The 108966-nt window shown below is 73.1% G+C and carries 104 protein-coding genes, 1 pseudogene and 2 riboswitches; of the genes and pseudogenes, 64 read left to right on the plus strand and 41 right to left on the minus strand.

Annotation, left to right across the window (positions count from 1 at the left end; all coding sequences use genetic code 11):
* Positions 1-668 precede the first annotated feature (668 nt).
* Complete coding sequence (locus tag CHB94_RS25285) at positions 669-833, plus strand: hypothetical protein (RefSeq protein WP_176445597.1); 165 nt, start codon at positions 669-671, stop codon at positions 831-833.
* 234 nt (positions 834-1067) lie between these two features.
* Here the strand turns inward: CHB94_RS25285 and CHB94_RS16300 are convergent, their stop codons facing one another.
* Together CHB94_RS16300 and CHB94_RS25290 are read right to left on the minus strand one after the other, a co-directional pair.
* Positions 1068-1961, minus strand: a complete 894-nt coding sequence (locus CHB94_RS16300) for a hypothetical protein (RefSeq protein ID WP_141137526.1) — start codon at positions 1959-1961, stop codon at positions 1068-1070.
* 34 nt (positions 1962-1995) lie between these two features.
* A complete protein-coding gene (locus tag CHB94_RS25290; RefSeq protein WP_176445598.1) occupies positions 1996-2703 on the minus strand; it encodes an IPT/TIG domain-containing protein in 708 nt (235 codons plus the stop codon).
* 817 nt (positions 2704-3520) lie between these two features.
* On the opposite strand from CHB94_RS25290, the gene CHB94_RS16310 reads away from it, so the two are divergent.
* Positions 3521-4084, plus strand: a complete 564-nt coding sequence (locus CHB94_RS16310) for a hypothetical protein (RefSeq protein WP_141137527.1) — start codon at positions 3521-3523, stop codon at positions 4082-4084.
* A 191-nt stretch (positions 4085-4275) separates the two neighbouring features.
* The gene (locus CHB94_RS16315; protein ID WP_089337626.1) at positions 4276-4692 is read left to right on the plus strand and encodes a PaaI family thioesterase; all 417 of its coding nucleotides are present in this window, start codon (positions 4276-4278) and stop codon (positions 4690-4692) included.
* Here CHB94_RS16315 and CHB94_RS16320 read toward each other — a convergent pair whose 3' ends face one another.
* Positions 4693-5982 carry a hydroxyacid-oxoacid transhydrogenase gene (locus CHB94_RS16320; protein WP_089337627.1) on the minus strand — a complete coding sequence of 430 codons (1290 nt, stop codon included), beginning with the start codon at positions 5980-5982 and terminating at the stop codon, positions 4693-4695.
* Between the two features lie 149 nt (positions 5983-6131).
* Here CHB94_RS16320 and CHB94_RS16325 point away from each other — a divergent pair, with 149 nt between their 5' ends.
* The 4 genes from CHB94_RS16325 to CHB94_RS16335 are packed head-to-tail and all read left to right on the plus strand — an operon-like array spanning position 6132 to position 10183.
* Positions 6132-7103, plus strand: a complete 972-nt coding sequence (locus tag CHB94_RS16325) for a cyclase family protein (protein WP_089337628.1) — start codon at positions 6132-6134, stop codon at positions 7101-7103.
* Positions 7104-7111: 8 nt separating this feature from the next.
* Positions 7112-8758 carry an AMP-binding protein gene (locus CHB94_RS16330; protein WP_089337629.1) on the plus strand — a complete coding sequence of 549 codons (1647 nt, stop codon included), beginning with the start codon at positions 7112-7114 and terminating at the stop codon, positions 8756-8758.
* Positions 8759-8810: 52 nt separating this feature from the next.
* Positions 8811-8936 carry a hypothetical protein gene (locus CHB94_RS26250; RefSeq protein WP_254920705.1) on the plus strand — a complete coding sequence of 42 codons (126 nt, stop codon included), beginning with the start codon at positions 8811-8813 and terminating at the stop codon, positions 8934-8936.
* Between the two features lie 26 nt (positions 8937-8962).
* On the plus strand, positions 8963-10183 hold the full coding sequence (locus CHB94_RS16335; RefSeq protein ID WP_089337703.1) for a serine/threonine-protein kinase: 1221 nt from the start codon (positions 8963-8965) through the stop codon (positions 10181-10183).
* Between the two features lie 7 nt (positions 10184-10190).
* On the opposite strand, the gene CHB94_RS16340 is transcribed toward CHB94_RS16335, so the two are convergent.
* The 4 genes from CHB94_RS16340 to CHB94_RS16355 all read right to left on the minus strand — a co-directional run bounded on the left by CHB94_RS16340 (position 10191) and on the right by CHB94_RS16355 (position 13370).
* Positions 10191-11222: an ion channel gene (locus tag CHB94_RS16340; RefSeq protein WP_089337704.1), complete on the minus strand. Its 1032-nt coding sequence runs from the start codon at positions 11220-11222 to the stop codon at positions 10191-10193.
* Positions 11223-11295: 73 nt separating this feature from the next.
* Positions 11296-11859: a universal stress protein gene (locus CHB94_RS16345; RefSeq protein ID WP_089337630.1), complete on the minus strand. Its 564-nt coding sequence runs from the start codon at positions 11857-11859 to the stop codon at positions 11296-11298.
* Positions 11856-12215, minus strand: coding sequence for a universal stress protein (locus tag CHB94_RS16350; RefSeq protein WP_089337631.1), 360 nt, complete (start codon positions 12213-12215; stop codon positions 11856-11858). The genes CHB94_RS16345 and CHB94_RS16350 overlap by 4 nt, the downstream gene beginning before the upstream one ends.
* 48 nt (positions 12216-12263) lie before the next feature.
* Positions 12264-13370, minus strand: coding sequence for a glycerate kinase (locus tag CHB94_RS16355; protein ID WP_217899341.1), 1107 nt, complete (start codon positions 13368-13370; stop codon positions 12264-12266).
* A gap of 39 nt (positions 13371-13409) precedes the next feature.
* On the opposite strand from CHB94_RS16355, the gene CHB94_RS16360 reads away from it, so the two are divergent.
* Positions 13410-14594 carry an acyl-CoA dehydrogenase family protein gene (locus CHB94_RS16360; protein ID WP_089337633.1) on the plus strand — a complete coding sequence of 395 codons (1185 nt, stop codon included), beginning with the start codon at positions 13410-13412 and terminating at the stop codon, positions 14592-14594.
* 27 nt (positions 14595-14621) lie between these two features.
* Here the strand turns inward: CHB94_RS16360 and CHB94_RS16365 are convergent, their stop codons facing one another.
* Positions 14622-14909, minus strand: a complete 288-nt coding sequence (locus tag CHB94_RS16365; protein ID WP_254920706.1) for a hypothetical protein — start codon at positions 14907-14909, stop codon at positions 14622-14624.
* 94 nt (positions 14910-15003) lie between these two features.
* Between CHB94_RS16365 and CHB94_RS16370 the strand changes: the two genes are divergently transcribed.
* From CHB94_RS16370 to CHB94_RS16380, 3 genes are all read left to right on the plus strand, one after another.
* A complete protein-coding gene (locus tag CHB94_RS16370; RefSeq protein WP_089337634.1) occupies positions 15004-15582 on the plus strand; it encodes a hemerythrin domain-containing protein in 579 nt (192 codons plus the stop codon).
* Between the two features lie 61 nt (positions 15583-15643).
* Positions 15644-15949: a hypothetical protein gene (locus CHB94_RS16375; protein ID WP_089337635.1), complete on the plus strand. Its 306-nt coding sequence runs from the start codon at positions 15644-15646 to the stop codon at positions 15947-15949.
* Between the two features lie 46 nt (positions 15950-15995).
* On the plus strand, positions 15996-16799 hold the full coding sequence (locus CHB94_RS16380) for an esterase/lipase family protein (protein ID WP_089337636.1): 804 nt from the start codon (positions 15996-15998) through the stop codon (positions 16797-16799).
* A 34-nt stretch (positions 16800-16833) separates the two neighbouring features.
* Here the strand turns inward: CHB94_RS16380 and CHB94_RS16385 are convergent, their stop codons facing one another.
* Positions 16834-17289: a MarR family winged helix-turn-helix transcriptional regulator gene (locus tag CHB94_RS16385; protein WP_089337637.1), complete on the minus strand. Its 456-nt coding sequence runs from the start codon at positions 17287-17289 to the stop codon at positions 16834-16836.
* 20 nt (positions 17290-17309) lie between these two features.
* Between CHB94_RS16385 and CHB94_RS16390 the strand changes: the two genes are divergently transcribed.
* The 3 genes from CHB94_RS16390 to CHB94_RS16400 all read left to right on the plus strand — a co-directional run bounded on the left by CHB94_RS16390 (position 17310) and on the right by CHB94_RS16400 (position 20905).
* Positions 17310-18347: an ABC transporter substrate-binding protein gene (locus CHB94_RS16390; RefSeq protein ID WP_141137528.1), complete on the plus strand. Its 1038-nt coding sequence runs from the start codon at positions 17310-17312 to the stop codon at positions 18345-18347.
* Positions 18348-18437: 90 nt separating this feature from the next.
* Complete coding sequence (locus CHB94_RS16395) at positions 18438-19886, plus strand: APC family permease (protein ID WP_089337639.1); 1449 nt, start codon at positions 18438-18440, stop codon at positions 19884-19886.
* Entirely contained in the window at positions 19883-20905 is a 1023-nt protein-coding gene (locus tag CHB94_RS16400; RefSeq protein ID WP_089337640.1) for an acetamidase/formamidase family protein, read from the plus strand. Before CHB94_RS16395 ends, CHB94_RS16400 begins: the two co-directional genes overlap by 4 nt.
* 15 nt (positions 20906-20920) lie before the next feature.
* Here CHB94_RS16400 and CHB94_RS16405 read toward each other — a convergent pair whose 3' ends face one another.
* Positions 20921-22504, minus strand: coding sequence for an FAD-dependent oxidoreductase (locus CHB94_RS16405; RefSeq protein ID WP_089337641.1), 1584 nt, complete (start codon positions 22502-22504; stop codon positions 20921-20923).
* Between the two features lie 77 nt (positions 22505-22581).
* Between CHB94_RS16405 and CHB94_RS16410 the strand changes: the two genes are divergently transcribed.
* Positions 22582-23193 carry a helix-turn-helix domain-containing protein gene (locus tag CHB94_RS16410; RefSeq protein WP_089337642.1) on the plus strand — a complete coding sequence of 204 codons (612 nt, stop codon included), beginning with the start codon at positions 22582-22584 and terminating at the stop codon, positions 23191-23193.
* Positions 23194-23202: 9 nt separating this feature from the next.
* Here CHB94_RS16410 and cobN read toward each other — a convergent pair whose 3' ends face one another.
* The gene (gene cobN / locus CHB94_RS16415; RefSeq protein WP_089337643.1) at positions 23203-26817 is read right to left on the minus strand and encodes a cobaltochelatase subunit CobN; all 3615 of its coding nucleotides are present in this window, start codon (positions 26815-26817) and stop codon (positions 23203-23205) included.
* 56 nt (positions 26818-26873) lie between these two features.
* A riboswitch (cobalamin riboswitch) is annotated at positions 26874-26937 on the minus strand.
* Positions 26938-27015: 78 nt separating this feature from the next.
* Complete coding sequence (locus tag CHB94_RS16420; RefSeq protein WP_089337644.1) at positions 27016-27555, minus strand: FKBP-type peptidyl-prolyl cis-trans isomerase; 540 nt, start codon at positions 27553-27555, stop codon at positions 27016-27018.
* Between the two features lie 142 nt (positions 27556-27697).
* Between CHB94_RS16420 and CHB94_RS16425 the strand changes: the two genes are divergently transcribed.
* The 4 genes from CHB94_RS16425 to CHB94_RS16440 all read left to right on the plus strand — a co-directional run bounded on the left by CHB94_RS16425 (position 27698) and on the right by CHB94_RS16440 (position 32578).
* Complete coding sequence (locus CHB94_RS16425; RefSeq protein WP_089337706.1) at positions 27698-28846, plus strand: ferredoxin-like domain-containing protein; 1149 nt, start codon at positions 27698-27700, stop codon at positions 28844-28846.
* A gap of 138 nt (positions 28847-28984) precedes the next feature.
* Entirely contained in the window at positions 28985-30196 is a 1212-nt protein-coding gene (locus tag CHB94_RS16430; RefSeq protein WP_089337645.1) for an HNH endonuclease signature motif containing protein, read from the plus strand.
* A gap of 115 nt (positions 30197-30311) precedes the next feature.
* Positions 30312-30932: a precorrin-8X methylmutase gene (locus CHB94_RS16435; protein WP_089337646.1), complete on the plus strand. Its 621-nt coding sequence runs from the start codon at positions 30312-30314 to the stop codon at positions 30930-30932.
* A 149-nt stretch (positions 30933-31081) separates the two neighbouring features.
* Complete coding sequence (locus CHB94_RS16440) at positions 31082-32578, plus strand: precorrin-2 C(20)-methyltransferase (RefSeq protein WP_089337708.1); 1497 nt, start codon at positions 31082-31084, stop codon at positions 32576-32578.
* Here CHB94_RS16440 and CHB94_RS16445 read toward each other — a convergent pair.
* Complete coding sequence (locus tag CHB94_RS16445; protein WP_089337707.1) at positions 32566-33303, minus strand: cobalt-precorrin-6A reductase; 738 nt, start codon at positions 33301-33303, stop codon at positions 32566-32568. The two genes, CHB94_RS16440 and CHB94_RS16445, sit on opposite strands and share 13 nt — an antisense overlap.
* 26 nt (positions 33304-33329) lie before the next feature.
* Between CHB94_RS16445 and CHB94_RS16450 the strand changes: the two genes are divergently transcribed.
* Entirely contained in the window at positions 33330-34421 is a 1092-nt protein-coding gene (locus CHB94_RS16450; protein WP_089337647.1) for a cobalt-precorrin-5B (C(1))-methyltransferase, read from the plus strand.
* 50 nt (positions 34422-34471) lie between these two features.
* Here the strand turns inward: CHB94_RS16450 and cobM are convergent, their stop codons facing one another.
* Positions 34472-35212: a precorrin-4 C(11)-methyltransferase gene (gene cobM / locus CHB94_RS16455; RefSeq protein ID WP_089337648.1), complete on the minus strand. Its 741-nt coding sequence runs from the start codon at positions 35210-35212 to the stop codon at positions 34472-34474.
* Positions 35209-36453, minus strand: coding sequence for a precorrin-6y C5,15-methyltransferase (decarboxylating) subunit CbiE (gene cbiE, locus CHB94_RS16460; protein ID WP_089337709.1), 1245 nt, complete (start codon positions 36451-36453; stop codon positions 35209-35211). Before cbiE ends, cobM begins: the two co-directional genes overlap by 4 nt.
* Before the next feature lie 49 nt (positions 36454-36502).
* Here cbiE and CHB94_RS16465 point away from each other — a divergent pair, with 49 nt between their 5' ends.
* The 11 genes from CHB94_RS16465 to CHB94_RS16515 all read left to right on the plus strand — a co-directional run bounded on the left by CHB94_RS16465 (position 36503) and on the right by CHB94_RS16515 (position 48188).
* The gene (locus CHB94_RS16465) at positions 36503-38008 is read left to right on the plus strand and encodes a cobyric acid synthase (RefSeq protein ID WP_254920707.1); all 1506 of its coding nucleotides are present in this window, start codon (positions 36503-36505) and stop codon (positions 38006-38008) included.
* Between the two features lie 69 nt (positions 38009-38077).
* Positions 38078-38216, plus strand: a riboswitch (cobalamin riboswitch).
* An 80-nt stretch (positions 38217-38296) separates the two neighbouring features.
* The gene (locus CHB94_RS16470) at positions 38297-40348 is read left to right on the plus strand and encodes a putative cobaltochelatase (RefSeq protein ID WP_089337650.1); all 2052 of its coding nucleotides are present in this window, start codon (positions 38297-38299) and stop codon (positions 40346-40348) included.
* Positions 40349-40425: 77 nt separating this feature from the next.
* Positions 40426-41040 carry a cob(I)yrinic acid a,c-diamide adenosyltransferase gene (cobO, locus tag CHB94_RS16475; protein WP_089337651.1) on the plus strand — a complete coding sequence of 205 codons (615 nt, stop codon included), beginning with the start codon at positions 40426-40428 and terminating at the stop codon, positions 41038-41040.
* A 49-nt stretch (positions 41041-41089) separates the two neighbouring features.
* On the plus strand, positions 41090-42538 hold the full coding sequence (locus CHB94_RS16480) for a cobyrinic acid a,c-diamide synthase CobB (protein WP_089337652.1): 1449 nt from the start codon (positions 41090-41092) through the stop codon (positions 42536-42538).
* Positions 42525-43214, plus strand: coding sequence for an energy-coupling factor ABC transporter permease (locus CHB94_RS16485; protein ID WP_089337653.1), 690 nt, complete (start codon positions 42525-42527; stop codon positions 43212-43214). Before CHB94_RS16480 ends, CHB94_RS16485 begins: the two co-directional genes overlap by 14 nt.
* Positions 43211-43534 carry an energy-coupling factor ABC transporter substrate-binding protein gene (locus CHB94_RS16490; RefSeq protein ID WP_089337654.1) on the plus strand — a complete coding sequence of 108 codons (324 nt, stop codon included), beginning with the start codon at positions 43211-43213 and terminating at the stop codon, positions 43532-43534. The genes CHB94_RS16485 and CHB94_RS16490 overlap by 4 nt, the downstream gene beginning before the upstream one ends.
* The gene (gene cbiQ, locus CHB94_RS16495; protein WP_089337655.1) at positions 43531-44268 is read left to right on the plus strand and encodes a cobalt ECF transporter T component CbiQ; all 738 of its coding nucleotides are present in this window, start codon (positions 43531-43533) and stop codon (positions 44266-44268) included. Before CHB94_RS16490 ends, cbiQ begins: the two co-directional genes overlap by 4 nt.
* Entirely contained in the window at positions 44265-45110 is an 846-nt protein-coding gene (locus CHB94_RS16500; protein WP_089337656.1) for an energy-coupling factor ABC transporter ATP-binding protein, read from the plus strand. Before cbiQ ends, CHB94_RS16500 begins: the two co-directional genes overlap by 4 nt.
* Entirely contained in the window at positions 45107-45484 is a 378-nt protein-coding gene (locus tag CHB94_RS16505) for a cobalamin biosynthesis protein (RefSeq protein WP_254920708.1), read from the plus strand. The genes CHB94_RS16500 and CHB94_RS16505 overlap by 4 nt, the downstream gene beginning before the upstream one ends.
* Positions 45481-46749 carry a uroporphyrinogen-III C-methyltransferase gene (gene cobA / locus CHB94_RS16510; protein ID WP_089337658.1) on the plus strand — a complete coding sequence of 423 codons (1269 nt, stop codon included), beginning with the start codon at positions 45481-45483 and terminating at the stop codon, positions 46747-46749. The genes CHB94_RS16505 and cobA overlap by 4 nt, the downstream gene beginning before the upstream one ends.
* Complete coding sequence (locus CHB94_RS16515; RefSeq protein ID WP_254920709.1) at positions 46746-48188, plus strand: glycosyltransferase family 39 protein; 1443 nt, start codon at positions 46746-46748, stop codon at positions 48186-48188. Before cobA ends, CHB94_RS16515 begins: the two co-directional genes overlap by 4 nt.
* A gap of 4 nt (positions 48189-48192) precedes the next feature.
* Here CHB94_RS16515 and CHB94_RS16520 read toward each other — a convergent pair whose 3' ends face one another.
* The 14 genes and pseudogenes from CHB94_RS16520 to CHB94_RS16585 all read right to left on the minus strand — a co-directional run bounded on the left by CHB94_RS16520 (position 48193) and on the right by CHB94_RS16585 (position 63975).
* The gene (locus CHB94_RS16520) at positions 48193-48876 is read right to left on the minus strand and encodes a glycosyltransferase (protein WP_089337711.1); all 684 of its coding nucleotides are present in this window, start codon (positions 48874-48876) and stop codon (positions 48193-48195) included.
* Positions 48873-49724, minus strand: a complete 852-nt coding sequence (locus tag CHB94_RS16525; protein WP_089337659.1) for an NAD-dependent epimerase/dehydratase family protein — start codon at positions 49722-49724, stop codon at positions 48873-48875. Before CHB94_RS16525 ends, CHB94_RS16520 begins: the two co-directional genes overlap by 4 nt.
* A complete protein-coding gene (locus CHB94_RS16530) occupies positions 49721-50548 on the minus strand; it encodes an aldolase/citrate lyase/malate synthase family protein (protein WP_089337660.1) in 828 nt (275 codons plus the stop codon). Before CHB94_RS16530 ends, CHB94_RS16525 begins: the two co-directional genes overlap by 4 nt.
* A 77-nt stretch (positions 50549-50625) precedes the next feature.
* Positions 50626-51711 carry an ABC transporter ATP-binding protein gene (locus CHB94_RS16535; protein WP_089337661.1) on the minus strand — a complete coding sequence of 362 codons (1086 nt, stop codon included), beginning with the start codon at positions 51709-51711 and terminating at the stop codon, positions 50626-50628.
* Positions 51708-53231: an ABC transporter permease gene (locus CHB94_RS16540; RefSeq protein ID WP_176445599.1), complete on the minus strand. Its 1524-nt coding sequence runs from the start codon at positions 53229-53231 to the stop codon at positions 51708-51710. The genes CHB94_RS16535 and CHB94_RS16540 overlap by 4 nt, the downstream gene beginning before the upstream one ends.
* An 86-nt stretch (positions 53232-53317) precedes the next feature.
* A complete protein-coding gene (locus CHB94_RS16545; RefSeq protein WP_089337663.1) occupies positions 53318-54328 on the minus strand; it encodes an iron ABC transporter substrate-binding protein in 1011 nt (336 codons plus the stop codon).
* Positions 54329-54429: 101 nt separating this feature from the next.
* Positions 54430-55464 (minus strand): cytochrome d ubiquinol oxidase subunit II, encoded by a 1035-nt coding sequence (locus CHB94_RS16550; RefSeq protein WP_089337664.1) that lies wholly within the window; start codon positions 55462-55464, stop codon positions 54430-54432.
* A pseudogene (locus tag CHB94_RS16555) lies at positions 55461-56791 on the minus strand (cytochrome ubiquinol oxidase subunit I). Before CHB94_RS16555 ends, CHB94_RS16550 begins: the two are co-directional and overlap by 4 nt.
* Positions 56792-56947: 156 nt before the next feature.
* Positions 56948-58438, minus strand: coding sequence for a mannitol dehydrogenase family protein (locus CHB94_RS16560; RefSeq protein WP_089337665.1), 1491 nt, complete (start codon positions 58436-58438; stop codon positions 56948-56950).
* Positions 58439-58472: 34 nt separating this feature from the next.
* Positions 58473-59585, minus strand: coding sequence for an ABC transporter ATP-binding protein (locus CHB94_RS16565; protein ID WP_089337666.1), 1113 nt, complete (start codon positions 59583-59585; stop codon positions 58473-58475).
* A 38-nt stretch (positions 59586-59623) separates the two neighbouring features.
* Entirely contained in the window at positions 59624-60697 is a 1074-nt protein-coding gene (locus tag CHB94_RS16570; protein WP_254920710.1) for an NAD(P)-dependent alcohol dehydrogenase, read from the minus strand.
* Complete coding sequence (locus CHB94_RS16575; protein WP_089337667.1) at positions 60694-61587, minus strand: carbohydrate ABC transporter permease; 894 nt, start codon at positions 61585-61587, stop codon at positions 60694-60696. Before CHB94_RS16575 ends, CHB94_RS16570 begins: the two co-directional genes overlap by 4 nt.
* Positions 61584-62570: a carbohydrate ABC transporter permease gene (locus CHB94_RS16580; protein WP_089337668.1), complete on the minus strand. Its 987-nt coding sequence runs from the start codon at positions 62568-62570 to the stop codon at positions 61584-61586. Before CHB94_RS16580 ends, CHB94_RS16575 begins: the two co-directional genes overlap by 4 nt.
* Positions 62571-62607: 37 nt before the next feature.
* Positions 62608-63975 (minus strand): ABC transporter substrate-binding protein, encoded by a 1368-nt coding sequence (locus CHB94_RS16585; protein ID WP_254920711.1) that lies wholly within the window; start codon positions 63973-63975, stop codon positions 62608-62610.
* 153 nt (positions 63976-64128) lie between these two features.
* Between CHB94_RS16585 and CHB94_RS16590 the strand changes: the two genes are divergently transcribed.
* Positions 64129-65079, plus strand: a complete 951-nt coding sequence (locus tag CHB94_RS16590; RefSeq protein WP_089337669.1) for a sugar-binding transcriptional regulator — start codon at positions 64129-64131, stop codon at positions 65077-65079.
* Between the two features lie 38 nt (positions 65080-65117).
* Positions 65118-65912 (plus strand): phosphotransferase, encoded by a 795-nt coding sequence (locus tag CHB94_RS16595; RefSeq protein ID WP_089337670.1) that lies wholly within the window; start codon positions 65118-65120, stop codon positions 65910-65912.
* A 46-nt stretch (positions 65913-65958) separates the two neighbouring features.
* Here the strand turns inward: CHB94_RS16595 and CHB94_RS16600 are convergent, their stop codons facing one another.
* The 5 genes from CHB94_RS16600 to CHB94_RS16620 all read right to left on the minus strand — a co-directional run bounded on the left by CHB94_RS16600 (position 65959) and on the right by CHB94_RS16620 (position 69882).
* The gene (locus tag CHB94_RS16600; RefSeq protein WP_141137529.1) at positions 65959-66558 is read right to left on the minus strand and encodes an AAA family ATPase; all 600 of its coding nucleotides are present in this window, start codon (positions 66556-66558) and stop codon (positions 65959-65961) included.
* A gap of 92 nt (positions 66559-66650) precedes the next feature.
* A complete protein-coding gene (locus CHB94_RS16605) occupies positions 66651-67427 on the minus strand; it encodes an ABC transporter permease (protein WP_089337672.1) in 777 nt (258 codons plus the stop codon).
* A gap of 71 nt (positions 67428-67498) precedes the next feature.
* Complete coding sequence (locus CHB94_RS16610) at positions 67499-67897, minus strand: cupredoxin domain-containing protein (protein WP_141137530.1); 399 nt, start codon at positions 67895-67897, stop codon at positions 67499-67501.
* Positions 67898-68031: 134 nt separating this feature from the next.
* Positions 68032-68895: a siderophore-interacting protein gene (locus CHB94_RS16615; RefSeq protein WP_089337674.1), complete on the minus strand. Its 864-nt coding sequence runs from the start codon at positions 68893-68895 to the stop codon at positions 68032-68034.
* A gap of 24 nt (positions 68896-68919) precedes the next feature.
* Positions 68920-69882, minus strand: coding sequence for an ABC transporter substrate-binding protein (locus tag CHB94_RS16620; RefSeq protein ID WP_089337675.1), 963 nt, complete (start codon positions 69880-69882; stop codon positions 68920-68922).
* A gap of 107 nt (positions 69883-69989) precedes the next feature.
* Here CHB94_RS16620 and CHB94_RS16625 point away from each other — a divergent pair, with 107 nt between their 5' ends.
* The 3 genes from CHB94_RS16625 to CHB94_RS16635 are packed head-to-tail and all read left to right on the plus strand — an operon-like array spanning position 69990 to position 72861.
* Positions 69990-70982, plus strand: coding sequence for a FecCD family ABC transporter permease (locus CHB94_RS16625; RefSeq protein ID WP_089337676.1), 993 nt, complete (start codon positions 69990-69992; stop codon positions 70980-70982).
* The gene (locus CHB94_RS16630) at positions 70979-72049 is read left to right on the plus strand and encodes a FecCD family ABC transporter permease (protein WP_089337677.1); all 1071 of its coding nucleotides are present in this window, start codon (positions 70979-70981) and stop codon (positions 72047-72049) included. Before CHB94_RS16625 ends, CHB94_RS16630 begins: the two co-directional genes overlap by 4 nt.
* Positions 72046-72861: an ABC transporter ATP-binding protein gene (locus tag CHB94_RS16635; RefSeq protein WP_089337678.1), complete on the plus strand. Its 816-nt coding sequence runs from the start codon at positions 72046-72048 to the stop codon at positions 72859-72861. The genes CHB94_RS16630 and CHB94_RS16635 overlap by 4 nt, the downstream gene beginning before the upstream one ends.
* Before the next feature lie 127 nt (positions 72862-72988).
* Here the strand turns inward: CHB94_RS16635 and CHB94_RS16640 are convergent, their stop codons facing one another.
* Positions 72989-73588, minus strand: coding sequence for a TetR/AcrR family transcriptional regulator (locus tag CHB94_RS16640; protein ID WP_089337679.1), 600 nt, complete (start codon positions 73586-73588; stop codon positions 72989-72991).
* Positions 73589-73767: 179 nt separating this feature from the next.
* Here CHB94_RS16640 and CHB94_RS16645 point away from each other — a divergent pair, with 179 nt between their 5' ends.
* The 12 genes from CHB94_RS16645 (at position 73768) to CHB94_RS16700 (ending at position 88642) form a co-directional block, all read left to right on the plus strand.
* Positions 73768-74817 (plus strand): ABC transporter substrate-binding protein, encoded by a 1050-nt coding sequence (locus tag CHB94_RS16645; RefSeq protein ID WP_217899343.1) that lies wholly within the window; start codon positions 73768-73770, stop codon positions 74815-74817.
* A complete protein-coding gene (locus CHB94_RS16650) occupies positions 74814-75740 on the plus strand; it encodes an ABC transporter permease (RefSeq protein WP_217899344.1) in 927 nt (308 codons plus the stop codon). The genes CHB94_RS16645 and CHB94_RS16650 overlap by 4 nt, the downstream gene beginning before the upstream one ends.
* Complete coding sequence (locus tag CHB94_RS16655) at positions 75737-76540, plus strand: ABC transporter permease (protein WP_089337680.1); 804 nt, start codon at positions 75737-75739, stop codon at positions 76538-76540. The genes CHB94_RS16650 and CHB94_RS16655 overlap by 4 nt, the downstream gene beginning before the upstream one ends.
* 16 nt (positions 76541-76556) lie before the next feature.
* Positions 76557-77711: an ABC transporter ATP-binding protein gene (locus CHB94_RS16660; RefSeq protein WP_089337681.1), complete on the plus strand. Its 1155-nt coding sequence runs from the start codon at positions 76557-76559 to the stop codon at positions 77709-77711.
* Positions 77712-77796: 85 nt separating this feature from the next.
* Complete coding sequence (locus tag CHB94_RS16665; protein WP_089337682.1) at positions 77797-78978, plus strand: acyl-CoA dehydrogenase family protein; 1182 nt, start codon at positions 77797-77799, stop codon at positions 78976-78978.
* Complete coding sequence (locus CHB94_RS16670; RefSeq protein ID WP_089337683.1) at positions 78975-81095, plus strand: acetate--CoA ligase family protein; 2121 nt, start codon at positions 78975-78977, stop codon at positions 81093-81095. Before CHB94_RS16665 ends, CHB94_RS16670 begins: the two co-directional genes overlap by 4 nt.
* A complete protein-coding gene (locus CHB94_RS16675; protein ID WP_089337684.1) occupies positions 81092-81904 on the plus strand; it encodes an SDR family oxidoreductase in 813 nt (270 codons plus the stop codon). The genes CHB94_RS16670 and CHB94_RS16675 overlap by 4 nt, the downstream gene beginning before the upstream one ends.
* Positions 81901-83520, plus strand: coding sequence for a 5-guanidino-2-oxopentanoate decarboxylase (locus CHB94_RS16680; RefSeq protein WP_089337685.1), 1620 nt, complete (start codon positions 81901-81903; stop codon positions 83518-83520). Before CHB94_RS16675 ends, CHB94_RS16680 begins: the two co-directional genes overlap by 4 nt.
* Positions 83517-84695, plus strand: a complete 1179-nt coding sequence (locus CHB94_RS16685; protein ID WP_089337686.1) for a Glu/Leu/Phe/Val dehydrogenase dimerization domain-containing protein — start codon at positions 83517-83519, stop codon at positions 84693-84695. Before CHB94_RS16680 ends, CHB94_RS16685 begins: the two co-directional genes overlap by 4 nt.
* Positions 84692-86122: an aldehyde dehydrogenase family protein gene (locus CHB94_RS16690; RefSeq protein WP_089337687.1), complete on the plus strand. Its 1431-nt coding sequence runs from the start codon at positions 84692-84694 to the stop codon at positions 86120-86122. The genes CHB94_RS16685 and CHB94_RS16690 overlap by 4 nt, the downstream gene beginning before the upstream one ends.
* Complete coding sequence (locus tag CHB94_RS16695; protein ID WP_089337688.1) at positions 86119-87081, plus strand: DMT family transporter; 963 nt, start codon at positions 86119-86121, stop codon at positions 87079-87081. The genes CHB94_RS16690 and CHB94_RS16695 overlap by 4 nt, the downstream gene beginning before the upstream one ends.
* A 124-nt stretch (positions 87082-87205) precedes the next feature.
* Positions 87206-88642 (plus strand): DUF2254 domain-containing protein, encoded by a 1437-nt coding sequence (locus CHB94_RS16700; protein ID WP_217899345.1) that lies wholly within the window; start codon positions 87206-87208, stop codon positions 88640-88642.
* Between the two features lie 54 nt (positions 88643-88696).
* Here the strand turns inward: CHB94_RS16700 and CHB94_RS16705 are convergent, their stop codons facing one another.
* The gene (locus CHB94_RS16705) at positions 88697-88846 is read right to left on the minus strand and encodes a hypothetical protein (protein ID WP_217899346.1); all 150 of its coding nucleotides are present in this window, start codon (positions 88844-88846) and stop codon (positions 88697-88699) included.
* Between the two features lie 627 nt (positions 88847-89473).
* Here CHB94_RS16705 and CHB94_RS16710 point away from each other — a divergent pair.
* Both CHB94_RS16710 and CHB94_RS16715 read left to right on the plus strand, forming a co-directional pair.
* Positions 89474-90295: an IclR family transcriptional regulator gene (locus tag CHB94_RS16710; protein ID WP_089337689.1), complete on the plus strand. Its 822-nt coding sequence runs from the start codon at positions 89474-89476 to the stop codon at positions 90293-90295.
* Between the two features lie 129 nt (positions 90296-90424).
* The gene (locus CHB94_RS16715; protein ID WP_217899347.1) at positions 90425-92110 is read left to right on the plus strand and encodes an HAL/PAL/TAL family ammonia-lyase; all 1686 of its coding nucleotides are present in this window, start codon (positions 90425-90427) and stop codon (positions 92108-92110) included.
* 214 nt (positions 92111-92324) lie between these two features.
* On the opposite strand, the gene CHB94_RS16720 is transcribed toward CHB94_RS16715, so the two are convergent.
* On the minus strand, positions 92325-93530 hold the full coding sequence (locus tag CHB94_RS16720) for a cytochrome P450 (RefSeq protein ID WP_089337690.1): 1206 nt from the start codon (positions 93528-93530) through the stop codon (positions 92325-92327).
* A 186-nt stretch (positions 93531-93716) separates the two neighbouring features.
* On the opposite strand from CHB94_RS16720, the gene CHB94_RS16725 reads away from it, so the two are divergent.
* Entirely contained in the window at positions 93717-94649 is a 933-nt protein-coding gene (locus tag CHB94_RS16725) for a PDR/VanB family oxidoreductase (RefSeq protein ID WP_176445603.1), read from the plus strand.
* A gap of 148 nt (positions 94650-94797) precedes the next feature.
* Entirely contained in the window at positions 94798-95253 is a 456-nt protein-coding gene (locus CHB94_RS16730; protein WP_089337691.1) for a leucine zipper domain-containing protein, read from the plus strand.
* Here CHB94_RS16730 and CHB94_RS16735 read toward each other — a convergent pair.
* The gene (locus tag CHB94_RS16735) at positions 95162-95647 is read right to left on the minus strand and encodes a YflT domain-containing protein (RefSeq protein ID WP_089337692.1); all 486 of its coding nucleotides are present in this window, start codon (positions 95645-95647) and stop codon (positions 95162-95164) included. The two genes, CHB94_RS16730 and CHB94_RS16735, sit on opposite strands and share 92 nt — an antisense overlap.
* Positions 95648-95685: 38 nt before the next feature.
* Between CHB94_RS16735 and CHB94_RS16740 the strand changes: the two genes are divergently transcribed.
* Positions 95686-96186, plus strand: a complete 501-nt coding sequence (locus CHB94_RS16740) for a MarR family winged helix-turn-helix transcriptional regulator (RefSeq protein ID WP_176445600.1) — start codon at positions 95686-95688, stop codon at positions 96184-96186.
* 134 nt (positions 96187-96320) lie between these two features.
* Here CHB94_RS16740 and CHB94_RS16745 read toward each other — a convergent pair whose 3' ends face one another.
* The gene (locus tag CHB94_RS16745) at positions 96321-97466 is read right to left on the minus strand and encodes an RNA polymerase sigma factor (RefSeq protein ID WP_089337719.1); all 1146 of its coding nucleotides are present in this window, start codon (positions 97464-97466) and stop codon (positions 96321-96323) included.
* 18 nt (positions 97467-97484) lie between these two features.
* On the minus strand, positions 97485-97892 hold the full coding sequence (locus CHB94_RS16750; RefSeq protein ID WP_089337694.1) for a YciI family protein: 408 nt from the start codon (positions 97890-97892) through the stop codon (positions 97485-97487).
* A gap of 347 nt (positions 97893-98239) precedes the next feature.
* Between CHB94_RS16750 and CHB94_RS16755 the strand changes: the two genes are divergently transcribed.
* The 7 genes from CHB94_RS16755 (at position 98240) to CHB94_RS16785 (ending at position 104112) form a co-directional block, all read left to right on the plus strand.
* The gene (locus CHB94_RS16755; protein ID WP_303395988.1) at positions 98240-98689 is read left to right on the plus strand and encodes an urease subunit gamma; all 450 of its coding nucleotides are present in this window, start codon (positions 98240-98242) and stop codon (positions 98687-98689) included.
* 49 nt (positions 98690-98738) lie between these two features.
* On the plus strand, positions 98739-99170 hold the full coding sequence (locus CHB94_RS16760; RefSeq protein WP_089337695.1) for an urease subunit beta: 432 nt from the start codon (positions 98739-98741) through the stop codon (positions 99168-99170).
* The gene (ureC, locus tag CHB94_RS16765) at positions 99167-100885 is read left to right on the plus strand and encodes an urease subunit alpha (protein WP_089337696.1); all 1719 of its coding nucleotides are present in this window, start codon (positions 99167-99169) and stop codon (positions 100883-100885) included. The genes CHB94_RS16760 and ureC overlap by 4 nt, the downstream gene beginning before the upstream one ends.
* Positions 100886-100891: 6 nt before the next feature.
* The gene (locus CHB94_RS16770) at positions 100892-101617 is read left to right on the plus strand and encodes an urease accessory protein UreF (protein WP_089337697.1); all 726 of its coding nucleotides are present in this window, start codon (positions 100892-100894) and stop codon (positions 101615-101617) included.
* Between the two features lie 35 nt (positions 101618-101652).
* Complete coding sequence (gene ureG, locus CHB94_RS16775; RefSeq protein ID WP_217899349.1) at positions 101653-102354, plus strand: urease accessory protein UreG; 702 nt, start codon at positions 101653-101655, stop codon at positions 102352-102354.
* Entirely contained in the window at positions 102351-103310 is a 960-nt protein-coding gene (locus CHB94_RS16780; protein WP_217899350.1) for an urease accessory protein UreD, read from the plus strand. The genes ureG and CHB94_RS16780 overlap by 4 nt, the downstream gene beginning before the upstream one ends.
* Before the next feature lie 199 nt (positions 103311-103509).
* Positions 103510-104112, plus strand: coding sequence for a ZIP family metal transporter (locus CHB94_RS16785; protein ID WP_176445601.1), 603 nt, complete (start codon positions 103510-103512; stop codon positions 104110-104112).
* 283 nt (positions 104113-104395) lie between these two features.
* On the opposite strand, the gene CHB94_RS16790 is transcribed toward CHB94_RS16785, so the two are convergent.
* Positions 104396-105748, minus strand: coding sequence for an MFS transporter (locus CHB94_RS16790; RefSeq protein WP_089337699.1), 1353 nt, complete (start codon positions 105746-105748; stop codon positions 104396-104398).
* Between the two features lie 273 nt (positions 105749-106021).
* Between CHB94_RS16790 and CHB94_RS16795 the strand changes: the two genes are divergently transcribed.
* The 4 genes from CHB94_RS16795 to CHB94_RS16810 form a co-directional block, all read left to right on the plus strand.
* Positions 106022-106336 (plus strand): rhodanese-like domain-containing protein, encoded by a 315-nt coding sequence (locus CHB94_RS16795; protein ID WP_217899351.1) that lies wholly within the window; start codon positions 106022-106024, stop codon positions 106334-106336.
* A gap of 27 nt (positions 106337-106363) precedes the next feature.
* Positions 106364-107752 (plus strand): MBL fold metallo-hydrolase, encoded by a 1389-nt coding sequence (locus tag CHB94_RS16800; RefSeq protein WP_089337700.1) that lies wholly within the window; start codon positions 106364-106366, stop codon positions 107750-107752.
* Positions 107749-108324, plus strand: coding sequence for a rhodanese-like domain-containing protein (locus CHB94_RS16805; protein WP_089337701.1), 576 nt, complete (start codon positions 107749-107751; stop codon positions 108322-108324). The genes CHB94_RS16800 and CHB94_RS16805 overlap by 4 nt, the downstream gene beginning before the upstream one ends.
* 4 nt (positions 108325-108328) lie before the next feature.
* Positions 108329-108966, plus strand: a 638-nt coding sequence (locus CHB94_RS16810) for a sulfite exporter TauE/SafE family protein (protein ID WP_089337702.1), incomplete at its 3' end; no start/stop codon positions are given.

A 108966-nucleotide genomic window follows, 5' to 3' on the forward strand; every position in this document is an offset into this window, starting at 1 on the left:
GCACTGGTCACACTGGCGTCGCAGACACCAGGCCCGCGCCCGCCGCTGCCACTACGCAACCCGAGAGGCCAGGTACGTGCGGCTGTAGTACTAGGCCTAGCAGGCTAGGGCTCGAACCTTCCGACGGCATGGTGGAGCCTCAACGCGCTGATTGTCTGCCTCGAGGCACGGTGATTTGCGTGCGCTGATGTGCGCGGCGAGCGGACCCGCTGGCGGCCTCGGCCCTCGAGTGAACTGACGTCGAGGACGGGCAACCTGTCTCTCGAGCTGCCTTGAGGGATGATCTGGTGACATCGGCCAGACAACGAATTCGTGGATGTCTGGTACGGACTCACCGGACCGCCGGGGTCCCTCGAAGGCCTCTACGGCCAGCGCCGCGCCGACGGCCGCACCCACCCCGGAGTGCGGCGGCCCGCCCCCGGCGATCTGAGGCCGCGCTCCCTTCGTGTGCTGTGAGCGGCGGAGCGGCGCAGCTCACATTCCACTGGGACCAAGTGCCCTGTAGCAGGTTCGCATCACCCCAGATCGTGATCAGCGTGAGTCAAGAAGCGGCCCACGGCCCGCCTCGGCCTGACCGGGATCCCCGGGCCGGCCGAGTCGAACGGGAGGGCTGGACGGTCGGCGCCGATGCGGTCGCCCCCCGGCCCTGGGAGCAGGAATGGGTGGACATGCCCGCCGGACACCTGCACGCGGTCAGCGGCGACGGGCTCGTCGCCGGCCGCGCGGTCTGCCTGGCGCCGGTGACGCTGCTCGACCCGGCCGACTGGGCGTGGCCCGACGACGGCGACCACGAGTGGCCGCTGTGCTGGATCTGCCTCGCGCTGACCCACTGACGGCTCACCGCCCGCGTACAGGGCATGCACGCCCACAGCGGCAGTCCGCGTCCGGAATGGAACTGCTGGCAGATAGCCAGGTCCGGCATGGTTGCGCGCACCGACGACGTCCCGATCCGCGCACCGAACTCGAGGAATCCGTCGACGCCCCGTCGACGTCCGCCGGTGGCCGGTGCCGGTGACGCGGTCCGGCATCCGCGCCTCCTCGGAATGGGATGCCCTGGGTGCTGCCAGTCACTCGGGGCAGGCCCTGTCCAGAAACTCGAAGCGCAGGTCCTCCGTGTCCTGGAGAACGGTCACGCGCCCGCGCTCCTCGTCCCAATCCCGATTGATGAGGACGTACCGCGACCCGGCCTGCTGGAGGAGGAGCAACCCGTCGTACCGGAAGCGGTAGCGGGCGTCCTCACCCTCCCCCACCATCGTGCGCTCCACACCCGGCAGATCAAGGGCCAGGTCCCGTCCGCTGTAGAGGGACACCGCCACGACCAGATCGCTGCACCCGGTGATGATGTCCCGCGCGTAGAGCTCACCCATCAACAGCGCGATCCGCTCGGCGTCCCAGAAGACCGCGAAGAGGAGCACTCCCCAGAGCAGCCCGCGCACCGCGGTGTGCCCACCGCTCGAGCCGCTGCCGGTGATCCGCTGTTCCAGAGCACCGCCGTACAGGGCTGCCCCAACGGCGCCGGTCAAGGCCACCGGCACCGCGAGGGTCTGGGTGCTGGGCAGTAGCAACAGGACCACCGCGAGCAGGAACCAGCCGACCCAGGACCACTGCAGCGCCCTCGCCCACCGGAGAACCCTCGGTCGCACAGGAGTACCGAGCGCCGCGGACAGGACCAGCCGCTCGTGGGCCCAGCGTGCCAAGACTGCGAGCAGAAGCACGAGCAGGGCGGGTACGTAGAGCACATTCACGCTCTTGAGCACGTAGTCCGTCGATGTCAGGCCCATGACCGAGGCGTCGAAGCCGAGCTCGTCCGCCTGGGCGTCCGTCCTCCGCCATCCGAAGTAGAACAGCAGCGCCGCGCCCACCGCGACCGGCGACCCCAGCGTGGCGAGCAGGCGGATCGACGACGCAGCCGTGCTTTCCTTCGCCGCAGGCCGCGGGCGGCGCAGTCGAGGCGGCGGCATCGATGCACCCCGGCGAGCGGCCGGCATCGGTGGATCACCCGCCCGGTGATGCGGTCGGATCCGCCACGGTGCCCGGACTCGGACGTGGCCGGGGTTCCAGCTCGTACACGAAGGTAGGGGTGTTGAAGACCTGCATGTACCAGCCCTCGACCCAGACCTGAACCGAATGCTCGCCCGCTGACCATTCCGCGTCCACGGGGGCCGGCGGCACGATCAAGGAGGCGCTGTCGCCGTCCGTCTGAACGGTCAGGTCCACGTCGCCGAAGTGGATGACGCTCGTGGAGGGGAGGTGCTCCCCGACGAGGTGGATGCGGTAGCCACCGGAGGCAGCACCATGATCCGGCTCGAGGCTGATCACCCGAGGACAGGCCGGTCCGCGCCCCGGCCCGTCCCCGCGGACCAGCCGGGCGGTGGGGTCGGTCGTGTGCACAGCCACGAGCTCACGGAGCACCTCGTACGCCACGTCACCGAGGCAGGTGAAGTCCGCGCCCACGGCATCGATCTGCGCCAGAGCGGCTTCTGCAACCGGCCACTGATCGGGCTCGTCGTAGAAGGCGGCGCGGCACGCGGCGGCAGCGCCCTCGTAGAGGCGTCGCTCCTGCGCGCTCAGTGCGGTGTAGTAGGGATCGTCCGACCCGTCCTGGGGCGTGAGTATGCAGTCGTGCTGCAGGTTCTGGTAGGCGATCTCCTCAGGGAGGTCGACGCCGCCTCCCGGCGCCAGACCCAGGATCCACGCGACCACGCGATTGCGTGGGCGTTCTGGCCTCCTCGACCGATCTTCGTCGGAGGACGCAGTGGAACCGGTGGCCGGCGAGGTGTCGGAGGCCGTTCCTCCAGAGGAATCGGAAGCCGACCCTTCAGCGGAATCGGAGGCTGTTCCTCCAGAAGGAGCAGACGCCGTTCCTCCGCCGGAGGAAGGGTTCGTGGGCGTGGCTGTCGGAGTCGCGCCCGGGCCGGATGACGGGGTGAGCGCCGTCGTGGGCCCGATGGTGGCCGGAGGCTCGACGAGGACGTCGCTGTCGTGGTCCCGGGCAACCAGGACGCCTGCGCCGGTCATGACGACAACCGTCAGGACCAGCAGTCCCCACCACAGCGGAGCCCGACGACCGTGCAGGAATCGCGGCAACGACCACTGCTCAATGCCCATGTCGGCCTCGGCCAGGAGGACATCTCGGCCCTTGCCCCCACTGCAGATCACCCTCGTGACGGACCGAGGCCGGCCGGGTCAGGACGGGGCTGTGTCCTGCGTGTCCGCGGGCCGTGGAGTCGGACTCGTACCCGGAGATCGAGAGTCCGTCCATCCACCGCTCAAGTCAAGCCCTCGCCACCCGGGCGACGGCGCACGCCCTCGCGGTCGAGGCGGTGACCGTGGGCACGCCGGAAGGCCACGCAGACGACTCTTGTGGGATTCGGAACCTCTGAGGACGATCCCGCGCACGGTGAAGTCGCTGGACTGCCTCGTCCGCCGCCACCCGTGGTGCGGCAAGAAGAACGACGAGAGCGGCATGCCGTCCCATGGCCGCTCGGCCGAGCGTCCACACCCATCGAGGGAGAACCCGATGCGCCGTATCGCTGTGCTGTCCGCATGTGTCCTGGCCGGTGGCCTGCTCGGCCCGAGCACCGCGCTCGCCTCCCAGGAAGGCGGGGACCATGACTACCGCTGGATCGGCGTGGAGGACCAGTTCGCCATCGTCCTGCCCAACGGCGAGACGTTCACCGAGGACGAGGAACCCACGGCCGGAGAGGAGGAGGCGCCTCCGATCGGCACGCGCCTGTTCGTCAGCGAGGTCCTGTACGAGACCGAGGACGGTCGCACTCGTGGGGGCGAGGTCGGCCGCATCCACGTCGAGTGCACGTTCCAGGCCGTGGCCCTGAACGTCCTGTGCGACATCGCCTTCGTCCTCGACGACGGATCTCAGCTGCACGGCACCGCAGCCATCGACTTCAGCACGCAGGGCACGACCGAGCCACTGCAGGTGGACATCGCGGTGACCGGCGGGACCAATGACTTCTTCGGCGCCACCGGTGAGGTGTCCCGCCTCGACATCAGCCCCACCGGGGGCGAGAACGCCGAGACGGTGGCGCTGTACGAGACGAACCTCGTCCTGGCCCACGAGAAGTAGCCCGGTGGGGTGCGGTGGCGGCTCCCCGCCTCCGCCCCCCGAGCGGCCGGTTTCCCGGGGTGGTCTGCCCGTAGGCCACCCCGGGAGACGACACCGCCGTCCTCGCGCGCACGGGCAGGAGGGTCAGCCGGCGCAGCTGACCAGCCGGGCGGCATGCGACGCTCCCGGGGTCCCCGACGAGAGGTGGCCCAGTGCCGTCCGACAGCGTGTTCGCCGCCCGCGTGCAGGCCGTGCTCGACATCCCCCTTCACCGCTTCCTCGGCATGTGCCTGCGGGACGCGGCCGACCCGTCGGCGGGCGTGTGGTTCCCGGTGGACGCGCCCGCGCAGAATCAGGCCCAGGTGCTCCACGGCGGCGTCGTCTACACGCTGCTCGACGTCGCGTCCTTCCTGGCGCTGCTCCCCCACCTCGGCGACGACGAGCACGCGGTCACCCACGACCTGACGGTGTCCCTGCTCCGCCCGGTCGCGGCCGACAAGCGCGTGGACATCACCGGCACCGTCCTGCGCCGCGGCCGGGCGGTCGCCTTCATGCGGGCGGAGGCAACCATGGACGGCGAGGTCGTCGCCGCGGCCCAGGTGACCAAGAGCGTCGTCCGCGCGAGCTGATCACCAGAGACACATCGACCGGCTGAAGATGCCGGCGATGTCGTCGTCGGTGACCTCGCGGGGACAGGTCGCCAGAAGCCGCTGCTGCTTCATCGTCCCCTCGACCAGATCGGGGATGTCGCCTTCGGCGAAGCCCACCGCCCCCACGCCGTTGGGGATGTCGATGTCGCGCATGAGGTCGGCCAGCACCATGGGCAGGAACTCCGACGGTTCCGTGGGCAGCCCGGCATTCGGGGCGAGCAGCTGCGCGGCCCGGACGTGCCGTTCCGGCGCGGCCTCGAAGGTGAACCGGAAGGCCTCCGGCGCGGTGAGGGCCACCGACATGCCGTGCGGCACCATCGGCTCGCCGGCCGGGTAGTCCTTGGGGTGGAAGTCCTTCACCTGCCCGGCGATCGGATAGGCGTTCGCGTGCGGGATGTGCACACCGGCGTTGCCGAAGCCCATGCCGGCGAAGGTGGCCGCCATGGCCATGTCCGCGCGGGCCTGCGCGTCGTCCCCGTGGCGGACGGACCGCCGGAACGAGCCGGCCAGCAGCGTCAGGGCCTTCTCCGACCACATGTCCGCGATCGGGTTCGACCCGCAGTAGGGCACTCGCTGGTCGGGCGTCTTGCGCTCGTAGGTCGTGTACCACCGCGCGGTGTAGCTCTCCAGCGCGTGGCACAGGATGTCCATGCCCGAGGCCGCCGTCACCCCGGGCGGCTGGGTGAGCGTGAGGTCGGGGTCGATCACGGCCAGGGTCGGGCGGAGCCACGCGTGACTGATCCCGGTCTTCACCTTCGCGGCGATGACGTCCATCACGCAGATCGTCGTGCTCTCCGATCCGGTGCCCGTCGTCGTGGGGACGGCGACCAGCGGCTTGAGCGGCTGCGACGGCGCCTCCCCCTTGCCGACCGGCACGTTGACGTAGTCCATGAGGTCGCCGGGATTGGTGGTCAGCAGGTTGATCGCCTTGGCCGTGTCGATGCTGGAGCCTCCGCCCACGGCGACGAACGCGTCCCACGGCCCCGTCGAGCGGGCCTCCTCGATCGCGGCGACCAGGCTGAGGTCGGTCGGCTCGACGTGGACGCCGTCGTACACCCGGGCCTCGATGCCGAATTCGCTCATCTGGTCGGCCACCCGCTGCGGGATCCCGGTGGCCGCCAGGCCGGCATCGGTGACCACCAGCACCCGCCGCACGCCGTACCTGCTGAGGTCGTAACCGATCTCGTCGGAGGCCCCGCTCCCGAACTTGAGCAGCGGCGCCCCGTAGGTGAAGACGGACTCGGGGTGGGCGGGCGAGGTGGTGCTCATGGCGTCCCTTTCGGCGGTCGCGGTCCTGCTGCGCGGGTCGGCTGCACCGAATGTTGCACGCGGTTGTGATCAGCACCACACCGGCGAATAGTCCTCGGCACCGCCTCGGCCCGTCAGCGAGCGGGCATCTTCCCGCCCAGGAGGCCCCGATGACCGACACCCCGACGACGACCGCCCCGGCCCTCGGCGAGCTGCTCAGCGACGCACCCACCAACTGGGGCAAGTGGGGGGACGACGACGAGGTCGGGGCGCTCAACTACCTGGGCCCCGAGCAGGTCCTCGCCGCCGTCCGGCTGGTCAACCAGGGGAAGGTCTTCACCCTGCAGCGGCTGATCGGCGACCCGAAGGGCGACCCGGTCTGGCCGGGCCGCACGCCCGCCGAACGGACCCAGATACTGGATGAGTCCGACTGGGACGAGGGCGGCAAGGGCCCCGCGTACCCGGGCGGGCTGCACTACGCCGACGACAAGATCAACGCCTTCCTGCAGGGCTCGACGCAGTACGACGCCCTCGGCCACGTCTGGTACGGCGGGAAGATCTGGAACGGCTACGACGCGCGGACCACGGTCGGGGGCATGGAGGAGGCCAGCGTCGAGCCGATCGCCCGGCGCGGCGTCGTCGGCCGTGCCGTCCTGCTGGACATGGCGCGGTTCCGCGGCAAGCACACTCTCGACAAGGGCGAGACCTTCACCCACGAGGACCTGATGGCGTGCGCCGAGTCCCAGGGCATCCGGATCGAGAAGCGGGACATCCTGCTCGTCCGCACCAATTTCCTGCAGCTGTTCTTCGAGCAGGGCGAGGCGTTCTACGAGGGCTTCAACGAACCCGGCCTCGTCTACAGCCCCGAGCTCGTCCAGTGGTTCCAGGACATGGAGATCCCCAACCTGGTCACCGACACCATCGCCAACGAGGTGACGATCGATCCCAACAACGGGGTCGCCCTGGTGCTGCACAACGCGCTGATGCGCAACCTGGGCATCGCCCTGACGGAGATCGCCGACCTGGAGCAACTGGCCGCCGACTGCGCCGAGGACGAGCAGTACGCCTTCCTGTACGTGGCCGCCCCGCTGAAGATCGCCAAGGCGGCCGGTTCGCCCGTCAACCCGGTAGTCATCAAGTAGAGGACGCCATGAGCACCTACGACGACCGCCCCTGGCTGGCCCTCTACGGCGACCAGCCGGCCGACTACGAGATCGAGTTCGGCGACGCGCTGAGCATGTTCCGTGCCGGCGTCGCCCGGGATCCCGCCGCCGTCGCGCTGCGGTACTTCGACGGCGTCATCACCCGCCGGGAACTCGACGAGCTCAGCGACGGGCTGGCCAGTGGCCTGCTCGCCAACGGGTTCTCGCCCGGCGACCGCCTGGCCGTGTACCTGCAGAACGTCCCCCAGTTCGTCATCGCCATGGTCGCCGCCTGGAAGGCCGGCGGCATCATGGTCTCGATCAACCCGATGAGCCGTACCCGCGAGCTGTCCTACCTGCTCGAGGACTCCGGGGCCACCGTGCTGGTCGCCCTGGAGACCCTCTACGACCAGGTCGCCCGGGACGTCGTCCCCGGGACCGACGTACGCCTGGTGCTCACCACCAGCGAGCTCGAGTTCCAGACCCGCAACGACGAACGGCTGTTCAAGGGCGTCGAGCGGCAGCGCCACGAGGGCACGACCGACTTCAGCGAGTTCATCGCCGAGCACCGCGGCCCGGTGCCACCGCCGGTCGACCTGGGCTCGGACGACGTCGCCTTCCTGACCTACACCTCGGGGACGACGGGCGTGCCGAAGGGGGCGATGAACACCCACCGGAACGTCGTCTTCACCGCCCAGGTCTACCGGGACTGGGTGCACGCCGGGCGGGACGGCGCGATCTTCGGGATCGCCCCCCTCTTCCACATCACCGGACTCATCGGGCACATCGCGGTGAGCATGCTGGTCCCCGCGCCGCTGGTCCTGGCCTACCGGTTCGAGCCGCAGGTCGTCCTGGACGCGTTCCTCGAGCACCGGCCGGCCTTCACGATCGGGGCGATCACCGCGTTCAGCGCCCTGCTCAACGCACCCGGCTTCACCAAGGACCACTTCGCGTCGTTCACCTCGATCTACTCCGGCGGGGCCGCGATCTCCCCGACCGCCGAGCAGCACTTCCTGGCGGCCACCGGCAAGCAGGTCCACAACGCCTACGGCCTGACCGAGACGACGTCGCCGATGACCGTCACGCCGTTCGGATCGCCGTCGCCGGTCGATCCCACGTCCGGGGCGCTGTCCGTCGGCGTGCCGGCCCCGAACACGATCGTCCGCATCCAGGACGACGACGGGAAGGACCTGCCCCTGGGGGAGGTCGGCGAGATCGTCGCCGACGGGCCGCAGGTCGTCGCCGGTTACTGGGGCAAACCGGACGAGACCGCTGCCAACCTGCCCGGCGGTGCACTCAGGAGCGGCGACGTGGGCTTCATGAACCCCGAGGGCTGGGTGTTCATCGTCGACCGCAAGAAGGACATGATCAACGCTTCGGGCTACAAGGTGTGGCCGCGCGAGGTCGAGGACGTCCTGGCCGAGCATCCCGCGGTCCGTGAGTCGGCGGTGGTCGGCGTCCCGGACGAGAAGCGCGGCGAGACGGTGAAGGCGTTCGTCAGCCTCCGGCCCGGCGCGAACGCCGCCCCCGAGGAGCTGATCGCGCACTGCAAGGAGCGCATGGCCGCCTACAAGTACCCGCGCAGCGTCGTCCTGGTGGACGAGCTGCCCAAGACCGTGACCGGCAAGATCCTGCGGCGCGAACTCCGGGGCTGATCGCAGCCGACGGCGGGCTGCGGCCGACCACGGGGTACGGGAGGCTCCCCCCATGACGACACCCGCCCCCGAGGACCCGCAGCCCCGCGACATCGCCCTCGAGCTGGAGACACCCGAGCTGGCCGCCGAGCTGGAGGCGCAGAGCGAGCCGGACGGGCAGCAGTCCGAAGAATCCTGACCGCGGGTTGGGGGTACATGCAGGTCATGAGCGCTGACACCGGACGCGACGACCGCGTGGTCGCGGGTCGTTACGCGCTCAGCGACGTCCTGGGTCGCGGGGGCATGGGGACCGTCTGGCTGGCGACCGACCAGGTGCTGGAGCGCAAGGTGGCACTCAAGGAGGTCACCTTCTCGATCGACCTCACCGAGGAGGAGCGGACCATCCTCCGCGAACGGACGATGCGGGAGGCTCGCGCCGCCGCCCGGCTCGACCACCCCCACGTCACGACCGTCTACGACGTCGTGGAGGAGGCGGGCAAGCCCTGGCTGGTGATGGAGCACGTCGCGGCACACAGCCTGCAGGAGGTCCTGGAGGAGCACGGCCCGCTGCCGCCGGCCGCCGTGGCCCGCATCGGCCTGGACGTGCTCGACGCGCTCGACGCCGCGCACGAGGCCGGGATCGTGCACCGCGACGTGAAGCCGGGCAACGTGCTGGTCGCGGCCGACGGCCACGCCTGTCTGACCGATTTCGGCATCGCCACCACGACCGGCGACTCCAGCCTGACCACGCAGGGGGCGCTGATCGGGTCGCCGTCGTACATGGCGCCCGAGCGGGCCAACGGCGAGGAGCCCCGGCCACCGGTGGACATCTGGTCGCTGGGCGCGACGCTGTACGCCGCGGTGGAGGGCCGCCCGCCCTTCAACCGGGGCGAGGCGATGGCCACGTTGATGGCGGTCGTCTCGGAGCACCCGGCGCCCATGCTGCGTGCCGGACCGCTGGAGCCGGTCCTCCACGGCATGCTCACCAAGGACCCGGCCCGACGCAGCACCGCCCGGAGCGTCCGGCCACAGCTGGAGGCGGTCCTCGCCGGTCGGGCCGCGGACCCGGCCGCGCCGTCTCCGCCCGCTGAGGCCCCTCCCGCTGAGGCCCCTCCCCCGCTGTCGGCGCCCGGCCGGCTGCCCGGCGACTCGGTGGAGCGGATCGACAGCGACGACCTGCGGAAGCTGGCGTCCGCCTCGCGCGCGCTGCTCGGCTCCGTCGCCCGCGACGCACGGGAGGTCCTGGCCGAACGACGTCGCGACCGGAAGGCCCAGGACCCTCGCCGGAGGACGGCGCCGCCCGCCCGGACCGTCGCTCCCCCGGCTCGCCGCCGTCGGTTCAAGCGGCGGTGGGTGGTGATCCCGGTCCTGACCACCGTGATGGTGATCGCGGTTCTCCTGGCCGGCGCGGCGCTGGCCCTCGCCGCGGTCTTCGGGCTGCTCTGAGCCCGGGTCAGCGTCCGGCGGCCAGCAGCCTGTCCTCGATCCGGCGGCCGGCGACGTAGTACAGCGTCGTCCCCTCGGTCACCGGCGTCTCCCAGGGCGGGCTGACCACCAGTCCGTCCCTCCCCCGCACCGCGAGGACGGTGGCCCCGAAGGTGCGGCCGAAGTGGGTCTGACAGTCGCCGAACGTCCGGTGCGGGAAGCCGGTCGGCACCCGCAGCGAGTAGGTGTTGCCGTGCCCGCCGCTGCTCATCAGGTCGTTGTAGATCTGGGTGATGCCCGGATCGGTGGCCTCCTCGGTGAGGAGGAAGGGCATGTGCCACTGGACGACCTGCACGCCGCCGTTGACGTAGCGCAGGTTCTCCCGCCGGCCCAGGTCACGGACCGCGGCCACCAGGTGGATGCCGGGGTTCGCGTGGTCGACGGCCACGGCGATAGCGAGGGTCTCGTTGTCGTCCCTGCCGTCGATGACCGCCGTCCGGGCGCGCTGCACGCAGGCCCGGTTCATCACGTCCTCGTGGGTGAGGTCGCCGCGGACGAAGTGCACGGCCGGCTGGTCGGGGAACGGGTTCTCCGGCACGTCCCCCCAGGCACACAGCGCGACCTGGAACCGGCCCTCGGCCGTCAGCTCGGCGACGATGCGTTCGGTCCGGCCGGGCCAGTAACCGAGCAGGACGACGTGGTCGGACAGGTCCAGGGGAACCACACCTCTCAGACGCCGGCCACGGATCGACTGCAGGGCAGCGGCCAGCTGGGTGAACAGGAGCGTGAGGGTCACGATGCCGCCGACGATCACGTAGAGGCCGACGAGCCGCCCGCCGGTCGACACCGGGAAGACGTCGCCGTACCCGACGGTCGCCGACGTGACGAGGAAGTACCACCAATAGGTACCGGGGGCGGCGATCTCGGCGCCGGCCGGTTCCACCAGGGCCATCGCCAGCCAGCTGGTGAGGAAGACGAACACCGCGACGGCCAGCGGCAGCCGCCATCCCCGCAGGCGCAGCCGGAAGAACCGCGACAGTCGATGGATGAGGAACGGCACCGGCACTCCCACGTCGTCCGGACGGACAGCGCAAGCTACCGCTCCCCCGGGCGGGCGCGTGACAGGGCCGCCCTCAGGCGATCGGTGTGCCCTGCCGGCCGGCCGTGCTCTGGCGCCGGCTGCGGCGCAGGTGCAGCCGCTCGTGCCGGGCCTCCGGCGAGTGGACGACGGTCACCGGGCAGGACGCGTGCTGGGCGCACTGCATGCTCACCGAACCCAGCAGCATGTTGGTGAAGCCACCGTGCCCCCGGCTGCCCACGACCAGCAGATCCGCGCCCTGCGACTCCCCGATGAGCACATCGGCGGCCGTCCCGATGGCGGCGTGCGCGTGCACCTCCGGCGGCGGCTGCGGGCCCTCCGCCACGCTCTCGGCCACGAAGGCCCGCAACCGCTCGAGGGCAGCGGTCCGCATCTGGTCGGGCTGGTAGCTGCCGACCGCGTAGAAGTCCATCCAGTAGTCCGGCGGTCGGTAGGCCGTCACCGCCTCGACCGGGACGCCGCGCCGGGCGGCGTCCTGCAGGGCGAACAGCAGTGCCGCCCGCGCCCCGGACGAGAAGTCCACGCCGACCACGATCCGCGGCCCGCGCAGGGCCTCCTCGTCGACGACCGGCACGACCGGGTCCGTCTGCTCGGTCATGACGCCACCTCCTCCGAACCCACCACCAGCAGCTCGGCTCCGGTCCGGGCCGCCACGTCCGAGACGGTCACCGGGTGGGTGACCGCCGCGACGCGGGTGCGTCCGTGCACGCCGGTCTCGTCGGCGGCGCGCTCCACCATGGCGGCGAGCGCTTGTTCCATCTCGGCGAGGCCCTCGTCCGGCTGCGCCGGGTCGCCGGCCCAGACGGTCACCGCGAGCAGCGTGGCGTCGCGACGTTCGGCCTCGCGCAGCGCCCACATCAGCGCCTGGTAGCCGCACGCCGTCGGCCGGATGTCGACCAGCACCAGCGGCCGGTCGAGGACGCCGGCCGGCGCGACGGGCGCACCCTCCGTCATGCGCGCAGAATGCTCCGCACCCGCCGTGCGGGCCAGGGTCCTTGGTCGCTAGCGCGCCAGTGCGGGCACGACCCGCGCGGCCAGGTCGGCGAGCACCGGCTCCGGCGCGGAGAGGCAGCGACGGACGTCGGGCTCCACCTCGGTCAGCGCGTGCCCGGCCGCGAAGCCACCGGCGGCAAGCTCCTCACCGGACAGGCGGAGGACGCCGGCCAGTGCCAGGCAGGGCACCCCGGCCGCCCGGGCCCGCCGGGCCACCTCGGCCGGGGCCTTGCCGTGCAGCGTCTGCGCGTCCAACGCGCCCTCCCCCGTGATCGCCAGGTCCGCGCCCGCCAGTACCTCGGACAGGCCCACCAGGTCGCAGACCAGGGCCGCCCCGGAGGTCAGCCGCGCGCCGATCGCGAGCGCACCGGCCGCCGTTCCACCCGCTCCGCCTGCCCCGGGCACGTCGGCCACGGCCACGCCCAGGTCGCGGCCGAGGACGGCGGCGTACCGGGTCAGCGCGGCATCGAGCGCCTCCACGTCCCCCGGCGAGGCGCCCTTCTGCGGCCCGAAGACGTGGGCCGCGCCGGACGGCCCGGTCAGCGGGTTGTCGACGTCCGAGGCGACGACCAGCTCGATCCCGGCCAGGCGCGCGTCCAGGCCGGAGGCGTCCACCCGGTCCAGCAGGGCCAGCCCCCCGCCACCGGGCGGGACGTCGTCCCCCTCGGCGTCCAGCAGCCGGACGCCGAGTGCCTGGAGCATTCCGGCGCCGCCGTCGGTGGTGGCACTGCCGCCGATGCCCAGGATGATCCGGTGCACGCCCTGGTCGAGGGCCGCCGCGACCAGCTCGCCGACTCCCCGGGTGGTGGCCGTCATCGGGGCCGGCTCCGCCAGCCCGAGCCCCGCCGCGGTGGCGAGCTCGACGACGGCGGTGCCGGCGTCGACCGCGATCGTGGCCTGCACCGGACGGCCGTCCGGCCCGCTCACCCGCGCTGTCTGCGGCCGGTATCCGGCGCGGAGCGCGGCCGCGACCGTCCCCTCGCCCCCGTCGGCGAGCGGGCGCAGCAGCAGCTCGGCCTCGGGCAGTCCCCGGGCGATGCCGGCCGCGATGGCCGTCGCCACGCGATCGGCGGCCAGGCTGCCCTTGAACGAGTCGGGGGCGATGACGATGCGCATGTCGGGCAGCATGCCCCCGATCGCCGTAGCGTCCCCGGCATGACCGACCCGAGCCCGGATTTCTACGCCATCGAGGAGCTTCTCGAGCCCGAGGAGATCGGGATCCGGAACCGCGTGCGCGCCTTCTGCGAGAAGGAGGTGACGCCCCGGATCAACGAGTACTGGGAGCGGGCCGAGTTCCCCTTCGAGCTCGTGCCGCGACTGGCCGAGGTCGGCATCGTCGGAGGCACGATCGAGGGCTACGGCTGCCCCGGGATGAGCGCGGTCTCCGCCGGGCTCGTCGCCGCTGAGCTGGCCCGTGCCGACGGCAGCGTCGGCACCTTCAACGGCGTGCACAGCTTCCTCGCCATGCAGTCGATCGCCCTGCTCGGCGACGAGGAGCAGCGGGAGCGCTGGCTGCCGGAGATGGCGCGCCTGGAGAAGATCGGCGCGTTCGGGCTGACCGAGCCCCAGCACGGCTCCGACGCCGTGGAGCTGGAGACCTCCGCGCGCCGCGACGGCGACGCCTACGTGCTGAACGGTCAGAAGAAGTGGATCGGCAACGGCTCGATCGCCGACTACGTGATCATCTGGGCGCGCGGCGAGGACGGCGCCGTCGGCGGGTACGTCGTCGAGAAGGGAACGCCCGGCTACGAAGCGACCGTCATGACGGGCAAGACGGCACTGCGGGCGGTGTGGCAGGCCGAGATCACGCTGAGCGACGTCCGGGTGCCGGTGGAGAACCGGCTGGCGAACTGCTCCTCGTTCAAGGACGTCTCCCGGGTGCTCGACCGCACCCGCTACACCGTGGCCTGGCGAGCGCTGGGCCTGGCGACGGCGTCCTACGAGCTCGCCCTCGCGCACGCCCTGCAACGGGAGCAGTTCGGTCAGCCGATCGCCGGCTTCCAGCTCGTGCAGGACAAGCTCGCGCGCATGCTGGCCGAGATTACCTCGATGCAGCTGATGTGCTGGCGGCTGTCGAAGCTGGCCGACGCCGGTCGCATGACCGCGGCGATGGCGTCGCTGGCGAAGATGAACCACGCGGCCAAGGCCCGGGCGATCGTGGCCGACGCCCGCGACATCCTCGGTGGCGACGGGATCCTGATCGACCACCACGTGGCCCGTCACCACGCCGACATGGAGGCCGTCTTCACGTTCGAGGGCACCGACTCGGTGCAGGCCCTCATCGTCGGCCGGGAGATCACCGGCCTGTCGGCCATCGGCGGGCGCAGGCCCACCGGCTGAGCGGTCGGCTCGTATACCGCACCGAGGTCAGCGCGCCGACGTCAGGCGCTCGCCGACGGCGGTGATGCGCTGGCACTCGGCGCAGGCGGTCCGCCCGCTGCCCACCCGCTCCCACTTCTGCGATCCCCAGACCTGCACGATGGCCCCGCAGACGGCGAGCTCGACCTCGCCGTCCAGCTCGCCCGGTGGGCGGTGCGCCTCGACGGCGTGCCACGGGCAGGCGTGCTCCGCCGGCCGCCCCCGTGACCAGCGATCCGGCCGGGCGAAGCCCACGGCATATGTGTCCACGAGGGACGTGTTCCCCGCCACCCACACGGTCAACCACCATGATCCGGGCCGTCGCGTGTGCCGGGCCACGTGGAGGGGAAGGAGGGCCGGATCAGGGTCCCTCCGCTGCCGAGGAGTTTCCATGACCGAGACCCAGCGCGACGTCGTCGACGTCCTCACCGCCGACCATCGCGAGTTCGACCGGATCTTCACCGAGCTGGAAGCACTGCGCGGGCAGACCGGACCGGACGCTCTCACGCGCAAGCGGGAACTGGTGGACGAGGTGACGATCGGGCTGGTCAAGCACTCGGTCGCCGAGGAGACGCAGGTCTACCCGCGGGTGGAGAAGCAGGTCGACAAGGAGGAGGCCGAGCACTCGAAGGAGGAGCACGCCGAGGCCGAGGAGACGATGAAACGGCTGGAGCGCATGGACGCCGGCGACCCGGAGTTCGACGGTGCGGTGGCCGAGCTCATCCGCGAGATCCGCCATCACGTCGAACACGAGGAGAGCCGGATGTTCATCGAGCTCCGGGCCACCTTCACGCGTGAGCAGCTCGTCGAGATGGCGGACAAGGTGGAGTCGATCAAGAAGATCGCACCGACGCGGGCCCATCCCATGACGCCCAACGAGCCCGGCGTCCGGCTGGCGGTCGGCCCGGTGGCCAGCCTCCTGGACCACCTGCGCGACGCCGTCAGCGGGCGGGGCAGGAGCAGCGACTGACGGGCACCACCCGACCCGCCGCCGCGTTACCGTCGGAGGACGCGGACGGAGGGAGTGGGGCATGGATCCGGTCAGCCTGCTGGTGGGTGGCGTTCTGCTCGCGGCGGGATTCGTGGCCGGCCGGCTCGGCCGCCGACAGAGCGCTCCTCCCCCGCCGGTGACCCCGGTGTGCGGATGCGGCCACACCCTCAGCCAGCACGACCGCGAGACCTCCACCTGCTACGCCGAGCTGCGCCGCGACAACTACGACAAGCGCGGTCGCTGGGCCGGCGTCAGCTGGGTGCCCTGCACCTGCCGCCAGTACGTGGGTCCGCGGCCGATCGACGAGGTCTTCGCCCCCCGGCTGCTCCCGCCCAGCCTCGACTGACAGCTCCGGTCGGCGCGGCGCCGAGTGACCGCGGACCTTCCCGGGCATGACCCTTCTCATGGACGGACGCTCCGATCCCCGCGCCGCCCGCCGTCGGGCCATGGTGCTCGCCGCCACCGAACCGGCTCGGACGCTGATGAGCGCCGGCACCGCGGCCGCGGCGCTGCCCCTGCTGCGGTGGGCGCCGCGCGGGGAGCCCCACCCCGTGCTCGTCCTGCCCGGGCTCATGGCCTCCGACGTCTCGACGCGGGTGCTGCGGGCGTGGCTCGGGCGGCTGGGTTACCCGGTCGTCGGCTGGGCCCTCGGCCGCAACCGCGGCCCCACCCAGGAGGTGACCAGCGAGCTGCCGTTGCTGGTCGACCGCCTGGCCCGCGAGCACGGGACGTCGGTGAGCATCGTCGGCTGGAGCCTCGGCGGGATCTACGCGCGGCGCCTGGCCCGCCAGGCGCCGCGCCAGGTCCGGCAGGTCGTCTCCCTGGGCTCACCGTTCGCCCTGACCGACCGGCCCGTCGACGGCACTCCCGGCGCTCGCTCCTACCAGCGGCTCGCTCCGGGGCACGGCAGCCGGCGTCCTCCTGCGTCCCGCGGCCCCCTCGCGCGGCCGCTGCCGGTGCCCAGCACCGCGATCTACTCGCGGTGGGACGGCGTCGTGGACTGGCGGGCCTGCCGCCAGAAGCCCGGCCCCACCAGTGAGAACGTCGCCGTGCGCAGCAGCCATCTGGGCATGGGACACGACCCGGCCGTCTTGTGGGTCGTGGCCGACCGCCTCGCCCAGCCACGCCACGACTGGCGGCCGTTCCAGCGCCCCACCCGGTTCGGTCTGAGCGCGCTCTTCTCGCCGGAGAACTGAGGGCGGCTCGGTCATCGCATGTGACCGTGAGGGGTCAGTCCTCCGCCGGGGCGAGATCGGCCAGGGCTCGCACGAGGGCCGACACCCGCTCCGTGCCCAGCGAGGCGGCCAACGCCGCCTCGTGGGCACCCACCAGCGCCTCCAGCCGCGCAAGCCGGATGCGGCCCGGCTCCGACAGGTGGACGACGACCTTGCGGCCGTCCCGCGGATCGGGCAGCCGGTAGGCCAGGGCCGCGTCCACCGCCCCGTCGACCAGGCGGGTCAGCGTGGGCGCCGGTAGGTGCAGGGCCGCCACCAGCTCGCCCATCGATCGGCCACCGGTGCCGGCGAGCGAGCGGAGGAGGCGGTAGCCGTCCAGCGTGGCGCCGTCCTCGGCCAGGACGGCCGCAACCCCGCGGGCCACCCGCCGCTGCGTGACCGTGAGCAGCTCCACGAGGTCGTCCGACAGCGGAACGGGCGGTCCGGCTGCAGCCTCGGCGCCCGGCACCATGGCCGCACCATACTCATGTGGTGCCCAGCCAGCCCGCACTCCTGGACCCGTGGGAGGTGCTCCTGACCGGCCCACTCCCGGAGGTCGTCCGGGTCGGGCTGGCGGTGCCCCTGTCCGGCCCGCTGGCCATGACCGCACCTTCGGCCCTCGATCTGGCGGGGCTGGCCGCTGACGAGATCAACGCCGTAGGGGGAGCCAGCGGTCGCCCCGTCGAGCTCGTCGCCGTGGACTCCGGACGCCCACCGGCGGTCGTCGCCGCGGAGGCGGCCATGCTTCACCGGGCCGGCGCCTTCGACCTGCTCGTCGGCTTCCACACCAGCGACGTGCACCGGGCGTTGGAGAAAGCGCTACCTCCTGACGCCCGCTACGTCTTCACTCCCCCGCACGAGGGTGGGCGCGGTCGTCCCGGGGTGGTCCGGCTCGGTGCATCTCCCCTCGAACAGCACGCCGCCGCCGTGGCCTGGCTCGTCATGCACCGTCGGGCGCGGCGCTGGGTGCTGCTGGGCACGAACTACGTGTGGCCGCGTGCCGTGCACCGCGCGGCACGGCGGGTGCTGGCCGAGGTCGGCGGCGAGGTCGTCGGCGAGGCGCTGGTGCCCTTCGGTCCGGGCGACCCCGGTGCTCTCCTGGACCTCGTCCGGCACAGCCGGGCCGACGCCGTGCTGCTGAGCCTGGTCGGGCGTGACCTGGTCGCGTTCAACCGGGAGTTCACCCGGGCCGGACTGGATCGTCGGGTCGTGCGGCTCTCCGGTGCGCTGGAGGAGAACGGCCTCTACGCACTCGGCGGGGACGCGACCGGTGGGCTGTTCGCCTGCATGCCCTCCTTCGCCGCCGCCGACAGCCGGGCCGACGAGGGGCAGTTGGCGCTGGAGGAACGGCACGCCCGCCGTTCGGGACCGCGGGCACCGGTGGTCTGCGCGTACGCGCGCGGCGTCTACGACGGCGTCCGGGTGGCCGCCGCGCTCGCCGACGGCCGCCCGGTCCGCGCCGGCCGGTCCGTCCCCCGGCTGGCCCGGGCCGACGGGCTGGCATTCCGGGAGCTGACCGGAACGCTCTGAGCCTGAATCGTTGCTTCCATATGGAAGCAGTTGGCTCTACTCTCTGCCCGGCCCGGCTGGGCGCCGGAGGCGCGAGATTCAGGAGTTGTCATGAGCGAGCCCCGAACCACCAACGATCCCGCCGGCCCACTGCCGGGCGCCGCCCGCGGACCGATCCCCGCCACCGGCGATCCGGGCGTCGAGGCGTTCGGCTACCGCCAGGAGCTGAAGCGCTCCCTCAGCTTCACCGACCTGCTGGTCTACGGCCTGGTCTTCATGGTCCCGATCGCGCCGTTCGGCATCTTCGGCGGCGTCTTCCAGGCCTCGGGCGGCATGGTCGCCCTCGCCTACGCGATCGGCATGCTCGCCATGGCGTTCACGGCCGCGTCGTACTCGCAGATGTCGCGGGCGTTCCCGATGGCCGGCTCCGTCTACACCTATGCCGGCCGCGGCATCGGCCAACCGGTCGGCTTCCTCGCCGGCTGGATGATCCTGCTCGACTACGTGCTGGTTCCCGGGCTGCTCTACCTGATCGCGTCGATCGCGATGAACTCGATCGTGACATCGGTGCCGGTGTGGATCTGGCTGGTCGCGTTCGTGGTGCTGAACACCGTCGTCAACTACATGGGCATCGAGTTCACCGCCCGGATCAACAAGCTCATGCTGATCGGCGAGCTGATCGTGCTCGCGATCTTCCTGGTCATCGGGGTCATCGCCCTGGCCGGCGGCGAGGGGCGTGGCTTCGACTTCTCCCCGATCTACAACAGCGACACGTTCTCGCTCGAGCTCGTCTTCGGCGCCGTGTCGATCGCCGTCCTGAGCTTCCTCGGCTTCGACGGCATCTCGACGCTGGCGGAGGAGAACCGGGACGCCGCCCGCTCGCTGGGCAAGTCGATGATCGCCGCGCTGGTCCTCGCCGGGACGCTGTTCATCGTCCAGACCTGGGTCGCCGCGCTGCTCGTGCCCGACCCGGACACCCTCATCGCCGAGGGCGACGCCGCCGGGACGGCGTTCTACGACGCGGCCGGGGTCGCCGGCGGCGCCTGGCTGGCCACACTGACCGCGGTGGCGACGGCGATCGCCTGGGGCTTCGCCAACTCCCTCGTCGCGCAGGCCGCCACCTCGCGGCTGCTGTTCGCGATGGCCCGCGACCGCCAGCTGCCGGCGATCCTGGCCAAGGTGGACCCGAAGCACCGCGTGCCGGTCAACGCCACGCTCGTCGTCGCGGTCATCTCCCTGGCGCTGGGCATCTACATGAGCCAGCGCGACGACGGCATCACGCTGCTCTCGACGCTGGTCAACTTCGGCGCGATGACGGCCTTCCTGCTGCTGCACGTGTCGGTGGTCGTGCACTTCGTCGTCCGGAAGAAGAGCCGCAACTGGGGCCTGCACCTGGTCGTCCCGGTCATCGGCTTCGCGATCCTGGCCTACGTCGTCTACAACGCCCAGGTCGCCGCGCAGGAGCTCGGCTTCGTGTGGCTCGGCATCGGGTTCGCGCTGCTGGTCTTCCTGCTGGCGACCGGCCGCAAGCCGGAGCTGAAGGCGGAGGAGAACCTGTGAGCGACCTCGAGGTCATCGCCCTCTCACCGGAACAGGAGCAGCTCCGGTACACCTTCGGCGGGGGCGAGCCCCTGCTGCGCGTGCAGCAGGGGACCGTCGTCGAGCTGACGACCGAGGACTGCTTCGGCGGGCGGGTCCGGAGCGCCGAGGACCTGCCCAGCCAGGTCTGCGAGTTCCCCTACCTGAACCCGGTTACCGGCCCGATCCACGTCGAAGGGGCCGAGCCCGGCGACACCCTCGCCGTGCACCTCGTCGAGATCACGCCGGCGCGCGACTGGGCGGTGTCGGCGACGTTCCCGCACTTCGGGGCCCTCACCGCCACGCACAACACGGCGATGCTGCACGAGCCCCTCGAGGAGGTCGTCTGGGTCTACGAGGTCGACCGCAAGCGGGGCACCTGCCTGTTCCGGCCGCGCCGCGGCGGACCGGAGGTGGAGCTCCCGCTGGACCCGATGCACGGGACCATCGGCGTCGCCCCGGCCGGCGGCGAGGTGTTCGCCAGCATCACGCCGGGCGCCCACGGCGGGAACATGGACACCCCGGAGATGCGCGCCGGGACCACGGCCTACTTCCGGGTGAACGTCCCGGGTGGGCAGCTGTCGCTCGGTGACGGGCACTGCCGGCAGGGCGAGGGCGAGGTGTGCGGCACGGCCGTGGAGGCATCGATGCGCACGGTCGTCGTCGTTGACCTGATCAAGGGCGGCGGACCGGCCTGGCCCCGCATCGAGAGCGATGAGTACCTCATGTCGACCGGGTCGACCCGGCCGCTGGAGGACGCCTACCGGGTCAGCCAGCACGACCTGGTGACGTGGGCTGCCCAGCTGACCGGCTGGGACAGCCTCGACGCCTACCAGCTGGTCAGCCAGGCGGGCCTGGCGCCGGCGGGCAACGTCGTGGACACCAACTACACGATGGTCGCGAAGCTGGCCAAGAAGTACCTGGGCTCCGGCGCCGTCGTGGCTGACGGCGCGCACGACCGGCTGCGGGAGACCGCCGCGACCTACCTCTCCCAGCGCTGAGGCCGCACCCGAGGATCAGCGCAGTCTGCGGGCCACCACGACGGCGTCGTGCACCGTTGCCACGTCGCCCTCGTGCGCGTGCGCCTGTCGCGGCCTCGCCTCGGCGACCACGATCTGCCACTCGCCGGGGTCCAGTGACGAGGCGACCTCCTCCGCGGTGAAGAACAGGTCGGGCGCATGGGGCCTGCGCGCCGCGGTCTCCAGGTCGCTCTTGTCATGTCCGACGACGAGCAGCGTCCCGCCGGGCGCGACCGCGGACGCCAGCTGCGCGACGAGCTTCCGTCGCTCGTCGCCGTGCAGGTGCATGAAGTGCGAGGTCACCAGGTCGTAGGGGCCCGTCACGGGCAGCCCGGCGGTCACGTCGGCGTGCTGCCAGTCGATCCGCGCGGCGACGTCCGCCCCCGCCGCGGCGGCATGGCCGGCCGCCCGTTCCAGTGCGGTGGCGGAGAAGTCCACCGCCGTGACCTGCCAGCCGCGCTCGGCGAGCCAGATCGCGTCGGCCCCCTCGCCGCAGCCCACGTCCAGGGCCGACCCGGGCGCGAGGCCCGCGGCCTGCTCGACCAGCGGGGGGTTCGGCCGGCCGCTCCAGAGCATCGGGTGGGAGCGGTACTGCTCCTCCCAGTCGTGCTCGCGGTGCGGTGCCAGCACGTGCTGCTCCCGGGCGGCGGCGACGGCGAGGCGGGTGTCCTCGGCGATCAGGTCGGCGTTGATCTGCGCCGCCGCGTTCAGTCCGGCGGCGGCCGACGTGATCACCTGGGCCTGCAGGTCGGCCACGTTCCCGGCGACCCACACGCCGGGGACGGCGGTGGCGCCGGTCGGCTCCGACGGGACGTAGCTGCCGACCACGGAGCCGCGCATCTCCTGCTCGACCGTCCCGAGGCCGAGCGAGCGGAGGACGGCGGAGTTCGCGGTGAACCGCGGCGCCACCACGAGTGCCTCCCGCGCGAGGACCGAACCGTCCTGCAGCCGGACGCCGGAGAGCCGGCCGCCGGCCGCCACGAGAGCGGCCACCGTTCCCTCGACGACGGTGATGCCGCGGGCGTCGAGCTGCTCCCGCTCCTCGTCCGTCGGCTCGGGACCGGTGTGCCGGAAGAGGGTGACGTCCGTGCTCCACTGCCGCCAGAGCAGCGACGCGTGGACGCCGAACGGGCCGCCGAGGATGCCGACCGCCCGGTCGCGGACCTCCCAGCCGTGGCAGTACGGGCAGTGCAGGACGTCGCTCCCCCACAGCTCGGCCACCCCCGGCAGCTCGGGCAGCTCGTCGGTCAGGCCGGTGGTCACCAGCAGCCGCCGGGCCTGCACCGTCCGCCCGTCGGCCAGGTCCACCCGGAACCCGTCGTCGGTCCGCTCGGCTCCGCTCACCGAGCCGGTCACGACCTCGCCGCCGTAGCCGGCCACCTCCTCGCGACCGATCGCCAGCAGCTCGCCCGGCGGCGTGCCCTCGCGGCCCAGGTAGTTGTGCACGTGTCCGGCCGGTGCGTTGCGCGGTGCACCGGCGTCGACCACCAGTACCGTCCGCCGCGCCCGGGCCAGCGCCAGCGCCCCGCTCAGCCCGGCGGCTCCGCCCCCGATGACCACCACGTCGTACCGCTCGTCCATCACGTCCTCCTCGCCTCCGGGTGAGTGCGGCCGACGATCCGCCCCATCGAGCCGGGATGACAATTATCGTTGCCGGTATGGCAAAGGACGGCGCTGTCGAGCTCGGCACCGTCCTCTCCGCGGTCGGTCCCCGTCTGCGCGCCCTGCGACTGGAGCGGGGGGCGACGCTCGGCCAGCTGTCGGCGACCACCGGCATCTCGGTGAGCACGCTGTCCCGGCTGGAGTCCGGGCAGCGACGGCCGACCCTGGAACTGCTGCTGCCACTTGCCCGCGCGCACCAGGTGCCGCTGGACGAGCTGGTCGACGCACCCGAGACCGGCGATCCGCGGATCCACCAGCGCTCGTTCGTCCGCCACGGGGTCACGATGATCCCGCTGACCCGCCGGCCGGGTGGTCTGCAGGCCTACAAGCAGGTGTTCCCGCCCCGCTGGCCCGGCGGAGAGGTGGAGCAGCAGGTCCACGAGGGCTACGAGTGGCTCTACGTGCTGTCCGGCCGGATGCGCCTGCGGCTCGGCGAGCACGACGTGACGCTGACGGCGGGCGAGGTGGCCGAGTTCGACACCCGGACCCCGCACGCCGTCACCAACCCCGGTCCGAGACCCGCCGAGGTGCTCACCCTCTACGGCCCCCAGGGCGAGCGGATCCACGTCCGCGCCCGCCCGGCGGCACGGGGCGGCGGCGGCACCTGACCGCCCGGGTCAGGTGCTGACCTGCTGGGCCGGGGTGTCCCCGCCCTCGAGGTCGCCCTCCGTGTCGAGGTAGGCCTGCTGGAGCTCGGCCAGCAGCGCAGGGTCGGGTTCGACCCACATCTGCCGGTCGACGGCCTCGAGCAGCCGCTCGGCGATCCCGTGCAGCGCCCACGGGTTGGACTTCTCGAGGAACGCGCGGTTCTCCGGGTCCAGCACGTAGATCTGCGCGAGCTTCTCGTACATCCAGTCCGCGACGACGCCGGTCGTGGCGTCGTAACCGAACAGGTAGTCGACGGTCGCGGCGAGCTCGAAGGCGCCCTTGTAGCCGTGCCGGCGCATCGCCTCCAGCCACTTCGGGTTGACGACGCGGGCCCGGAAGACGCGGGAGGTCTCCTCCAGCAGCGAGCGGGTGCGCACCTGCTCGGGCCGGGTGGAGTCCCCGATGTAGGCCGCGGGCGCCGTCCCGGTCAGCGCGCGGACCGTCGCGACCATCCCGCCGTGGTACTGGAAGTAGTCGTCGGAGTCGGCGATGTCGTGCTCGCGGGTGTCGACGTTCTTGGCTGCGACCGCGATCCGCCGGTAGGCGGCCTCCATGTCCGGCCGGGCCTGCACCCCGTCGAGGTCACGGCCGTAGGCGTAGCCGCCCCAGACGGCGTAGACCTCGGCGAGGTCGGCGTCCCCGCGCCAGTCCCGGGAGTCGATCAGCGAGAGCAGGCCGGCGCCATAGGCGCCCGGCTTGGAGCCGAACACCCGGGTGGTCGCCCGCCGCCGGTCGCCGTGGGTGGCCAGGTCGGCGTCGACGTGGGCCTTGACGTAGTTGACCTCGTCGGGCTCGTCGAGCCCGGCCACCAGCGTCACGGCGTCGTCCAGCATCGTGACCACGTGGGGGAAGGCGTCGCGGAAGAAGCCGCTGATCCGCACGGTGACGTCGATCCGCGGCCGGCCGAGCTCGTCGAGCGGGATCGGCTCCAGGCCGGTGACCCGCCGCGAGGCGTCGTCCCACACCGGGCGGATGCCGAGCAGCGCGAGCACCTCGGCGATGTCGTCGCCGGAGGTGCGCATCGCCGAGGTTCCCCAGACCGACAGCCCGACCGAGCGGGGGTACTCGCCGGTGTCGGCGCGGTAGCGGTCGACCAGCGACTCGGCCATCGCCTGCCCGGTCTCCCAGGCCAGCCGCGAGGGCACAGCGCGGGGGTCGACCGAGTAGAAGTTCCGGCCGGTCGGCAGCACGTTGACCAGCCCGCGCAGCGGCGATCCGGACGGTCCGGCCGGCACGTAGCCGCCCTCGAGCGCGTGCAGCGTGGCGTCGAGCTCGTCGGTGGTCCGGTCCAGCCGGGGCACGATCTCGTCCACGGCGAATCGGAGGACGGCGGCCACCGTCTCGTCGTCCCGGCCGAGCACCTGGGCCACCACCTCGGGGACGGCGTCGGCGGTCCAGCCGCGCTCCTCCATGACGGCGACGAGCGCCTCCGCCTGCGCCTCGACCGCGTCGGTCGCCCGCAGGCCGGCGGTGCCGTCCTCGGTGAGCCCGAGCGCCTCGCGCAGGCCGGGCAGTGCGACCGAGCCGCCCCATATCTGGCGAGCCCGCAGCATGGCGAGCACCAGGTCGACCCGGTTCTGCCCGTCGGGCGGGGTGCCCAGCACGTGCAGTCCGTCGCGGATCTGGGAGTCCTTGATCTCACAGAGCCAGCCGTCGACGTGCAGGATCATCTCGTCGAAGTGGTCGTCCTCCGGCCGGTCCTTCAGGCCCAGGTCGTGGTCGAGCTTGGCGGCCTGCAGCAGCGTCCAGATCTGCGCACGGACGGCGGGCAGCTTCGCCGGGTCCATCGCGGCGACGTTGGCGTGCTCGTCGAGCAGCTGCTCCAGCCTGGCGATGTCGCCGTAGGAGTCGGCGCGGGCCATCGGCGGCACCATGTGGTCGACCAGGGTGGCGTGCGCCCGACGCTTGGCCTGGCTGCCCTCCCCCGGGTCGTTGACCAGGAACGGGTAGACCAGCGGCAGGTCGCCGATCGCCGCGTCCGGACCGCACGATGCCGACATCCCGACGGTCTTGCCGGGCAGCCACTCCAGGTTGCCGTGCTTGCCCACGTGCACCAGGGCATGCGCGCCGAAGACCGACCGCAGCCACCAGTAGGCGGCCAGGTAGTGGTGCGACGGCGGCAGATCGGGGTCGTGGTAGATCGCGATCGGGTTCTCCCCGAAGCCGCGCGGCGGCTGGACCATCACGACGACGTTGCCCGCCCGCAGCGCCGCGAAGACGATGGCGCCGTCGGTCTCGTCGACGAACAGCGCGCCCGGCGCCGGGCCCCAGTGCTCCTCCATCGCCTCGCGCAGGTCGGCGGGCAGGGTCTCGGAGAACGCGCGGTACTCGGCGGCGGGGATACGGACCGGGTTGCCTTCGAGCTGCTCGCTGGTCAGCCAGTCGGCGTCCTGGCCCCCCGCGGCGATCAGGGCGTGCACGAGCCGGTCGCCGTCGAGGTCGGCCACCCCGGGCAGCGCGTCGGGCCCGTCGAACGGGCCGATGTCGTAGCCCTGACCGGACATGGCCGCCAGCAGCCGCACGACCGACGCCGGGGTGTCGAGGCCGACGGCGTTGCCGATCCGGGCGTGCTTGGTCGGGTAGGCGCTCAGCATGACCACGATCCGGCGCTCGGCCGGGGGCGTGTGCCGCAGCCGCGCGTGGGCGACCGCGGTGCCGGCCACGCGGGCCGCACGCTCGGGATCGGCGACGTAGTGCGTCAACCCGTCGGCGTCGGTCTCCTTGAACGAGAACGGCACGCTGATCAGCCGGCCGTCGAACTCCGGGATCGCGACCTGGTTGCCGACGTCGAGCGGGGAGAGTCCGTCGTCGTCGGCGGCCCACTCGGCCCGGGACCGGGTGAGGCACAGACCCTGGATCACCGGGACGTCCAGGGCGGCGAGCTCACCGACGTCCCAGGCCCCGTCGTCCCCGCCTGCCTGGGCGGTGGCCGGCCGGGAACCGCCGGCCGCAAGCACGGTGACGACCATGGCGTCGGCGGTGCGCAGCGTGTCCAGCAGACCCGGGTCGACCGTCCGGAGGCTGGCGGTGAACACGGGGAGGGCCTGGCCACCGGCCTCCTCGATCGCGCGGCAGAGCGCCTCGACGAAGTCGGTGTTCCCGGCGAGGTGGTGGGCGCGGTAGTAGAGGACGGCGACGGTCGGACCGCTCCCCCGGCTGTCGCGCTGTAGCACCCCCCAGTCAGGGGCCACCGACGGCGGCTCGAACCCCTCGCCGGTGAGCAGGACGGTGTCGGACAGGAACCGGTGCAGCTGGCCGAGGTTGTCCGGGCCGCCCTGCGCGAGGTAGCCGTGGGCCTCCGTGGCGACACCCATGGGGACGGTGGAGAGCTCCATGAGCTCGGCGTCGGGCACCTGCTCGCCCCCGAGGACCACGACGGGCGCCGGGCCGGCGATCAGCGGCGCCAGCTTTTCCTCGTACTGGCGACGGACGCCCAGGATGCGGACGACCACGAGTGCGCTGCCCTCCACGAGGGCGGTGATGCCGGCGTCGTCGAGCCGTGCCGGGTTGCCCAGCCGCCAGTCCGCGCCGCTGGCGCGGGCCGAGAGGAGGTCGGTGTCGCTGGTGGAGAGCAGGGTGAACACGTGTCACGCCTCCCTGGGGGTCCGCGCCCCGCGTCGTGGGTCAGGCACGACCGCCGGAGTGTCTGGCTCACCCGAAGGCTCACAGTGGCGGGACCGCGCCGGATTCGCACCGGCTTCCTCGCTGCGCTGTCGTGGTGGGCCGACCGTACCGGGCGCCGCCGAGCCGCCCGTCAACCCGGCAGCCGTCTTCCGCCCGCGTCAGACGACCTCCACCAGGTCGAGCACGAAGACCAACGTGGCGTCGCCGGGGATCGGGCCCTGGCCGGCCGGGCCGTAGCCGAGGTCGCTGGGGATGGTGACCATCCGCCGGCCACCGACCTGCATGCCGGCGATCGCCTGCTCGAAGCCCGGGATGACCTGTCCGGCACCCACGGTCACCGGGAGGGTCTCGTCCTCTCCCCGGCTCCAGGAGGAGTCGAACTCCTCTCCCGTCCCGTAGAAGGCGCCCACGTACTTCACGGCAACGGTCGTGCCCGCGACTGCCTCGGGGCCGTTCCCCACCACGACGTCGCTGATCTGCAGGTCGCAGGGAGGCGCGACGTCCGTCGCCGGCACCTCCGGCTTCTCCGAGAGGTCGGCGGAGACCCCGTCCAGCGCGTCGGCCGCGGCCGGCCGGCTCTCGCACGCCTGGGACGACGAGTCCTCCCCACCCCCACCGGTGCTGTCGTCCGCACAGGCGGTGACCAGCAGCACGGCCGCGGTCACGGCGAGCAGGCGCGGGGTGGTGCGGCGCATCATGGATCTCCTGGTCGGGACGGGACGGCGATGACGACGGGTGCGGTCGACCCACTAGACCACGCCGTCCTCGGACGGCCGCGACGGCGGACCCGTGTTCGCTGCGGTCGCCGATCGGCGGTGGCGCAGTAGCCTCGCGGGCGCGATGACCGTGCCCCCGATCCGCGAGCGTCCTGACGCCTGTCCCGGCGCGCTGCAGACGCACGCCGCTGCCGATGGCGCCCTGGCACGGGTCCGGCTCCCCGGCGGGGCCCTGACCGCTGAGCAGCTGCGTGCGCTGAGCACGGCCGCGGGTGAGCTGGGCGACGGCGCTCTGGAGCTCACCAGCCGCGGGAACGTACAGCTCCGGGGGTTGCGGTCCGGCGGGGAGCGCGAGCTGGGCGACCGGCTGGCGGAGGCCGGGCTACTGCCCAGCGCCACGCACGAGACGGCCCGCAACGTGCTGGCCAGCGTCCTCAGCGGCCGGACCGGCGGTGTCCTCGATGTGCGCTCCTGGGTCACCGAGTTCGACGCCCGGATGTGCGCCGATCCCGCGCTCGCCGACCTGCCCGGCCGGTTCCTGACCGCGTTCGACGACGGCCGCGGGGACGTCGCCGGCCTCGGCGCCGACGTCGGTCTGCTGGCCCTCGACCGCGCGACGGTGGCCCTCCTCCTCGCTGCAACGGACACGGGCCTGCGGTGCCGGCCGGACGAGGCGGTCGGGCTCGCCCTGGCCGCCACCCGTGGCTTCCTCGACGAGCGGGCGGCACAAGGTGGGACGCCCTGGCGGGTGACCGAGCTGGCAGAGGGGCCCGCCCGGATCGCCGCCGCACTCGGCGGACCTCGCACCGACCCGCTCCCGGTCCCCTCCCCGCCGCTGACCGGCCCGGCCGGCGCGGTCCTCCAGGACGACGGCCGGACCGCCCTGGTCGCCGTCGTCCCGCTGGGTCGGCTGACCGCCGACCAGGCGGGGCTGCTCGCGAGCACCGCGGTGGGCGGGCTGCAGCTGACGCCGTGGCGCAGCGTCGTGGTGCCGGACCTGGAGGGCGCCGGCGCGGCCGGTGCCCTCGCGGCGGCCGGGCTGGTGCTCGATCCCCGCAGCCCGTGGCTGTCGGTCAGCGCGTGCGCCGGGCGGCCGGGCTGCGCGAAATCGCTGGCCGACGTCCGCGGTGACGTCGTCCGGGCGGTGGCCACCGGAACCCTCCCGATGGGCGGCGCCCGCCAGCACTGGGTCGGCTGCGAGCGGCGCTGCGGCCGGCCCTCCGGGAACGTCGTGGACGTCGTGGCAACCAGCACCGGCTACCGGATCGGCTGACCCGCCGAGGCCGCGCACACACACCTGTCAAGACGTTCACGGAATCCGTGGACAGGCATCTGAGCTGCGGATTCGCCTCGCGGGCGGGGCGCGATCGCGGTAGTCTTCGAACACCTGTTCGGGTGCGGAGGGGGTGTCGTGGGGGAACTGCAGTCGGCCCTCGACGCCCTCGCGGCCGACGACCTCCACGCCATGGCCGCGCCCCAGTTGCTCGACCGGACGGCGGAGCTCGTGCGTGCCCGCAACCGGATCGACGCCGAGCTCGCCCGCACCGTCCGGGTCGCCGACCTCACCCAGGCGCCGGAGCACGACGGGCTGAAGACGATGCGGTCGTGGCTGCGTGGTCACGCTCGGCTCTCGCCGGGCGCCGCCGCTGCCGTCGTGCGCAGTGGCCGCGTCATCGAGCACCTGCCGGCGGTGGCGGCCGGATGGGCCGGGGGCGCGATCACCGCCGAGCAGGTCTCCGTCGTCGCCCCGGTCACCCGGCCCGAGAACGTGGATGCCGCCGTCGACCAGGGCGTGGAGCTCGACGAGGTGGACGGCGTCCTGGCCGAGACGGCCATGACCCGCCAGCACGTGCACCTGGGCCGGGTGGTGCACCACTACCTGGCCCGGCTCGATCCCGACGGCACCGAGCCGGAGCCGACGGAGGGCCGCTCGCTGACCCTGTCGCGTCTGTTCGACGGCCGGGTGGCGATCCGCGGTGAGCTGGATGCCGTGGGCGGGGAGAAGCTGCAGGCGGCGCTGGAGTCGGTCGTGCAGGCCGACCGGCCGGCCGGTGACATGCGCACCCGTGCCCAGCAGCTCGGTGACGGGCTGGTGCAGCTCGCGGACAACGCCCTCGCCTCGGGCGACCTGCCGGTGCTGCGCACGGTCAAGCCGCAGCTGATCGTGACCATTCCGCTCGAGGACCTCGCCGACCCGACCACCGGCCCCGGCGCGGCCACCACCGGCTTCGGTGCCACCCTCTCCGCCGCCCGCGCGCGGTGGGCGGCCTGCGACGGCACGATCACCCGCCTGGTGCTCGACCCCGACGGCCAGCCCCTCGATGTCGGGCGGACCAAGCGGGTGGTGCCCCCGCACCTGCGGCGGGTGGTCGAGCAGCGCGACCGGCACTGCGTGTTCGCCGGCTGCGGAGCGCCCACCCACTGGTGCGACGTCCACCATCTGCTGCACTGGATCGACGGCGGCGAGACCTCGCTGGAGAACTCCGCGCTGCTGTGCGAGCGGCACCACACCAAGGTCCACCACGGGTTCCGGGTCGAGCGACCACCCGACGGCCGATGGCGCACCTACCGACCCGACGGCACCGAGATCCTGCTCGCCGAACCCCTGCTGGCGGCGCGCTGATCCGTGCCGCCTGTCCTCCGCGGGACGACAGGGTCACGGTGCGACGTAGCCTCGCCCCGGCAGCGAGCGCTCGACAGGCGCCACTTTCCCGAGCCGACGGAGATCCGCGCATCCCATGTACGAGTACGAGAAGGACGGCGCCGAGATCTACCGGCAGTCGTTCGCGACGATCCGCGCCGAGGCCGATCTCGCCGGGCTGCCCGCCGACGTCGCGCAGGTGGCCGTACGCATGATCCACGCCTGCGGTCAGGTCGACCTCGTCGACGACGTGGCCTTCTCCCCCGCCGTCGTGGAACGCGCCCGCGAGGCGCTGAACGGCGGCGCGCCGGTGCTCTGTGACGCGCAGATGGTGGCGTCGGGCATCACCCGCCGCCGGCTGCCCAAGGACAACGACGTCGTCTGCACGCTGGACGACCCGCGGACGCCCGGGCTGGCCGCCGAGTTGGGCACCACCCGCACCGCCGCGGCGCTGGAGCTCTGGCGCGACCGGCTCGAGGGCGCCGTCGTCGCCATCGGCAACGCCCCCACCGCGCTGTTCCACCTGCTGGAGATGGTCGCCGCCGGCGCACCCCGCCCGGCCGCCGTCCTCGGCATCCCGGTCGGCTTCATCGGGGCCGCCGAGTCCAAGGACGCGCTGGCCGCCTCCGACCTCGAGTTCCTCGTCGTCCGCGGCCGCCGGGGCGGCAGCGCCATCACTGCCGCGGCGGTCAACGCGATCGCGAGCACCGAGGAATGAGCGAAGAGGGGCGTGAGCATCGCAGCGAGGCGGCCGGCGACAGGGAGGGAGCATCGCAGCGAGGAACGAGCGAGGAGCGGACCGACCGCGGAGGCGGCCTGGGCACGGGAGCGAGGAGCGGATCGCTTCGCGGGAGCGGGGTGCGGAGCGTGAGCGGCCGTCTGTTCGGCGTCGGGCTGGGCCCCGGCGACCCCGAGCTCGTCACCGTGAAGGCCGCGCGACTGATCGGCGCCGCCGACGTCGTCGCGTTCCACGCCGCGCAGCACGGCAGGTCCGTCGCGCGGGCCGTGGCCGCGCCCTACCTGCGCGAGGGCCAGATCGAGGAGCTGCTGGTCTACCCGGTCACCACCGGGACCACCGACCATCCCGGCGGCTACCAGGGCGCGATCGACGAGTTCTACGAGGCCGCGGCCGCCCGGCTGGCTGCCCATCTCGACGCGGGGCGCGACGTCGTCGTCCTGGCCGAGGGCGACCCGTTCTTCTACGGCTCGTACATGCACATGCACAAGCGCCTCGCGCACCGGTACCCGACCGAGGTCGTCCCCGGGGTGACCAGCGTCAGCGGCGCCGCAGCGGCGGTCGGCCGGCCGCTGGTCGAGCGGGACGAGGTGCTCACCGTCCTCCCCGGCACCCTCGGCGCCGACGCGCTGGCCGAGCGGCTGGCCGCCACCGACTCCGCCGCGGTCATGAAGCTCGGGCGGACGTTCCCCGAGGTCCGCCAGGCCTTCGACCGCGCGGGGCTTCTCGACCGCGCCCTCTACGTCGAGCGGGCCACCACCGACCGGCAGCGCACGATGCCGCTGGCCGACGTGGACCCCGAGAGCGTCCCCTACTTCTCCCTCGCCCTGCTGCCCAGCCCGCTGACCGCAGGCATGCCGCTCCCCTCCCGTCCGGCAGCCGGGGACGGGCACGGCGGGGAGGTCGTCGTCGTCGGGCTCGGCCCGGGCTCGCGCAGCTGGACGACGCCGGAGGCGGCCGACGCCCTGGCCGCCGCCGACGTCCTCATCGGCTACGGCCCCTACCTCGACCGCGTCCCGGCCAACCCCCGCCAGGAGCGATACCCCAGCGACAACCGCGTCGAGGCGGAGCGCGCTGCCCATGCGCTGGAGCTGGCGCGGTCCGGACGACGGGTCGCGGTGGTCTCCAGCGGCGACCCGGGCGTCTTCGCGATGGCCGCCGCGGTGCTCGAGGTCGCCGGCCGGCCCAGGTTCGCCGACGTCCCCGTGCGGATCGTGCCCGGTCTGACGGCCGCCCAGGCCGTCGCCGCCAAGGTCGGTGCCCCGCTCGGCCACGACTTCTGCGTGCTGTCGCTGTCCGACGTCCGCAAGCCGTGGGACGTCGTCCTCGACCGTCTGCGGCACGCCGCCGCCGCGGACCTGGTGATCGCCCTCTACAACCCGCGTTCCAACCACCGGCCGCACCAGCTGGGCGAGGCGCAGAGGGTGCTGCTGGAGACCCGCTCCCCCGACACCGTCGTCGTGGTCGGCCGGGACGTCGGCGGCCCGGAGGAGCACGTGACGGTGACCAGGCTGGGCGACATGGACCCGGACACCGTCGACATGCGCTGCCTGGTGCTCATCGGTTCGTCACAGACCCGGGTCGGCCCGTCCGGTGCCGTGTACACGCCGCGCACCTACCCCGGCTGAGCGCCCAGCCAGGCCAGGACCTCCTCGACGGTCGCGACCGCGGCCAGCCCGGAGGGCAGGCGCGGACGGCGCACCAGCACGACCGGGAGACCGAGTTCGCGCGCCGCGGTCAGCTTGGCGGCGGTCATCGAAGCGCCGCTGTCCTTGGTGACCAGCACCTCCACCGCGTGCTGCCGCATCAGCGCCAGCTCCTCCTCGACGGTGAACGGGCCACGCGCCAGGACCACCGTCGTGCGTGCGGGCAGCGGCGGAGCCGGCGGATCCACCGACCGGACCACGCACCGGCCGGTCAGCCCGGCGAAGGCCGCGAGCCCCTGCCGGCCGGTCGTGAGGAACACCGAGCCGAAACCGGCCACGGCCTCGGCCGCCTCCGGCAGGGAGTCCACCCATCGCCAGTCGTCGCCGGACTGCTCGGTCCAGCCGGGGCGCTGCAACCGCAGCAGCGGGCGGCCGACCGTGGCGCAGGCCTCGACCGCGGAGGCGGTCATGGTGGCGGCGAAGGGATGGGTCGCATCGACGACGGCCGCCACCGGGTCGGCCTCCAGCCAGGCGGCCAGCCCGGCGGCGCCGCCGAAACCGCCGACCCGCACCTCACCCGGTGGCAGCACCGGGTCCGCCACGCGGCCGGCCAGGGAGCTGACGACGTCGACGCCGTCGGCGACCAGGGCCGCGGCCAGCCGCCGCGCCTCACCGGTGCCGCCGAGGACGAGCACTCGCCGGGTCACGTGCACCCCCCGTGCATGCTGATCCCGTGACCGCGGCGGGCAGGGAGCGCAGCACCGGGCTGCGCTACGGCTGGACGACGGGCGCGTGCGCGACCGCCGCCACCACCGCCGCCTACACCGCGCTGCTCACCGGGGAGTTCCCCGACCCGGTGCGGATCGACCTGCCCCATGACAAGCACCCCTCGTTCGCGCTGGCGACCGAACGGCTCGAGAACCGCGCCGCCACGGCCGCAATCGTCAAGGACGCCGGCGACGACCCCGACGTCACCCACGGTGCGCTCGTCTCCGCGCGGGTGACGCACGGCGGACCCGGCACCGGCGTCACCTTCCGGGCCGGCCGAGGGGTCGGCACCGTGACCAAGCCCGGCCTCCCCCTGCCGGTCGGCGAGCCCGCGATCAACCCCATGCCCCGGCAGTTCATCCGCGAGCACGTCGCCGCCGTCGCCGCGACGTGCGGAGGCACCGGGGACGTCGTCGTCGAGATCGCGGTGGAGAACGGGGAGGAGCTCGCCCGCAGGACCTGGAACCCACGGCTGGGCATCGTCGGCGGCCTGTCGATCCTCGGGACGACCGGCGTCGTCGTCCCCTACTCCTGTTCGTCCTGGATCGACTCGATCCGGCGCGGCATCGACGTCGCGCGGGCGGCGGGTCATCAGCACGTGGCCGGATGCACGGGTTCGACGAGTGAGCGGGTGGTGCGGGAGCTGTACGGGTTGCCCGAGGACGCGCTGCTGGACATGGGCGACTTCGCCGGCGCCGTCCTCAAGTACCTCCGCCGCCACCCGGTGCCGCGGCTGACCGTCGCGGGGGGCATCGGGAAGCTGGCGAAGCTGGCCGAGGGCCACCTCGACCTGCACTCCGCCCGCTCGCAGGTCTCCCCCGACGCCCTCGCGGCCCTGGTGCGCGACGCCGGCGGACCGGCGGAACTGGTCGAGGGAGTGCGAACGGCCAACACCGCGCTCGACGCGCTGCAGCAGTGCCAGGTCGCGGGCCTGCCGCTGGGCGACCTGGTCGCGGCCGGTGCCCGGGAGACCGCGCTCGGGGTGCTGCGCGGCGCTCCGGTCGAGGTCGACGTGGTGGTCATCGACCGCGCCGGGACCGTGGTGGGCCGGGCCTAGCGGCACCGCGCAGGACCCGGCGCTCAGCGGCACCGCGCAGGACCCGGCGCTCAGCGGCACCGCGTCGTCGAGTACAGGTGGCTGTCCGGGAACTGTCCGGCGGTCAGCACCGAGCCGACGATCACCACCGCCGTCCGCTTCACCCCGGCGGCCTCGACCTGCCCGGCGATGTCGGCGAGCGTGCCGCGGAGGATCAGCTCGTCCTCCCGGCTCGCGCGGGCCACGACGGCGACCGGGCAGTCCGCGCCGTAGCTCGGCACCAGTTCCGGCACGAGCTCGGCGATCCGCTGCACCGCCAGGTGCAGCACCAGGGTGGCGCGCGAGGCGCCGAGCGCGGCGAGGTCCTCCCCCGGTGGCATCGGGGTGGAGCGGGCCGACGTCCGGGTCAGGATCACCGTCTGGCCCACGCCCGGCACGGTCAGCTCCCGCTTCAGGGAGGCCGCCGCCGCGGCGAACGACGGCACGCCCGGGACGACGTCGTAGGGCACGCCCGCCGCGTCGAGCCGGCGCATCTGCTCGGCCATCGCGCTGTAGACCGACGGGTCGCCGGAGTGCAGCCGCGCCACGTCCAGCCCGGCCTCGTGGGCGGCGACCAGCTCGGCGGTGATCTCGTCGAGGTCGAGGGCGGCGGTGTCGACCAGCCGGGCACCGGCCGGGGCGGTGTCGAGCAGCTCCCGTGGCACCAGAGCGCCCGCGTAGAGGCAGACCGGGGCGCTCGCGATGAGGCGCGCCGCCCGGACGGTGATCAGGTCGGCGGCGCCCGGTCCCGCGCCGATGAAGTGCACGGTCATGGCTTGACCACCGACCAGATCGTCACCGGCATCGCCGGCTTCCAGCCGGTGAACCGGCCGACCGGCTCGGCGTGCTGGACACCGATGCGCACGAGAGCCCCGCCCACGCGCCCGAACCACTTGGCCAGGACCGCCTCGCTCTCGACCGTGACCGCGTTGGCCACCAGCCGCCCGCCCGACGGCAGCGCGTCCCAGCAGGCCTCCGGCAGGCCCGGGGTGGTGAGCCCGCCGCCGATGAAGACGGCATCGGGTCCGGGTAGCTGCTCCAGCACGTCCGGGGCCCGGCCGACCAGCACCCGCAGGTACGGGACGCCGAGGCGGGACGCGTTGCGGGTGATCCGTCCCGCCCGTTCCGCCGACGCCTCCACCGCCACGGCGCGGCACGAGGGGTGCGCCCGCATCCACTCGATGCCGATGGAGCCCGAGCCCGCGCCGACGTCCCACAGCAGCTGGCCGGGTACCGGTGCCAGACGCGCCAGGGTGACCGCCCGGACGTCGGACTTCGTGAGCTGCCCGTCGGACTCGTAGACCTCGTCGGGCAGGCCGGGAACGGTGGGCAGCGGGACCGTGCCGGGGTCGGCCCGGCACTCGACGGCGGTCACGGCCAGTGCGGGGACGGCGTGCGACCACCCCGCCGCGGTACCGGTGTGCGCCGTCTCGTTCGCCGCGCCCAGATTGCCGAGCACCGTCACGACGCTCGGGCCGTACCCGCGGGCGGCGAGCAGCGAGGCCACGTCGGCGGGCGTCCCGGCGCCGGAACCGAGGACGAGCAGCCGGCGTCCGGGATGGACGTGCGGGTGCAGCAGCTCGAGCGGCCGGCCGACGAGGGTCACCACCTCGGTCTCCTCGATGGCCCAGCCGAGCCGGGCGCAGGCCAGCGACACCGACGACGGCGCCGGGAGGACGCGCACCCGGTCCCTGCCCAGCAGCCGGGTCAGCGTGGCGCCGATGCCCGAGAGCATCGGGTCACCGCTGGCGAGCACGACCGTCGCGCGGCCGGCCTGCTGCTCGATCAGCCCCGGCAGGGCCTGGCTGAGCGGCGTCGGCCAGGGCACCCGCTCCGCCTCGATCGACGCGGGGACCAGGGCGAGCTGGCGGGCGCTGCCCAGGAGCACCTCGGCGCGTTCGACCTCGGCCCGCGCGGCAGGCGCCAGCCCGTCCCATCCGTCCGCGCCGATCCCGACGACGACGAGGGAGGCTCCCACCGCCGAGGGCGATGTCCCGACCTCGGCGGCATGCATGTCGGCCGATCCTAGGAGCATGCGGCGGGCGGTTGGCACCATGTGCGCCGTGAGCACCGGAGCACTCCTCGTGGCGGGGACGACGTCGGACGCCGGCAAGTCCGTCGTCACGGCGGGGATCTGCCGCTGGCTGGTCCGGCAGGGTGTCTCGGTGGCGCCCTTCAAGGCGCAGAACATGAGCAACAACTCGATGGTCACCCCCGACGGCGCGGAGATCGGCCGGGCCCAGGTGATGCAGGCCGCCGCCGCCCGGGTCGAGCCCGAGGCCGCGATGAACCCGGTCCTGCTCAAGCCCGGGGGGAACGACTCCAGCCAGGTCGTCGTCCTGGGGAAGGCGGTCGCGGACGTGACCGCGCTGTCCTACCGGCCGATGAAGGCCTCGCTGCTCGACCAGGTCCTCGCCAGCCTGGCCGACCTCCGGTCGCGTTTCGACGTCGTCGTCTGCGAGGGCGCCGGCTCCCCCACCGAGATCAACCTGCGCGCCGACGACATCGCGAACATGGGCCTGGCCACGGCGGCGCAGCTCCCGGTGCTCGTCGTCGGTGACATCGACCGGGGCGGGGTCTTCCCGGCCCTGTACGGCACGGTCGCCCTCATGCCGCCGGAGGATCAGCGGCTGGTCGCCGGTTTCCTGGTCAACAAGTTCCGCGGCGACGTCCGCCTGCTCGAGCCCGGCCTCGCCGAGCTCGCCCGGCTCACCGGCCGGCCGACGCTCGGCGTGCTGCCGTGGCTGGGCGGTCTGGAGCTCGACGTCGAGGACTCGCTGAACATCCCTGCCGGAACGTCTGCGACGCCTCCCCTCGGTGAGGACGTCCTGCGCGTCTCGGTGGCCCGGCTGCCCCGCTTGTCCAACTTCACCGACCTCGACGCTCTCGCCGCCGAGCCGGGGGTCCTGGTCCGCTACGCCACCCGACCCGAGGAGCTGGCCGACGCCGACCTCGTCGTGCTGCCGGGCACCCGGTCGACCGTCGCGGACCTGGACTGGCTGCGCCGCTCCGGCCTGGCCGACGCGGTGGTCCGGCACGCGGCGGCGGGTTCGCCGGTGCTGGGCATCTGCGGTGGCCACCAGATGCTGGCGCGCACCATCACCGACGAGGTGGAGTCACGCGCCGGCACCGTCGCCGGGCTCGGCCTGCTGCCCACCGAGGTCCGGTTCGCCCCCGAGAAGACGCTGGGCCGGCCGGTCGGGAAGGCCCTCGGGCAGCCGGTGCGCGGGTACGAGATCCACCACGGGGTGGTGACGGTCGAGGACGGGGCCGAGCCGTTCCTGGACGGCGCCCGGACCGGCTCCGTCTTCGGGACGACGTGGCACGGGGCGCTGGAGAACGACGGGTTCCGGCGCGCCTTCCTCACCGAGGTCGCCCGGATCAGCGGCCGCCGGTTCGCCGTCGCCCCCGACACCGACTTCGCCGCCATCCGCGAGGAACGCCTGGACCGGCTCGGCGACCTGATCGCCGACCACGCCGACACCGACACTCTCTGGCGGTTGATCGAAGCCGGCCCGCCGGTCGGGCTGCCGCTGCTCCCCCCGGGCGGTGGATCGACCGCTCGCTGAGCGCCGCCCCGGGCTGTCGCTGCCGGCCGTCCCTGTGGTCTCATTGCCCCGCCACACGCGACGGCAGTGGAGGAAGCCCGGTGAGATCCCGGCGCGGTCCCGCCACTGTGACCGGGGAGCCCGTCCCCATGCACGGCCACTGCACCTGAGGTCCGCCTCGGGTGTGGGAAGGCCGGGGACGGACGTCGATCCGGAAGCCAGGAGACTCCCGCCGTCGTCCCTGCCACCTCCGGGCGTGGACACCCGGGGAGAGGACTGCGCCATGCGCGACTGCTCGGTCAGCGACTCGTGACCTTCCCCTTCGGCGCCGTCGTCGGCATGGACGACATGCGGCTCGCCCTCGTGCTCAACGCCGTCTCCCCCGCCGTCGGCGGAGTGCTCGTCCGCGGCGAGAAGGGCACCGCCAAGTCGACGGCGGTCCGGGCGCTGGCCGCCGTCCTGCCCCCGGTCGACGTCGTCCCCGGCTGCCGCTTCGCCTGCGATCCGGCCTCCCCCGATCCGGCCTGCCCCGACGGTCCGCACGATGCCGCAGCGCGCGGGCACACCCGGCCGGCCCGGCTGGTCGAGCTGCCGGTGGGGGCGTCCGAAGATCGCGTCGTCGGTGCGCTGGATCTCGAGCGCGCGCTCACCGAGGGGGTCAAGGCCTTCGAACCCGGTCTGCTGGCCGCCGCTCATCGCGGCGTGCTCTACGTGGACGAGGTCAACCTCCTCCACGACCACCTGGTCGACCTGCTCCTGGACGCCGCCGCGCTCGGCACCGCCTACGTCGAACGGGAGGGCGTGTCCGTCCGGCACGCGGCCCGCTTCCTGCTCGTCGGGACGATGAACCCCGAGGAGGGCGAGCTGCGCCCGCAGCTCCTGGACCGCTTCGGCCTCACCGTCGAGGTGGCCGCGCCCCGGGACCCGGACGTGCGGGCCGAGGTGGTGCGGCGGCGCTTCGCCTTCGACGCCGACCCGTCGCGCTTCACCGCGGAGTGGGCCGCCGAGGAGGCGTCGCTGTCCACCCGCATCGCCGAGGCCCGCGCGCGGCTGCCGCACGTCGCCCTCTCGGACGGGGCGCTGCGCCAGGTGACCGCTGTGTGCGCGGCCTTCGACGTCGACGGCCTGCGCGCCGACCTGGTCACCGCCCGGGCCGCGCTGGCGCACGCCGCCTGGCAAGGCCGGGACTCCGTCACCGAGGACGACGTGCGGGTCGCCGCCCGGCTGGCCCTGCCGCACCGTCGCCGCCGCAACCCCTTCGACGCCCCGGGCCTGGACGAGGAGACCCTCGAGCAGGCCCTGTCCGACGCCCGACCGGACGACGACGGCCCGGAGAACGACGGCCCGGGCAACGACGGCCCGGACGGGGGGCCGGGCGACGGCGGTCCGGGCGAGGGGCCCGGCGACGGCGGCGGCGCTCCCCCGCCTACCTCGAGTGCCCCCGACGGAGCCTCCTCCCCCACCGACGAGGGACTTCCTGTACAGAAGGTCCCCGAGGGGCGTGCACCGGAGGGGTCCTCCGCACCGGAGCGTGCGGCCGCCACGCCCACCGATCCGTTCCGCATCCGGCGCCTGGAGGTGCCCGGCATCGGTGCCGGCGCGGCCGGTCGCCGCTCGCGGGCGAGGTCCGAGCGCGGGCGGGTGGTCGGATCCACCCGCCCGGCGGGTTCGGTGACCCGGCTGCATCTGATCGACACCGTGCTCGCGGCCGCACCGCACCAGGTCGACCGCGGCCGAACCGGACCGGCGCTGCGGATCGCCCGGGAGGACCTGCGCCAGGCCACGCTGGAGGGCCGCGAGGGCAACCTCGTCCTGTTCGTCGTCGACGGCAGCGGATCGATGGGGTCCCGGGCGCGGATGGGCGCGGTGAAGGGCGCCGTCCTGTCCCTGCTGCTGGACGCCTACCAGCGCCGCGACAAGGTCGGCCTGATCACGTTCCGCGGATCGGGGGCCGAGGTGGCGCTGCCGCCCACCTGGTCGGTGGAGGCCGCCGCGGCCCGCCTGACCGACCTGCCGACGGGGGGGCGGACTCCGCTGGCGGCCGGGCTGCTCCGGGCCCATGAGGTCCTGCGGGTGGAGCGGGTCCGGGACCCGCGACGCCGACCGCTGCTCGTCGTCGTCACCGACGGACGGGCCACCGGCCCGCGGGGCGGCACGCACCTCGCCGACGCCCGCGCGGCCGCCGCCCTCCTCGCGTCGGCCGGCACCACCAGCGTCGTCGTCGACTGCGAGTCCGGCCCGGTGCGCCTGGGCCTGGCCGCCGCCCTCGGTGCGCACCTCGGCGCGCAGACCCTGCGGCTGGAGGAGCTGGCCGCCGACTCCCTCGCGGCCACGGTGCGGTCCGCCCGGAAGGCGGCCTAGGTGAGCGAGCGTGCGAGCTCACCCATGAGCCGAGCGTGCCGAGGCACTCGGCCGACGAGCGCCGGCGAGGAGGACTAGTGCCCCGGGGACAGGTCGCCGTCGTGCCCGAGGACGGGCTGACGACCCGGCAGCGCCGCAACCGCCCGCTGCTCGCCGTGCACACCGGCGAGATGAAGGGCAAGTCCACCGCCGCGTTCGGCATGGCCCTGCGCGCGTGGAACCAGGGCTGGTCGATCGCGGTCTACCAGTTCGTCAAGAGCGCCAAGTGGAAGGTCGGCGAGGAGAACGCGCTGACCGCCCTGGGCCGGCTGCACGAGCAGACCGGCGAGGGCGGACCCGTCGTCTGGCACAAGATGGGCAGCGGCTGGAGCTGGTCGCGCCGGCAGGGCAGCGAGGTGGACCACGCCGCCGACGCCGCCGAAGGCTGGGCCCAGATCCGGCGGGACCTCGCCGCCGAGACGCACCGCTTCTACGTGCTCGACGAGTTCACCTACCCGATGACGTGGGGCTGGGTCGACGTCGACGAGGTGGTCGAGACGCTCGCCGCCCGCCCGGGCAACCAGCACGTCGTCATCACCGGGCGCGACGCCCACCCCCGGCTCATCGAGGCCGCCGACCTCGTCGTGGAGATGACCAAGGTCAAGCACCCCATGGACGCCGGGCAGAAGGGCCAGCGGGGGATCGAGTGGTGACCCCCCGTCCGGCCATGGTGGCCACTCCGGCCGCCCGAGGGGGACGGCGATGAGCGTCGCCGTTCCGCGGGTGGTCCTCGCGGCGCCGGGCAGCAACGCGGGGAAGACGTCGATCGCCACCGGTCTGATCGCGGCGTTCACCGCCCGCGGCCTCACCGTCTCACCGCACAAGGTCGGGCCCGACTACATCGACCCCGGCTACCACGGGCTGGCCGCCGGCCGGCCGGGCCGCAACCTCGACCCCTGGCTGGTCGGAGAGGAGCGGATCACGCCACTCTTCCTGCACGGAGCCCGGGGAGCCCACCTCGCCGTCGTCGAGGGCGTCATGGGGCTCTTCGACGGGGCCAGCCACCCCTCCGTCGCACCGGGCTTCGCCTCGACCGCGCACGTCGCGGGCCTGCTGCGCGCGCCCGTCGTGCTCGTGGTCGACGCGTCGGCGCAGGCGCGCAGCGTGGCGGCTCTCGTGCACGGCTTCGCGACCTTCGACCCCCGCGTGCGGCTGGGCGGCGTGATCCTCAACCGCGTCGGCAGCGAGCGGCACGAGGCGATCCTGCGCAAGGCACTCGGTGCCGCCGGCGTGCCCGTGCTGGGTGCGATCCGGCGGCTGGACCGGTTGCACACCCCCTCCCGGCACCTCGGCCTGGTCCCGGCCGCCGAGCGGTCCGCCGAGGCGGTCGCCACCGTGGCGCGGCTGGGCGAGGTCGTCGCCGACGGCGTGGATCTGGACGCCGTCCTCACCCTGGCCGGTACCGCTCCCCCACTGGACGCCGACGCGTGGGACCCGGGTGCCGAGGTCGCGCTCGTCGCCGGCCGGCCACGGGTCGCCGTCGCGGGCGGTCCGGCGTTCACCTTCGGGTACGCGGAGAACGCCGAACTCCTGACCGCGGCCGGCGCCGAGGTGGTCACCGTGGATCCGCTGCGCGACGAGTCGCTGCCGGTCGGGACGGCCGGGCTGGTGATCGGCGGCGGCTTCCCCGAGGTCTACGCCGCGGAGCTGTCGGCCAACGCGTCGCTGCGCTCCGACGTCGCCGCGCTCGCCGCCCGCGGCGGCCCGGTCGCCGCCGAGTGCGCCGGCCTGCTCTACCTGGCCCGCGAGCTGGACGGCGTCCCCATGTGCGGCGTCCTGGACGTGGCGACCACGATGTCACCCGGGCTCACCCTGGGCTACCGCGCCGCCGTGGCCACGACGGACTCGGTGCTGGCCGCCGCGGGGACGCGGGTGCGCGGTCACGAGTTCCACCGCACCTCCGCCGACCCCGCCGCCGGCCGCGCCCCCGCGTGGCAGTGGTCGGCGACCGGCCCAGAGGGGTTCGTGCAGGGCGGCGTGCACGCCTCCTACCTGCACCTGAACTGGGCCGGCAGCCCCGCGCTGGCCGAGCGCTTCGTCGCCGCCTGCGCCGACCAGGAACTCTCTGTACCGAAAGTCCGCCCCGCCCCCGTAACTTCCGGTACAAAAAGTCCCGCCGAGCGATCGGAGCGGCAGCATGCACATCGCTGAGGGCTTCCTGCCGCCGGCGCACGCGATCGGCTGGACCGTCGCCGCCGCCCCGTTCGTCGTGCACGGTGCCCGGGCGGTCGTGCGCGAGGTCCGCGAGAACCCGGAGTCCACGCTGCTGCTCGGTGCGGCCGGCGCCTTCACCTTCGTGCTCAGCGCGATCAAGCTCCCGTCGATCACCGGCAGCTCCAGCCACCCGACCGGCACCGGAGCAGGCGCGATCCTCTTCCGGCCACCGGTCATGGCCCTGCTGGGCACCGTCGTCCTGCTGTTCCAGGCGCTGCTGCTGGCCCACGGCGGGCTGACCACGCTCGGCGCCAACGCGGTCGCGTTCGCCGTCGTCGGGCCGTGGGTCGGCTACGGCGCCTACCGGCTGACCCGCGCCCTCGGCGGCGGGCTGCTCCCGGGAGTGTTCGCGGGCACGGCGGTCGCGGACCTGGCCACCTACGTCACGACCTCCCTGCAGCTGGCGCTGGCCTTTCCCGACCCCACGGGAGGACTGGCCGGCGCGGTGGTCAAGTTCCTCGGCGTCTTCGGCGTGACCCAGATCCCGCTGGCGATCGGTGAGGGCCTGCTCGGGGTCCTGCTCTTCCGCGCGCTCACCGTCAACGCCCGGCCGGAGCTGGAGCGCCTAGGCGTGCTCCGTCCAGCCGCGCCCGCCGCCGAGGGGCCGGCGTGACCCGGCGCTCCCTGGTCACCGCGCTCCTCGTGATCGGAGTCCTGGCGCTGTTCGCCGCCCCCCTGCTGCTCGACGGCGGGGGCTCGGAGTTCACCGGCAGCGACAGCCTGGCGACGTCGACCGTCGAGGAGGACCACCCGGGCTACGACGCGTGGTTCGAGTCGGTGTTCGCCCCCTCGTCGGCCGAGGTGGAGTCGGGCCTCTTCGCCGTCCAGGCGGCGCTGGGCGGAGGCGTGCTCGGCTACATACTGGGCCGGTTCCGCGGGCGGCGGTCCGCAGGGAAGACGCCGCCCGCACAGCCGGGAGCGGACGGCCAATGAGCGGCCTGGCCATCGACGACGCCGCATGGAGCAGCGCCTGGCGGTGGCGCTCGCCGACGGACAAGCTCCTGCTCTGCCTCGGACTCGTCGTCTGCGCATCGGTCCTGCCGGCCTGGCCGGGCGACGTGCTCGTCGGGGCGACCGCCACGGCCCTGGCCCTGGGGCCGGCCCGGGTGCCCCCACGCATCTTCGGACGCGCGGTGCGCCTGCCGATGACGTTCATCGCCCTGGGCACGGTGACCGCGGTCCTCAGCATCGACGACGGCGGCATCGGCTGGGCCCCGGACGCGGCCGAACGGGCCGGATCGCTCGCCGGTTCGGCGCTGGCCGGCAGCACCGCGGTCCTGCTGCTGGCCACCACCACCCCGATATCGGACCTGCTGCCGGCGCTGCGCCGGCTCGGCGTCCCGGCGGCGGTCGTGGAGGTCGCCTCGGTCGTCTACCGGCTGGTGTTCGTCCTGCTCGACAGCCTGCGCACCATCCGCGAGGCGCAGACCGCCCGGATGGGGTACTCCTCCCTCCGCCGCACCTACCGCTCCTCCGGAGCCCTGGCCGCCGCCGTGCTGACCCGTTCCTGGGACCGCGCCCGGCGACTGCAGGAGGGGCTTGCCGGGCGCGGGATGGAAACCGGGCTGCGGGTACTCCCCGAGGTGCTGCCGAGTTCCTGGGTATTCCTGGGCGCGACCGCGCTCGGGGTGGGCGCGATCGTCTCCGTCAGCGTGGCGCTGTCGTGAGCCACCGGACCCTCGCGGGCGCCGGTCTGGTGATCGGCTACGAGCGCACCCGGCCCGTGCTGGACGGCGCGACCCTGACCGTTCCGGCGGGCCGCCGGCTCGCGGTGCTCGGCGCCAACGGCTCGGGGAAGACGACCCTGCTGCGCTGCCTGTCGGGGGCGCTGCGGCCGCTGGCCGGGACCGTGACCCTCGACGGCGTCCCGCTCGCGCACTCCCGGCGGGGCCTGCGGGAGCACCGCCAGGTCGTCCAGCTGGTCCTCCAGGACCCCGACGACCAGCTGTTCAGCGCGTCCGTCGCGCAGGACGTGTCGTTCGGACCGCTCAACCTGGGCCTGCCGGAGGACGCCGTGCGCTCCCGGGTCGTCGAGGCCCTCGACCTGCTCGCCGTCGGGCACCTCGCCGGGCGGCCTTCCCACCAGCTCTCCTTCGGCGAGCGCAAGCGGGTGGCGATCGCCGGTGCCGTGGCCATGCGGCCGTGCGTGCTGCTGCTCGACGAGCCCACGGCCGGGCTGGACCCGTCGGCCGTGGCCGACACGCTGGCCGCCCTGACGCGGTTGCAGGAGCACGACTCGACGGTGGTGATGAGCACCCACGACGTGGATCTCGCGCTGCGGTGGGCCGACGACGTGGCCGTCGTCGTGGACCGCACCGTGGTGCAGGGGCCGCCCGAGGACATGCTCGGGAACGACGCCCTGCTCGCGCGGGCCCGGCTGGAGCGCCCCTGGGCCCTGACGGTGGGCGCGCGGCTGCGCGCGCTCGGCCTGCTCCCCGAGGGCACGCTCCCCCGCGACGCGGCCGGCCTGCTCGCCGCCCTCCCCGACCGCCCGGGGGTGCCGACGTGACCGAGCATGCGAGGTCACGCAGGGGCGGAGTGCTGACCGTCGGCTTCGGGGCCGCTCGCGGCGTGACCGCCGACGAGCTGCTGGCCGCCGTCGATGCGGTCCTGCCGCCGGACGCCGACGACGTCCGGCTGGCGACCCTGGCCGCACGGGCGGCCGAGGCCGGACCAGTGGCGGCAGCCGCCCGCCGGGGATGGCCGCTGACCGGTCACTCCGCTGCCCAGCTGGCCGCGGTGGCGGTGCCGGCGCCGTCGGCCCGGGTGGCGCGCCTTGCCGGGACGCCGTCGGTGGCCGAGGCGGCCGCCCTGCTGGGCGGCGGCCGGCTGGTGGTCGGCAAGACCGTGCACGGCCGGGTGACGGTGGCGGTGTCGGCATGACGGCGCTGTTCCAGGACGTCCACGACCTCTATCCGGTGGGGCTGCGACTGCTGGACCGCAGGGTGGTCGTCGTCGGCGGCGGCCCGGCCGCGCACCGGCGGACCGTGGGCCTGCTGGAGGCCGGGGCGCGCGTCACGGTGGTCTGCGCGCAGCTCACCCCGGCTCTCGAAGCGCTCGCCGCGGCCGGGGCGCTGACCTGGATCTCTCGGGACTACCGGCCCGGCGACCTCGACGGGGCCTGGTACGCGGTGGCCGCGGCGGACACCCCGACCGTGGACGCCGCCGTCGCGGCGGACGCCGAGGCAGCACGCATCTTCTGCGGCGGGGGCGACGAGGCACGGGCCCTCAGCGCACGGACGCCCGCGGTCGGCCGCTCGGGCGACCTGCTCGTCACGGTGCACGGCGGGACGGACCCGCGGCACGAGGCCGGACTGCGGGACGCGATCGTCACCGGCCTCGGCGACGGCGGCATCACGGCCCGGACGCCGGAGGCCGGGCGGACCGGCGGCGTCGTCCTCGTGGGCGGTGGGCCCGGCGACCCGGGACTGATCACGGTCCGCGGACGGCAGGCGCTCACACAGGCCGACGTCGTGGTGGCCGACCATCTCGCGCCGCAGGCCCTGCTGGCGTCGCTGTCGGCCGACGTCCAGGTCATCGACGCGTCGAAGCTGCCGCGCGGCCGGTCGATGGCCCAGGAACAGATCAACGCGCTGCTGGTCGAGCACGCACTCGCCGGACGCCGGGTCGTGCGGCTGAAGGGCGGCGATCCGTTCGTGTTCGGTCGCGGCATGGAGGAGCTCGAGGCGTGCGCGGCGGCGGGCGTGCCGGTGGAGGTGGTCCCGGGCGTCACCAGTGCGATCGGCGTCCCGGGGCTGGCCGGGATCCCGGTGACGCACCGTGGCATGACGCACGAGTTCGTCGTCGTCTCCGGGCACGTGCCTCCCGACGATCCGACGTCGCTGGTCGACTGGGCGGCGCTGGGCCGGCTGCGGGGCACGCTCGTCGTGCTGATGGGCGTGGACACCGCGCCCGCGATCGCCGCGGCGCTGATGCGCCACGGCCGGGCCCCGGACACACCGGTGGCCGTCATCACCGACGGCGCGAGCGCCGCCCAGCGGCTCCTCCGGACCACGCTCTCCGGCCTGCCGAGCACCATGGCCGACCAGGCCGTCCGCCCGCCGGCGGTCTGGGTCGTGGGCGAGGTGGTGCGGCTCGCGACGCCGCCGGGATCGGCGTGGGAAGGGTCGCCTAACCTGCTGGCGTGACATCCACGGCGCTGCGGGCCGGCACGCCGACGTCCCGGCCGCCGGGTGCGCCGGCCGTCCGGTGGTCCCCCTGGGAGCTGCTGCCGCCGCTGGTCGTGCTGGTCCTGGGCACCGTGCTGCTCCGGCCCGGCCACGGGTTGTGGTTCGACGAGCTGTTCACCGCCGAGGTGGCTCGGCTCCCCCTGGGCGACATCGTCTCGGCGATCGTCAGCGGCGAGGGAACGACCAGCTACCTCGCCGGGGTGCCGCCGTCGTACAACGCGCCCTACTACCTCGTGGTGCACCTGTGGATGTCGCTGCCCGGCCTCGGCGGCGACACGTCCCTGCGGGTCCTGTCCCTGCTGGCCACGGCCGGTGGCCTGGCGCTGATCTGCCGCGCGGTCGCGCGGCTGGGTGGCCACGCGACCGGCATCCTGGCCGGCTGCGTGCTCGCCTGCAGTCCCCTGGTGCTCGAGCAGGCGGTGGAGGCGCGCAGCTACGGGCTCGCGGTGCTGGCCACCGGCGGGGCTGCGCTCGGCCTGGTGCGCTGGCTGCAGGACCCGCCGCGGGGGCTGGTGCTCTTCGGCGTCGCGGGCGCGGGGATGGGCCTGGCGCACTGGTACGCCGTCACCGTCCTGGCCGCGTTCGTCGTCGCCGCCCTCGTCCTCCGCGGCAGACGCGCCCTCCCGGTGCTGCTGACCGGCGCCGCCGCCGCACTGCCCACCGTCGCCCTCGTCGCGCTCAACCTGCTCAACGGGACGGGCGGGCGCAACGCCGAGCACCTCAAGGACACCGGCGGCCAACTGCCCGGTCTGGCCGTGCGCGCGTGGGCCGGCGGGGTCGACCCGCTGCTGTACCTGACCGTGGGGCTGGCGATCCTCGGTGCCGTGCGCGCCGCCGGGCTGCGCGCGGTCGCCGCCTCCTGGGTACTGGTGCCGCTGCTCCTGCTGCTCACCGCGGAGCTGGTCCGCCCGGTCTACCTGCCCCGGTACCTGCTGGCCGGCCTGCTGGGGCTCGGCGTCCTGGCGGCGGCGGGTGCGCTGACCGTGCCCCGGGCTGCCCGTGCCCCGGTCGCCGCCCTGATCCTGGCCTGCTCGCTGCTGGCGAGCCAGCCGCTGTTCGACCGCCAACCCCGGGAGCGGTCCGACGACCTGGTGCGGTCGCTGGCCGAGGTCCAGCGCCGGGGCGAGCCGATCGTCGCCGCCGACCAGCGCTCGGCGACCGGACTCGATCACTACGTCCGCACCCTGGCGCCGGAGCTGCGCCCGGACGTCGTGCTGCCCCCGGACGACGCGCCGGTGGGCGCCGAGCGCGTGTGGCTGGTCCGCCGGCTGACGGACGGGGTGCCGGAGCCCACCGACGACGACGAGATCCTCGCCGCCGGAGGCTTCCGTCAGGTCGCCGAGGACTCGTTCCCGGGCGGCAAGACCGACCTGGTCCTCCAGCGCTGGGAACGCTGACCGCTCACCGTCGGCGGAACAGCGCCCACGACAGGGATCGGACCGACTGACGCAGCCGGGCCTGACCCGTCCACGCCGAGCGGCCCACCGGTCGCAGGTCCCGCGTCACCGGCACGCTGGTCGTCGGGACGCCGGCGCGGGCGACGGCCAGGACGACGCTGGGCGCGGCCTCGGCGGTCATCGCGGTCAGGACGGCGGAGCGCACCTCGGCGTCCATGGCGAAGAAGGCGCCGGCGTCCGGGGGCAGCCCGGTCAGCCGTGCGGCGAACCGCCGGTGCAGGGTCCCGGTGAGCCGGCGCACGGGCGACTCGTACCGGCCCCGCCGCCCGGCGAACACCGCACCGACGTCCCCGGTGGCCAGCCGGTCCAGCAGCAACGGCACGGCCTCGGGTGGGTCCTGCAGGTCGGCGTCCAGACAGACCCAGGCATCCGCGTCGGGCTCCGCGGCCAGCCCCTGGGCGAGTGCGGCGTGCTGGCCAACGTTGACGGGGAGGTCGGTGACCGCGATCCGTGGGTCGACGGCGGCGAGCGCGGAGGCCACGGCCACGGAGTCGTCGGGCGAGGCGTCGACCACCAGGCGCAGCCGCCAGGTGCGGTCACCCAGGGCGGCCGCCAGTCGGCCGGCCAGGCGCTCGAGGGTGGCGGCGTTGCCGTACACGGGCGCCACGACCGCCACGCGCGTCGTCATGACGCCGCCCACGTGCGCGCCAGCCCCTCCGTCAGGTCCACGGTGGGCTCCCAGCCGAGCAGGCGCTGGGCGGCGGAGGGATCGGCGACCCAGTCGGCGGTGTCCCAGTCGCGGCCGGGATGGGCCCCCGGCAAGGTTGCGATCGGACGCCCCGTCACGCGCTCGGCGACCGCGACGAGCTCCCCCGTGCTGGTCTGCACGCCCGTGCCGATGTTCAGCACGGTGCCGTTCGGCAGCGTCTGGTCCTGCGCCGCGCGCACGCAGGCGTCGACCACGTCGCCCACCCACACCCAGTCGCGCCGGCTCAGCCGAGCGGGCAGCGGCACCGTCGCGCCGGTCCGGGCCGCGGCGAGGACGACGGGGACGAGGCGGGTCGGGTGGTCGCCGGGCCCGTAGACCTGGAAGGCGCGCAGCACGGCGGCCCGCACGCCACGCTCGGCGGCGGCGGCCTGGAGCAGGAGGGACCCGGCGGCCTTGGTCGCGCCGAAGAACCCGCGCGGTCGGAGGGCGGCATCCTCTCCCAGTGGCCGAGGCGCGGCGGCGTACTCGGTGGAGGACCCCAGTCGAATCACGGCCCGGCAGCGGTCGGGGAGAGCGTCCACCAGCCACGGGCTGGTGTTGACCTGCACGGTCGCCGCCCGCTCCGCCGCGGTGGCCTTGGCGCGCCCCGCCGCGAGGGAGAAGACGATGTCGGGGTCCGCCGCGCGAACAGCCGTCGCGGCGGCCACGGGATCGGCGAGGTCCACGTCGGTCCGGGTGAGGGCGGCGACGTCCCAGCCGTCCGCACGCAGCCGGGCCACCAGGTGCCGGCCGACGAACCCGCCGGCACCGGTCACCAGCGCCTTCACGCCGGCTGGGCCACGACCGCCGGCTCCAGCACCGGAGCCGGCTCCACCAGGTCCGCGGGACCGGCCTCGACCGCCGCGACGAAGCGCGCCCGGCGCTCCCGGGCCTCGGCGGCGGCTGCATCCCGCAGCTCGGCGACGGAGTCGAGCAGGCGCGGCACCTCGACGAACGGATCGCGGCCGACCATGTCGGCGGTGAAGGACCGCCGCAGGAAGGTGAAGTCGGTTCCCAGCCGCACCAGCTCGGCAGCCAGCAGGCCGCTCGGCACCGGGAAGCCGCTCTCCGGGAGCGTCAGGCCACCGACACCGAAGGGCTGGGCCACCTCGGCGCGGACGTCGTCCACGGTGCCGTCGACCAACGGCCGGAAGAGCTCGACGGACCGCCGGTCGATGCGCAGGTCGTTGAGGCCCACGTAGATCCGCGACAGGGGCCGGAGAGCCAGCTGGCGAGCCCGGTCGACGGCGTCCTGCGTCTCGATCAGGATGCCCAGCCCGCAGCGGCCGGCGACCAGGTCCAGCGTGCGGTCGACCTCGTCGGGAGTGCGGACCATCGGCAGCAGGATCTCGTCCGCGCCGCGGGCGATCGCCTCGTCGACCTCGTCCCCCGTCCACGGGCCGTGGCCGTTGATCCGGCAGAGCAGCCGTCCGTCGGTCGCGGCCCGCATCCGGGCCAGGTCGTCCGGAGTGTCCGCGTTGATCTGGGTCCCCTCCCCCAGCTGCCGGCGGGCCTTTCCACGGCGCTCCCAGTCGACGACGATCCCGGCCGCCCCGGCGGCGACGACGTCGGCGCCCCAGCCCGGGTCGACGGTGAAGAGGAAGAGGTCCACGGCGGGCAGCTTAGGCTTCCCTAACCGAATCGTTCGCAGCGCCCCCGGGACAGCCGGTCAGCGCTCGCGGCGGCCCCTCAGCCCAGGGGCGCGGGCGCCGGCAGCGCCGCGCCGTGGCCCGCCGGGAAGGCGAGCGCGGTGCCGCGCACCGAGATCGCGACGTCGTCCCCGGCACGAGGAAGATCGGCGCCGTCCAGCCGTGCGCTGACCGTCCCGCCGTCCGGCAGGTCCAGCCAGACCCGGGAGTCGTGGCCGTAGAAGTCGACGCTGCGCACGCGGGCGATGGGCGCCCCCGGGTCGGGCGCCGAGAGCCGGAGCTGCTCCGGGCGCAGCAGGACCCGGGCGCGGCCGTCGGGCACGGCGCCGGTGGACGCCTGCTCGTACGGCAGCGCCCCGAGCGCGCAGTGGGCCAGCCCGTCGCGCAGGTCCGCGTCGAGGACGACGGCCTCACCGACGAAGGTGGCGACGTCGAGGTCGCCGGGACGGCGGTACAGCGTGCGCGGATCGGTCAGCTGCACCAGTCGCCCGCCGCGGAGGACCGCGACCTGGTCGGCCATCGACAGCGCCTCGGCCTGGTCGTGGGTCACCAGGACCGCGGTGGCCCCGGTGGCGCGCAGCGCCTGCGAGACCGCGAGGCGCGTCTCCTCGCGCAGGGCGGCGTCCAGCGAGGAGAAGGGCTCGTCGAGCAGGACCAGCGAGGGCTCGGGCGCCAGCGCACGGGCCAGGGCGACACGCTGCTGCTGGCCGCCGGAGAGCTGGTGCGGGGCGCGGTCGGCCAGTTCGGCGTCCAGGCCGACGAGAGCGAGCAGTTCGCGGACCCGGCCGCCCTCGCGCCGCTGCCGCCGGGGCAGCCCGAAGCTGATGTTGCCGGCCACGGTGAGGTGCGGGAACAGCCCGCCCTCCTGGGGCACGAAACCGATGCCGCGGCGACGCGCGGCGACGCTGCGCCCGGCCCCGGCCACGACGCGGTCGCCGAGGGCGACGGTGCCCGAGTCGGGGTCGTCGAAGCCGGCGATGAGCCGGAGGAGGGTCGTCTTGCCACAGCCGGAGGGCCCGAGCAGCGCGGTGAAGCTCCCACTGGGGACGTGCAGGTCCACCCCGGTGAGAACCGGGGCGGTGGCGGTGAAGGACTTGGTCAGGTCCTGCACGGTCAGGGAGCTCATGTCGTCAGACCTCGTCGGGCGTCGCGGGACAGCAGCACGGTAGCGGGCGCCGAGAGCAGCACCATGACCACGGCGTACGGCGCTGCCGCTCCGTACTCCAGGGCACTGCTCGCCGACCAGAACGCCGTGGCCAGCGTCGTCGTTCCCGTGGGGGCGAGCAGCAGGGTCGCCGTCAGCTCGGTGACGACGGCGAGGAAGACCAGGGCCGCACCGGCGCCGATCCCCGGCGCGAGCAGGGGCAGCGTGATCCGTCGCAGGCGATCGGCCGCCGAGGCGCCGAGCGAGGCGGCGACGTCGTCGTACACCCGCGGCGACTGCTCCACCGCCGCGCGCACGGTCACGATGGCCCGCGGGAGGAAGAGGATCGCGTAGGCCGCCAGCAGCACCGGCACCGTCTGGTAGAGCCACGGCGTCACCCGGATGCTCAGCGTCACCAGCGCCAGGGCGACGACGATGCCCGGAACGGCGCTGCCCAGGTAGGTGCTGCGCTCCAGCAGAGTGGCGACCCGGCCGCGGGCGCGCACGGCCAGCCACCCGGTGGGCAGCGCCATCCCGGTGGTGACGACGGCGGCCGCGGCGGCCAGGCCGAGCGTCGTCCCGGTGGTGGCCACGAGGGCCGCCCCGTCCAGGGCCGTGGAGGCGCCGGCGGCCATCCAGTAGCCGAGGCTGCCGAGCGGCACGAGCAGGGAGAGCGCGACGACGGCGGCGAGCGCGGCCAGGGCTGGTCCGGTCAGCCCGCGCAGGGCCACCGGCCGGACCGGCCGGACGGCGCCCTTCGCGGTGCGCGCGTAGCCGCGCCGGCCGCGCAGCCGGATCTCGGCCAGCAGGAGCACGAGGCAGAGCAGGACCAGGACCCCGGCCAGCATGGTGGCGCCCGGGCCGTTGAACGTGGCCCGGTACTGGTCGTAGATCGCGGTGGTGAACGTCGGGTAGCGCAGCATCTGCAGCGCGCCGAACTCGGCCAGCAGGTGCAGCGCGACCAGCAGGCTGCCGCCCAGGAGGGCCACCCGGAGTTGCGGCAGCTGTACCCGCAGGAAGACCGCCCAGCTGGACAGGCCCAGTCCCCGCGCCGTCTCCTCCAGCGCCGGATCGAGCCCGCGGAAGGCCGCGGCGATCGGCAGGTAGACGAACGGGAAGTAGGACAGGCTGACGACCAGCAGCGCGCCGCCGTAGGTGTCCAGACCGGGCAGCAGCGAGATCCACGCGTAGCTGTTCACGAACGCCGGGACGGCGAGCGGCGCGACCAGCAGGACGTGCCAGATGCGGCGGCCGGGGAGGCTCGACCGCTCGATCAGCCAGGCGGCGCCCACCCCCACGACGGCGCAGACGGCAACGGTGCCCGCCACGAGCCGGGTGGTGTTCCAGAGCAGCTCGGCGACCCGCGGCCGGAGGACCAGCTCGCGGATGCCCGACCAGCCGACATCGGCGGTGTACCAGGCGATGTAGCCCAGCGGGAGCAGCGCCAGCGCCGCCACCGCCGCGGCCAGCGCCAGGGTCACCGGGGAGCGACGCAGCCGCACCGGCGTCCCGGCCCCGGACGGCCGAGAGCCCCGGGCCACCGGGCGGATCGGTGCCCCGGGGCCTCCCGGGCTCAGGGTGGGCGTGCTCAGAGCAGCCCGACTTCCTGCATGAGTGCGGTGACCTCCGGCGCGTTCAGCGAGCCGGGGTCGACCGCCGGGGCCTGCAGCGACTCCAGCGGGGGCAGCGCCTCGGCCGAGGCCACGCCGTTGCCGACGGCGTACTCCAGCGCCTTGCTGTCGGTGAGCCGTTCCTGGGCGGCAGTGCTGGTCAGGTACTCGACCAGCCGCTGGGCCTCCTCCTGCTGGTCGGAGGAGGCCAGCACACCGGCGCCGGAGACGCTCACGAAGGCGCCCGGGTCCTGGTTGCGGAAGTAGTGCAGGACGACGTCGTCACCGACGAGGCCGTTCTGCGCCTGGTCGCGGTACCAGTAGTAGTGGTACATGACGCCGACGTCGACCTCGCCCTCGTCGACGGCCTTCATCACCGCGGTGTTGCTGGCGTAGACCTCGGCGTTGCGCTCCAGGCCGGTCAGCCAGGCGCGGGTCTCCTCCTCGCCGCGCAGGGCGAGGACGGCGCTGACGATCGCCTGGAAGTCCGCTCCCCCCGCGGCGATGCCGACGCGGCCCTCCCACACGGGATCGGCCAGCTCCATGATCGAGGCCGGCACCTCGGCCTCGGAGATCGCCGCGGGGCTGTACCCGAGCACCGTCGAGCGGGCAGCGAAGCCCACCCAGTTCCCGGACGACGGGCGGTACTGCTCACCCACCTGCTCGAGCGTCGCCTCGTCCAGGGGAGCCAGCAGTCCGGCCTTGTCGACGACGTCGATCGAGGGGCTGTTCTCGGTCAGGAAGACGTCGGCCGGCGAGGCGTCGCCCTCCTGGACGATCTGGTTGGCCAGCTCGGAGTCGTTGGCGTCACGGAACTCCAGCTCGATGCCGGTCTCCTCGGTGAAGCCCTCGAGCATCGTGCGGACCAGGCTCTCGTGCTGGGCGCTGTAGACGGTGAGCGTCTCGGCGTCCGAGCCGCAGCCGGCCAGCGCCACGGTGCAGCCCAGGGTCGAGACGAGTCCGGCGATTGCCCGGCGGGGCCTGGTCACGTGTGCTCCTCGAGACGGATGGGCCCGTAGATAGGCCAGGCACACCTAACCATGCCGGAATCGCGCCCGGACAGCCCACTCCTCCGCTGCGGGTCAGGCGGTCACCGGACCGCGCGCGTCGCCGCGGTGGGCGCGGGCTGCTCGGCGGTCGGCCGCTGGAACAGGGCGTAGAGGTAGACGAGCGCCGGAACCAGGATCACCGCTCCGACGACGAGTGCCACGAGCATCGCGACCAGGCTCGCCCGCCCTGCGGCTGCCTCCTCGATCGTGAGCTCGGGGACCAGCAGGTAGGGGTACTGGCCGACCGCCCAGCCGACGAGGATCGCGGTGACCGCGAGCGCTGACGCCGCCCGCGCCGGCACGTAGCGCCGGCCGGCGAGCAGCACCAGCGCGGCGACGCCCGCCACGACGGAGAGGGCCACCACAGGGGCCGCCCGGCCGGTGAGCCCGGCGAACAGGCGGGGCGCGTCGGCCCGGAGCACGAAGAGACCCACGATGCCGACCAGGCCCGTCACCCCCGCGGTGCGGAGTGCTCGGAGCCGGAACTGGTCGGCGAGGTCGTCCGCGCCGTCTCGGTGCGCGTCCCCGCACAGGAACACGGCGGCGAGGTAGGCGCAGGCGAGGACGGCGAGGACGCCGCCCAGCACCGACGTGGGGTTGATCCAGCTGGTCACGACGTTCCCCGCGGCGATGCCGGCCGGCACCCGGCCCGAGGCGACGCCGCCGACGACCGCACCCAGGAAGAACGGCGTGACGAGCGAGGACAGCGCGAACGAGGCGCCGAGGAAACGACGCATGCCCAGGGTGGTGACGCTCTTGCGGAAGGCGAACGCCGATCCGCGCGCGATCATCCCGAAGGCGGCGAGGGTCAGGGGGATGTAGAGGGTGCTGGCGACAGCGGCGAAAGCGCCGGGGAACGCCGTCCAGAGCACGACGAGCACGAAGATCAGCCAGACGTGGTTGGCCTCCCAGACCGGGGCGATGGAGTGTTCGATGAGCTCCCGCTGTCGCGCGCCGCGGCGCGTACCCCCGGCGAGCAGGTCCCAGATGCCCCCGCCGAAGTCGGCGCCACCGAAGAGTCCGTAGGCGATGAGGCCGACGAACATCATGCTGAGCACCACCTCCGCCAGCGTCATCGGACGGCCGCCTCCCCGACGTCCCGCTCGGGAGGGCGGGCATCCACCTCCTGCGGCGCGGCGGTGTCCGGACTCCGGGCCAGGCGCCGCAGCACGAACACCGTGAGCGCGGTGAGCAGCACGTAGATCACCACCACGGCGTAGAAGCCCAGGTACAGCCCGGGTGCCGGGCTGACGGCGTCCTCGGTCCGGAGGATGCCGTAGACGACCCAGGGCTGCCGGCCGACCTCCGTGACGATCCAGCCGGCCTCCATGGCGACGACCGCGGCGACCCCGGAGACCGCGACCGCCCGCAGGAACCACCGGCTCTCCGGCATCCGCCGGCGGCGCCACCAGGTCCAGCCGAACACCAGGCTGAGCAACAGCAGCGCGGTTCCGAGGCCGACCATCGTGTCGAAGGCCAGGTGGACGACGTTCACCGGCGGTCGCTCGTCGACCGGGATCTCCTCCAGGCCGAGCACGACGCCGTCCGGGTCGTGATGGATCAGCAGGGACAGCCCGTTGGGGATCTCCAGCGCGTAGTGCAGCTCGTCGTCGTAGTGCAGGCCACCCACGGACAGCGGCGCACCGGCGGTCGTCTCGTACTCGCCCTCCATCGCCGCCAGCTTGGCCGGCTGGTTGTCGGCCACGGTGTTGGCGATCCAGTCGCCGACGCCGACCTGCACCGGCGTGAGCGCGGCCGCGAACGCGAGCGGGATGAGCAGCCCCAGGCGGTGCCGCCGCTCGCGCCGGCCACGGAGCATCCCCACGGCGTAGACCGACGCGATGGTGAAGCCGGTGACCATGTAGGCCGCCAGCAGCATGTGCACCACCTGCGGCCAGGTGGACGGGCCGAACATCGCCGCCCACGGCTGCGCGTCGACCACCCGCCCTCGTCGTCCAGCCGGAAGCCGGTCGGGTTGTTCATCCACGCGTTCGCGGCGACGACGAAGAAGGCGCCGGCCATGCCGGAGATGATCATCGGGAACGCGCTGAGCATGTGCGCCCGCGGCGACAGCCGGTCCCAGCCGAACAGGTAGACGCCGACGAAGATCGCCTCGATGAAGAATGCGAACCCCTCCAGGACGAAGGGAAAGCCGTAGATCTCGCCGAAGCGGTCCATGAGGACGGGCCAGAGGATGCCCATCTCGAACGACAGCAACGTGCCCGACACGGCCCCCGCGGCGAACAGCACACCCATCGCCTTGGCCCACGTGTGCGCCAGGTCGGTGAGGGCCGCGTCCCCCCGCCGGTGCCCGAGCCACTCGGTGAACACCGTGATCAGCGGAAAGGCGATCCCGAAACAGGCGAAGACGATGTGCCAGCCCAGCGACACCGCCATCTGCATGCGCGCCGGATAGAGGTTCTCCGCCGCATCGGCCAACACGGTCACGTGGTCCACGCGGATCTCCGCTCAGGAGACGGGCCCGGCGCAGGAGTCGCCGACGCCACCATGCCCGCAACTCCCCCGCCTACGCGTCCTCGGTCAGGCGGGCGGACGGCGTCATGCGGGTTGGCGGACCTCCTGCACCAGCGCGGCGAGCGTGGCCCTGGCCCCGTGCTCGTGCAGGGATGCCAGGGTCGCCAGGTAGTGCGAGGTGAACCGCTCGTCGTCGACCAGGTCCCCGAACAGGTCGCGGTCGGCGATGAAGGCGAGGGGGTCCTCCCGCTGGCGGCGGGCGTTGGCCACGAGCGAGTCCCGCCTGCGGTCGACGATCTCGATGGGGTGCCCCTCCTCGTCCACTCCCTCGGCGTACCGCGCCCAGCCGGCCACCACCGCTGCCGACCGGCGCACCTCACCGCCGGAGGCGAGGTTGTCCCGGACCACCGGGAGCAGCCACTTGGGCAGCCGCTCGGAGCCGTCGAAGGCGAGCCGCGCCAACGTGTCGCGGACGGCGGGGTTGGAGAAGCGGGTGATCAGGTCCTGCCGGTAGTCGGCCACATCGATGCCGGGAACCGGCGCCAGGGTCGGCGTCGCCTCCTCCTCCATGTAGCCGAGCAGGAAGCGCCGGAACAGCGGGTCCTGCGCCGCGTCGTGCACCAGCCGGTGGCCGGCGAGATGGCCGAGATAGGCCAGCGCCTGGTGGCTGGCGTTGAGCAGTCGCAGTTTCATCATCTCGTAGGGCTCGACGTCGCCGACGAGCTGGACCCCGGCGTCCTCCAGGGGCGGGCGCCCGAGGCCGAACCGGTCCTCGAGGACCCACTGGGTGAAGGGCTCGCTGACCACCGGCCACCGGTCCTCGATGCCGAAGCGCCGGGCGACCTCCGCCCGGTCCTCGTCCGTGGTCGCGGGCGTGATCCGGTCGACCATGGAGTTCGGGAAGGACACCTCCCGCTCGACCCAGGCACCGAGGTCGCGGTCGCGCAGCCCGGCGAAGGCGGCGAAGCTCCGCCGGGCGACGTCGCCGTTGTGCTCGATGTTGTCGCAGGACACGACCGTGAACGGCGCCAGCCCGCGGTCACGCCGTCGGACCAGTGCCTCGGTGACGAGTCCGAACGCCGTCCGGAGCGCCGCACCGGGCCGCAGGTCGTGCACGACGTCCGGGTCGGCCGGGTCGAACGCCCCGGTCACGGCGGAGATGTTGTATCCGCCCTCCGTCACGGTCATCGACACGATCCGGGTCTCCGCGGCGGCCATCTTCTCGACGACGGCCTCCGGGTCGTCCGGGGCGAGCAGGTACTCCACGATCGATCCCACGACCCGGGCGTCATAGCTTCCGTCGGGGTGCTTGAGGACGAGGGTGTACAGGCAGTCCTGTGCCGCCATCACCTCCGCCATGCGGCGATCGGAGGGCAGGACGCCGACGCCGCAGATCCCCCAGTCCTGCGCCGCTCCCTGCTCGAGGAGGCGGTCCACGTACATGGCCTGGTGGGATCGGTGGAACCCGCCCACGCCCAGATGCACGATGCCCGCGCGCACCTGTGACCGGTCGTAGGTCGGCGTGGCCACCCCGGCAGAGAGCGAGGTCAGCGTTTCGCCGTTGAGCGGCTGCATGGTCGTCCCTCCGAGTTGGCGCGCGGGCTCGGGTTCAGATCGGCAGACGCAGTCCGGTCGACGGGGAGAAGAGGTGCTGCTTGCCCGGCTGGATGCGCAGGTGCACCCGCTCCCCCTTGGCCGGCGGCCGGGCCGGGTCGACCCGCGCGACGATGTTCTCGCCCAGCGGCCCGGAATCCTCGCGGAGCTCCGGCAGCGTCCCGTGCAGGAACGCGTCGGAGCCGAGCTCCTCCACGACCGCCACGTCCACGGGGAAGGCGCCGGCGTCGCCTTCCGTGGCGAGGTCGAGCGACTCGGGGCGGAAGCCGACGACGACGCGGTCGGCCCCCTCTGCTGCCAGCGCGCTCAGGGTCGCGGTGGTCAGCGGCAGGCGTGCCCTCCCGAGCGTGGCGTGCCCGTCGTCGAGGCGGAACTCGGCGATGTTCATCCCCGGGGAGCCGATGAAGCCGGCGACGAAGACGTTGGCCGGCTCCTGGTAGAGCCGCAGCGGCGTGTCGCACTGCTCGAGGATGCCGGCGCGCAGGACCGCCACCCGGTCCCCCATGGTCATCGCCTCGACCTGGTCGTGGGTGACGTAGACCGTCGTGGTCCCCAGCCGGCGCTGCAGGGCGGCGATCTGGGTGCGGGTCTGCACGCGGAGCTTGGCGTCGAGGTTGGACAGCGGCTCGTCCATGAGGAACACCTGCGGCGAGCGCACGATGGCCCGTCCCATGGCGACCCGCTGGCGCTGCCCACCGGACAGCAGCTTCGGCCTGCGGTCGAGGAAAGGCTCCAGGTCGAGGATCTTGGCGGCCTCCGCGACCCGCGTGGAGATCTCGTCCTTGCCCACGCCGGCGATCTTGAGGGCGAAGCCCATGTTGTCCGCCACCGTCATGTGCGGATAGAGCGCATAGCTCTGGAACACCATCGCGATGTCCCGGTCCTTGGACTTCAGATGGGTGACCCGCCGGTCGCCGATCAGGATGTCGCCCTGGTCGATGTCCTCGAGTCCGGCGAGCATCCGGAGGCTGGTGGACTTGCCGCACCCGGACGGGCCGACCAGGACGAGGAACTCGCCGTCGGCGATCTGGAGATCGAGGGCGTCGACCGCGGGCTTGTCGGAGCCCGGGTAGATGCGGCTCGCCCGGTCGTAGGTGACGGAGGCCATGGGTTCTCTCCTTGCTGGAGCCAGAGGTCTAGGGAACGTCAGGTCTGGGGGTGGACGACGACCTTCACCGACTGCGGATCGCGCCGGCCGGCCACCAGGGCGTCGGCCGCCTGGTCCAGCCGGTAGGTGCCGGTGACCAGGCGGTCGAGGTCGATCCGTCCGGCCGCGACGAGCGCGATCGCGGTGGGCCAGGTCCCGGCGTAGCGAAAGGTGCCGGTCACCTCGAGCTCCCGTTCCTGCACGACCGACAGCGGCAGGCGCAGCTCGTCGCCCCCCATGCCGACGAGCACGGCCCGTGCGGCCGGGCCGAGGGCGCGGATGGCGTCGCCCGTCGCGGCCGGGTGGCCCGAGCACTCGAGCAGCACCTCGGGCGGGCGGGGCAGGTCGGCGAGGTCTGCCGTCCGCACGTCGACGGTCTCCGTGGCACCGAGTTCCCGGGCGAGGGCGAGCCTCGCGGGGTTGACGTCGGACACGACGACCTCGGTGGCGCCGAAGGCCAGGGCCGCCTGGAGGCTCACCAGGCCGATGGGGCCGGCACCGGTGATCAGCACCCGTGAGCCGGGGCCGACCCGTCCCTTGCGGCACGCCCAGATGCCGACCGACAGGGGCTCCAGCAGCGCGGCGGCATCGTCGCTGACGGTGTCGGGCACCGGGTGGGCGAAGGCGGCGTGGACGACGACGTACTCCGCGAACGCGCCGTCGACGGGCGGGGTCGCGAAGAACCGCATCCCCGGGCAGAGGTTGTACCGGCCGGCCAGGCACTGGGCACAGGTCAGGTCCGGGATCCCGGGTTCCACCGACACCCGCTGACCGACGACCGGCGACGTGACGCCCGGGCCCAGGGCCGCCACCTCGCCCGACGCCTCGTGACCCAGCACGAGCGGGCTCTCGACGACGAAGCGCCCGATGCGCCCGTGCTCGTAGTAATGGGTGTCGGACCCGCAGACCCCCACCGACGCCACGCGGACGACGACCTGCCCCGGGCCCGCCTCCGGGACGGAGCGCTCCTCGACGACCACGTCACCGATGCCGCGCAGCACGGCGGCCCGCATCGGAGCGATCTGCCGGACCCCGCCCGGAGCCGGCGCCGCCAGCCCGGTCGACGCGCTCACTTCACCGCACCGAGCGACAGTCCCTGCACCAGCTTGTCCTGGGCGGCGAACCCGGCGATGAGCACTGGCAGGGACACCACGAAGGCGGCGGCGCACACCTGGGCCAGGAACAACCCCTGGCTGGTCACGAAGCCGGTCAGGTAGACCGGCGCGGTCCCGGCCACGGTGCCGGTCAGGGTCCGGGCGAGCAGCAGCTCGTTCCAGCTGAAGATGAAGCAGATCAGCGAGGTCGCCGCGATGCCGGGCAGGATGATGGGCGCCACCACCTGGCGGAGGGTCAGCAGCAGCCCCGCGCCGTCCATCGCCGCCGCCTCGAGGATCTCGACGGGGACCTCGGCGAGGAACGAGCGCATCATCCACACCGCGATCGGCAGGTTCATCGCGGTGTACAGGACGATGAGCAGCCAGATGTTGTCCAGCAGTCCGCTCCACTGGGCGAACAGGTAGATGGGCAGCAGCCCGGCCACGATCGGCAGCATCCGGGTGGAGAGGAAGAAGAACATCACGTCGGTCCACTTGCGCACCGGCTTGATCGACAGCGCGTAAGCAGCCGGGATGGCCAGCAGCAGCACGATGATCGTGGACACCACGCTGGCCGTGAGCGAGTTGAGCAGCGACGGCCAGGGGTTGGCGCCGGTACCGACGCCGAAGAACTCGCGGTATCCCTCCAGGGTCAGTGGGGCCAGCAGCGAGGGCGGGTTGGTCGCGGCTGCTTCCTCGCTGTGGAAGGACGTCAGCACCATCCAGAGCACGGGGACGACGAACAGGAAGCCGATCAGCCAGGCGGCCAGCCCGAGCAACGCGCCGCTGCGCGGCTTGCGTGGCTTGCGGGGTTCGCCCTCCGGCGTGCGGGTGGCAGCGATCGGTGCGACGTCGGTGACGGAGCTCATCGCGCGTTCTCCTCCTGGAAGAGCGTCGACACCGTCCGCAGCGCCAGGGTGGCGATGATGATCGTGCCGATGACGACGAGGACGCCGGCCGCCGATGCCCGGCCGTAGTCGTGGGCCTGGTAGAAGGTCTGGTAGATCACGTACGGGAGGTTCGCCGTGCCGAGGCCGCCCGAGGTGATCGTGAAGACGTGGTCGAAGTTCTGCACGATGTAGATCGACCCCAGCAGCGCGCCCAGTTCCAGGTAGCGGCGCAGGTGCGGGAAGGTCATGTAGCGGAAGATCTGCCAGCTGCTGGCGCCGTCGATGCGCGCGGCCTCGATGACGTCCAGCGGCCGGCTCTGCAGACCGGCCAGCAGGATCAGCATCATGAACGGCGTCCACTGCCAGATGAGGGCGACCTCGATGGACACCAGCGGCGCCGTGCTGATCCAGTCCGGCTGCGGCGGGTTGTCCGAGCCGAACAGGCCCCAGATCCAGGTCAGCGTGCCGTTGAGCAGGCCGTACTCGGGGTTGAACAGGGCGTGCTTCCACAGCAGCGCCGCGGCCACCGGGACGATCAGGAACGGCGTGATCATCATCGTCCGCACCGCGCCGCGGCCGCGGAACTTCCGGTCCAGGAGCAGCGCGATCACCATGCCCAGCAGCAGGCTGACCAGGACGACGACCACCGTCAGGATGACCGTGGTCCGGATGGCCTGGCGCATGTTGACGTCGGTCAGCACGCTCGCGTAGTTGTCCAGGCCGGTGAAGCCCCGCTCGTCGGGGTAGTACGCGTTCCAGTCCATGAACGAGACGATCAGGGTGACCACGAACGGCAGCTGGGTCACGATGATCGTGAAGACCAGCGCCGGGAGCAACGGCGCCCGGCGGGCCCAGTCGGCGGACCGGCGAAGCGCCCCGCTCGGCGGCGGCGAGGGCGGCGCTGGAGGAGGTGTGGGCGGTTGCTGACCGCGCCCGCGGCTCGTCTCGAGGGTGGTGCTCATCCGGCTGCCTTCCCCTTCTGTCGTCCTGCCGGCTCGGTCATCCGGAATCCCGTTCCCGGTAGCGTTCGGCGACGTCCTCGGCCAGCTGCTGCCCCCGGTCGAGCACCTCTTCCACCGTCATCCGGCCGGCGATCGCCGAGCTGACGTCCTGGGAGACCTGCGTGGCCAGGTCCGGGAACTCAGGGATGCCGATGAACTGGATGCCGGGTGCCGGCCGGGGTTGCACGCCGGGGTCGTTCGGGTCCGCCGCCTGGATCGCCTCGAGGGTCGGCTGGGCGAAGGCCCCCGCCTCCTCGAGGTAGTCCGGGTTCGAGTACGTCGACGCGCGCTTCCCGGCGGGCACCCTGGACCAGCCCAGCTCCTCGCCGACGAGCTCCTCGTAGTCACGGCCGGACGCCCAGGAGATGAACTCCCACGCGGCGTCCTTCTTCTGGCTCGCCTGCTGGATGCTCCAGGACCACGCGTAGAGCCAGCCCGAGCTGTCGGTCTCGACGACCGGTGCGGCGACGTAGCCCATCTTGCCCCGGACCGGGGAGTCGGCGGACTCCAGCGATCCCGCGGCCGAGGTCGCGTCGTACCACATCGCGGCGTTGCCCTGGATCATGTTGTTCAGGCACTCGGTGAAGCCCGCCTGGGGAGCTCCCGTCTCGCCGTGCTCCCGGACGAGATCGACGTAGAACCGGACCGCCTCGCGGAACCTGTCGCTGTCGACCTGGGCCTCCCAGTCCTCGGTGAACCAGGTGCCGCCGAAGGTGTTGACCACGGTCGTGAGGGGCGCGAACACCTGACCCCAGCCCGGCTGGCCGCGCAGGCAGATGCCGGCCATCCCCGGCTCGGCGCCGTCGACCTCCGCGGCGATCCCGGCGACCTCGTCCCACGTCGGGTTGGCCGGCATCTCGACACCGGCGGCGTCCAGCACGTCCTTGCGGTACATGAGGAACGAGGACTCGCCGTAGAACGGCTCCCCGTAGAGCTTGCCGTCGTCGCCGGACAGGGACGCCGTCAGCGGGCCGAGGACGTCGTCCTGGTCGAACTCGGTGTCGGCCTCGACGTAGTCGTCCAGCGGGGCGATCCACTCGCTCCGGGCGTAGATCGGGATCTCGAAGTTGCTCAGCGTGGCGACGTCGTACTGACCGGCCTGGCTGGAGAACTCCTGACTGATCTTGTCCCGGACGTCGTTCTCCGGCAGGACCGTGAAGTTCACCGAGATACCGGTCTCGGCGGTGAAGTGCTCGGCGGTCAACTGCTGCAGGTCGACCATCTGGGGGTTGTTCACCATCAGCACGTTGATCGTGTCCGCCCCTCCCCCGGCGGGGCCTCCGCCCCAGCCGGCGCACCCGCTGACTCCCACCACGAGTCCGGTCGTCATCGCGACGGCGAGTGCGGGCCTCACGTGTGTGTGCACGGTCAGTCCTCCTACGAGGCCGGCTGAGGCGTATGCTCAAATGAGCGGTGGATCACTCAGATGTGAGTGACGTGAGTCTCACCCTTTCGGGTGAGGCCGTCAAGCGGAGTGTGTGACAGTGCGCTGTCGCTGCTCGTGCGAGCGGGAGTTGATATGGCCGACCAGCAAGCCGGACCCGCCCAGGTCGTCCTGACGGCGTCCATCGCCCGCCGGTACTACCTCGAGGGACGCTCGAAGATCGACATCGCCGGCGAGTTCGGCATGAGTCGCTTCAAGGTCGCCCGCCTCCTGGAAGCCGCCCTGGACAGCGGGCTGGTGCGGATCGAGATCCGCGCCGAGGGCGGGATCGACGTGGACCTGTCGATGCGGCTGCAGGACCGGTTCGGGCTGCAGCACTCCGTCGTGGTCGACACCCCCGACGACGATGCGGAATCCCTCAGGGAGGATCTCGGGCGGGCGGCGGCCCGGCTCCTCGCCGAGATCCTCACGCCGGAGGACGTGCTCGGTCTCGCGTGGGCACGGGCGGTCAGTGCGATGGCGCGAGCGCTGCCTCCGCTACCGGGGACACCGGTGGTCCAGCTCTCCGGAGCGCTCTCACTCCCGGGTGGCCCGGACACGTCGGTGGACGTCGTCAGGGACGTCGCTCGTCGGTCGGGCGGGGTCGCCCACGTCTTCTACGCACCGCTCACCGTGCCGGACGCAGCGACGGCCCGGGCGCTCAAGGGGCAACCCGAGGTCGCCCAGGCATTCGCACAGCTGCCCTCGGTCACCAAGGCCGTCGGGGGCGTGGGCCTGTGGGCTGCCGGCCAGTCCACCTTGTACGACACGTCGTCGGACCGGGACCGCCAGGTCATGCGTGATCTCGGGGTGTGCGCCGACATCTCCGGGATCTTCCTCTCCGCCGAGGGCGAGCCGGTGACGACCGAGCTCGCCGAGCGCATGATCGCCATCAGCGCCGATGACATGAGGACGATCCCCGAAGTGGTCGCCATCCCCTACGGCATCCGAAAGGCACCTGCCGTCCGCGCCGCCCTTCGCAGTGGCCTGGTGGATGGCATCGTGACGCACGCGACGCTCGCACGGGCCGTTCTCGACCGGCCCTGACGCGGCGCCAGAGGTACGCCTGAGAAGCAGGGGGGCACGTGCCCGAGGAGAGGGAACGCGAGGTCGCTCTGGAGGGGGGTCTCTCCAACCATGGCCGGGTGGTGAGGATCGGCGACACCGTCCGCCGGCCACAACGCCCCACGAGCCCGGCCACGCACGCCCTGCTCCGACATCTGGCGGACGTGGGATTCACCGGCGTCCCCCGTTTCCTCGGGATCGACGAGCAGGGCCGGGAGATCCTCTCCTTCATCCCGGGCGCCGCGGTCACCCCGCCCTACCCACCCTGGGCACTGACCGACGAGGCGCTCGTCAGCGTGGCCCACCTCCTCCGCGACTACCACCGCGCCGTCGGCAGCTTCGACCCGACTCCGCACGCCTGGCCGCCCTCTCCCCCGGCGCCCTTCGCCGGCGAGCTGGTCAGTCACAACGACGTCAACCTCGACAACGTCGTCTTCCGGGAAGGGCGGGCCGTCGCGCTCATCGACTTCGACCTCGCCGGCCCGGGCAGCCGGGTCTGGGACATCGCGGGGGCGGCGCGGTTGTGGGCACCCCTTCGGCCCGAGCGCTACATCGACGAAGGCCGGCGGGCTCGCTCGCTGGCCCGCTTCCGTCTCTTCGTGGACGCCTACGGGCCGACCGACGCGGAGCGGGAAGCCCTCGTCGACGCCATCCGGCGCAATCACGAGTGGTCCTACGACATCGTCGGCACCGCGGCCGCCCACGGCCACGCCGGCTTCGTCGACTACTGGGGCGGTGGGGCCAGGGAACGGGCGGCGGGCACCTACCAGTGGTACCTGGACAACGAGGAGCTCCTGCGGGACGCGCTCCGCTGACCGCAGCACCGGCGGCCGGACACCGGCCGGGGATCCGGACACGCCGTCATCGCACGGGGCGCCCGAGGATCTCGGCGAGGGTCAGCCCGCTGGCGCGTGCTCGGTCGACCACGAGGGCCGGGCGCGCACCAGCGCCGCCGTTCGGCTCGTCGACGGTCCGCCTGAGGCGGTCCCACCGGACGGTGTGCCCGCGCATCGCCCGCGCCGAGATCGCCCGGCCGCGGGCCGCCTGACCACGCTCGGCCAGCTCCGGGGGCACGTCGATCAGGACCAGGCGTACCGACCGGCCGGCCCGCCGCGCGGCACGCAGGACCACCGCCCGCCACCGCGCGCTGGTCCACGGATCGGTGAGGACGACGACCGGCGAGTTCCTGCCGACGCCGCGCAGGACCCGCCACCTGTGCCAGCAGTGGACCAGGGGGCGGAGGAAGCGGTAAGGAAGCCGCCTCCCCGCCCGGGTGAGTCGGGCGGCGACCTGCTCGGAGTCGAAGCCGGTCACGCCGGACGACTCCTGGGCGAGCAGCCGCCGCAGCAGTGTGGTCTTGCCGCTCCCGGGCAGTCCGCCGATCACGACCAGGACGGGGTCACGGCCGACTGTCCGCCCGCCCAGCAGACGGGGCGCCGTCCGGACCGACTCCAACCGCATGCGCACTCCTCATCCGTCCGGCACGACGATCCGGGTCCGTCCTCCGGGGAGCCCGTACGCCGGCTGGGGAGTTCCTGTGAATGCGGGACGCCCTACCGCGGCACGTCGTCCAGGATCCGGCCGCGGGCGACCAGTTCGGTCATCACCCAGACGGCGATGGTCTGGGTGGCCAGCAGACCGATGAGCACCAGGAGCTGGGCGGCACCGGCCTCGAACGGAGTGCCACCGCCCAGCAGGACCCCGACGAAGGCACCCGGCAGGGTGACCAGGCCGACCGTGCGCGTCTGGTCGAGCGGTGGAACGAGCGCGGTGGCCGCCGCGGGCCGGGTCACTTCCAGGACGGCGTCGCGCCGCAGCAGACCGAGCGCGAGGGCGGCCTCGACCTCACCCCGCCGGATGGCCAGTTCCTCCCGCACCCGCCGTCCGGCGAGGCCGGCCGCCGTCATGGCACCGCCGATGAGGATCCCCCCGATCGGGACGAGCGCCTCGCCGCGGAGGGGAACGACCCCGCTGACGACGATCAGGGCAGCGATCGGCGCGGCGCCCGCCGCCACGGCGAGCGCGACCGGCAGCATCCGGCGGCGGCGTCCCGGCGCAGCGAGCGGGCGGCCGGTCGCCCGGCCCGCGGCGGTCACCGTGGCGACGCCGATCATGACCGTGAAGAACGTCGCCGACAGCCACAGCGAACGGATGACGAGCAGCAGGACCGCCGAGACACCGGCGAGCTGGACAGCGGCCCGGAGGCAGGCGACCAACACCGGGCGACCCCGGGTGACCCCGGACCAGTGGCCGGCCAGCGCGGCGAGCGCAGCCAGGAGCACGAGGACGACGACCAGGCGTGGGCCGGAGTCGACGATCGTGGCCCCCATGGCGGCTGATCATGCCGGTCGACCGGTTCGTGACCGTGGCGTCCGTCCGGCGCCCGCGGCCCGGCGCTCGCTCAGCTGACCGTGAACGTCCCGTTCATGCTCGGGTGCGGGTCGCAGATGTAGCGGTAATCGCCCGGTTCCAACGTGACCCCCCACGTGGTCTCGACCTTCTCCGTGGGGCCGGTCTTCTCGTCGACGGCCCCGTCCCCGCCGCTGAGGTGGAAGTTGTGGATGTCGGTCCGGTCGGTCACCTCGATGTTGTATTCGCCGGCCGGCAGTTCGGTCACCGGGTTGCCCTCCTCGTCCAGCAAGGAGATCTCGAAGTCGTTGGGCGACTCCTCGGTCCCGACGATCCCCCGCAAGGTCGGCGCCCCGGCGATCGGGCCGCCCGACGAGTCCTCCTCCGCCGGGCTGCTGCAGGCAGCCGCGAGGAGGAGCACTGCCAGAGCACCTGCCACTGAACCCCTCATGTCTGCTCCTGGTGCACTCCCGCAGCTCGGACGCTGACGGGCAGGTCGATCCTCCTGCGCCCGCGAGCCGCTGTCGATGCCCGGGCGAGCGCTCGCCGGCCACGCCGAGGTGGCACGGTGCGGGCGCTGTCGTCTCAGCCCGCGCCGGCGACCGCGGCCTCTTCCGCCTCGATGGCGGCGTTCCAGGCGCGCTTCCCGGACTGCCAGCGCTCCTCCGTGTCGCCCCGCCGCCAGTAGCCGGAGATGGAGGTGAACTCCGGTGCCAGTCCGCGCTGGGCGCGCAGATGCCGACGCAGCTCGCGGACCGCGCCCGCCTCACCGTGCACGAACACGTGGCCCTGCCCCGGGGGCAGCGCAGCCGCCTGCACCGCAGCCACCAGCGCCTCCCCGGGGACGCCGTCCCGACGATGGACCCACACCAGCTCGACGCCCTCCCGCACAGGAAGGTCCGCCTGCTCCTCCCCCACCCCGGACACCTCGACGACGACGCGCGCCGGGATTCCGTCCGGCAGCCGTCCGAGCGCCGCACTGATCGCCGGAAGGGCGCTCTCGTCCCCGGCGAGCAGGTGCCAGTCGGCCGCCGGGCTGGGCGCGTAGGCGCCACCGGGACCGAGCAGCTGGATGCGGTCGCCGGGGCGGGCCCGCGCCGCCCACGGCCCCGCGAGCCCCTGATCGCCGTGGTGGACGAAGTCGATGGTCAGCTCGCCCGCCTCGGCGTCCCAGGACCGCACCGTGTAGGTGCGGGTGACCGGCCACCGCTCCGGGGGCAGTTCGGCGCGGATCCGCTCGAGGTCGTAGGGCCCCTCGTGTGGCGCCCCGTCCGCCGTGAACAGCAGCTTCACGTAGTGGTCGGTGAACTCGCCGGCCCGGAACCCGGTCAGGCCCGGGCCGCCCAGCACCACACGGATCATGTGCGGCGTCAGCCGCCTGGTGCGCAGCACCTCGGCCGTCCGCGGCACCCGCGTGCGGGCGGGCGCCGCGGTGCTCTGCTCGCTCATCCTCGTTCCTCTTCGCGACCGCGGTCAGCCGGCTGCGGCCTCGATGTCGTCCATGACCTGCTCGGCCGCGATCGGGCCGGAGGCACTGCTCCAGACGCCGCCGTCGACGACGGAGACGGCGCCGGACTGCACGGCGCCCAGGCGCGCGAAGGCCGGCTGCGACTCGGCCGCGTCGAGGGCGGCTGCACCGTCGACACCGAACGCGGCCAGGAACAGCCGGTCGGCGTCGACCTCACCGAGGTTCTCCAGCGACAGCGGGTCGCTGTGCGGCTTGCTCCCCAGGTCGACCGCCGCCTGCATCGGCGTGGCGCCGACGGCCGCCAGCAGCGAACCGGGCATGTGGGTGGAGTTCATGAGCACCGGCCCGGTGGCCATCCAGCGGACGACGGCCACCGTGCCGTCCAGGGAGCCCTCCTCGGCGAGTGCGGCCGCCCGCTCCTCGACGGCATCGAGCCGCCCGCTCAGCTCGTCGTCGGCCCCGAGCGCCTCGGCGTAGGTGTGCAGGGGGGCCTGCCAGTCGCCGCGATCCGGAGCCTCGGGCACGACGGTCGGCGCGATGGCGGCCAGCGACTCGTACTGGGCCTTCTCCAGACCGCTGGCGGCCAGGATGAGGTCGGGCGCGGCCTCGACGATGGCCTCGAGGTTCGGCTCGGCCACGGTTGCGACGACCGGGATGGCGGCCGCGTCGTCCCCGAGGTAGGCGGGCGGCTTGTCGCCACCGCGGCTGGCGACCGTCCCCACCGGCTCCACGCCGACGGCCAGGGCGACGTCGAGCGCCGACTCAGCGAGCGTGACCACGCGGGTCGGCTCGGCGGGCACGGCCACGTCCCCGAAGGCGGTGCCGACGGTCGTGTCGGCGGCGGAGGACTCGGCCGCGGCGGCCGCTCCCGGATCCCCTCCCCCGCAGGCCGTCAGGGCCAGCGCCAGGCCGGCCGCGGCCGCCAGGGGCAGCGGGGATCGGCGTCGGGACGCCCCGATGAGGTGCATGGTGGTTCCTCCACTGGCAGGTCGGAGGCCCGCGGGGTGGGGCCGCGGCGTAGGTTAGCCTTACCTGAGCAAACGCCCTGAAGCCGGGCCTGCAGTGGAGGTAGTCGGTGGATCGGGTGTTGGCGCGGGGGCTCGTCCCGGCCGCCCTCGTCCTGTTCCTCGCGGTGCTGGCCAGTCTGGCATTCGGCGCCGGCGAGGTGGGACCGGCCCGCGCCTTCGGGGCGCTGACCACGGGCACCGACGAGGACGCGCGCTTCGCCGTCCTGCAGCTGCGCCTTCCCCGCACGCTCGTCGCCGTCGCGGTGGGGCTGGCGCTCGGGGTCGCCGGGGCGGTGCTGCAGGCCGCGGCCCGCAACCCGCTCGCCGAGCCTGGTCTGCTCGGCGTCAGCGCGGGCGCGTCGTTCGCCGTGGTGGTCGCCATCGCCGCCGGAGCCAGCGCCGCCACCCTGGGCCCCTGGGTCGCCGTGCTGGGTGCGGCAGCCGGCTGCCTGCTGGCCATCGGTGCCGCCCGGCTGCGCGGCACCGGGGACGACCCCGTGCGTCTGGTGCTCGCCGGCGCGGCCCTGTCCGGGCTGCTGGGCGCCGGGACGTCGGTGGTCCTGCTGCTCGACCAGCGGACGGCGGACGAGGTGCGCTTCTGGACGGTCGGCTCGGTTGCCGGGCGTGACCTGGGCACGCTCGCGCAGGTGGGTCCCGCCCTTGCCGTGGGGCTGCTCATCGCCCTGCTCGTCGCGCGTCCGCTGTCCGCCCTGTCCCTGGGTGACGCGACGGCCCGCGGGCTCGGCCACCGACCCGCGCGTGCCCGGGTGCTGGCCATCGTCGCGGTCGCCCTGCTCGTCGGTGGAGCGGTCGCCGCGGCCGGACCCATCGCCTTCGTCGGACTGGTCGTCCCGTTCCTCGCCCGCGCCCTGGTCGGTCCGGATCTGCGACGGGTACTGGCCGTCTCGCTGCTCCTGGGCCCGGCGGTGGTGCTCGTCGCCGACGTCGCCTCGCGGCTGCTGGTCCGCCCGTACGAGATGCCGCTGGGCGTCGTCACGGCGCTGCTCGGCGCTCCCGTGCTCGTCGCCGTCGTCCGGTCGACCCGGCTGCCGTCGCTGTGACCGCGCACGCGGCCCGGCCCGCCACGGTCACCGCCCCTCCGGGGACGTGGCGCCTCGGCCGGCGGCGATGGTCGGTGCTGATCGACCGGCGGGCGCTGGTCGCGGCCACCGTCCTGGGCGGCCTGCTGCTCCTGGCCGTCGCGGTCAGCCTGGCGCTCGGCACGGCGCGGGTGGAGCTGACGAGCACCCTGCCGGCGGTCGTCGGCGTCGGCGAGCCTCGCGACGTCCTGCTCGTGCAGCGACTGCGGCTGCCGCGGGTCGCGGCCGGCGTGGCGGTCGGCGCCGCCCTCGGAATCGCCGGTGTCCTCCTGCAGACCCTCGCCCGCAACCGGCTGGCCACGCCGGACACGGTCGGGCTCAACGACGGCGCGACCGCGTTCGCCGTCGCCAGCGTCGTCGCGGTGCCCACCACGCTCGCCCCGTCGGCCTTCGCGCTGGTGGGTTCGGCGACGGCGGCGGCCCTGGCACTCGGTCTGTCCGGAGGAGCCGGCCGGCGGGGCTACCGGTTCCTCGTGGTCGGCCTGGGCGTCGGCGCCGCGCTCGGCGCCCTCACGCAGCTGATGCTGGCCCGAGCCGCGATCGACGACGCGAACCGGGCTCTCCCCTGGACCGTCGGCAGCCTCAACAGCCGCGCACCGCTCGCGGTCGCGATCCTGGCCGTGGGGGTCGCCGTGGTCCTGCCGCTGGCGGTGCTGCTCGGTCGCCGGCTGCACCTGCTGCGGCTGGCCGACCCCGTGGTGCTGGCACTGGGCCAGCGGGTGAGCCGCATCCGGCTGGCCGCGATCGGCGCCGCCGTCACCACCGCCGGCCTGTCGGTGGCCACCGCGGGGCCGCTCGGGCTGGTGGCGCTGCTGGCCCCCGAGATCGCCCGCAAGGCCGCCGGCCCCCGCAACGTGCCGGTCGTCGGCGCCGCGCTGGCCGGTGCGCTGGTCGTCGTCCTGGCCGACCTCCTCGGCCGCACCGTCGCGGCGCCGGTCGAGCTTCCGGTCGGCATCGTCACCGCCGTCGTCGGCGGGCCCTATCTGCTGTGGCTGCTCCTCACCACCCGCACCCGGAGGATCCCGTGACCGGCACTCTCGAGGAGCGGGCGACCGCCGCCGACCTCGTCACCGAGGCGCTCGACGTCGGATACGGCGGCGAACCCGTCGTCCGGGCGCTCGACGTCCGCCTGCCACCCGGGGCGGTGACGGCGATCGTCGGCCCCAACGGATGCGGGAAGTCGACCCTGCTGGGCGCCCTCGCGCGCGTGCACACGCCGCAGGCCGGTGCGGTGCTGCTCGACGGCCGCGACCTCGCCCGGATCCGCCCGCGCGACGCCGCCCGCCGGATCGGGTTGCTGCCGCAGCAGGCGGAGGCACCGGACGGGCTGACCGTGCGCGATCTGGTGCGGTACGGCCGGCATCCGCACCAGGGGCTGCTGCGCCAGTGGTCGCCGGACGACGCGGGGGCGGTCGACCGGGCGCTCGCGGCGGCCGACCTCGTGGAGCTGGCCGACCGGCCACTGGACACGCTCTCCGGCGGCCAGCGGCAGCGGGCGTGGATCGCGATGGTCGTCGCCCAGCAGACCGATGTGGTGCTGCTCGACGAACCGACGTCGGCCCTCGACCTCGGTCATCAGCTGGAAGTGCTGGAGCTGGTGCGGGATCTCGCCGCGGCGGGGCGCACCGTGGTCGCCGTCCTGCACGACCTGTCGACGGCCTGCCGGCACGCCGACCACCTGGTCGCGATGCGGGGCGGCCGGATCGTCGCCGAGGGCGCACCGCAGGACGTCGTCACGCCGGGGCTGGTGCGCGAGCTGTACGGGGTCGAGGCGGTGGTGCTGGTCGACCCGACGGCCGGCACCCCGGTGGTCTGCCCGATCCGCCGCCTCGCCCCATAGGCCGACCCAGCCGGACATGGTGCGGAGGGTGGGGCCATCAGGCCCGGCGGCGGGTTCCGGCGGACGAGACGTCCCACCTCTACGTCGAGCTCAGCGTGGACACCGAGCCTCTGCCGGCACCCGGGTTTCACACCGCGGTGAGCTCGAGATCGCGGATGGTGCGCTCGCAGACCTCCCGCATCCGCTGCACGGTCATGCTCCGGGAACCGAGGAGGACCTGCAGCGCCAGGCCGTCGATCATGCCGATGAGCCCGTTGGCGACCAGGACCGGATCCTCGTCGCGGAACAGGCCCCGGTCCTGGCCGTCACGCACCACTCCCGCGACGATGCGCCGCCACTCCCCGTAGACCTGGTCGTTCAGCTCCTGCAGATCCCGGTCGTGCAGCGCCTCGACCCACAGCTCCGCCCAGACGCGCCAGGCCCGGACGGTGACGTCATCGGTCGGCAGGTACGAGTCGACGAACATGCGCAGCCGATCGCGTGGGTCCGGCTGCTGGTCGAGCAAGGGCCGCCGGCGCTCCAGCGAACGGGTGAAGTTCCACTCGAACGCCGCGCGCATCAGCTCGGTCTTCGTGTCGAAGTAGTAGTGCACGGTTCCCGTGCTGGTTCCGGCCCGCTTCGCCACGTCGGCGACCCGGAGGGACTTGAAGCCCAGCTCCGACACCACCTCACAGGCCGCCGACAGGATCTGCTCCCGCCGTTCGGCCTCGACACTCGGCCTCGCCATCCGCGTCCCCGTCCTCCAGTGGTGCGCCAGAGTGTCCGGCTTGTTAACCGGTCAGTCAAGTATCGAATTGCCCTCGGCCATACATTTCCGAACACTGCGGGCGGGGGTGTTGACAGCGCCCGTGACCGTCGTCACGATGTGCCGAGTTCATAACTGACGGGACAGTCAAAGGAGCTCAGGTGCGTATCGGACAACTGGTCACCGCAGTCGGCGTCACCGGCGCGATGGTGATGCTCTCCGCCTGCAGCGGCAGCAACGCCGCCGAGGACGGCAAGACCCTGACGATCGTGGCGTGGGGTGGCGAGGACCAGAAGGCGCACGTGCGGGCCACGGCCGAAGCCTGGGCCGAGGAGAACGGCATCACCATCAAGCAGGACTCGCCGACCGACTACGCCAAGCTCCGCGCTCAGGTCGAGTCCGGGAAGGTCAGCTGGGGCGCGGTGGAGGTCGAGCCCAACTTCGCCCACACCGCCTGTGACAACGGTTGGGCGGAGAAGCTCGACAGCTCGATCGACACGTCGTTGCTGAAGGACGTGGAGGTCACCGAGTGCGCGGTGCCGGTGCTCGAGTACGCCTTCACCATCGGCTACAACACCGACACCTTCGCTCACGACCACCCGACCACCTGGGCCGAGTTCTTCGACGTCGAGAAGTTCCCCGGCAAGCGCGGCTTCTGGAAGTACGCCACCGGAGCGATGTTCGAGGCGGCGCTGCTCGCCGACGGGGTGAAGCCCGAGGAGCTGTACCCGCTCGACATCGAACGCGCCTTCGAGAAGCTCGACACGATCAAGGACCAGATCGTCTTCTACGAGACCGGTGAGCAGCAGCAGCAGCTCGTCTCCAGCGGTGAGGCTCCGCTGATCCAGGCCTGGAACGGGCGAATCTTCTCCGCCGCGCAGGCCGGCCAGCCGGTGGCCAACGAGTGGAACGAGCACCTGGTGTCCTACGACCAGTGGATCATCCCGAAGGGTTCGGCCCAGGCCGAGGTCGCTCAGGAGTGGCTGGCCCACTACGTCAAGGACCTCGAGGGGCAGGCGGAGTACGCCAACGCCACCGCGTACGCGCCGGTGAGCGAGGGCGCCATGGAGTTCGTCGACCCGGAGGTGGCCAAGGAACTGCCCACGGCGCCGGAGAACGCCGCCAAGATGTCGACAGTCGTGGACTACGCCTACTGGGCCGAGCACTACGACGAGGTCTCCAAGCGGCTGAGCGAGTGGGCCGCCCAGTGACGGCCGCGCCGGCCGTCGATCTGCGCCCGGCGGCTCCCCGCGGCCAGCACCCGGGGAACCTGGCGTCCCAGCCGTCGAGGTCGACGAGGAAACGGTGGTTCGACGGCTGGGGGCTGCTCATGCTGCCCCTCGCCCTGTTCCTCCTCCTGGTGTTCGTCGCGCCACTTGCGCTCGTGCTGGCACGCAGCTTCACCGACCCCGTGACCGGCCTGGACAACTACCGGGACTTCGTCAGCTCGTCGCTCTACGTGGACGTGCTGGCGAACACCTTCCGGATCTCGGGCGTGGTCACGCTGCTGACCCTGGTCCTCGGCTTTCCCTACGCCTACCTGATGACGCTGGCGACCCCGTTCTGGCGGGGCGTGATGCTCATCGTCGTCCTCGTGCCCTTCTGGACCAGCCTGCTGGTGCGGACGTTCGCCTGGGTGCTGATGCTCGGTGACACCGGCGTGGTCAACCAGACCCTCCTCGGCTTGGGCGTCGTCGAGGAGCCGATCGCCATGATCCGCAACTCCACGGGCGTCATCATCGGCATGGTCCAGGTGATGCTGCCGTACGCGGTGCTGCCGCTGTTCGCCACGATGCGCTCCATCGACCGGCGCCTCCTGCAGGCCGGTGAGGGCCTCGGTGCCCGGCCGATGACCGCGTTCTGGCGGATCTACGCCCCGCTGACCCTCCCTGGCGTCGCCGCCTCCTGTCTGCTGGTGTTCATCTCCTCGATCGGCTTCTACGTGACGCCCGCGCTCCTCGGTGGCCCCAAGGACGTGATGATCGGTGAGCTGATCGTCCAGCAGCTGTCCGGAGTGCTGCGCTGGGGTTTCGCGTCCGCGCTCGCCGTCGCGCTGCTCGTCGTGACCGCTGCCCTGTTGCTGCTGGTCGCCCGGATCGTCAACGTCGGCAAGTTCATGGCGGGTGACCGATGAGATCGCGAATCCTCGTGCGCGCGGCGCTGGCAGCGCTGGCGACGCTCACCGGCATCTACCTGATCGCACCGGTCTTCTTCGTCGTCCCGACCGCCTTCAACGACAGCCCGTTCCTGGCCTTCCCGCCCGAGACCTGGTCCCTGCGCTGGTTCGGGGCCTACTTCGCCGACGCCACCTGGATCGCCAGCACGCTCAACAGCATCAAGATCGGGCTGCTGGTCACTGTCCTGTCGTCGGTGCTCGGCACTCTGGCGGCACTGGCCATGGTGCGCGGCCGCTACCCCGTGCGAGCCGCGGTCGGTGGACTGGTGCTGGCGCCGATCCTGGTGCCCTACGTGATCGTCGGTCTGGCGGTGTACGCCGCGTTCCTCCGCCTCGGCCTCACCCAGACGACGCTCGGCTTCGTGCTCGTGCACACCGCCCTCGCGGTGCCGTTCGTGGTCATCAACGTGTCGTCCGCGCTGTACAGCTACGACCGGCGGCTGGACCTGGCCGCGATGAACCTGGGTGCCAGCCCGCTCACCGCGTTCGCCCGAGTGACCCTGCCGATCATCGCCCCCAGCGTGGCCGCCGGGGCCCTGTTCGCCTTCATCACCTCCTTCGACGAGGTGGTGACGAGCATCTTCCTGGCCGGCCCGGACATGACCACCCTCCCTGTGCAGATGTGGAGCGGGGTGCGCGTCCAGATCGACCCGACCGTCGCCGCGGTGTCCACGCTCCTCCTGCTCATCACCCTGTCCTTGTTCGCCTGCGCCGGCCTGGCCCGCGCGCTGCGCAACCGCCGCCTGAACCGTGGCTGACCCGAAGGAACCAACGATGCAGTCACAGCTGAGCCGCGACGCCGGCACCTCCATCGACATCCGCAACGTCGTGAAGCGCTACAAGGGACAGACCGCGGTCGACGACGTCACGTTGTCCGTCGAGGCAGGCGAGTTCCTCACCCTCCTCGGCGCCAGCGGCTCGGGAAAGTCCACCCTCCTCAACATCGTGGCCGGCTTCATCACGGCCGACGCCGGCCGGATCGAGGTGGGCGGGCGTGACCTCACCACGGTGCCGCCGCACCGGCGGGACCTCGGCATGGTGTTCCAGCACTACGCCCTGTTCCCCCACATGACGGTGTGGCAGAACGTCGCCTTCCCGCTGAAGCGCCGCAGGGTGGCCAAGGCCCAGATCGCCAGCCGGGTCCGCCAGGCGCTCGAGGTGGTGGAGCTCGGGCACCTGGCCGAGCGGCGACCGGCTCAGTTGTCCGGCGGGCAGCAGCAGCGGGTCGCGCTCGCCCGGGCGATCGTCTTCGAGCCGCAGGCACTGCTGATGGACGAGCCGCTCGGGGCCCTGGACAAGCGGCTGCGCGAGCAGTTGCAGCTGGAGATCAAGCGCCTGCACCACGAACTCGGCACCACGTTCGTGTTCGTGACGCACGACCAGGAGGAGGCACTGGCCATGTCCGATCGCATCGCCCTCCTCCGTGACGGCAGGGTCGTCCAGATCGGGAGCCCGCAAGACCTCTACGACCGGCCCGCGAGCCGCTACGCCGCCGAGTTCCTGGGGGAATCCAACCTGTTCACCGGGCGCTGCGACGGCCGGACCTTCGTCGACGAGCGGTCCGGTGCCGCCTTCACGGTCGCAGCCGGCGGCAACGGAGTCGAGCTGCGGAACGGGTCGGCGCTCGTCGTCCGCCCTGAACACGTGATGCTCGCGGCAGACGACGCCCCGCTGCCGGCGGACCACAACACGCTCGACGGCCTGATCCGCGACGTCACCTACCTCGGCAGCGGCCTGCGCGTCGAGGTGGCGCTCCCGGACGGTCGCCACCTGGTCACCCGCACCGGCACCCGCAGCGGACTCCGACCGCAGCCGGGGCTACCGGTGGTCGCCCACTGGCACGCCGAGCACGCAGTGGTCGTTGCCGATGACACCGGTGCCGCAGTGAGCGCCACCGTGAGCGAGACCGCCTCCACGGTCGCGGCCTAGTCCTTCCTCACTCCTCACCGTCCACACCCCTCTCACAGCGACCGTCCTCCGACGGCCGCGTGCCTGAACCTGCAAGGAGAACGCCATGTCGCGCACCATCCGCGAGGGCCTCGAACTCACCGAGGAACAGCACGGCTTCATCGCGTTGGCTCGTGACTTCGCCGAGCGCGAGATCCGACCCCGCTCCCGCGAGGTCGACGAGGCCGACACCGAGTCCCCGCTCGACCTCTGGGCGAAGGCCACGAAGGTGGGACTCAGCGGTTACATGTTGCCCGCCGAGTACGGCGGCGGGGGCATCACCGATCTGGTCACCCAGTGCCTCGTGCAGCAGGAGCTGTGCTACGGCGACGTCGGCATCGGCAACTTCCTGACCTCCAGCGCCTTCTTCGCCGAGCCGGTGCTCGCGCTCGGCAACGAGGACCAGAAGAAGCGCTGGATCACCCCGCTCACCGGTGACGCCCCGCCGGTCACCGCAGTGGCGGTCACGGAGCCCGGGGTCGGATCCGACTCCGCGAGCCTGCAGACGCGCGCCGTCCGCGACGGCGACCACTACGTGCTCAACGGTCAGAAGACCTGGATCTCCAACGCGCCCTACGCCCAGTGGATCGTGGTGTTCGCGACCGTCGACCCCGCCCTGCGGTCGCGCGGGGTCACCGCCTTCCTGGTCGAGCGGGACATGCCCGGCGTCACGATCGGGGAGCCGATGAAGAAGCTGGGTCAGCGCGCGATCGTCAACGCCGAGGTGTTCCTCGAAGACGTCCGCGTGCCGGTGGAGAACCGGCTCGGCGACGAAGGGATGGGCTTCTACGGCCTGATGCGGACCTTCGACGGATCCCGCATCCTCATCGGCGCGGGCGCCACCGGCTTGTCCCGCGCCGCTCTCGACGCGACGGTGAAGTACGCGCAGGAGCGCACCCAGTTCGGCAAGCCGATCATCGAGCACCAGGCGGTCGCGTTCCGCCTCGCCGACATGGCCGCCCGCACCGACGTCTCGCACCTGGTCACCATGCGCGCCGCCCGGCTCTTCGACGCCGGCGTCCCGTGCGCGGCCGAGTCCGCCATCGCCAAGCTCACCGCCAGCGAGAACACCACCTGGGTCGCCAACGCCGCGCTGCAGACCTTCGGCGGCTGGGGCTACTCCCGCGAGTACTTCCCCGAGAAGTGGCTGCGGGACGCCAAGCTGGAGGAGCTCGAGGAAGGCACGTCCGACATCCAGCGGCTCATCATCTCCCGGTCCCTGTCGGCGAAGCAGGCAGACAAGGGATGAGCCACGACCTCAGCACGTTCACCGACCCACGGTCGGTGGCGGTCGTCGGCGCCTCGCCGGACCCCGCCAAGTGGGGCTACTGGCTGGCCCGCGGCGCCCTCCGCGGCGCGCACCGCCGATCCGTGCACCTCGTGAACGCCAAGCGCGCCACGATCGACGGGACCCCGTCCGTCGCGTCGCTGCGCGAGCTGCCCGAGCCCCCGGAGCTGGTGGTGCTGTGCGCACCTGCCGCCAGCGTGCCCGCCGTGGTACAGGAGGCGCTCGAGCTGGGCGTCAAGGGCTTCCTCGGCATCACCGCGGGCATCGACACCGCCCACGGCGAGCCGGGACTCGAACGCCGGATCGCCGCCCGGATCCGTGCGGCCGGTGCCCGCATCGTCGGGCCCAACTGCCTCGGCATCTACGACGCCGCCCATCAGCTCGAGCTGGCCTGGGGCAGCTTCCGGCCCGGCAGCCTGGCGGTCGTCTCCCAGTCCGGTCAGCTGGGTCTGGAGATCGCCGGTCTCGCCTCGCACGCCGGGCTGGGGATCTCCCGGTTCGTCTCCATCGGCAACCAGGTCGACGTCACCGCGGTCGACGTCCTCGACGATCTCGTCGACCACGAGACGACCAAGGCGGTCGTGCTCTACCTCGAGGGTTTCGACGACGGCCGCGCGGTGCTGGCCGCGATGGCCCGGCTGCGCGATGCCGGGAAGCCGGTCGTGGTGCTCACCGTGGGCGCGAGCGAGGCCAGCCGGGCCGCCGCCCGGTCGCACACCGGAGCGCTCACCGCGGCCACGGACGTCGTCTCGGCCGCGTGCCGGGCCGTCGGCGCCGTCCTCGTCGACACCCCGGTGCAGGCGGTCGACCTGGCCCATCTGCTGCTCGGCAGCCCGCTGCCGGCCGGCCGCCGGGTCGCGGTCGTCAGCGACAGCGGCGGCCAGGGCGCGATCGCGGCGGACACGCTCGCCCGTGAGGGTCTGCAGGTGCCGCGGCTCGCGCCGGGGACGTCGGAGCAACTGGCCGCGCTGCTGCCCGCCGCCGCCGGGGTCGCCAACCCGATCGACCTCGCCGGCGCCGGCGAGCAGGACCTCACCACCTACGCCCGGGTGGTGGAGACTCTCCTGGAGAGCGGGGAGATCGACACCGTCGTCCTCTCGGGGTATTTCGGCTGCTACGGCGACGACACGCCCGAGCTGGTGGAGCGTGAGCTCGGGGTCGTCAAGACGCTGGGCGACACGGTCCGGGTGTACGGCCGCCCGGTGATCGTGCACTCGATGAGCCATGACTCCGATGCGGTCCAGCTCATGCGGGCCAGCGCCGTCCCGACGTTGCACACCATCGATGCCGTCGCCCGCTCACTCGGCGTCGTCGCCGACCTGGTCGAGCAGAGCGGTGGACCGCTGCCCCCGGTGGCGGAGAGCACGGCGGGGGCGGGTCGGGCACTTCCCTACCTGGAGGCTCGCGCCAGGGTCGCGGGTACCGGCGTGCGCTATCCCGCGGCGCAGGCGGTCCACAGCGCAGCGGAGGTGCGACGCGCGGCCGACCGACTGACCGCGCCCTACGTCCTGAAGGCCGGGTGGCTCGAGCACAAGACCGACGTCGGCGGCGTCGCGGTGAACCTCGTCGATGCGGACGCCGCCGTGGCCTCCTTCACCGAGATGGCCGCCGGCCTCGGTGACGGCGAGTACGTGCTCGAGGAGATGGACGCCCGGGCCGACACCGTCGAGCTGATCGTCGGCGCCCGCCGTGATCCCTGCTTCGGCCCGCTGGTGCTGGTCGGGACCGGCGGTGTGCAGGCCGAGGTCTACGGGGACGTGCAGCTCGCGCTCGCGCCGGTGACGCCGGACGAGGCCCGACGGATGGTCGAGTCGCTGCGCGCCCACCGCATCCTGACCGGGTGGCGCGGCCGGCCCGCGGTCGACGTGGAGGACGCCGCCGCGGTCGTGGCCGCGGTCTCCCGTCTGCTCGCCGAAGAGCCTGACGTCGTGGAGTGCGAGGTGAACCCGCTGCGGGTGGGTCCTGACGGCGCGGTGGCCGTCGACGCACTGATGTTCGCGGTACCGCGCCACGGCGACGACAGCAACAACGACAGGAACCACGACGACGCCTCCGGGCCGACAGGAGCACAGCCATGATCGACAGGTCCCCGCTCGCCGAGTTCACCGGCCAGGTGGCCCTGATCACGGGCGGCGGCTCAGGCATCGGCCGGGCGATCGCCCTCCGTTACGCCGCCGGCGGCGGGGACGTGGTGGTCCTCGGTCGGCGCCGGGAGCCGCTGGAGGAGACCGCCCGGATGGCGGAGAAGTTCGGCGGCCGGGCCGAGGTGGTGACCTGCGACGTCCGGGATCCCGAGGCGGTGACCGCCGCGGTCAATGGCGTCGTGGGAGATCTCGGCCGCCTCGACGCCCTGGTGAACAACGCGGCCGGCAACTTCATCAGCAAGGCCGAGGAGCTGTCACCGAACGGCTGGCGGGCCGTCGTCGACATCGTGCTCAACGGCAGCTTCTACTGCACCCGGGCCGCGGCCCAGCACATGCTGGCCGCCGGCCGGGGATCGATCCTCAACGTCATCGCCAGCTATGCCTGGCACGGACACCCCGGCACGGTCCACAGCGCCGCGGCCAAGGGCGGTGTCCTCGCGATGACGCGGACCCTGGCCGCGGAGTGGGGCGGTCGCGGCGTGCGGGTGAACTGCATCTCCCCCGGCCCGACCGAGACCGAGGGCGCCGGCGCCGCGCTGTGGCCCACCGACGAGGCCAGGGACCGGGTGCTCGGCAGCGTGCCGGCGGGCCGGTTCACGACCCCGGAGGAGGTCGCCGAGTCCGCGGCCTTCCTGCTCGACGCCCGCCGCGCCGGCTACGTCACCGGTGACGTGCTGTCGGTCGACGGCGGCCAGTGGCTGGGCAAGGCCGTCTACACCGACCCCCGGGCAGGCCGGTCATGAGCCGGATGTCCGGCGGGCAGGCCCTGGTCTCCGCGCTCGTCGCCCATGGCGTCGACACGGTCTTCGGCATCCCCGGCACCCACAACCTGGAGATCTACCGGCACCTGGCCCAGCAGGGCGTGCGGCACGTCAGTCCCCGCCACGAGCAGGGCGCCGGCTACGCCGCCGACGGCTACGCCCGCACCACCGGCCGGCCCGGCGTCGCCGTGGTGACCAGCGGCCCGGCGCTGCTCAACGCCGCGGCCGCGGTGGGCCAGGCCTACTCCGACTCGGTGCCGGTGCTCGTGGTCTCCCCCGGCCTGCCGCTGCGCCACCCCGGAATGGGCAACGGGTTGCTGCACGAGTCCCAGGACCAGGGGGCCGCGCTCGCCGCGATCGCCGCCGCCAGCATCCGCGCCGCCAGCGTCGCGGAGATCCCCGTCGCCGTCGCCCAGGCGTTCGCGATCATGACCAGCGGGCGGCCCCGCCCGGTGCATCTCGAGGTGCCCCTGGACGTGCTCGGCGAGGACGGCGAGGTCGTCGTGCCGTCGCCGGCGAGGATGGGCCCGGCGACCGCTCCGGCGGCCGAGACGGCCGCCGCGGCGGCGCTGCTGGCGGAGTCGTCCCGCCCGGTGCTCGTGGTCGGCGGAGGCGCCCGGGGGGCCGCTCCGGAGGTGCGCCGCATCGCCGAGCGCCTCGGCGCGCCCGTCGTCACGACCACCAACGGGAAGGGCGTGCTGCCGGAGGACCATCCGATGTCCCTCGGCGCCGGGGTGCATCTGCCCGCTGTCCGCGACCTGGTCGCGGACGCCGACGTCGTCCTGGCCGTCGGCACCGAACTCGCGCCGTCGGACCTGTGGTACGGCCCTCTGCCGCTCGACGGCCACCTGGTCCGCATCGATGTGGACCCGGTCGGGGTGCTGACCAACGCGGTGCCCCACATCGCCCTGGTGGGCGACGCGGCCGTCACCCTGGGAGCGTTGCTCGACCTGCTCCCCGGCTCGTCGGCCGAGGAGCCGGCGGTCCGGCGGACGGCACGGTGGCGGGATCACAAGTGCACGGACGCCGCGGCGGAGGGCGCCGAGTGGCTGCCGGTCGTCGCGGCTCTCGCCGCTGCCCTCCCGCGCGACGCCGTCGTGGCCGGCGACAGCGCGATGGTCTGCTACCTCGGCGCGATGACGAACCTGCCCATGTACCGCCCCGGCTCGTTCCTCTATCCCACGGGGTTCGGCACCCTGGGCTACGGGCTGCCCGCCGCCGTCGGCGCCAAGGTCGGGGACCCCACCGCACCGGTCCTCGCCCTGTTGGGTGACGGCGGAGCGATGTTCACGATCGCGGAACTGGCCACCGCCGCAGAGCTCCGGATGCCCCTGCCGATCGTCATCGTCGACAACTCCGGCTACGGGGAGATCCGCAACGAGATGCTCGACCGGCACGACCCGGTGCACGCGGTGACGTTCTCCTCCCCCGACTTCGCCGCCCTCGGCCGGGCCGTCGGCTGCCACGGAGTCACCCTCGACGATCCGGCGGACCTCTCCACCGCCGTCCGTGACGCGTTCGGTGCCGACCGCGCGACCGTCATCCATCTCCACCACCACGACCCCGCCTCTTCTCCCGTCCAAGGAGCCCAGCCGTGAGCCCTTCGTTCCTCGAGACCACCTGGACCGACCCGGTCACCGGCACGAAGGGCTATGTCGTCCTGGACACCCTCGTGCGGGGCCTGGCGAGCGGCGGACTGCGGCTGCGGAAGGGCTGCACCCTGGAGGAGGTCCGCGGCCTCGCTCAGGGCATGACCCGCAAGGAGGGGCTGGTCTACGACCCTGCGGACAACTACCTCCCGCTCGGTGGCGGTAAGGGCGGCATCGACATCGACCCGGGGGACCCGCAGGCGGTCGACGTGCTCCGGCGCTTCCTCGCCGCCGTGCTGCCGGTCGTCAAGGAGCAGTGGAACACCGGGGAGGACTTCGGGCTGCGGCAGGAGACCCTCGACAAGGTCGCCGCCGAACTCGGGCTCGCCTCCACCGTCGAGGCGGTCTTCGCCACCCTGCCCGACGCACCTGCGGCGCGTGACCGGCTGGCGAAGGCGTTCGCCGTCGACGTCGACGGGGTCTCCCTCGGCGATCTCGTCGGCGGGTACGGGGTGGCGCAGGCCGGCATCGCCTACGTCGAGCGGCTGGGGCTCATCCCCTCCGAGACGACCGCCGTCGTGCAGGGCTTCGGCTCCATCGGCGGCGCCGCGGCGCGCTACCTGGCCAAGGCCGGGGTCAGGGTGATCGCGGTCGCGGATCGGGACGGGCTGATCCGCAACGACGCGGCGCTCGACGTCGAAGCCTTGCTCGCCGCGCGCGACGGCCTCGGGGTCATCGACCGGTCCGCCCTGCGACCCACGGACTCGACCGCACCGACCGAGGCATGGCTCGACGTGCCGTGCGACCTGGTCGTCCCGGCCGCCATGTCCTACGTGATCACGGCCGAGGACGCGGCACGGGTCGGTGCCCGGGTCGTCGTCGAGGGCGCGAACATGCCGACGCTGGCGGACGCGGAAGCCGCCCTGCTCACCCGCGGGATTCCGGTGCTCCCGGACTTCCTCGCCAACGTGATGACCAACGCCTGGTGGTGGTGGGTGGTCTTCGGCGACATCGCCCCGACCGCCGAGTCCTCCTTCGCCAAGATCGACACGGTGATGCGCCGGCTGGTCGACACCGTCGCGACCGACGCCGAGACGCGCGGCGTCACCCTGCGGAGCAGCGCGCTGGCGCTGGCGGGGCGCAACTCCGCAGCGGTGCAGGCGCGGGTGGGGATCACCGGATGAGCCTCGAGCAGTGGCACCGCGACGCGGTGTACGTCGGCGGCCGCTGGCAGCAGCCGCAGGACCGGCGCACGGTCGGCGTGGAGAACCCGGCCACCGAGGAGATCGTGGGTCGCTCGGCCGAGGCGGGTGGTGCGGAGGTCGACGACGCGGTCGCGGCGGCGACCGCCGCCTTCCCGGCGTGGGCGGCCATGGGGACGGCTGGCCGGGTGGCGGTGCTCCGCCGGTGGCTCGACGTGCTCCGCGCTCAGCGCGAGCTGCTGGTGGAGACCACGATCGCCGAGGTCGGCGCGCCGCGGACGACGGCCGAGGAGTCGCACGTCGACACCGCGCTGGACGTCCTGGAGGGCTACCTGACGGCTGCCGGGGAGGTGGCCTGGGAGGAAGAGGCCGGCCACTCGCTGGTCCTCCGCGAACCGATCGGTGTCGTGGGTTGCATCACCCCCTGGAACTACCCCCTCTACCAGGTGCTGGCCAAGGTCGGCGGCGCTCTGGTCGCCGGGTGCACGGTGGTGCTGAAGCCGGCGGAGATCACGCCGATGTCGGCCTACCTGCTCGCCGACGCCGCATCGGTGGTCGGCCTCCCGGCCGGCGTGTTCAACCTGGTGCCGGGCTCGGGCAGGGTGGTGGGCGAGGCGCTCGTCACCCACCCCGGGGTCGACATGGTGTCCTTCACCGGTTCCACGGGGGTCGGGGCCCGCGTGTCCGGTCTGGCTGCGCCCACCGTCAAGCGGGTGGCGCTCGAGTTGGGTGGCAAGTCGGCGTCCGTGGTCCTCCCGGACGCCGACCTGCACACCGCCGTCGCCGGAACGGTCGCGGCGGCGATGCTCAACTCCGGGCAGACGTGCAGCGCGTGGAGCCGCCTGCTGGTGCCCACCGACCGTCTCGACGAGGCGGTGGACGTGGCCGTCGCAGCCGTGGAGCGGCTCGTCGTCGGGGACCCGACTGCGACCGGCACCGATATGGGTCCGGTGGTCTCGGCCGCCCAGCGGAAGACCGTGCTGGGCTTCCTGTCCCGAGCCGTGGAGGGCGGAGCGGTCCTCGCCTCCGGCAGTCCGGACCGGCCTGCGGGACTCGACCGCGGTCACTACGTCATGCCGACCGTGGTCACCGGGCTCCTCCCCGGCGCCGAGATCGTCCGCGAGGAGGTCTTCGGCCCGGTACTCACCGTGCAGGGGTACCGCGACGAGGCGGACGCGGTGGCGATGGCGAACGCCACCGACTACGGGCTCTCGGGTGCGGTCTGGTCCGGCTCGGACGAGAAGGCGCTGGCGATCGCCCGCCGGATGCGCACCGGGCAGGTCGACATCAACGGCGCGGCGTTCAACCCGATGGCGCCCTTCGGCGGGTACCGACGCTCGGGCAACGGTCGAGAGCTCGGCAAGTGGGGCATCGAGGAGTTCCTCGAGACGAAGTCCGTGCAGCGATGACCGCTGCGGCGGCCGACAGTACCCACCTCGCGTCCCGCCGTCGCCTGGTCACCGCCGTGATCGCCCTGGCCGCCGTCACCGTCATCTGGGGCTCGACCTTCTCCCTCACCAAGGACCTGCTGACCCGGATCTCCGTCACGGACTACCTGGCCCTCCGGTTCCTGACCGCTGCGGCGGTCGTGGCACTGGTTCGTCCGTGGGTGGTGCTGCGGCTGGACCGCCGCACGGTGAAGGTCGGCGCGAGCCTCGGCGTGCTGTACTGCCTCGGGCAGGCGCTGCAGTTCTTCGGGCTGCCGCACACCAGTGCCACGGTGTCCGCGTTCGTCGTCTCGATGTACGTCGTCTTCACACCGCTGCTGGCCGCGACGCTCCTGCGCTCCCGGCCCGACCGGTCGACCGTCGTCGCGGTGGTCCTGGCCACCGGTGGAGTGGCCACGATGTCCCTGCGGGGCTGGGCCCTGGGGTTCGGCGAGCTGCTGACCCTGGCCGCCGCGGCGCTGTACGCAGCACACATCCTGGCGCTGAGCCGATGGTCGACGGCGCGGACGGCCTACCCCTTGACCTTGGTGCAGCTGCTCACCATGGGTGCCTGCTTCCTGATCTGGACCTCGTTCGACGGCGTCCAGGGTCCCGGGCGCGGAGACCTGCTGGCGTTCCTCTACCTCTCGGTGGTCGCCGGAGCCGTCGCGCTGCTGGTGCAGACCTGGGCCCAGGCCCACGTGGGTTCTGCGCAGGCGGCGGTGCTGATGGTCCTCGAGCCGGTGTGGGCGGCGTTCTTCGGCTTCGCCCTCTGGCACGAGTCCGTGGACGCCCGCACGTTGATCGGCGGCGGGCTGGTGCTGGCGTCCATGGTCCTGGTGGTGCTCCGGCCGAGCGGATCGCAGGCGGCCGCCGGTGCGGCCGAGGCAGCGGGGGTCGGCGCCGTGGTGATACCGGAGGAGCCCGATGGACGTGCTTGACGTGATCGTCGTCGGCGGAGGGATGGCCGGGGTCTCGATCGGCTACGAACTCGCCGGGCGGGCTTCGGTGCGCGGAGATTCAACAGCTGAGCGGAGCCACCGCCGTCCCTGATGGGATGTCGGGGTGAGCGCCCGCCCCGAACCACTGCTGAGACTGCGGTTGGCCGCCGCCGTCTACCGCTTCCGAGAGAGCCTGTTCCTGCTGCCGGCGCTGATCGTGGTCGGCGGAGTCCTCCTGGCTGAACTCGGCCATGCCGTGGACCGTGCCATCGGCGCGGACCGCGCCGTTCCGGGGACGCTCGCCATGAGCAGCAACACCGCGACGTGGCTGCTGAGCACGGTCGCCGGCGCGATGATCACCACCGCCGGCGTCGTCTTCTCGCTGACGGTGGTGAGCCTCCAGCTGGCCAGCAGCCAGTTCTCTCCCCGGGTCATGCGGTCCTTCGTCCGCGACCGGCTCAGCCAGGTGGTCATCGGGCTGCTGATCGCGACCTTCGTCTACTGCGTGCTGACCTTGCGGTACATCAGCGCCGATCCCGACTCACCGGCGCCACGGATCACGCTGACGGTCGCGGTCGGCCTCGCCGTCGCCACGGTGCTCCTGATCGTCGCTCATCTGGACCACCTGGCCCGCGGGCTCCAGGTCGGCTACGTGGTGCGCGCCATCGCCGCCGAAGGACGGGAGGTGATCGAGCACAGGCAGCACGCCGGTCACTCGCCGCGGGCGTCGGCGGAAGAGCCCAGGCACGAGGGGGCAGACACGCTCACCGTGCCGGCCCCCCGCGACGGTTGGGTGACCCAGGCTCCCGGGGACCGGATGCTGGCGGCGGTCCCTCCGCGGACGACGGTGCGGTTGGAGACCCGGATCGGCGCGTACATCCACGAAGGCGAGCCGCTCGTCACCGTCTGGCCGGTGCCGGCCGATACGCGGGGCGTGCTACGCCGGTTGTCCGCCACGGTGACCGTGGCCGACACCCGGACCATGCAGCACGACGTGGACTTCGCGATCCGCCAGCTGGTGGACATCGGATTGCGGGCGCTCAGCGCCGCCATCAACGACCCGACCACCGCGGTCGAGGTGACCCTGCGGATCGGCGGGCTGCTGCGGCGGCTGCTGGTGTGCGACCTCCCCCCTGTGGTGATGGGCGGTCCGGAGGGACGGGCGTTGGTCCGGCCATGGGACCTGTCCCACGAGGACTACATCGCGCACGGCTTCGACCAGCTCCGTCAGGCCTCCGTGACCCAGCCGCACGTCGTCACCGCGCTGCTCCGGGTGCTGCGGATGCTCATCACGCTGGTACAGGAGGCCGACCGGCCGGAGCACGTGCCCGCCCTGCGTCGGCAGATGCAGCTGTTGCTGGCGGCCGTCGAACAGCAGCCCGGGCTGCATCCGGAGGACCTCGACCGGCTCCGCGCCGTGGCCTCGGGCGATGATCCCGCCGACCGCAGCCGCCCCCGGCAGCACTCACGATGGAACCCATCGGCCGGGCGACACGGCATCGGACCGGGTGACGCCGCGTCGCGAGCCGCCTCGCCGGCATCGTCCTCTCCGAGCGAGTGACCGAGACGCGCCCTACCGCGGCCCAACGGAGCAGCGACGAGGTCGTGGCCGACGTCAGGAGCTCGTGAGGATGATGAGTTGCTGGGTCGCCCGGATTATCGCGACATAGCGGTCGACCGCTCCGTCGATGCCCTCGCCGAACGCCTCGGGGTCGAGGAGGACGACCAGGTCGAACCCGGGGCCCTTCGCGAGCTCGGGGGTCAACGGACCGGACGCGGGGCGCTCCCCGGAACGTGGGATCGCCGATGACGCAGGCGATCCCCTCACCCTCGGCGGCCGCCGGGCGCCCTGCGCTCGGCATCGAGGCGGTCGGAGAGGTCGGCGATCGACTGCTCGAGGTTCTCCGCGATGGCCGCGAAGTGCTGCTCGTCGGCGGCGATCAGCGTCGGGTGGGCCTTGGGGGTGAGGTCGTCGGCAAGGTCGAACGCGCTGGTGATCCGGGATTCACGCCATCCGTGCGGTCGAGCGCGTCACGCTCCCACTGCTGCTCGGGGTCGAAGCCGGTGTGCTTCAGGAGGAGCCGTGTCGCCTTGCCCTCAGGGACGAGCCGCCAGGTGAGCGTCCAGGTCGTATTGCTCGCCTTCCCTCGAGTCAACGCAATCTCCTGCCCGGGGCGTCGATCGACGCTCTCGGCATCCGCGAGGCGTCTGCGCCGGGCGGTGCGGTGAGCCCGGGCCGGTATGCCCAACCACCAGAACTTGCTCCCCTCCCCGGACGAACCCGGTCCTGCCGTCCCCGACTCGTTCTCAACCTATGAGACGCGGTGGTGGCACCACCGATCCCGGCAGCGCGAGCGCGTCCTACCCTGCCGGGTGACGCCACGAGGCCGTCGTGGCCGGCAGCGACAATGGGTCCCCGGGCCAATGGTTCGGCAACGAAGGGTGGGAGATGGGCCAGGGGGCCGACACCGGCGGCGCCTCGTTCCTGCGGGGTCTCAACGTGCTCATCACCGTCGCGGAGTCCGGCGAGGCCCGGGCCGACCAGATCGCCACCGAGCTCAGGATCCCGCTGAGCACGGTTTACCGGTACCTGCGGACGCTGCGCGAGCTCGACCTGGTCGAGGAGCGCGACCGCTCCTACGTACCAGGGTGGCGCCTGCTCGAGCTCGCCGGGCTCGACGTGGCCCGCACCCGGCTGGTCGAGCTCGGGCACTCGGTGCTGCGCGAGATCAGCCAGGCCACCGGGGAGACCGCCGTCCTCACCGTCCGGGCCGGGACGCGGGCGCTGTGCCTGCGGCAGGTCGAGTCCCACCACCCGATGCGGATGGCCTTCCGCCTCGGGCAGCTGCTCCCCCTGTACGCCGGCGCCGGCCAGCGGATGCTGCTGGCCCACGCCCCCGCGGCGGTCGTGCAGCGGGTCTTCGAGCAGCCCCGGTGGCAGACGACCGACCGCACCCTGCCGCCGGCGGCCATCCTCCGCGAGCTCGAGCAGATCCGCCGCAACGGATACCTGGTCACCCACGGCGAGCTGTCCGAGGGTGCCGTCGCGGTCGCGATCCCCGTTTTCGCCGGAGGGGAGCTCGTCTGCTCGCTGACCGTGGCCGGGCCGGAGATCCGGTGCGGCCCGGCGTGGCTGCCGCAGGCTCGCGCCAGCCTTGCGGCCGCCGGCAAGCGTCTCGCGGAGGTCCTCGACGACCAAGGCTGCGACACCTGAACCCGCGGACGTCCTCCCTCATGACGCTGACGGGAACTGACGTTCTCAACCGCTGAGAATCGACCGTTGTCGTCGTAGAACCCACAGTCCATGGTCGTGCCGGATCGGGCGCGGACCGGAGGAGAGATCGTGATCGAGCAGGTGCTAGTCGGGGGCAAGGCCCTAACGCTGGAGGACCTGGTAGCCGTCGCCCGGTACGGCGCGCGGGTGCAGATCACGCCCCGGGCCACCGAGGCGATGAACGCCAGCCTGCACTGGGTCGACTCCGCCCTCGCCGTCCACGGCGACGACCCGGTGGGCCACCTGGAGCCGATCTACAGCATCAACACCGGCTTTGGGTCCCTGGCCGGCCGGCAGGCGTTCCAGCAGCCGGAGCTGGCCAGCGAGCTGTCCCGGCGCCTGATCATCTCCAACGCCTCCGGCGTGGGCAGGTGGCTCGACCCGGAGGTGGTCCGCGCCGCGATGCTGGTACGCATCGTCAGCCTCACCCGCGGGTACTCGGGCGTCCGGCCCGTCCTGGTGCAGACCCTCGCCGCCATGCTCAACGCCGGCGTGCTGCCCGCCGTCCCGGAGTTCGGCAGCCTCGGTGCCAGCGGCGACCTGATCCCGCTGGCCCACCTGGCGATCGTCGCCACCCGGCCGACGGGGGACGCCGACCCGGAGGAGGAGTCCGGCGAGGCGTGGGTCGACGGCCGGATCGTGTCCGGCGTGGCCGCCATGCGGTCCGCAGGGATCGAGCGCGTCGTGCTCGGGCCCAAGGAGGGCCTGGCGCTGGTCAACGGCACCTCGTTCTCCACGGCGCTGGCGGCCCTGGCGCTCTACGACGCCGATCGGCTGGTGCGCACCAGCGAGGTCACCGCCGCGATGACGATCGAGGCGCTGACCGGCTTCGGTGACGCCTTCGTCCCCCAGCTGCACGAGGCCCGCGGGCACGAAGGCCAGATCGCCGCGGCGGCCCATCTGCGCGCACTGCTGGCCGGCAGCGAGTTCGTCGACGGCGGCGAGACGACCGACCCGAGCCGGCAGCCGCCGCAGGACGCCTACTCGCTGCGGTGCGTGCCCCAGGTCCACGGGGCCGTCCGGGAGACCCTCGCGTTCGGCCGCGGCATCGTGGAGCGCGAGATCAACGCCGCCACCGACAACCCGCTGATCTTCCCCGACCTGCCGAGCAGCCGGCGACTCAAGGCGGTCTCGGGCGGCAACTTCCACGCCGAGTACCTGGCGTTCGTCTCCGACTTCACCGCCATCGTCACGACCGAGGTCGGCAACATCGCCGAGCGCCGCCTGTTCCGCCTCGACGACGGCACCCTCAACCGGGGGCTGCCGGACATGCTCGTGGCCTCGGAGCACGTGGGCATCGACTGCGGCTACATGCTGCCGCAGTACCTGGCCTCCGCCCTGGTCTCGGACTGCAAGACCCTGGCCCACCCCGACAGCGTGGACTCCATCCCGACCTGCGCGAACCAGGAGGACCACGTGTCGATGGCGAACAACGCCGGCCGGCACGCCCGCCAGGTGGTCAGCAACATCGAGACGGTCGTCGGGATCGAGCTCGTCATGGCCGCGCAGGCCCTCGAGCTGCGGCTGCAGGTCAGCGGCAAGGATGCGGAGGCGCTCGCGCCGGCCACCAGGGCGGTCCTCGACCTGGTCCGGTCCACGCCCACCAGCGACGGCCGCGGCATCGACCACATCACCCGTGACGTCGTGATGTACCCGCGCATCCGCGCAGCCGCGGATCTCGTCCACTCCGGCGCCGTCCTCCACGCCGTCGCCGGCTGCGTGGCCCGCCATGCCGCCGGCACCGTCGAGGCCTGACGGGGCCGCACTCGACCAGCCTCCGACAGAGGTGACGGGCGGCGGGACACCCGATCGCGGAACGGCCCGGTGGCCATCCGGTCGGGTGTCCCGTTCCCCACTCGCCGCACACGCGTGAGGGAGCCGTCGGTGTTGTGACGTCTCTTCACCGCAGCTTCCCGCGTGCTGGACGGAGGGCGGAGACGGGTGCCGAGCTGGTGGAGGAGCCTGACCCTCAGGCGGGGTGCATGCGAACGGGCACCGAGGTCCAGCCCCGCAGGGTGTTGTGCAGGTAGTGCTGCGGCTCTCCGGTCAGTTCGATCCTCCTGACCCGCTTGGCCAGTTCGGTCAGCAGGACGTCCATCTCGAGTCGGGAGATGGGCTGGCCCACGCACTGGTGGATGCCCATGCCGAACGCGAGGTGACCGCCGGCGTCCCGAGTGATGCAGTACTGGTCGGCGTCGTCCCCCCAGCGCCGCGGATCGCGGTTCGCCGCCCCCATGAAGAGCACGAGCTTGGTGTCCTCGGCCAAGGAGAGCCCGTGGAAGTCGACGTCCCGCCCGGTCGTGCGGAAGAAGGACTGGAACGGCGAGTCGTAGCGCAACGCCTCGTCGACCGCGAACTTCGTCATGTTCGGCTTCTCGTGCAGCAGAGCCCACTGGTCGGGGTTCGACGCCAGGCACTGCATCGTATTGCCGATGGCGAGGACGGTCGTGTCCACGCCGGCCGACAGCAGCGCCCGGACCAGCCGGGTGGCCTCGTCCGGGGTGATGGTGCCGTCGTCGGCGTACTGCCAGATCTGCGCACCGAGCCCGTCCGGGGTGAGGTTCTCCCGCGCGCAGTTGTTCATGACCCACTCGATCGTCGGCTCGCCCTCGGCGAAGAACGCCTGGTAGCGCTCGTCCTCCGGGCCGAACTGGCTGAAGTTCATCGCGCCGTGCGCGAGCAGGTTCTCCTCCCGGCCCTCCCGGGGGATGCCCACCGCGTTGCCGAAGACTTCGATCGGAAACACCTCCGCGAGGCCGGTGACCGCGTCGAACTCGCGCTCCTGCAACAACCGGTCGACCAGCTGCTCGGCAAAGACCTGGAACTGGGCGCGGAGGCCCCGGAGGTTGCGCGGGGAGATCACTCCAGCCATGGCGGTGCGCAGGGGCGTGTGCACCGGGGGATCGGAGTCGAGGATCCCCTGCGGACGCCAGGACGGCTGGTGGTGGAAGTTGCGCGGCCCGACACCGGCGCCGGAGATGAAGGCTTCGTGGTCGAGCAGGATCTCCCGGCACGGGTCGAAGCGGGTGAAGGCGTGGACGCCGTACTTCTCCAGCCACACCACCGGGCCGGCGTCGCGCATGCGCTGGAACAACGCGTAGGGATCAGCCAGGTTGTGGTCGTCGTAAGGGTCGTCGTGCACGACCGGGACGCCGGCACGGGTCGTTGCAGCCATGTCACTTCCTCGCTACGCGCTGTCTGTCGCGCGGACGCTACGGCGGCCCAACCTGCCGGACGAGACTGCTTTCTCACGACGCGAGAACGACAATTGTCGGTCCTGACATCTGCGCCCGACAGTGGCTGCGCAGCCGAGACGCAGGACGGGAGCAGCGACGTGGTCGTCAGGGATGGGTTCGTGCCCATGGTCGTGAGGGAGGTCCGGCAGGAGGCCGAACACGTCGTCTCCTTCGCGCTGGCCCGTCGGGACGGTCAGCCACTGCCGGAGTGGGAACCGGGAGCCCACGTGGACGTACTGATCGCCGGGGACCTGGTGCGGCAGTACTCGCTGTGCTCGACGCCGTCCGAGCCCACGTGGCGAATCGCGGTTCTCCGCGAGCAGAACAGCCGCGGTGGCTCGACCTGGCTCCACGACCGCGTCCGGGAGGGCGACATCATCCTTGTCGCCGCACCACGGAACAACTTCTCCCTCGACCTCAGCGGCGAGCGGTTCCTCTTCGTGGCAGGCGGCATCGGCATCACGCCTCTGTTACCGATGGTCGCGGCGGCGGAGTCCGCCGGCAAGGACTGGTCCCTGCTCTACCTGGGCATCAGTGGGAGGAGCATGGCTTTCACCGAGGCCCTGCGGGCGTACACCCCGAAGGTCGTCCTTCACCGGGACGCGGACTCGGGCGTCATCGACCTCGAGGCGACGCTGGACCGGTTGGGCGCCCCTGGCGCGACGATCTACGCCTGCGGACCGGCCGGCCTGCTCGCCGCCGTCGAGAGCTACGCCGGCCGCCGGGAGAACTGCTGCGTCGTCCTCGAACGGTTCACAGCGGACCCGGACAGCGTTGCGGTCCCGCAAGGCGATCACGCCTTCGTCGTCGAGACCAGCGACGGCAGGGAGGTCAAGGTTGGCGCCGACGAATCGATCCTCGACGCGCTCCACCGCTCGGGCATCCCGGCACTGAGCTCCTGCAGGGAGGGCATCTGCGGAACTTGCGAGACCCGGGTCGTCCAGGGCATCCCCGACCACCGCGACCAGCTGCTCAGCGAGGAGGAGCGCCAGAGCGGCGAGGTCATGATGATCTGCGTGTCCCGCTGCCTGGGGGACCGCCTCGTACTCGACGTCTAGCAACCCTTGGTCGCTAGGTGTACTGACCGTTGACGTTGGCCGAGGGCATGCGACCACGGGATCTGGCTGACGGGTCGTGTGAAGGGAGAACCTCCGGACGTGAAGTGGAGCTGCTGAAGGCGACCACTGCACAAACCCGGAGGTCCTCGTGCTCCACGCTGATGCGGTCCTGACCCCGCGCCAGCGCCTGCGGCTGGCCTGGTTGATCCTCGAGGAGAAGTGGCCGGTAGCGCGGGCCGCGGACTCGTTCGGGGTCGGCTGGAAGACCGCCGCCAAGTGGGCGGCTCGGTACCGGGCCGAGGGCCAGGCGGGCATGGCCGATCGCTCCAGCCGCCCGCACTCCAGCCCCGCCAAGACCGGCCCTGCGACGACGAAGCGAATCATGTCTCGAGGACACGCTTCTGGGAGCACATCCGAGGACCCCGAGGAGCAGAGGTGGCGGTGGGCCGGCGGCCAGGCCGCCGGCCCACCCCGACTTCCGGTCCGGCGCTCGGCTGCGGACCGGCCCGCCGTCAGCGAGCCGACTGAGCGGCCGCGCGCAGGGCCTCCTCGTGCAGGCCGGCGTCCACCTGGACCTCGTACTCGGCGGCCTCCAGCGAGCTGATGCTGGAGAAGTCCCGGCGGCCGCCGGTGACCCAGTGCCCGACGAAGCCGGCGAACGCGCCGAACACGGCCCCGAGCAGCACGGTGGTGATGAGGACGCCCCACCACACCGGGCCGAGGGTGAAGATGGCGAACAGCAGCGCGATGAAGAGGCCGAACCAGGCGCCGGTCCCGGCGCCGTACAGGGCGGCACGGCCCTTGGTCAGCCGACCGGTGACCGTCTCGACCGACCGGATGCCGTTGCCCACGATGCGGGTGCGCTCGACCGGGAACTTGGCGTCGGAGAGCTGGTCGACGAGGCGCTGGGCCCCCGCGTAGCTGTCGAACCGGGCCAGCGTCACGAGGCGGTCCGCAGAGGAGGTCCGGATGTCCTGGCTGTTCTGGATGTTCATCATGCGTGTCCTCTCTACTTGGTTGGACTACTCTCACCAACGTGGAGCACAGCGAGGATGTTCCCGCTCTGCGTGACGCCGCGAGTGACGTTCCGGATGAGCACGCCGCCCTGCACGCCGGGCTGACAAAAGTTCTGCGGTGGGCTTCACGCGAGGCGGTGGTGCGGAGGCTCGCGGGGCCTGCCGCCGCCGGCCTCTCCCCCACCGACCTCTGGTTGCTCGACGGCATCGTCCGCCACGGGCCGCTCCGCATCAGCGACCTCGCGGCCTGGCAGGGGGTCGACAAGTCGACGGCAACCTCCCAGGTGCGTCGACTCACCGATCGAGGACTGGTCCTCCGCAGGGCCGATCCGTCGGACGGTCGGGCCGTCCTGGTCGTCGCCAGCGACGCGGGACTCCTCCTGCACCGCGACGTGAGCCGGCAGGGTGCGCACGTCCTGGCCGAGCTGATGGGTGACTGGGATCCGGCCGACCGGCAGGACTTCGCTCGGCTGCTGTCGCGCTTCGCCGACGAACTCGGGCCTGGTCCGGGAGTCCGTTGACCTCGGTGAGCGCCGACCCCGTCGAGCGGGCCCATCAAGGACACGTGCCCCCGCTACGCCGCCACGATCGCGCGCGCCCCTGCCCAGTCCGGGCGGTCGTCCCCAGCAGGTCGACAGCGCCTGCCGCCCGCCGCTCAGCCGCGCAGTTCCTCGTTGAGCCGTGCGGCCTGTCGCGTGAGGTGGTCGCGTTCGGGGAGGTTGGGCGCCAATAGGGCGGCTTCGGCGTAGAGCCGTGCTGCGGTCACCGGGTCACCGTCCCGTTCGTGCAGGTACGCCGCGACGGCGGCGTGGCGGGGCAGGGTGGGGTCGAGCCCCGCCAGAGCGGCCAGGCCGGCCCGCGGGCCGTCGGCCTCCCCGACCGCGACGGCCCGGTTGAGGCGGGCCACCGGGCTGCCGGTGAGCCGCACCAGTTCGTCGTACCACTCGACGATCTGCACCCAGTCGGTCTCCTCGGCCGTGCGTGCGTCGGCGTGGAGCGCGGCGACGGCGGCCTGGGCCTGGAACTCGCCCAGGCGGTCGCGGGCAAGGGCGGTCTGCAGCACGTCGACGCCCTCGGCGATCATCCGGGTGTCCCACAGGCTCCGGTCCTGCTCGGCGAGGGGCACGAGGCTGCCGTCGGGGCGGGTCCGCGCGGGGCGCCGAGCATGGTGGAGCAGCATGAGTGCGAGCAGGCCCGCCACCTCCTCGTGCTCGGTCCTGGCCGCCAGCTGGCGGGTGAGCCGGATCGCCTCGCCGGCGAGGTCGACGTCGCCGGAGTAGCCCTCGTTGAAGACCAGGTAGAGCACGCGCAGCACCGTGGCGACGTCACCGGGCTGGTTGAACCGGACGCCCGAGACGGTCCGCTTGGCCCGGCTGATCCGCTGGGCCATGGTCGCCTCCGGCACGAGGTAGGCCCGCGCGATCTGACGCGTGGTGAGACCGCCGACCGCGCGCAGTGTGAGCGCGACCGCCGAGGCCGGGGACAGGGACGGGTGAGCGCACAGGAAGTACAGCTGGAGCGTGTCGTCCACCGCCTCGCCCGGCCCGGGCGCCGGCTCGTCATCGACGAGCACCTCCCGCCGCCGTCGGGAGGTATCGGCGCGGGCGGCGTCGAGGAATCTGCGCCACGCGACGGCGACCAGCCAGGCCCTCGGGTCCCGCGGTGGGTCGTCCGGCCACACCCGGACGGCTTCGACCAGGGCGTCCTGCACGGCGTCCTCCGCCGCCGCGAAGCCGGCTCCGCGGCGGCGGAGGATCCCGATCACGGTGGGGATGAGAGCCCGCAGCAGGGCCTCATCCACGCCGCGGTCCACCGCGCGTCACTCCGTGATGGTCGGTGGCGCCGCCAGGAACGGGCGCACCTCGAGCCACTCGTGGATCGGCTTGCCACCCGCACCCGGAGCCGCGGACAGCTCGCCGGCCAGCTGGAGCGCCCGCTCGTAGCTCTCGACGTCGATCACCATCCAGCCGGCGATCAGGTCCTTGGTCTCCGCGAACGGGCCGTCGGTGACCGGCGGCCGCCCCTCGCCGTCGTAGCGGACGAACGTGCCCTCCGGAGAGAGCGCCTGACCGTCGACGAACTCGCCGGTGCCCTCGAGCCGGGTGGCGAAGTCCTGCATGTACTGGATGTGGGCCGAGACCTCCTCCGGCGTCCACCGGTCCATCGGCACGTCGTTGACCGCTGCCGGCGCGCCCCGGTAGTGCTTGAGCAGCAGGTACTTGGCCATCGCCATCTCCTCGGTGCGGTACGGCCCATTGTGGCCGTGTGCATCCGGGGGACGGAGCCGCGCTCGGGTTCTCGACATCCCACGGCCACAATCCCTGGCGGACCGCGATGACACTTTCCGTCTCCCGCCGGTCGCCCACTGTCACTGCCACGCGCTCTACGCGACCCGGCGGGAACTGACTGCCGAGTTTCTGCGGAGACGTCCGTTCTGGCTGACCCACCTGCTGTTGCAGCCCGGTCCGGGTGAGGTGCGGAGTCGGTCCATTCGCTCGGGCGCTGAGGAGTGGCGCGTCGCACCGGTCGATCCCCCGCTCGTCTCGCGCGGGGAGGCGGCGGAGGGACGGGCCCATGGCAGCCGACGCCGAGACGTCCACCGGCGGGTCGAAGGACCAGGAACAGCAAGCTGCCGGAAGCAGGGCGGCGCCGGGCCACTCCGGATCGGACGACGCGATGCACTCGGCGTCCGCGCCGGGCGCGGAGACCTGGATCTCCTCGCTCATGCTCACGCCCCGGGAGACCGAGAAGCTGGTGATCTACCAGGTCGCCGAGCTGGCCCGCCGGCGCAGGGAGCGCGGCCTGAAGCTGAACTTCCCGGAGTCGATCGCGCTGATCTGCGAGGCGCTGCTGGAGGCTGCCCGGGACGGGCGCTCGGTGGCCGAGGCCGCCGAGATCGGCAAGCAGGTGCTCAGCCGCGACGACGTGATGCCCGGGGTGCCGGCCATGGTGACGCTGGTGCAGGTGGAGGCCACGTTCCCGACCGGACTGCAGTTGGTGTCGGTACCCGACCCGATCAGCTGACCCCCATTCCCATCGAACCGGCGAGCCCCTCGTCCTGGTGGAGGTTGACGTGACTGTTCCTGGCAAGTGGCTGCTCTCGGAGGAGCCGGTGGAGATCAACGTCGGTCGGCGCACCGTGTCACTGTCGGTGCGCAACACCGGGGACCGGCCGGTACAGGTCGGCTCGCACTACCACTTCTTCGAGGCCAACCGGGCGCTGGACTTCGACCGCCCACAGGCGGTGGGCATGCGGCTGAACGTGCCCGCCGGGCAGGCGATCCGCTTCGAACCCGGTGATGAGAGGCAGGTGGAGCTGGTCGAGATCGGCGGGAACCGGCGGGTGATCGGCTTCGCCGGGCTGGTCGACGGCGCGGTCACCGCCCGCTGGACGGTGCACGAGGCGCTGACCCGCGCCGCCGCCCACCGGTTCGCCGGCATGGAGCAGTGGCGCAGTGAGCAGGACCAGGTGATCGCCGACCAGGTGCCGGAGGCCGGGCGATGACCTCGATCCCGCGGCGGACCTACGCCTCGCTGTACGGCCCCACCACCGGCGACCGCATCCGGCTCGCCGACACCGACCTCATCGCCTTGGTCGAGGACAGCCTGCTGGTGCCCGGCGACGAGACCATCTACGGCGGCGGCAAGACCGTCCGCGACGGCATGGGCCAGGTGCCCGGGCTGCGCAACGCCGACGGTGTGCTCGACACCGTGATCACCGCGGTGGTGGTGATGGACCCGGTGCTGGGCATCGTCAAGGCCGACATCGGCATCAAGGACGGGCGGATCGCCGGCGTCGGCAAGGCCGGCAACCCCTATCTGCAGGACGGTGTCCACCCGAACCTGGTCGTCGGCGCCGGCACCGAGGCGATCTCGGGGGAAGGCCTGATCGCCACGCCCGGCGGGGTCGATCCGCACGTGCACTTCCTCACCCCCGCCCAGATACCGCACGCGCTGTCCAACGGAGTGACCACGCTGATCGGCGGGGGCACCGGCCCGGCCGACGGCTCCAAGGGCGTCACCGCCACCCCCGGGCCGTGGAACATCTTCCGCATGCTCGAGGCCACCGCCACCCTGCCGGTCAACATCGGGCTGCTGGGCAAGGGCAACTCCAGCCGCCCGGAGGCGCTGTTCGAGCAGCTGGCCGCCGGCACCTGCGGGCTGAAGGTGCACGAGGACTACGGCGCCACCCCGGCGGCGATCGACTGCGCACTGTCGGTGGCCGACGCCTCCGACGTGCAGGTCGCGATCCACACCGACTCGCTGAACGAGTCCGGTTACCTGGCCGACACCGTCGACGCCATCGACGGACGGGTGATCCACACGTACCACACCGGGGGCGCCGGCGGCGGGCACGCCCCGGACGTCATGGCCATCGCCGCCCTGCCCAACGTGCTGCCCTCGTCGACCAACCCGACCAAGCCCTACACCACCGACACCACCGACAACCTGTTCTACATGACCACCGTCACCCACCACCTCAACCCGCAGAACCCGGAGGACGTCGCCTTCGCCCAGTCCCGCATCCGCGGGGAGACCGAGTCCGCCGAGGACGTGCTGCAGGACCTCGGGGTCATCTCGATGATGTCCTCGGACTCGCAGGCGATGGGCCGCATCGGCGACACCGTCACCGACACCTGGCGCACCGCGGACAAGATGAAGCGGCAGCGCGGGAAGCTGCCCGGCGACCCCGCCGAGCACGACAACAACCGGATCCTGCGCTACCTGGCCAAGTACACGATCAACCCGGCGCTGACCCACGGCATCGGTCACCTGGTCGGCTCGCTGGAGCCCGGGAAGGTCGCCGACATCGTGCTGTGGCCGACCAACACCTTCGGCGTCAAACCCAAGTACGTGCTCAAGGCCGGGTTCGTCGCCTGGTCGATCATGGGCGATCCCAACGCCTCGATCCCCACCCCCGAGCCGGTGCTCATGCGCCCGATGTTCGGCACCGCCGGCAAGGCCGTGGCGCGCACCAGCATGACCTTCCTGTCCCAGGCCGCCGTCGACGCCGACGTCCCCGGGCGGCTCGGGCTGGACCGGTGGGTCGAGCCGGTGGTCGGCTGCCGCACCCTGTCCAAGCAGGCCATGATCCGCAACGACGCGACCCCGGACATCCGCATCGACCCGGAGACCTACCAGGTGTTCGTGGACGGGGAACTGGCCAGCGTCGACCCGGCCGGCTCGGTGTCGCTGTCGCAGCTGTACTACATCGTCTGAGCGCCGATGACGGCGACGACGGAGGGGCTGACCGCGTTCCTGGCCAGCCTGCAGCTGACCGACTCGGCCTTCCCCAGCGGCCGCTACACCCTGTCCTACGGGTTGGAAGCGTTCGTCCAGGCCGGCCTGGTCACGCGCGCCACCCCACCGGATTCCTTGCAGGCGCTGCTCACCGACCAGATCCGGCACGGTGTGGCCCCCGCGGACGGCACGGCGCTGGCCTACGCCCACCGCGCCGTCCCCGCCGACGGCGGCCCGTTCGACCTTGCGGCGGTGGGCCGGGCCGATGACCGGCTGACCGCGGTGAAACTACCGAGAGAGGCACGGGAGTCCTCCGCCCGCGTCGGACGGCAGCTGCTGGCCACCGCAGCGTCCACCTTCGGGTCGCCGGTGATCGCGGACTACGCCGCCGCGGTCCGTGCGGGCAGCCACCCGGGCAACGCGGCGGTCGCGGTCGGGGTGGTCGGCGCCGTCCTCGGGATCCCGGTGCAGCACGCCGTCGCCGGAGAGCTGTACGCGTTCGCCGCCGGCTGGCTCACCGCAGCGGTCCGCCTGTCGGTCGCCGACCACCGGGTCGGCCAACTGCTCCTGCACCGGCTGAGCCCGGTGCTGCAGGACTGCACCGCCACGGCCTGCGCCGGTGGACTCTCGGACATCCGCAGCTGCACCCCGCTGGCCGACGTGATGGCGATGCAGCACGAGCGCGCCTCGCTACGCCTGTTCTCCAGCTGACCTCGACTCGCCACCGAGCACGGGAAGGAGCCGCGATGACCGGCACCCTGCACGACCACCCGCACCAGCATCCCCACGAGGCTCCGGCCCCGCTGTCCCGGCTGGGCGGGCCGGTGCCCCGGGTCGGCGTGGGTGGGCCGGTCGGCTCGGGCAAGACCGCGCTGATCGAGACGCTCGTGCCGTTGATGATCGCCGACGGGCACTCCCCCGTCGTGGTCACCAACGACATCTTCACCAGCGAGGACGCCCAACACGTGCGCGCCGCCCTCGCCGGGGTCCTCGACCCGGCCCGCGTGGTCGGCGTGGAGACCGGCTCCTGCCCGCACACCGCCGTCCGCGACGACCCCACCATGAACCTCGACGCCGTGGAGGAGCTCACCGGACGGTTCCCCGATGCCGACCTCGTGCTGCTGGAGTCCGGCGGCGACAACCTCACCCTCACCTACAGCCCCGCCCTGGCCGACTACTTCATCTTCGTCATCGACGTCGGCGAGGGCGACAAGATCCCCCGCAAGCGCGGCCCCGGGGTCACCGCCAGCGACCTGCTGGTCATCAACAAGATCGACATCGCGCCGTACGTGCGGGCCGACCTGGCGGTGATGGAGCGCGATGCGGCCACCGTCCGCGAGGGCCGGCCGTTCGTGTTCACCGACTGCTTCGCCGGCACCGGGCTGCGCGAGGTCGCCGACCGGATCTACGCCGCCGTCCTCGACCGGCCCGCACCAGCTGCCCGGTGACCACGCCGGCACGTCCGGGAACCCTCGGTTCCCGCCATCGGGCCGACCCCGCCTGGTACACCCCGTCCGACCTGCCCACCGAGGTCGCCGCACTGATGGATCGGGACCGACCGGCCGGGCGCCCGGGTGGCGTGGGCCTCCTCGAGCTCGACCTGGCCCCGGTCGCCGGCACCACCCGGGTGGTGCGGCACTACCAGCGCATGCCGCTGTACCTGTTCCGGCCCATCCACCTCGACCCGGCGCGACCCGACATGGCCTTCCTCTACCTGCTGCAGTCCGGGGAGGGCCTGGTCCGGGGCGACCGGTACCGCATCGACGTGCACGCCATGGACGGCGCGGCGGTGCACCTCACCAGCCAGGCCGCCACGAAGGTCTTCCGAGCCGACGCCGATCTGGCCACCCAGTTGGTCCACCTGCACGCCGGCGCGGGAGCTGTGCTGGAGTACCTCCCCGACCCGGTCATCCCCTTCGCCGGGTCCCGGTTCTACGGCCGCACCCGCGTCACCGCCGACCTGGACGCCACCGTGGTCCTCGGCGAGACGCTGCTGCCCGGACGGGTCGCCTCGGGCGAGGCGCACGCCTACGACCTGTACTGGAGCGAGGTGCAGGCCTTCCGTCCCGACGGGCGGCTGCTGTTCACCGACACCCTGCACCTCGCGCCACCGGTCCGGATGCCCCGCTCGCCTGCCCGGCTCGGCCCCTATGACGTCCACGCCACCCTGCACGTCCTCACCCGGCAGGCGCCGCCCGGCGAACTGGCCGACCTGCTCGACACCGCGCTGCGCGCCCAGCCCGACGTGCTGGCCGCCGCCAGCGAACTTCCCTCCTCCGCCGGAGCCTCGGCCCGCGTCCTGGGCGCCACCTCCTCGGCCACTGCAGCCGCGACCCGCGCCGCCTGGGACGCCGTCCGCCGCCACCTGCTCGGCGCCCCGGCCCCTGACCTGCGCAAGGGATGACCGGCCCGTCCGATCAGCGGCGCGGAGCATGCCTCCGTCAGCGAGCCGGAGGAGCAGCCGACATCCCGTTCGGGACGGTGCAGTTGCGCTGCCCCTCCCGGCGGCGCCCTCTCTGTCTCGGGGCGGGCGCCGTGCACAGCGACAACCGGAAGGGCCTCCGGCTCACCTCGGGCTGACCGCAGGCGTCTTGCTCGGGGTGGTGTTCTTCGACCTTCTGCCCGAACTGTTCGACCTCACGCAGAGCACCGGCACGCCGATGCGCACCGTGATGGTTGCCGTCGTGGTGGCGTTCTTGTTCTTCCACGTCCTCGAGAAGTCGCTGCTGGCCCACCACGGCGGCGAGGACGAGGCAGCCGGTGCACACCACCCCAGCGTCGGCCTGGTCAACGCGATCGCGCTGATCGGGCACAGCATGGCCGACGGGATCGCGATCGGGCCGGCCTTCCAGGTCAACGCCGGTGTGGGCGCGGCCGTCGCGCTCGCGGTCATCGGTCACGACTTCGCCGACGGGCTGAACACCGTGACCCTCATGCTGGCCCACGGCAACAGCCGGCGGCGCGCGGTGACCCTGCTCGCCGCCGACGCCCTGGCCCCGCTCGTCGGCGCCGCGGGCGCCTTCGCCCTGCACGTGCCGGACCAGGCACTGCTGATCTACCTCGGCGCGTTCACCGGCTTCCTGCTGTACATCGCCGCGGCCCAGGTCCTCCCCGAAGCGCACACCCCCCAACCCTCGCGGGCGGCGCTTCCGCTGACCGTCGGCGGGGTCGCGCTGTTCTACGTCATCACCGGCGTCCTCGTCTGACTCGCGCGCCGGCCCGTCCCTGCGGCTCCCGGGACGGTGCCTGTGCAGCGAGCCCGTTCCTGACGCGCCCGCACGATCGCCGACCCGGCGAACCGGTGCTCACTCGGGGGACGCACTGCGCTGGGGGCGTCGATGGCGGGGCAGGAGCGGCCGGCAACGCCGCATCGCACAGGCCGGCGACGGCGGCCGCGAGAGGCCCGTCAACGTCGGCGCGGGTGAACAGGAGCCTTCGGGTCCTGCGGCTCGGAAGACGGGGCGACCTCGCGGAGCCGGTCGGAGCCGCTCAGCCGGTCCGGCCCGGGCTCCGTCGGCGCGGCTGTCGGGCGATCAGGACCAGGACCGGGATCAGCAGGAGCCCCGCGCCGGCGTTCAGAAGGGGGTAACCGCCGGCCTGCAGCACCGGGCCGGCGAGAGCACCGGCCGACGCTCCGGCCAGTCCCATCACCAGGTCCGATGTGCCTTGCACCGACGTGCGCATCGGGGAAGGCACCGACTCCGACAGCAGCGTCGAGCCGGCGACGAGGGCACTGGACCAGCCCAGACCCAGCAGGAGCATCGCGACAGCGATGGTCGCGTGGGATTCCTGGTCGGCGGCGGCGCCGAGGACCAGGGCCCCGGCCAGGATGGCCATCCCGATGCCGATCGTGGTCACGCGACCCAGCCGGTCGGCGAGCCAGCCCATCACGGGGCTGGCGGCGTACATGCCGGCGACGTGCACGCTGATCACGATGCCGACGAGCTGCAGGGAGGCTCCACCGTGGCCGAGATGCACCGGGGTCATGACCATGACGCCCACCATGACCGCGTGCGCGGTGGCGACGGCGACCATGCCGAGCCGGGCCGCGGGGATGGAACCGATCGCGCGCATCGTCGTCCGCAAGGGCGGCTGAGCCGGGCGTGCAGCGGACGAGCCTGGCGCTTCCTGCCCGCCAGGGTGAGCAGCCAGGAGCGGATCCGGTCGCAGGAGGGCCCACACCGCCAGGGCGGCCGCGGCGAAGGACACGGCGGCCAGCAGGAACGGGCCCGCGAGTGACGGCACACCGACGGCCTCACCCACGCGGCCGCCGATCCCGGACAGATTGGGTCCGGCGACCGACCCCACCGTGGTCGCCCACACGACGACGGACAGTGACCGTGCGCGAGTCAGCGGGGATGCGGCGTCCGTGGCCGCGTACCGGGCCTGGAGCCCCGACGCCGTAGCTCCCCCGAACAGGAGCAGACCCAGGAGCACCAGGGCGAACTGCCCCATGACGGCGCCCAGGACCGCCAGAACAGCTCCGCCCAGACCGATCAGATACCCCATGGCCAGCGCCGGGCGCCGTCCGGCAGCTGCCGCCAACCGCGCCAGGGGCAGCGCCAGTGCTGCCGCCCCCAGGACCGTCGCGGTCTGCGCGAGCCCCGAGAGGGCGGTCGACCCGGACACCTGTTCGGCCAGCAGGCCACCGACGGCGATTCCGCCGGCGACGCCGACCCCGCCCAGCACCTGGCTGCCGACCAGTACTCGTACCGATCGTCGCTGGACCCGGTGCAACTCCGCCGGCGGGCGGTCCGACGTCCGCTGTACAGGATGCCCCCGGGCCGGATCACCGCCTGGCGTCAGGACCCGCTCCGGAGCAGAAGGCCCCTCGCTCCCCATTGCTCACTCCTTCTCTCGCCGAACAACTGGACCCTCGAGGCAGCGAGAGCCGTGACCGGACGTCCTGTGGCCGACCGAGGCGTGATCACCTGGCTGCCTGCCGCAGGCGGGCCTCTCATGTCGGGCCCAGCCTCGTGCGACCAGCGTCCCCTCGCCCGGTTCCCGGGGACGTGGCGATCTCCAACATACCCCCGGGGGAATGCGGGAGAGGGTGCTACGGTTGGTCCATGCATACCCCCCGGGGTACCTAGCACCCAGACTTCAGGAGCTGACGTGATCCCCGAGATCGACCAGAACGCCTTCGCCGCCCGCCTCGCTGAGGGCGGCAGCCTCGTCGTCGATGTCCGCGAGGCCCGCGAGTACCGCCCCGGCCACGTGCCGGGCGCGGAGAACCTGCCGCTGAGCCTGCTGCCGGCGCGGCTGCCGGAGCTGCCGAAGAACCGCCCGGTCTACGTGATCTGCCAGGCCGGCGGGCGCAGCGCGCAGGCCACCGCGCTGATGCGTGCGGTCGGCATCGACGCCATCAGCGTCACCGGCGGCACCGGTGCGTGGATCGAGTCCGGCCGCCCGGTCGAGACCGCCGCCTGACCAGAGCGCAATTCGAGAGGAACCCCGATGACCATCACCGTTCTCCCCCTGGACACCCCCGGCCTGGGGGACCGCACCTACCTGGCCCACGACGGCGAGGTGGCCCTGGTCGTGGACCCGCAGCGGGACTACGACCGCGTGCTGGGCTTGGCGCAGGCCGCCGGCGTGCGGATCACCCACGTCTTCGAGAGCCACATCCACAACGACTACGTCACCGGCGGGTTCGAGCTGGCCCGCGCGGTGGGCGCGCAGTACCTGCTCAACGCCGACGACCCGGTCTCCTTCGACCGGGTCGGCATCCGCGACGGCGACGTCGTCGAGGTCGGCGACCGGATGCGGGTGAAGGTGCTGCTCACCCCCGGCCACACCCACACCCACCTGTCCTACGCACTGGAGGCCGACGGGGAGCCGGTGGCGGTGTTCACCGGCGGGTCACTGCTCTACGGCTCCACCGGGCGGCCCGACCTGCTCGGCCCCGACCACACCGACACCCTCGCCCACGCGCAGTGGCACTCCGCCCGCCGGCTGGCCGCCGAGCTGCCCGACCCGACGGCGGTCTACCCCACGCACGGATTCGGCAGCTTCTGCTCGGCCACCCAGTCCGGCGGCACCGCGAGCACCATCGGCCAGGAGAAGCTGGCCAACCCGGCGCTGACCCGCGACCTGGACAGCTACGTCGAGGAGATGCTCGCCGGCCTGGACGCCTACCCCGCCTACTACGCGCACATGGGCCCGGCCAACTCCGGCGGCCCCGGCGAGCCGGACCTCTCGCTGCCCACCGAGGCCGATCCGGCCGAGCTGCGCCGGCGCATCGAGGCCGGCGAGTGGGTCGTCGACCTGCGCAACCGCACCGCCTTCGCCGCCGGGCACGTGGCCGGCACGGTCAACTTCGGCCTCGACGGGCAGTTCGTCACCTACCTGGGCTGGCTCATCCCCTGGGGCACCCCGGTGACCCTGCTCGGCGAGACCGCCGAGGACGTCGCCGAGGCCCAGCGCGAGCTGGTCCGCATCGGCATCGACCGGCCGGCGGCGATGGCCACCGGCACGCCCGAGGACTGGGCCGGCAGCCAGCCGTTGCGCAGCTACCGGACAGCGACCTTCGCCGACCTCGCCGCCGAGTTCGCCGGCGGCCGCGCGCCGGTGGTGCTCGACGTGCGGCGCGACCAGGAGCGTGCCGAGCGGCACATCGCCGGCTCGGTGCACATCCCGATCCACGAGGTGCTGCACCGCCTCGACGAGGTCCCGGCCGGGCCGGTCTGGGTCCACTGCGCCGGCGGCTACCGCGCCGGCGTCGTCGCCGCCCTGCTCGACGCCCACGGCGTCGACGTCGTCGCCATCGACGACTCCTTCGACAACGCCGGCCCCGCCGGCCTCTACCTCACCACCGACGCAACCAAGCAGGAGATCTCCGCATGACCAGCACCATCGACGCCCCCGCCCTCGCCGAGCGCCTCGGCGACGGCTCCAGCCCCGATCCCACCCTGATCGACGTCCGCACGCCGGCCGAGTTCGAGGCCGGCCACATCCCCGGCGCGGTCAACATCCCGCTGGACGAGCTCCGCGGCCAGCTCGACGACCTGCGTGGCGTGCTGCACGACTCCGACGTCGTGCTGGTCTGCCGCTCCGGCGCCCGGGCCGGCCAGGCCCAGCAGGCCCTGCAGGCGGCCGGACTCAGCTCTTCGGCCGTGCTCTCCGGCGGCATCGTCGACTGGGAGAAGACCGGCGGCCCGGTCAACCGCGGCCGCCAGGTGTGGGACCTCGAGCGCCAGGTCCGCTTCGGGGCCGGTTCCCTGGTCCTCACCGGCATCCTCGGCAGCCTCGTCGCGCCGAAGATGAAGTGGCTGTCGGGCTTCGTCGGCGGCGGCCTGGTCTTCGCCGCGGTGACCAACACCTGCGCGATGGGCATGGCCCTGGCCAAGATGCCGTGGAACCGCCGGGGCACCGCGCCCGCCGTCTGCTCGGTCGACCAGCTGACCCGCAGGCGGTGATCCGGTGCTGATCGCCGTCACCGTCACGCTGGCCGTCGTCGTCGGGCTGACCCTCGGGCTGCTCGGCGGCGGCGGGTCGATCCTCATGGTCCCGCTGCTGGCCTACGTGGCCGGCATGGAGACGAAGGAGGCGATCGCCGCCTCCCTCGTGGTCGTCGGCGTGACCTCGGCGGTCAGCGTCGTCGGCCACGCCCGCGCCGGCCGGGTCCGCTGGCGCACCGGCCTGCTGTTCGGCGCCGCCGGCATGGCCGGCGCCTTCGCCGGCGGCTTCCTCGGCGGGCACCTGCCCGGACAACTGCTCATGGGCGCCTTCGCGCTCATGATGGTCGCCACCGCCGTCGCCATGCTCCGCGGCCGCAAGGACGTCGACCCGGCGTCCGCGCCCGCCGAGCTACCCGTCGGCCGGGTGCTGCTCGACGGCGTCGTCGTCGGCCTGGTCACCGGCCTGGTCGGTGCCGGCGGCGGGTTCCTCGTCGTTCCCGCACTCGCGCTGCTCGGCGGCCTGCCGATGGGTGTGGCCGTGGGCACCTCGCTGCTGGTCATCGCGATGAAGTCCTTCGCCGGGCTCGCCGGCTACCTGGCCACCGTGTCGATCGACTGGGCCCTGACCGGAGCCATCACCGTGGCCGCCGTCGTCGGCAG

The sequence above is a fragment of the Blastococcus mobilis genome (assembly GCF_900188025.1).
GTDB classification, from domain to species: Bacteria; Actinomycetota; Actinomycetes; order Mycobacteriales; family Geodermatophilaceae; genus Blastococcus_B; species Blastococcus_B mobilis.

Bases quoted from the DNA above. Each gene is read 5' to 3' on its own strand.
- CHB94_RS26250 (WP_254920705.1), top strand. From the start codon at position 8,811: ATGACGACACCCGCCCCCGAGGACCCGCAGCCCCGCGACATCGCCCTC.
- CHB94_RS25285 (WP_176445597.1), top strand. From the start codon at position 669: ATGCCCGCCGGACACCTGCACGCGGTCAGCGGCGACGGGCTCGTCGCC.
- CHB94_RS16410 (WP_089337642.1), top strand. From the start codon at position 22,582: ATGGCAAAGGACGGCGCTGTCGAGCTCGGCACCGTCCTCTCCGCGGTC.
- CHB94_RS16360 (WP_089337633.1), top strand. From the start codon at position 13,410: ATGACCGACCCGAGCCCGGATTTCTACGCCATCGAGGAGCTTCTCGAG.
- CHB94_RS16690 (WP_089337687.1), top strand. From the start codon at position 84,692: ATGAGCCTCGAGCAGTGGCACCGCGACGCGGTGTACGTCGGCGGCCGC.
- CHB94_RS16355 (WP_217899341.1), bottom strand. From the start codon at position 13,370: ATGCGCATCGTCATCGCCCCCGACTCGTTCAAGGGCAGCCTGGCCGCC.
- CHB94_RS16660 (WP_089337681.1), top strand. From the start codon at position 76,557: ATGCAGTCACAGCTGAGCCGCGACGCCGGCACCTCCATCGACATCCGC.
- CHB94_RS16345 (WP_089337630.1), bottom strand. From the start codon at position 11,859: ATGACCGAGCAGACGGACCCGGTCGTGCCGGTCGTCGACGAGGAGGCC.
- CHB94_RS16310 (WP_141137527.1), top strand. From the start codon at position 3,521: ATGCGCCGTATCGCTGTGCTGTCCGCATGTGTCCTGGCCGGTGGCCTG.
- CHB94_RS16805 (WP_089337701.1), top strand. From the start codon at position 107,749: ATGACCAGCACCATCGACGCCCCCGCCCTCGCCGAGCGCCTCGGCGAC.
- CHB94_RS16800 (WP_089337700.1), top strand. From the start codon at position 106,364: ATGACCATCACCGTTCTCCCCCTGGACACCCCCGGCCTGGGGGACCGC.
- CHB94_RS16350 (WP_089337631.1), bottom strand. From the start codon at position 12,215: ATGACGGAGGGTGCGCCCGTCGCGCCGGCCGGCGTCCTCGACCGGCCG.
- CHB94_RS16770 (WP_089337697.1), top strand. From the start codon at position 100,892: ATGACGGCGACGACGGAGGGGCTGACCGCGTTCCTGGCCAGCCTGCAG.
- CHB94_RS16375 (WP_089337635.1), top strand. From the start codon at position 15,644: ATGGATCCGGTCAGCCTGCTGGTGGGTGGCGTTCTGCTCGCGGCGGGA.
- CHB94_RS16300 (WP_141137526.1), bottom strand. From the start codon at position 1,961: ATGCCGCCGCCTCGACTGCGCCGCCCGCGGCCTGCGGCGAAGGAAAGC.
- cobM (WP_089337648.1), bottom strand. From the start codon at position 35,212: ATGACCGTGCACTTCATCGGCGCGGGACCGGGCGCCGCCGACCTGATC.
- CHB94_RS16380 (WP_089337636.1), top strand. From the start codon at position 15,996: ATGACCCTTCTCATGGACGGACGCTCCGATCCCCGCGCCGCCCGCCGT.
- CHB94_RS16615 (WP_089337674.1), bottom strand. From the start codon at position 68,895: ATGAGCGAGCAGAGCACCGCGGCGCCCGCCCGCACGCGGGTGCCGCGG.
- CHB94_RS16735 (WP_089337692.1), bottom strand. From the start codon at position 95,647: ATGATGAACATCCAGAACAGCCAGGACATCCGGACCTCCTCTGCGGAC.
- CHB94_RS16640 (WP_089337679.1), bottom strand. From the start codon at position 73,588: ATGGCGAGGCCGAGTGTCGAGGCCGAACGGCGGGAGCAGATCCTGTCG.
- CHB94_RS16750 (WP_089337694.1), bottom strand. From the start codon at position 97,892: ATGGCCAAGTACCTGCTGCTCAAGCACTACCGGGGCGCGCCGGCAGCG.
- CHB94_RS16385 (WP_089337637.1), bottom strand. From the start codon at position 17,289: ATGGTGCCGGGCGCCGAGGCTGCAGCCGGACCGCCCGTTCCGCTGTCG.
- CHB94_RS16580 (WP_089337668.1), bottom strand. From the start codon at position 62,570: ATGAGCACCACCCTCGAGACGAGCCGCGGGCGCGGTCAGCAACCGCCC.
- CHB94_RS16600 (WP_141137529.1), bottom strand. From the start codon at position 66,558: ATGCGGTTGGAGTCGGTCCGGACGGCGCCCCGTCTGCTGGGCGGGCGG.
- CHB94_RS16675 (WP_089337684.1), top strand. From the start codon at position 81,092: ATGATCGACAGGTCCCCGCTCGCCGAGTTCACCGGCCAGGTGGCCCTG.
- CHB94_RS16695 (WP_089337688.1), top strand. From the start codon at position 86,119: ATGACCGCTGCGGCGGCCGACAGTACCCACCTCGCGTCCCGCCGTCGC.
- CHB94_RS16560 (WP_089337665.1), bottom strand. From the start codon at position 58,438: ATGCAGCCGCTCAACGGCGAAACGCTGACCTCGCTCTCTGCCGGGGTG.
- CHB94_RS16370 (WP_089337634.1), top strand. From the start codon at position 15,004: ATGACCGAGACCCAGCGCGACGTCGTCGACGTCCTCACCGCCGACCAT.
- CHB94_RS16395 (WP_089337639.1), top strand. From the start codon at position 18,438: ATGAGCGAGCCCCGAACCACCAACGATCCCGCCGGCCCACTGCCGGGC.
- cbiQ (WP_089337655.1), top strand. From the start codon at position 43,531: ATGAGCGGCCTGGCCATCGACGACGCCGCATGGAGCAGCGCCTGGCGG.
- CHB94_RS16610 (WP_141137530.1), bottom strand. From the start codon at position 67,897: ATGAGGGGTTCAGTGGCAGGTGCTCTGGCAGTGCTCCTCCTCGCGGCT.
- CHB94_RS16335 (WP_089337703.1), top strand. From the start codon at position 8,963: ATGAGCGCTGACACCGGACGCGACGACCGCGTGGTCGCGGGTCGTTAC.
- CHB94_RS16565 (WP_089337666.1), bottom strand. From the start codon at position 59,585: ATGGCCTCCGTCACCTACGACCGGGCGAGCCGCATCTACCCGGGCTCC.
- CHB94_RS16680 (WP_089337685.1), top strand. From the start codon at position 81,901: ATGAGCCGGATGTCCGGCGGGCAGGCCCTGGTCTCCGCGCTCGTCGCC.
- CHB94_RS16620 (WP_089337675.1), bottom strand. From the start codon at position 69,882: ATGCACCTCATCGGGGCGTCCCGACGCCGATCCCCGCTGCCCCTGGCG.
- CHB94_RS16720 (WP_089337690.1), bottom strand. From the start codon at position 93,530: ATGGCTGCAACGACCCGTGCCGGCGTCCCGGTCGTGCACGACGACCCT.
- CHB94_RS16590 (WP_089337669.1), top strand. From the start codon at position 64,129: ATGGCCGACCAGCAAGCCGGACCCGCCCAGGTCGTCCTGACGGCGTCC.
- cbiE (WP_089337709.1), bottom strand. From the start codon at position 36,453: ATGCATGCCGCCGAGGTCGGGACATCGCCCTCGGCGGTGGGAGCCTCC.
- CHB94_RS16480 (WP_089337652.1), top strand. From the start codon at position 41,090: ATGAGCGTCGCCGTTCCGCGGGTGGTCCTCGCGGCGCCGGGCAGCAAC.
- CHB94_RS16520 (WP_089337711.1), bottom strand. From the start codon at position 48,876: ATGACGACGCGCGTGGCGGTCGTGGCGCCCGTGTACGGCAACGCCGCC.
- CHB94_RS16605 (WP_089337672.1), bottom strand. From the start codon at position 67,427: ATGGGGGCCACGATCGTCGACTCCGGCCCACGCCTGGTCGTCGTCCTC.
- CHB94_RS16725 (WP_176445603.1), top strand. From the start codon at position 93,717: ATGGTCGTGAGGGAGGTCCGGCAGGAGGCCGAACACGTCGTCTCCTTC.
- CHB94_RS16670 (WP_089337683.1), top strand. From the start codon at position 78,975: ATGAGCCACGACCTCAGCACGTTCACCGACCCACGGTCGGTGGCGGTC.
- CHB94_RS16405 (WP_089337641.1), bottom strand. From the start codon at position 22,504: ATGGACGAGCGGTACGACGTGGTGGTCATCGGGGGCGGAGCCGCCGGG.
- CHB94_RS16655 (WP_089337680.1), top strand. From the start codon at position 75,737: ATGAGATCGCGAATCCTCGTGCGCGCGGCGCTGGCAGCGCTGGCGACG.
- CHB94_RS16755 (WP_303395988.1), top strand. From the start codon at position 98,240: ATGGCAGCCGACGCCGAGACGTCCACCGGCGGGTCGAAGGACCAGGAA.
- ureC (WP_089337696.1), top strand. From the start codon at position 99,167: ATGACCTCGATCCCGCGGCGGACCTACGCCTCGCTGTACGGCCCCACC.
- ureG (WP_217899349.1), top strand. From the start codon at position 101,653: ATGACCGGCACCCTGCACGACCACCCGCACCAGCATCCCCACGAGGCT.
- CHB94_RS16665 (WP_089337682.1), top strand. From the start codon at position 77,797: ATGTCGCGCACCATCCGCGAGGGCCTCGAACTCACCGAGGAACAGCAC.
- CHB94_RS16320 (WP_089337627.1), bottom strand. From the start codon at position 5,982: ATGAGCACCACCTCGCCCGCCCACCCCGAGTCCGTCTTCACCTACGGG.
- CHB94_RS16435 (WP_089337646.1), top strand. From the start codon at position 30,312: ATGTACGAGTACGAGAAGGACGGCGCCGAGATCTACCGGCAGTCGTTC.
- CHB94_RS16485 (WP_089337653.1), top strand. From the start codon at position 42,525: ATGCACATCGCTGAGGGCTTCCTGCCGCCGGCGCACGCGATCGGCTGG.
- CHB94_RS16325 (WP_089337628.1), top strand. From the start codon at position 6,132: ATGACCGACACCCCGACGACGACCGCCCCGGCCCTCGGCGAGCTGCTC.
- cobA (WP_089337658.1), top strand. From the start codon at position 45,481: ATGACGGCGCTGTTCCAGGACGTCCACGACCTCTATCCGGTGGGGCTG.
- CHB94_RS16575 (WP_089337667.1), bottom strand. From the start codon at position 61,587: ATGAGCTCCGTCACCGACGTCGCACCGATCGCTGCCACCCGCACGCCG.
- CHB94_RS16790 (WP_089337699.1), bottom strand. From the start codon at position 105,748: ATGGGGAGCGAGGGGCCTTCTGCTCCGGAGCGGGTCCTGACGCCAGGC.
- CHB94_RS16330 (WP_089337629.1), top strand. From the start codon at position 7,112: ATGAGCACCTACGACGACCGCCCCTGGCTGGCCCTCTACGGCGACCAG.
- CHB94_RS16535 (WP_089337661.1), bottom strand. From the start codon at position 51,711: ATGAGCTCCCTGACCGTGCAGGACCTGACCAAGTCCTTCACCGCCACC.
- CHB94_RS16550 (WP_089337664.1), bottom strand. From the start codon at position 55,464: ATGACGCTGGCGGAGGTGGTGCTCAGCATGATGTTCGTCGGCCTCATC.
- CHB94_RS16420 (WP_089337644.1), bottom strand. From the start codon at position 27,555: ATGATGCGCCGCACCACCCCGCGCCTGCTCGCCGTGACCGCGGCCGTG.
- CHB94_RS16425 (WP_089337706.1), top strand. From the start codon at position 27,698: ATGACCGTGCCCCCGATCCGCGAGCGTCCTGACGCCTGTCCCGGCGCG.